Annotated in this window: 100 protein-coding genes (2 of these 100 running past the window's edge); 53 read left to right on the top strand and 47 right to left on the bottom strand. The window is 70.8% G+C overall.

The genetic code is table 11. The features are described 5' to 3' along the window. The 5 genes from EDD27_RS31685 to EDD27_RS31665 form a co-directional block, all read left to right on the top strand. Positions 1-487: the 3' portion of a carbohydrate ABC transporter permease gene (locus EDD27_RS31685; RefSeq protein ID WP_127935643.1), read on the top strand. 464 nt of this gene lie to the left of the window's left edge; the window shows 487 of its 951 coding nt (coding positions 465-951); the start codon falls outside the window, past its left edge; the stop codon is at positions 485-487. Further along, the gene (locus tag EDD27_RS31680) at positions 484-1,302 is read left to right on the top strand and encodes a carbohydrate ABC transporter permease (RefSeq protein ID WP_241564364.1); all 819 of its coding nucleotides are present in this window, start codon (positions 484-486) and stop codon (positions 1,300-1,302) included. The genes EDD27_RS31685 and EDD27_RS31680 overlap by 4 nt, the downstream gene beginning before the upstream one ends. 23 nt (positions 1,303-1,325) lie before the next feature. Next, a complete protein-coding gene (locus tag EDD27_RS31675; RefSeq protein ID WP_127935642.1) occupies positions 1,326-2,120 on the top strand; it encodes a ThuA domain-containing protein in 795 nt (264 codons plus the stop codon). After that, positions 2,117-3,223, top strand: a complete 1,107-nt coding sequence (locus tag EDD27_RS31670; protein WP_206641740.1) for a Gfo/Idh/MocA family protein — start codon at positions 2,117-2,119, stop codon at positions 3,221-3,223. The genes EDD27_RS31675 and EDD27_RS31670 overlap by 4 nt, the downstream gene beginning before the upstream one ends. Before the next feature lie 66 nt (positions 3,224-3,289). Continuing rightward, on the top strand, positions 3,290-4,504 hold the full coding sequence (locus EDD27_RS31665; RefSeq protein WP_127935641.1) for a hypothetical protein: 1,215 nt from the start codon (positions 3,290-3,292) through the stop codon (positions 4,502-4,504). Positions 4,505-4,519: 15 nt separating this feature from the next. Here the strand turns inward: EDD27_RS31665 and EDD27_RS31660 are convergent, their stop codons facing one another. The 4 genes from EDD27_RS31660 to EDD27_RS31645 form a co-directional block, all read right to left on the bottom strand. Next, a complete protein-coding gene (locus tag EDD27_RS31660) occupies positions 4,520-4,870 on the bottom strand; it encodes an MmcQ/YjbR family DNA-binding protein (protein ID WP_241564363.1) in 351 nt (116 codons plus the stop codon). Positions 4,871-4,959: 89 nt separating this feature from the next. Beyond that, positions 4,960-6,177, bottom strand: coding sequence for a cytochrome P450 (locus EDD27_RS31655; RefSeq protein WP_241564362.1), 1,218 nt, complete (start codon positions 6,175-6,177; stop codon positions 4,960-4,962). Positions 6,178-6,309: 132 nt separating this feature from the next. Further along, entirely contained in the window at positions 6,310-7,332 is a 1,023-nt protein-coding gene (locus EDD27_RS31650) for an alpha/beta fold hydrolase (protein WP_127935638.1), read from the bottom strand. Between the two features lie 173 nt (positions 7,333-7,505). Continuing rightward, positions 7,506-9,806 carry a DUF4132 domain-containing protein gene (locus tag EDD27_RS31645; protein ID WP_127935637.1) on the bottom strand — a complete coding sequence of 767 codons (2,301 nt, stop codon included), beginning with the start codon at positions 9,804-9,806 and terminating at the stop codon, positions 7,506-7,508. Positions 9,807-9,929: 123 nt separating this feature from the next. On the opposite strand from EDD27_RS31645, the gene EDD27_RS31640 reads away from it, so the two are divergent. Next, a complete protein-coding gene (locus EDD27_RS31640; protein WP_127935636.1) occupies positions 9,930-10,337 on the top strand; it encodes a hypothetical protein in 408 nt (135 codons plus the stop codon). A gap of 78 nt (positions 10,338-10,415) precedes the next feature. On the opposite strand, the gene EDD27_RS31635 is transcribed toward EDD27_RS31640, so the two are convergent. Continuing rightward, positions 10,416-10,895 carry a YcxB family protein gene (locus tag EDD27_RS31635; RefSeq protein ID WP_127935635.1) on the bottom strand — a complete coding sequence of 160 codons (480 nt, stop codon included), beginning with the start codon at positions 10,893-10,895 and terminating at the stop codon, positions 10,416-10,418. Positions 10,896-11,036: 141 nt separating this feature from the next. Here EDD27_RS31635 and EDD27_RS31630 point away from each other — a divergent pair, with 141 nt between their 5' ends. From EDD27_RS31630 to EDD27_RS31620, 3 genes are all read left to right on the top strand, one after another. Then, positions 11,037-11,906, top strand: a complete 870-nt coding sequence (locus tag EDD27_RS31630; protein ID WP_164903863.1) for a helix-turn-helix transcriptional regulator — start codon at positions 11,037-11,039, stop codon at positions 11,904-11,906. A 108-nt stretch (positions 11,907-12,014) separates the two neighbouring features. Beyond that, positions 12,015-13,025 carry an alcohol dehydrogenase catalytic domain-containing protein gene (locus EDD27_RS31625; RefSeq protein ID WP_127935633.1) on the top strand — a complete coding sequence of 337 codons (1,011 nt, stop codon included), beginning with the start codon at positions 12,015-12,017 and terminating at the stop codon, positions 13,023-13,025. Between the two features lie 36 nt (positions 13,026-13,061). Further along, positions 13,062-13,958, top strand: a complete 897-nt coding sequence (locus EDD27_RS31620; RefSeq protein WP_127935632.1) for an SDR family oxidoreductase — start codon at positions 13,062-13,064, stop codon at positions 13,956-13,958. A 13-nt stretch (positions 13,959-13,971) separates the two neighbouring features. On the opposite strand, the gene EDD27_RS31615 is transcribed toward EDD27_RS31620, so the two are convergent. Further along, on the bottom strand, positions 13,972-15,462 hold the full coding sequence (locus EDD27_RS31615) for an aldehyde dehydrogenase family protein (protein WP_127935631.1): 1,491 nt from the start codon (positions 15,460-15,462) through the stop codon (positions 13,972-13,974). A 113-nt stretch (positions 15,463-15,575) separates the two neighbouring features. Between EDD27_RS31615 and EDD27_RS55875 the strand changes: the two genes are divergently transcribed. After that, positions 15,576-15,893: a helix-turn-helix domain-containing protein gene (locus tag EDD27_RS55875; RefSeq protein WP_241564361.1), complete on the top strand. Its 318-nt coding sequence runs from the start codon at positions 15,576-15,578 to the stop codon at positions 15,891-15,893. Between the two features lie 140 nt (positions 15,894-16,033). Here EDD27_RS55875 and EDD27_RS31605 read toward each other — a convergent pair whose 3' ends face one another. Next, complete coding sequence (locus tag EDD27_RS31605; RefSeq protein ID WP_127935630.1) at positions 16,034-16,594, bottom strand: GNAT family N-acetyltransferase; 561 nt, start codon at positions 16,592-16,594, stop codon at positions 16,034-16,036. 108 nt (positions 16,595-16,702) lie between these two features. Here EDD27_RS31605 and EDD27_RS58410 point away from each other — a divergent pair, with 108 nt between their 5' ends. The 3 genes from EDD27_RS58410 (at position 16,703) to EDD27_RS31590 (ending at position 22,336) form a co-directional block, all read left to right on the top strand. Continuing rightward, the gene (locus tag EDD27_RS58410) at positions 16,703-17,059 is read left to right on the top strand and encodes a hypothetical protein (RefSeq protein ID WP_206641739.1); all 357 of its coding nucleotides are present in this window, start codon (positions 16,703-16,705) and stop codon (positions 17,057-17,059) included. Between the two features lie 134 nt (positions 17,060-17,193). Continuing rightward, positions 17,194-21,144, top strand: coding sequence for a metallophosphoesterase (locus tag EDD27_RS31595; RefSeq protein ID WP_127935629.1), 3,951 nt, complete (start codon positions 17,194-17,196; stop codon positions 21,142-21,144). Positions 21,145-21,214: 70 nt separating this feature from the next. Then, complete coding sequence (locus EDD27_RS31590) at positions 21,215-22,336, top strand: HupE/UreJ family protein (protein ID WP_127935628.1); 1,122 nt, start codon at positions 21,215-21,217, stop codon at positions 22,334-22,336. 52 nt (positions 22,337-22,388) lie between these two features. On the opposite strand, the gene EDD27_RS31585 is transcribed toward EDD27_RS31590, so the two are convergent. The 3 genes from EDD27_RS31585 to EDD27_RS31575 are packed head-to-tail and all read right to left on the bottom strand — an operon-like array spanning position 22,389 to position 25,580. Then, a complete protein-coding gene (locus EDD27_RS31585; RefSeq protein ID WP_241564360.1) occupies positions 22,389-24,110 on the bottom strand; it encodes a S1 family peptidase in 1,722 nt (573 codons plus the stop codon). Positions 24,111-24,169: 59 nt separating this feature from the next. Further along, positions 24,170-24,499 carry a hypothetical protein gene (locus EDD27_RS31580; protein WP_127935627.1) on the bottom strand — a complete coding sequence of 110 codons (330 nt, stop codon included), beginning with the start codon at positions 24,497-24,499 and terminating at the stop codon, positions 24,170-24,172. 4 nt (positions 24,500-24,503) lie between these two features. Further along, positions 24,504-25,580: a LacI family DNA-binding transcriptional regulator gene (locus EDD27_RS31575; protein WP_127935626.1), complete on the bottom strand. Its 1,077-nt coding sequence runs from the start codon at positions 25,578-25,580 to the stop codon at positions 24,504-24,506. Between the two features lie 279 nt (positions 25,581-25,859). Here EDD27_RS31575 and EDD27_RS31570 point away from each other — a divergent pair, with 279 nt between their 5' ends. The 4 genes from EDD27_RS31570 to EDD27_RS31555 all read left to right on the top strand — a co-directional run bounded on the left by EDD27_RS31570 (position 25,860) and on the right by EDD27_RS31555 (position 33,412). Then, positions 25,860-28,589 (top strand): exo-rhamnogalacturonan lyase family protein, encoded by a 2,730-nt coding sequence (locus EDD27_RS31570; protein ID WP_127935625.1) that lies wholly within the window; start codon positions 25,860-25,862, stop codon positions 28,587-28,589. Positions 28,590-28,613: 24 nt separating this feature from the next. After that, positions 28,614-30,443, top strand: coding sequence for a rhamnogalacturonan lyase family protein (locus EDD27_RS31565; protein WP_164903862.1), 1,830 nt, complete (start codon positions 28,614-28,616; stop codon positions 30,441-30,443). Between the two features lie 12 nt (positions 30,444-30,455). Next, a complete protein-coding gene (locus tag EDD27_RS31560) occupies positions 30,456-32,315 on the top strand; it encodes a DUF2264 domain-containing protein (protein ID WP_241564359.1) in 1,860 nt (619 codons plus the stop codon). Between the two features lie 83 nt (positions 32,316-32,398). Next, the gene (locus EDD27_RS31555; protein WP_127935624.1) at positions 32,399-33,412 is read left to right on the top strand and encodes a hydroxyacid dehydrogenase; all 1,014 of its coding nucleotides are present in this window, start codon (positions 32,399-32,401) and stop codon (positions 33,410-33,412) included. Between the two features lie 73 nt (positions 33,413-33,485). On the opposite strand, the gene EDD27_RS31550 is transcribed toward EDD27_RS31555, so the two are convergent. Beyond that, entirely contained in the window at positions 33,486-33,812 is a 327-nt protein-coding gene (locus tag EDD27_RS31550; protein ID WP_206641738.1) for an ArsR/SmtB family transcription factor, read from the bottom strand. Positions 33,813-33,913: 101 nt separating this feature from the next. Here EDD27_RS31550 and EDD27_RS31545 point away from each other — a divergent pair, with 101 nt between their 5' ends. Beyond that, on the top strand, positions 33,914-34,912 hold the full coding sequence (locus EDD27_RS31545) for a zinc-dependent alcohol dehydrogenase family protein (RefSeq protein WP_127935622.1): 999 nt from the start codon (positions 33,914-33,916) through the stop codon (positions 34,910-34,912). Positions 34,913-34,937: 25 nt separating this feature from the next. On the opposite strand, the gene EDD27_RS31540 is transcribed toward EDD27_RS31545, so the two are convergent. Genes EDD27_RS31540 through EDD27_RS31530 form a run of 3 tightly spaced genes read right to left on the bottom strand, consistent with a single transcriptional unit; the run spans position 34,938 to position 37,999 of the window. Then, on the bottom strand, positions 34,938-36,308 hold the full coding sequence (locus EDD27_RS31540) for a HAMP domain-containing sensor histidine kinase (RefSeq protein WP_127935621.1): 1,371 nt from the start codon (positions 36,306-36,308) through the stop codon (positions 34,938-34,940). Then, positions 36,305-37,006, bottom strand: coding sequence for a response regulator transcription factor (locus EDD27_RS31535; RefSeq protein ID WP_127935620.1), 702 nt, complete (start codon positions 37,004-37,006; stop codon positions 36,305-36,307). The genes EDD27_RS31540 and EDD27_RS31535 overlap by 4 nt, the downstream gene beginning before the upstream one ends. A gap of 30 nt (positions 37,007-37,036) precedes the next feature. Then, the gene (locus EDD27_RS31530; protein WP_127935619.1) at positions 37,037-37,999 is read right to left on the bottom strand and encodes a metallophosphoesterase; all 963 of its coding nucleotides are present in this window, start codon (positions 37,997-37,999) and stop codon (positions 37,037-37,039) included. Between the two features lie 140 nt (positions 38,000-38,139). Between EDD27_RS31530 and EDD27_RS31525 the strand changes: the two genes are divergently transcribed. Then, positions 38,140-38,646, top strand: coding sequence for a SigE family RNA polymerase sigma factor (locus EDD27_RS31525; protein WP_127935618.1), 507 nt, complete (start codon positions 38,140-38,142; stop codon positions 38,644-38,646). Continuing rightward, positions 38,643-39,746, top strand: a complete 1,104-nt coding sequence (locus tag EDD27_RS31520) for a hypothetical protein (RefSeq protein WP_127935617.1) — start codon at positions 38,643-38,645, stop codon at positions 39,744-39,746. The genes EDD27_RS31525 and EDD27_RS31520 overlap by 4 nt, the downstream gene beginning before the upstream one ends. A 58-nt stretch (positions 39,747-39,804) precedes the next feature. On the opposite strand, the gene EDD27_RS31515 is transcribed toward EDD27_RS31520, so the two are convergent. From EDD27_RS31515 to EDD27_RS31505, 3 genes are read right to left on the bottom strand one after another with little or no spacing between them, the layout of a single operon-like run. Further along, a complete protein-coding gene (locus EDD27_RS31515) occupies positions 39,805-41,178 on the bottom strand; it encodes an ABC transporter substrate-binding protein (RefSeq protein WP_206641737.1) in 1,374 nt (457 codons plus the stop codon). A gap of 24 nt (positions 41,179-41,202) precedes the next feature. Further along, positions 41,203-42,126, bottom strand: a complete 924-nt coding sequence (locus EDD27_RS31510; RefSeq protein WP_241564358.1) for a carbohydrate ABC transporter permease — start codon at positions 42,124-42,126, stop codon at positions 41,203-41,205. Next, positions 42,123-43,052, bottom strand: coding sequence for a carbohydrate ABC transporter permease (locus tag EDD27_RS31505; protein WP_127935616.1), 930 nt, complete (start codon positions 43,050-43,052; stop codon positions 42,123-42,125). The genes EDD27_RS31510 and EDD27_RS31505 overlap by 4 nt, the downstream gene beginning before the upstream one ends. A gap of 377 nt (positions 43,053-43,429) precedes the next feature. On the opposite strand from EDD27_RS31505, the gene EDD27_RS31500 reads away from it, so the two are divergent. The 6 genes from EDD27_RS31500 to EDD27_RS31475 all read left to right on the top strand — a co-directional run bounded on the left by EDD27_RS31500 (position 43,430) and on the right by EDD27_RS31475 (position 50,931). Further along, on the top strand, positions 43,430-44,419 hold the full coding sequence (locus tag EDD27_RS31500; protein WP_127935615.1) for a LacI family DNA-binding transcriptional regulator: 990 nt from the start codon (positions 43,430-43,432) through the stop codon (positions 44,417-44,419). 361 nt (positions 44,420-44,780) lie between these two features. Beyond that, positions 44,781-46,868 (top strand): beta-galactosidase, encoded by a 2,088-nt coding sequence (locus EDD27_RS31495; protein ID WP_127935614.1) that lies wholly within the window; start codon positions 44,781-44,783, stop codon positions 46,866-46,868. Between the two features lie 228 nt (positions 46,869-47,096). Further along, positions 47,097-49,589, top strand: a complete 2,493-nt coding sequence (locus tag EDD27_RS31490) for a sensor histidine kinase (protein WP_164903861.1) — start codon at positions 47,097-47,099, stop codon at positions 49,587-49,589. Continuing rightward, complete coding sequence (locus EDD27_RS31485) at positions 49,570-49,995, top strand: roadblock/LC7 domain-containing protein (protein WP_127935612.1); 426 nt, start codon at positions 49,570-49,572, stop codon at positions 49,993-49,995. Before EDD27_RS31490 ends, EDD27_RS31485 begins: the two co-directional genes overlap by 20 nt. After that, on the top strand, positions 49,992-50,351 hold the full coding sequence (locus tag EDD27_RS31480; protein ID WP_206641736.1) for a DUF742 domain-containing protein: 360 nt from the start codon (positions 49,992-49,994) through the stop codon (positions 50,349-50,351). The genes EDD27_RS31485 and EDD27_RS31480 overlap by 4 nt, the downstream gene beginning before the upstream one ends. Continuing rightward, positions 50,332-50,931, top strand: coding sequence for a GTP-binding protein (locus tag EDD27_RS31475; RefSeq protein ID WP_127935610.1), 600 nt, complete (start codon positions 50,332-50,334; stop codon positions 50,929-50,931). The genes EDD27_RS31480 and EDD27_RS31475 overlap by 20 nt, the downstream gene beginning before the upstream one ends. Positions 50,932-50,946: 15 nt before the next feature. Here the strand turns inward: EDD27_RS31475 and EDD27_RS31470 are convergent, their stop codons facing one another. After that, complete coding sequence (locus EDD27_RS31470) at positions 50,947-52,026, bottom strand: TetR/AcrR family transcriptional regulator (RefSeq protein ID WP_127935609.1); 1,080 nt, start codon at positions 52,024-52,026, stop codon at positions 50,947-50,949. A gap of 116 nt (positions 52,027-52,142) precedes the next feature. Between EDD27_RS31470 and EDD27_RS31465 the strand changes: the two genes are divergently transcribed. Then, positions 52,143-53,597, top strand: coding sequence for a PucR family transcriptional regulator (locus EDD27_RS31465; RefSeq protein WP_241564357.1), 1,455 nt, complete (start codon positions 52,143-52,145; stop codon positions 53,595-53,597). Positions 53,598-53,843: 246 nt separating this feature from the next. Here the strand turns inward: EDD27_RS31465 and EDD27_RS31460 are convergent, their stop codons facing one another. Beyond that, on the bottom strand, positions 53,844-54,977 hold the full coding sequence (locus EDD27_RS31460) for a winged helix DNA-binding domain-containing protein (protein ID WP_127935608.1): 1,134 nt from the start codon (positions 54,975-54,977) through the stop codon (positions 53,844-53,846). 19 nt (positions 54,978-54,996) lie between these two features. Further along, the gene (locus EDD27_RS31455) at positions 54,997-56,124 is read right to left on the bottom strand and encodes an acyltransferase family protein (RefSeq protein WP_127935607.1); all 1,128 of its coding nucleotides are present in this window, start codon (positions 56,122-56,124) and stop codon (positions 54,997-54,999) included. Between the two features lie 86 nt (positions 56,125-56,210). Between EDD27_RS31455 and EDD27_RS31450 the strand changes: the two genes are divergently transcribed. Further along, complete coding sequence (locus tag EDD27_RS31450) at positions 56,211-56,813, top strand: TetR/AcrR family transcriptional regulator (RefSeq protein ID WP_127935606.1); 603 nt, start codon at positions 56,211-56,213, stop codon at positions 56,811-56,813. A 2-nt stretch (positions 56,814-56,815) separates the two neighbouring features. After that, complete coding sequence (locus EDD27_RS31445) at positions 56,816-58,414, top strand: CocE/NonD family hydrolase (protein WP_241564863.1); 1,599 nt, start codon at positions 56,816-56,818, stop codon at positions 58,412-58,414. 5 nt (positions 58,415-58,419) lie between these two features. On the opposite strand, the gene EDD27_RS31440 is transcribed toward EDD27_RS31445, so the two are convergent. From EDD27_RS31440 to EDD27_RS31430, 3 genes are all read right to left on the bottom strand, one after another. Continuing rightward, a complete protein-coding gene (locus EDD27_RS31440; RefSeq protein WP_241564356.1) occupies positions 58,420-59,712 on the bottom strand; it encodes an RNA polymerase sigma factor in 1,293 nt (430 codons plus the stop codon). Next, positions 59,705-60,067, bottom strand: a complete 363-nt coding sequence (locus EDD27_RS31435) for a YciI family protein (RefSeq protein ID WP_241564355.1) — start codon at positions 60,065-60,067, stop codon at positions 59,705-59,707. Before EDD27_RS31435 ends, EDD27_RS31440 begins: the two co-directional genes overlap by 8 nt. A 173-nt stretch (positions 60,068-60,240) precedes the next feature. Further along, a complete protein-coding gene (locus tag EDD27_RS31430; RefSeq protein ID WP_127935603.1) occupies positions 60,241-62,763 on the bottom strand; it encodes a sensor histidine kinase in 2,523 nt (840 codons plus the stop codon). Positions 62,764-63,164: 401 nt separating this feature from the next. Here EDD27_RS31430 and EDD27_RS31425 point away from each other — a divergent pair, with 401 nt between their 5' ends. From EDD27_RS31425 to EDD27_RS31410, 4 genes are read left to right on the top strand one after another with little or no spacing between them, the layout of a single operon-like run. Continuing rightward, positions 63,165-64,154 carry an ABC transporter substrate-binding protein gene (locus tag EDD27_RS31425; RefSeq protein ID WP_127935602.1) on the top strand — a complete coding sequence of 330 codons (990 nt, stop codon included), beginning with the start codon at positions 63,165-63,167 and terminating at the stop codon, positions 64,152-64,154. Positions 64,155-64,189: 35 nt separating this feature from the next. After that, complete coding sequence (locus EDD27_RS31420; protein WP_127935601.1) at positions 64,190-65,167, top strand: ABC transporter substrate-binding protein; 978 nt, start codon at positions 64,190-64,192, stop codon at positions 65,165-65,167. Continuing rightward, positions 65,164-65,943, top strand: a complete 780-nt coding sequence (locus EDD27_RS31415; RefSeq protein ID WP_127935600.1) for an ABC transporter permease — start codon at positions 65,164-65,166, stop codon at positions 65,941-65,943. Before EDD27_RS31420 ends, EDD27_RS31415 begins: the two co-directional genes overlap by 4 nt. Beyond that, positions 65,940-66,731: an ABC transporter permease gene (locus EDD27_RS31410; protein WP_127935599.1), complete on the top strand. Its 792-nt coding sequence runs from the start codon at positions 65,940-65,942 to the stop codon at positions 66,729-66,731. The genes EDD27_RS31415 and EDD27_RS31410 overlap by 4 nt, the downstream gene beginning before the upstream one ends. Here EDD27_RS31410 and EDD27_RS31405 read toward each other — a convergent pair. The 4 genes from EDD27_RS31405 to EDD27_RS54660 form a co-directional block, all read right to left on the bottom strand. Beyond that, positions 66,728-67,729, bottom strand: coding sequence for a nitrilase-related carbon-nitrogen hydrolase (locus tag EDD27_RS31405; protein ID WP_127935598.1), 1,002 nt, complete (start codon positions 67,727-67,729; stop codon positions 66,728-66,730). The genes EDD27_RS31410 and EDD27_RS31405 overlap by 4 nt on opposite strands. Then, positions 67,726-68,163 (bottom strand): hypothetical protein, encoded by a 438-nt coding sequence (locus tag EDD27_RS31400; RefSeq protein WP_206641734.1) that lies wholly within the window; start codon positions 68,161-68,163, stop codon positions 67,726-67,728. The genes EDD27_RS31405 and EDD27_RS31400 overlap by 4 nt, the downstream gene beginning before the upstream one ends. A gap of 4 nt (positions 68,164-68,167) precedes the next feature. Then, positions 68,168-69,547, bottom strand: a complete 1,380-nt coding sequence (locus EDD27_RS31395) for an aldehyde dehydrogenase family protein (RefSeq protein WP_127935597.1) — start codon at positions 69,545-69,547, stop codon at positions 68,168-68,170. 141 nt (positions 69,548-69,688) lie between these two features. Next, a complete protein-coding gene (locus tag EDD27_RS54660; RefSeq protein WP_164903860.1) occupies positions 69,689-69,862 on the bottom strand; it encodes a hypothetical protein in 174 nt (57 codons plus the stop codon). Positions 69,863-70,000: 138 nt separating this feature from the next. Here EDD27_RS54660 and EDD27_RS31390 point away from each other — a divergent pair, with 138 nt between their 5' ends. The 4 genes from EDD27_RS31390 to EDD27_RS31375 all read left to right on the top strand — a co-directional run bounded on the left by EDD27_RS31390 (position 70,001) and on the right by EDD27_RS31375 (position 75,647). Beyond that, positions 70,001-71,362 (top strand): cytochrome ubiquinol oxidase subunit I, encoded by a 1,362-nt coding sequence (locus tag EDD27_RS31390; protein WP_127935596.1) that lies wholly within the window; start codon positions 70,001-70,003, stop codon positions 71,360-71,362. A gap of 2 nt (positions 71,363-71,364) precedes the next feature. Then, entirely contained in the window at positions 71,365-72,384 is a 1,020-nt protein-coding gene (locus EDD27_RS31385; protein WP_127941080.1) for a cytochrome d ubiquinol oxidase subunit II, read from the top strand. A 58-nt stretch (positions 72,385-72,442) separates the two neighbouring features. Continuing rightward, entirely contained in the window at positions 72,443-75,067 is a 2,625-nt protein-coding gene (locus EDD27_RS31380) for a helix-turn-helix transcriptional regulator (RefSeq protein WP_127935595.1), read from the top strand. Positions 75,068-75,179: 112 nt separating this feature from the next. Further along, positions 75,180-75,647, top strand: coding sequence for a general stress protein (locus EDD27_RS31375; RefSeq protein WP_127935594.1), 468 nt, complete (start codon positions 75,180-75,182; stop codon positions 75,645-75,647). Between the two features lie 230 nt (positions 75,648-75,877). Here the strand turns inward: EDD27_RS31375 and EDD27_RS31370 are convergent, their stop codons facing one another. Then, on the bottom strand, positions 75,878-76,309 hold the full coding sequence (locus EDD27_RS31370; RefSeq protein ID WP_127935593.1) for a CBS domain-containing protein: 432 nt from the start codon (positions 76,307-76,309) through the stop codon (positions 75,878-75,880). 214 nt (positions 76,310-76,523) lie between these two features. Here EDD27_RS31370 and EDD27_RS31365 point away from each other — a divergent pair, with 214 nt between their 5' ends. Beyond that, complete coding sequence (locus EDD27_RS31365) at positions 76,524-77,909, top strand: hypothetical protein (protein ID WP_127935592.1); 1,386 nt, start codon at positions 76,524-76,526, stop codon at positions 77,907-77,909. A 46-nt stretch (positions 77,910-77,955) separates the two neighbouring features. On the opposite strand, the gene EDD27_RS31360 is transcribed toward EDD27_RS31365, so the two are convergent. Continuing rightward, positions 77,956-78,375 (bottom strand): SPW repeat protein, encoded by a 420-nt coding sequence (locus EDD27_RS31360; RefSeq protein ID WP_206641733.1) that lies wholly within the window; start codon positions 78,373-78,375, stop codon positions 77,956-77,958. Positions 78,376-78,460: 85 nt separating this feature from the next. Further along, positions 78,461-79,429 (bottom strand): CapA family protein, encoded by a 969-nt coding sequence (locus EDD27_RS31355; protein WP_127935590.1) that lies wholly within the window; start codon positions 79,427-79,429, stop codon positions 78,461-78,463. A gap of 193 nt (positions 79,430-79,622) precedes the next feature. Here EDD27_RS31355 and EDD27_RS31350 point away from each other — a divergent pair, with 193 nt between their 5' ends. Next, a complete protein-coding gene (locus EDD27_RS31350) occupies positions 79,623-80,105 on the top strand; it encodes a pyridoxamine 5'-phosphate oxidase family protein (protein WP_127935589.1) in 483 nt (160 codons plus the stop codon). A gap of 119 nt (positions 80,106-80,224) precedes the next feature. Here EDD27_RS31350 and EDD27_RS31345 read toward each other — a convergent pair whose 3' ends face one another. After that, positions 80,225-81,640 carry an MFS transporter gene (locus tag EDD27_RS31345; RefSeq protein WP_241564354.1) on the bottom strand — a complete coding sequence of 472 codons (1,416 nt, stop codon included), beginning with the start codon at positions 81,638-81,640 and terminating at the stop codon, positions 80,225-80,227. A gap of 148 nt (positions 81,641-81,788) precedes the next feature. Here EDD27_RS31345 and EDD27_RS31340 point away from each other — a divergent pair, with 148 nt between their 5' ends. After that, the gene (locus EDD27_RS31340; RefSeq protein WP_127935587.1) at positions 81,789-83,276 is read left to right on the top strand and encodes a cobyric acid synthase; all 1,488 of its coding nucleotides are present in this window, start codon (positions 81,789-81,791) and stop codon (positions 83,274-83,276) included. On the opposite strand, the gene EDD27_RS31335 is transcribed toward EDD27_RS31340, so the two are convergent. Then, positions 83,218-84,252 carry a 1-acyl-sn-glycerol-3-phosphate acyltransferase gene (locus tag EDD27_RS31335; protein ID WP_127935586.1) on the bottom strand — a complete coding sequence of 345 codons (1,035 nt, stop codon included), beginning with the start codon at positions 84,250-84,252 and terminating at the stop codon, positions 83,218-83,220. The two genes, EDD27_RS31340 and EDD27_RS31335, sit on opposite strands and share 59 nt — an antisense overlap. A gap of 26 nt (positions 84,253-84,278) precedes the next feature. Beyond that, positions 84,279-85,091, bottom strand: a complete 813-nt coding sequence (locus EDD27_RS31330; protein WP_127935585.1) for a patatin-like phospholipase family protein — start codon at positions 85,089-85,091, stop codon at positions 84,279-84,281. 101 nt (positions 85,092-85,192) lie between these two features. Between EDD27_RS31330 and EDD27_RS31325 the strand changes: the two genes are divergently transcribed. Genes EDD27_RS31325 through EDD27_RS31315 form a run of 3 tightly spaced genes read left to right on the top strand, consistent with a single transcriptional unit; the run spans position 85,193 to position 87,892 of the window. Next, positions 85,193-86,104, top strand: a complete 912-nt coding sequence (locus tag EDD27_RS31325) for an ABC transporter ATP-binding protein (protein WP_127935584.1) — start codon at positions 85,193-85,195, stop codon at positions 86,102-86,104. Next, the gene (locus EDD27_RS31320) at positions 86,082-86,873 is read left to right on the top strand and encodes an ABC transporter permease subunit (protein WP_127935583.1); all 792 of its coding nucleotides are present in this window, start codon (positions 86,082-86,084) and stop codon (positions 86,871-86,873) included. Before EDD27_RS31325 ends, EDD27_RS31320 begins: the two co-directional genes overlap by 23 nt. Next, positions 86,873-87,892: a PucR family transcriptional regulator gene (locus EDD27_RS31315; RefSeq protein ID WP_127935582.1), complete on the top strand. Its 1,020-nt coding sequence runs from the start codon at positions 86,873-86,875 to the stop codon at positions 87,890-87,892. The genes EDD27_RS31320 and EDD27_RS31315 overlap by 1 nt, the downstream gene beginning before the upstream one ends. 15 nt (positions 87,893-87,907) lie before the next feature. Here the strand turns inward: EDD27_RS31315 and EDD27_RS31310 are convergent, their stop codons facing one another. The 4 genes from EDD27_RS31310 to abc-f form a co-directional block, all read right to left on the bottom strand. Continuing rightward, entirely contained in the window at positions 87,908-88,528 is a 621-nt protein-coding gene (locus EDD27_RS31310; RefSeq protein WP_127935581.1) for a LysE family translocator, read from the bottom strand. A gap of 5 nt (positions 88,529-88,533) precedes the next feature. Next, positions 88,534-89,481, bottom strand: coding sequence for a quinone oxidoreductase family protein (locus EDD27_RS31305; RefSeq protein ID WP_127935580.1), 948 nt, complete (start codon positions 89,479-89,481; stop codon positions 88,534-88,536). An 81-nt stretch (positions 89,482-89,562) separates the two neighbouring features. After that, positions 89,563-90,429 carry a Vgb family protein gene (locus EDD27_RS31300; RefSeq protein ID WP_127935579.1) on the bottom strand — a complete coding sequence of 289 codons (867 nt, stop codon included), beginning with the start codon at positions 90,427-90,429 and terminating at the stop codon, positions 89,563-89,565. After that, a complete protein-coding gene (gene abc-f, locus EDD27_RS31295) occupies positions 90,423-92,033 on the bottom strand; it encodes a ribosomal protection-like ABC-F family protein (RefSeq protein ID WP_421917335.1) in 1,611 nt (536 codons plus the stop codon). The genes EDD27_RS31300 and abc-f overlap by 7 nt, the downstream gene beginning before the upstream one ends. A 113-nt stretch (positions 92,034-92,146) precedes the next feature. On the opposite strand from abc-f, the gene EDD27_RS31290 reads away from it, so the two are divergent. After that, on the top strand, positions 92,147-92,695 hold the full coding sequence (locus EDD27_RS31290; RefSeq protein WP_127935577.1) for a TetR/AcrR family transcriptional regulator: 549 nt from the start codon (positions 92,147-92,149) through the stop codon (positions 92,693-92,695). 48 nt (positions 92,696-92,743) lie between these two features. On the opposite strand, the gene EDD27_RS31285 is transcribed toward EDD27_RS31290, so the two are convergent. The 6 genes from EDD27_RS31285 to EDD27_RS31260 are packed head-to-tail and all read right to left on the bottom strand — an operon-like array spanning position 92,744 to position 98,952. Next, positions 92,744-94,372: a serine/threonine-protein kinase gene (locus EDD27_RS31285; RefSeq protein WP_241564353.1), complete on the bottom strand. Its 1,629-nt coding sequence runs from the start codon at positions 94,370-94,372 to the stop codon at positions 92,744-92,746. Then, on the bottom strand, positions 94,362-95,063 hold the full coding sequence (locus EDD27_RS31280; protein ID WP_241564352.1) for an HAD family hydrolase: 702 nt from the start codon (positions 95,061-95,063) through the stop codon (positions 94,362-94,364). The genes EDD27_RS31285 and EDD27_RS31280 overlap by 11 nt, the downstream gene beginning before the upstream one ends. Positions 95,064-95,067: 4 nt before the next feature. After that, positions 95,068-96,141: an ABC transporter ATP-binding protein gene (locus tag EDD27_RS31275; protein WP_127935575.1), complete on the bottom strand. Its 1,074-nt coding sequence runs from the start codon at positions 96,139-96,141 to the stop codon at positions 95,068-95,070. Next, a complete protein-coding gene (locus EDD27_RS31270; protein WP_127935574.1) occupies positions 96,138-96,989 on the bottom strand; it encodes an ABC transporter permease in 852 nt (283 codons plus the stop codon). Before EDD27_RS31270 ends, EDD27_RS31275 begins: the two co-directional genes overlap by 4 nt. Then, the gene (locus tag EDD27_RS31265; protein WP_127935573.1) at positions 96,977-97,801 is read right to left on the bottom strand and encodes an ABC transporter permease; all 825 of its coding nucleotides are present in this window, start codon (positions 97,799-97,801) and stop codon (positions 96,977-96,979) included. The genes EDD27_RS31270 and EDD27_RS31265 overlap by 13 nt, the downstream gene beginning before the upstream one ends. Further along, positions 97,798-98,952 (bottom strand): ABC transporter substrate-binding protein, encoded by a 1,155-nt coding sequence (locus tag EDD27_RS31260; RefSeq protein WP_127935572.1) that lies wholly within the window; start codon positions 98,950-98,952, stop codon positions 97,798-97,800. The genes EDD27_RS31265 and EDD27_RS31260 overlap by 4 nt, the downstream gene beginning before the upstream one ends. A gap of 112 nt (positions 98,953-99,064) precedes the next feature. Here EDD27_RS31260 and EDD27_RS31255 point away from each other — a divergent pair, with 112 nt between their 5' ends. From EDD27_RS31255 to EDD27_RS31245, 3 genes are all read left to right on the top strand, one after another. After that, positions 99,065-99,811: a GntR family transcriptional regulator gene (locus tag EDD27_RS31255; protein ID WP_127935571.1), complete on the top strand. Its 747-nt coding sequence runs from the start codon at positions 99,065-99,067 to the stop codon at positions 99,809-99,811. Between the two features lie 79 nt (positions 99,812-99,890). Next, positions 99,891-100,157, top strand: a complete 267-nt coding sequence (locus EDD27_RS31250) for a DUF6504 family protein (RefSeq protein WP_241564351.1) — start codon at positions 99,891-99,893, stop codon at positions 100,155-100,157. Beyond that, on the top strand, positions 100,157-103,771 hold the full coding sequence (locus tag EDD27_RS31245; RefSeq protein WP_206641732.1) for a DNA polymerase III subunit alpha: 3,615 nt from the start codon (positions 100,157-100,159) through the stop codon (positions 103,769-103,771). The genes EDD27_RS31250 and EDD27_RS31245 overlap by 1 nt, the downstream gene beginning before the upstream one ends. Before the next feature lie 59 nt (positions 103,772-103,830). On the opposite strand, the gene EDD27_RS31240 is transcribed toward EDD27_RS31245, so the two are convergent. After that, positions 103,831-105,231, bottom strand: a complete 1,401-nt coding sequence (locus EDD27_RS31240; RefSeq protein ID WP_241564350.1) for a sulfatase family protein — start codon at positions 105,229-105,231, stop codon at positions 103,831-103,833. Between the two features lie 112 nt (positions 105,232-105,343). Here EDD27_RS31240 and EDD27_RS31235 point away from each other — a divergent pair, with 112 nt between their 5' ends. Beyond that, entirely contained in the window at positions 105,344-106,345 is a 1,002-nt protein-coding gene (locus EDD27_RS31235) for an LLM class F420-dependent oxidoreductase (protein WP_127935569.1), read from the top strand. A gap of 51 nt (positions 106,346-106,396) precedes the next feature. On the opposite strand, the gene EDD27_RS31230 is transcribed toward EDD27_RS31235, so the two are convergent. After that, the gene (locus EDD27_RS31230; protein ID WP_127935568.1) at positions 106,397-108,334 is read right to left on the bottom strand and encodes an FtsX-like permease family protein; all 1,938 of its coding nucleotides are present in this window, start codon (positions 108,332-108,334) and stop codon (positions 106,397-106,399) included. After that, complete coding sequence (locus EDD27_RS31225; RefSeq protein WP_127935567.1) at positions 108,331-109,008, bottom strand: ABC transporter ATP-binding protein; 678 nt, start codon at positions 109,006-109,008, stop codon at positions 108,331-108,333. The genes EDD27_RS31230 and EDD27_RS31225 overlap by 4 nt, the downstream gene beginning before the upstream one ends. A 90-nt stretch (positions 109,009-109,098) precedes the next feature. Between EDD27_RS31225 and EDD27_RS31220 the strand changes: the two genes are divergently transcribed. After that, positions 109,099-109,746, top strand: coding sequence for a response regulator (locus tag EDD27_RS31220; RefSeq protein WP_127935566.1), 648 nt, complete (start codon positions 109,099-109,101; stop codon positions 109,744-109,746). Between the two features lie 46 nt (positions 109,747-109,792). After that, a complete protein-coding gene (locus EDD27_RS31215; RefSeq protein ID WP_127935565.1) occupies positions 109,793-110,503 on the top strand; it encodes a DUF4328 domain-containing protein in 711 nt (236 codons plus the stop codon). Between the two features lie 59 nt (positions 110,504-110,562). Here the strand turns inward: EDD27_RS31215 and EDD27_RS31210 are convergent, their stop codons facing one another. Beyond that, positions 110,563-111,303: a FadR/GntR family transcriptional regulator gene (locus EDD27_RS31210; protein WP_241564349.1), complete on the bottom strand. Its 741-nt coding sequence runs from the start codon at positions 111,301-111,303 to the stop codon at positions 110,563-110,565. A 121-nt stretch (positions 111,304-111,424) separates the two neighbouring features. Here EDD27_RS31210 and EDD27_RS31205 point away from each other — a divergent pair, with 121 nt between their 5' ends. The 3 genes from EDD27_RS31205 to EDD27_RS31195 form a co-directional block, all read left to right on the top strand. Then, a complete protein-coding gene (locus tag EDD27_RS31205) occupies positions 111,425-112,156 on the top strand; it encodes a (Fe-S)-binding protein (protein ID WP_127935564.1) in 732 nt (243 codons plus the stop codon). Then, positions 112,153-113,556, top strand: a complete 1,404-nt coding sequence (locus tag EDD27_RS31200) for a lactate utilization protein B (protein WP_127935563.1) — start codon at positions 112,153-112,155, stop codon at positions 113,554-113,556. The genes EDD27_RS31205 and EDD27_RS31200 overlap by 4 nt, the downstream gene beginning before the upstream one ends. Before the next feature lie 124 nt (positions 113,557-113,680). Next, on the top strand, positions 113,681-114,196 hold the 5' portion of the coding sequence (locus EDD27_RS31195; RefSeq protein ID WP_127935562.1) for a LutC/YkgG family protein. Its footprint extends 30 nt past the window's final position; only the first 516 of its 546 coding nucleotides appear in the window; its start codon is at positions 113,681-113,683; its stop codon lies off the right edge, out of view.

The following is a 114,196-nucleotide window of genomic DNA, read 5'->3' as shown; positions in this document are numbered from 1 at the left end:
GAGCGGCGTCCTCAATCAGTTTCTCGGCCTGTTCGGCGTCGATCCGGTCCCGTGGCTGGTCGACCCGACCCTCGCGCTCATCGGGGTCATCGGGGTGAACATCTGGCTGGGGATACCGTTCAACGTCGCGATCCTCTACAGCGGCCTGCAGGCGGTTCCGCGCGAGCTGTACGAGGCGGGATCGCTGGACGGCGCGATCGGGTGGAAGGCGTTCAGGCACATCACCTGGCCGAGCATCAGATCCGTGGTGAGCGTCGTCCTGGTGCTCGGCGTCGTCTACACGCTCAAGGTCGTCGACATCATCCTCGGCCTGACCGGCGGCGGCCCGGCCAACTCCACCCAGACGCTGGCCACGAACGCCTACAACAAGTCGTTCGTCGAATTCAACTTCGGGGAAGGCGCCGCGATCAGCAACGTCCTCATCGTCGTGTCGCTCGTCTTCGCCATGGTCTACCTCTCCATCTCCCGCCGGGAGGCCCACGAGTGAACCCCTCATCGACCGTGCGCCGGCTGCCCATGACGGTGCTGGGCATCGTCTTCCTCGCCGTGATGATCTTCCCGGTCTACTGGATGCTCAACAGCAGCCTGCAGGCGGATTCCGGCGCGGCCTCCACCGAGTTCCTCCCGGTCAACCTGACCTTCTCCGGATATGCGCAGGCGCTGGACGAACAGGGCCAGAACTTCGTCACCAGCCTGATCGTCGCCCTCGGGACGGTCGTGCTGACCCTGGTCATCGCCACGCCCGCCGCCTACGGCCTGGCGCGGTTCCGTACCCGGGGCAGCAGCGTGTTCCTGCTGGTGCTGCTGATCACGCAGATGATCCCCGTCATGGTCATCGCCAACGCGCTCTACCCCCTCTTCAACTCGCTCTTCCTGATCAACAACGTCTTCGGCCTGATCCTCGCCAACACCGCCGCGGGCATCCCGTTCGCGGTGCTGCTCATCCGCGCGTTCATGGGCGCCATCCCCGGGGCGCTCGTGGAGGCCGCGATGGTGGACGGGGCCGGCAACCTGCGGGCGTTCCTCTCGATCGTCGTACCGATCAGCAGGAACGCGCTCGTGACCGCGGCCCTGTTCACCTTCCTGTCGGCGTGGAGCGATTTCCTCTTCGCCCTCACCCTGACCAGCACGCCCGAAGTGCGGCCCATCACCCTTGGCATCTACGACTACATCAGCGCGAACACGCAGGACTGGGGCGCCGTCATGGCGACCGCGGTGCTCGCCTCCGTCCCGGCGGCCCTGCTGCTGATCTTCGCCCAGCGCTACATCGCGGCGGGCGCCGTCAGCGGCGCCGTCAAATGAATCCATTGAGGAAGGAATGTCTTATGCGACCGATTCGCGTCATGGTGTGGGGTGAGAACCGCCACGAGCAGGTCGAACCCAGTGTGGCCAAGATCTATCCGGATGGCATGCACAACGCCATCCGCCGCGGGATCGAGCACTGGCTGGGGGAGAAGGCGGTCGTCACCACGGCCACGCTCGACGACCCCGAGCACGGCCTGACCGAGGAGGTGCTCGCCGGCACCGACGTCCTCACGTGGTGGGGCCACACCGCTCATGGCGAGGTGTCCGACGAAGTGGTCGAGCGGGTGCACCGGCACGTCCTGTCGGGCATGGGCCTGGTGGTGCTGCACTCCGGCCACTGGTCGAAGATCTTCACCAAGCTCATGGGCACCACGTGCACGCTGCGCTGGCGCAGCGCCAACGACCGAGAGCTGGTCTGGACGGTGGACCCGACCCACCCCATCGCCCGCGGCATCCCGCATCCCATCGAGATCCCCGCCCAGGAGATGTACGGCGAGCAGTTCGACATCCCGACGCCCGACGAGCTGATCTTCATCAGCTCCTTCACCGGCGGCGAGGTGTTCCGCAGCGGCTGCACCTTCCGGCGCGGCAACGGCAAGATCTTCTACTTCAGCCCCGGCGACCAGGACTATCCGGTGTACCACCATCCGGACGTGCTGCACGTCATCGCCAACGGCGTCGAGTGGGCGGTCAGCGACCGGCCGGAGCGGGAGGTGCCGATCCTGCTCCGCTATGACATGGGCGACTTCTTCAACGGGCACGGCTACCGCGGCGCGATGCACAACAAGGAGTCCGGCGAAGAGAGCGCCGAGTGAGCGCCTTCCCCCGCGTCGACGATCCGGCGCGTCCTCTCCGTGTGGTGCAGGTCGGGGCAGGGTCGATGGGTCTGGCCTGGATGCGCACCCTGACCGCGTCCGACGACGTCGAGCTCGTCGGGGTGGCCGACCTCGACGTCGATCGGGCGGAGGCGGCCGTACGCGCGGTCGGCGCCGACGCCAAGGTGGACGTCTCCCTCGGCGGCCTGCTCACGGCCACCGAACCGGACGCCGTCGTGAACGTCACCGTCCCGGCGGCCCACAGTGAGGTGAACATCGAGGCGCTCTTCGCCGGGGTCCCGGTCCTGTGCGAGAAGCCCGCCGCGCCGACGCTGGCCGAGGCGGTGATCCAGGTCGCCGCCGCGGAGGCGGCCGGCCGGCTGCTGATGATCAGTCAGTCGCGCCGGTACTACGCCGCCCTGGCGGAATACCGTCGCCGCGTCGCCGAGCTCGGCACGCCCGGCCTGCTCACCACCGGTTTCTTCCGCGGCCCGCGCTTCGGCGGCTTCCGCGACGAGATGGAGCAGCCGCTGCTGGTGGACATGGCCATCCACGCCTTCGACGCGGCCCGCTACCTGCTCGGCGCGGAGCCGGTCTCGGTGAGCTGCGAGACCTGGAACCCCGTCTGGAGCTGGTACAGGGGCGATGCGGCGGCGACGGCGACGTTCCTCTTCGACGACGGCACCCGTTACGTGTACACGGGCGCCTGGTGCGCGGACGGGCTGGAGACGTCCTGGAACGGCGAGTGGCGGGCCACCGGTTCCGGCGGCACCGCGACCTGGGACGGCGAGGGCCGTGTCACCTCCAGCGTCAGCGGCGCGGCGGACGTGCCGCCGGGCGGCAATGAGCAGATCGCCGGGGCGCTGGAGGAGTTCGTCGCGGCACTCCGCACCGGCGCGGAGCCGTCCGGGGCGATCGCCCGCAACGTCCGCAGCCTCGCCATGGTGGAGGCGGCCGTGCGGTCGGCGGAGTCGGGTACGCGGGTCCAGATCGACGCGTTGCTGGAGCAGGCCTATCACGAGGCGCTGTCCCTTCCCGTCCGCGAGGAGATCCGCTCGCGGCTGGAGTCCTGGACACCACGCGGTACGGACTCGCCCGGCTGACGGCAATCGATCAACCCGGTCACGTGGCGGCGGGAACCTGGCGGGTGTGGGCGGTGTAAGGAGGGCGTGTCCTCTGTAACGAGACGTCAGGTATTCGCGTTCGGCGCGGTGGCCGCGGTGTCGGCCTGCGCCGCGGAGCGGCCCGCCCCCAAGAGCGTGCCGACGGCCCCCGCCCCCAAGCCGGGTCGGCTGTTCGCCACGACCGCCGCGGGGCTGGCCGTGGTCGATCTGGCCAAGGGTACGGTCACGGCCGCCTATCCAGGTGCCGTGGCCGACGGCACCTGGAGCACCATCCACCAGCTCAAGGACGGCCGCCTGCGCAGCTACGAGGCCGGCTCCGGCGCCCTGGTGGCGGACGAGCCGGTCGCCGGCGTGCAGATCAAGGCCGTCTCCACCCAGGTGATCGCGGTGGGACCGCTGCCCGGGCCGCGCCGCCGTACCAGCATCACGCTGGTCGGCGAGGGCGGCGCCCGGACGGTCGAGCTTGACGGCAACATCGAGCCCGAGGCGTTCTCCGGTGACGGCCTGGCCATGTACCTGCTGGATCACCTGCCGCCCGAGCGGCCCGATCGGTATCGGGTGCGGATGTACGACGTGGACGCCGGCACGGTCGGGCCGCTGCAGACGCGGGACAAGACGCCGGTCCCGTCGGGCGCGGAGGAGGAGATGCGCGGGCGGGGACGCCAGGCCGTGCGCGATTCCGCCGCGGGTGTGCTCTATACGCTCTACACCCACCAGGACGACCATCTGCACACGCGTGACCTGGTGGCGGGGCGGGACCAGAGTCCTGGCGTGCATGCGTTCGTGCACGTGCTCAACCTGGATCAGCGGTGGGCCTACTGCCTGGACCTGCCCGCGCCGTTCGGGCTTGGCCCGCCCGAGGCGCACACGATCGCACTGGACGCGGCGGCCAAGCGGCTGTACGCCTTCGACGCCTCCACCGGCAGCGTCGTGGTGGCCTCCACCGAGGACCAGGCGATCCGGCGCAGCGGCCGGCTCGGCAAGCAGCCCGGGGGAACGGCGTACGCGGCGGCGGGCGGTCGGCGCGTTTACCTGGCGGTGGGGTCGCGGGTGCTGGTGGCCGACGGGGAGACGCTGGCACCGGTGGCCGACTGGGCGCTGCCCGGCCCCGCCCGTGGCGTGGTCTTGACGGCCGATGAGCTGCTGGCAGGGGCAGGCGATCAGGTGATCCGGCTGGACCTGGACACGGGGGCCAGGCTGGGCGCATTCACGCTGCCCGGCCTGCAGGAGGTGCGGCACGCCGAACGGGTCCCAGGCTGAGCGTCACGGGGCTCGTCAGTCCATGAGTGCCACCAGCCGCTTCGGGGCGATCAGGCGGTAGCTGTCTCTGATCAGCTCGTCCATCTCGTCCCAGTCCTGCTCCACGTCGAGCCGGGCACCGACCCACCCCTTGGCTCCGACGTACGCCGGTACGAAGAAGCGGTCCGGGGCGGACGACACCAGGGCTTCCTGCACGCCCGGACCGCCCTTGAACATCATCGTCAGCCCATCCTCGCTGGTCATCAGGAACAACTTCTCCCGGACCCGGAAGGACGGTGCGGTGTGGCCGCCGAACGGTTTCTCGGCCGCCTCCGGCAGCGCCAGGCAGATCTTCCGCAGCCGTGTCACGATGTCATCGTCGATCACGTACGGCATCGTACGCCTGTTCTACAAATTGCCCTAGGACGCGCTTCGGGCGCCGTCGGAGGTGCTGGCGGCGCCGCCTGCACCTCGCCTCAGCCGCCCTTGACCAGGAGCCGGAGCGGCCGGTAGATCAACCCGTCGTCGCTCCACCGCACGGTCGACAGGTCCTCCTGCGCGTGCAGGCCGGGCAGCCGCGTCGCCAAGGCGCGGAAGGCCTCCTGCAGTTCCATCCTGGCCAGATTCGCGCCGAGGCAATAGTGGGTGCCGTGGCCGAAGGCCAGGTGCGCGTTGGGCGCGGGGGAGCCGGCGAACCGCTGGATGTCGAACCGCAGCGGATCGTCGAACGCCGATGGATCGTGGTTGGCGGCGGTGGGGTTGGGGAGCACGACGGTCCCGGCGGGGATGGTGCCGTCGGACAGGTCGAGGTCCTCGGTGACCCGCCGGAGCAGGCCGTTCCCTCCGGGACCCTCGCAGCGCAGGATCTCCTCCACCGCCGGCTCCAGCAGCTCGGGACGGGCTACCAGCAGCGCGTACTGGTCAGGGTGGTGCAGCAGGCGGAACGTGCCCCGGATGATCATCGACGCGGTCGTCTCGTGCCCGGCCATGATCAAGGTGAACACCATGTGGGTCAGCTCGTCCTCGCTGAGCCTGTCACCCTCGTCGCGCGCGTCGATGAGCAGGTCGATGAGGTCGTTGCCGGGCCTGGTCCGGTGGGCCTTGATCAGCTCGCGGGCGTAGGCCATGAACGCGGCGAAACCGGATCCTCTGGCTTCGGCGCTCGCCTGGGAGGTGGACAGGAACATCTCGGTCCAGCCGCGGAACTGCTCGAACCGGTCCATCGGCACCCCGAGCATCTCGCAGATCACCCGCGCGGGCAGCGGCAGCGCGAAGTCCGTGACCACGTCGAACTCCTGGCCGGCCGCGTCGATCAGCTCGTTGGCGATGGCCGCGGCGCGCGGCCGCCAGCGCTCGATGTGCCGGGGGGTGAAGGTGCCCTGCATGATGCGCCGGTAGCGGGTGTGCTCCGGCGGATCCTGGTTGATCAGCGCCGCGGGATCGTCCTCCAACGCCGTGCCGCTGACCATCCTGGGCAGGCCGGGGGTCCGCAGGTTGCGGCTGCTGGCCGGTGAGGTGAGGACCGTGCGGACGTCTTCGTACCGGACGATCATCGGGACCTGGTCTCCGCTCGGCATCGTGGTGTGCTCCAGTGGAGCCTCCGCGTGCCTGCGGCCCAGTTCGTGCGAGGGGGTGCCGAACGGTCCGGGCGGAAGATCCGGCCATGGCCATGTGGTGCTGGACTGCTCTGTCACAGTCGCCTCCCGGGCGCCGCGTCCAACAAACTCCCTGACCATACGAAGCAGCCCGTGACTGGTCAATCTTTCCTTGTAGTCACACATTCCTAGGGGCCCGAGCTCAGGCGATCAACCCTGGAGCCCGGGCACTCAGTCGCCCGGCGCGTGTTCGCGGAGAAACGCTCTCGCCACCGCCTGTACCTGGCTCGCTTCCGGGCTGAGCCAGAAGCCCAGATGGTCCTCGTGCTCCATCCAGTGTCGTCTCGCACCGGGTATCCGCTCGGCCGCGAACTCCCCGTGATCGAAGGGCACGTCGCCGTCCTGCCTGCCGTGGATCAGCAAGGTCGGTGTCGTGATCCGCTCCAGAGGCAAAGCGCCGCGTCGCGCTTGAGCCGCGTCGTTGTCCGTGCCCGGCCAGCGTTCCGGATAGGGGAACGTCGTCGTGAACATCGCTTCGAAGAACGTCCGCACGTGCGGCGTGTTCACGATGTACGAGACGCGCTCCGCCTGCTGCTCCTCGGTGAAGCTGCTGGTCTCCTCCAAGGTGCCCGAGACGATGGTCTCGAACGACACCTTCGCCGTCAGCAGGGTGAGCTTCTGGCCGACGGTGGTGAGGAACGCTCTCCGCAGCGACGAGCCCGCACCGCCCGGCTGCGGCTTGCTCACTCCTCCGACGGAGACCAATCCCCAGACGCGATCCGGATGGCGGGCGGCGAAGGTGTAGCCCACCGGACTCCCGGCCGAGACCGCGAGCACGCCGACGCGATCGATGCCGAGCTCGTCCAGCAGCGCGGCGAGCAGGTCGGCCTGCTCCTCGTGGGTCCGGCCACTGTCCAGTGGCGTGCCGAGGTAACCCGGCCGCGAGGGGCTCAGGACGCGGAACCCGTCCTCCTGCAGCCAACTGGCGAACAGCCGCCCCTGGTCGGCTCCGCCGAGACCGCCGTGCAGGGACAGCAGCACGGGACCTTCCGTGCCGTACAGGTCGTACTCGACCGGGCCGAGCCGCGTGGTGACCGTCCGCAGATTGATCTGGACACCGCGGGTGAGCTCGCGGCGCGGATCCGTGTCGATGCCGCCGTCCCAGAGGAGCAGCGCGGCGATCCCCGCGGCCGGCACCCCGACCAGAACGGCGAGCACCCAAACGACGATCTTGACGACTCTGCGCTTCCGCATCGCTTCTCCCTGCTCTCATAAGCCCTCATGGTCGTCGAGCCGATGGCGATTGGCGTCCCACCAGGGGAGACTTCGCCTCGTACGACACCGGGACGAGAGAGCCGGCGACCTACCGTCCCGGGAGCAGGCCGGCAAGGGCGCGGGCGTGCGCCGGAGACCGCTCTCGGGGGACGTCAGCCCTTGATCTGCCGGACGATGGTCTCGTCGGTGATCCGGCTGTCCCCCGCCAGGAGGAGGGCCTTGCTGAGGATGAGCGCGAGGCGCCCGTCGTCCTCGAACGGCAGGAACACTCCCGCGTTGCGGTCAGGCGCGGACACGATGCACAGGTAGACGTCGCCGGGCTCCATGAGGATGTTGGCGCTGCCCAGGTGGATCTTGTAGGTGCGCAGGTCGCCGCGTACGACGAGGTAGCGGTCGGTGAGGGTGCAACGGCCGGCGATCGACAGGCGAGGCAGCAGGCGGGCCAGCGCGTCGCGGCGCACCTCGGCCGACGGAGGGAGCTCGCCGAAGGACGCCGCGCGCCAGTAGTCGAGATGGCGGTCGTGCCCGCGGTCGGCCCACTCCGGGTCGGCCGCGATCGAGGTCACCGCCACGAACAGGTCCACGTCCCGCATGGCCTCGCTGAACACCAGCGCCGGCACCTCGGCCAGTGGCGCCTCCCGCCACTCGCCGTCCACCCTTCGATGGAAGCGCACCTGGTCGGTGGAGGCGTGCTCGCCGGGGCCGTCGTACAGGTAGTCGTGGAAGAACGACGCTCGCCACTGCCCCTCGGCCAGCACGCGCGTGGCCTGGCCCGCGTCGCCGCCGTCCCACGGGCCGAGCATGTCGGCCCGCCATCCCCGGGCCTTGAAGATCGCGTACAGCCGCCGGTAGTCCACGACGTGCCCGGCGAACCGGTTGGAGTAGGCGGCGGTCCGCTCCTCCGCGGGTGTCAGCAGGTAGACCTCGCGGAACGCCTGCTTGAACGGCTGCCTGACGCGTCCTTCGGTCACGGCCTCCCGCCAGCCGGTCACCTCCGCGAGCGTCGCGCGGGCGGGATGCCACAGGCGTACCCGCAGGCCCTCCAGCCCGCCGAGAGCGGCCTGCCACTCCCCGGGCGCGACCTCGGCCTCCCAGATCAGCCGCCCGGCCACGGTGGAGGCGATCGGGTGGTCGGCGATCTGCTCGCGCCACGTCTCATACGGTTGCGCGGCCTCCCCGGCGAAACCCGCCTCCAGCGCCTTGACCAGGGTCGTCACCTGCCGCTGCACCTGCTTGACCAGCTCGCGCAGCCGCTTGACCTCGTCGGGACGCTCCTTGCGCACCGCCGCGGGCACGGCCTTGAGCCGCCGGTCCCCCTGCCACCAGGACAACGCGAACGCGCCGTCCTCGCCGGGCGCCACGACCGCCCGGTGCTCGCCCATCGGCACCTCCAGCCGCCCGCCCGGCCCGAACCCGAGATCCGGCATGCGGAAGGCCACCTCGATCCGGTCCGCGAGTCCCGGCTCGGCCTTGCGGATCATCCGATCGAGCTGCTTGATCACGCCGGCATGCCGGGTGAGCGCGCGGGCCGTGCGCAGCGCCGTGATCGCCTCCGGCGTCGGGAAGCGTTCGGCTGCCCGCGCCACCTCGTACAGCAGCGCCTGCGAGGGCAGGGTCTTGGCCGTCGTGGGCGCGACGGCGACCCGGGACAGCAGCCTGCCGAGCAGCTCGGGCAGCCACAGCTCGTCGCGGAACAGCGCCAGCCGCGCGGCCCGCCCGATCACCGCCGTCTCGACCGATCCGAACGCCTTGTCCGCCCGGTACGGGATCTCGCCCGTGTGGATCGCCGCCAGCCGGGCATCGGCGGCCTCCAGCGTCGAGCGGGCGAAATCCACGTAGGCCGGCATCGCGGCCAGCCGCTCCCAGACGTCGGGCAACTCGGGCGGGGACCCGAACGTCCGGGGCCCGATCTCGGCGAACAGTGCCCTGCCCGCCGGGTCCAGGCCCATGACGAGGTCGAGCTCGGCGGCCGCCAGCGGCTGCGCCTTCTGCTCCTCCATGATCTCCACCACCTGGTCCATGCCGGCCAGCCCGGCCACGGCCAGGAACGCGTACGGCTCCTCGATCCGCCTCTCGCGGGCCATGAACTCGATCAGGGTGCGGGCCGGCGCGGCGAGCTCGGCCGACGGCGCACCGCCGGGGCAGCGCAGCAGCGCGGCCGCCGCCAGGCACAGATCGGCCCACTTACGGCGGGCCAGGCCGTCGACAAGCGCCTCGTACAGCGACAGGCACGACTCGGAGTCGAAGACCGGCTGCCGCTCCCTGACCTGGTCCGTGACGGTGACCCTCATGGAGAAGGCCGGGCCGCTGCCGGTCACGCGGTAGGCGAGGGGGAGCAGGTGGCCCAGGTCGGCCGCGGTCAGACCGGCAGCGTTCGGCCACGGATCGGGATAGCCGGCGTCGGGCTCGGTCAGGTGGCGGTGGACCCGCTGGGCGGTGGGGGAGAGCTGCATGCGGTGTTTCCCTCGGTCTGCCATGAGGACCGTCGGCCTTGATCCTCGCTGTCACCGCAGGAGAGTCTCGCACTCCACCGACAGAATCCGGACACCGCCGACGCCCCATCAGTCTTCGGTGTCGTGCTGACCGTGGCCGTCGCCACCCTGCTGCTGTCCTGCCTCGCCATCGTCCTCGTCCTGCTCGCTCCGGCTGCGCCGTCCGGAGGCGGCCCGCCCCTACCGCGTGCCCGGCTGTCCCATCCCGTCCGGCCGGCCTCCTTGAAGGGGAACACGGAGGAGGTCAATGCCGTGGCGCTGAGCGCGGACGGTCAGGTCGCCCTGATGGCCAGCCACTATCGAGGCGTCTTCCTCTGGGACCTCACCGAGCTGGCCGACATCGTCGCGGATCCCCTGGAGACCTCCTGCGATGAGGACCGCGACACCATCAGCCGGGCGGATTGGGAGAGATTCGCGGGCGGCCCGGACTGGGCACAGTACGGCGGAGAGGGGTTGGATTTCCTTTCGGTCTGCCTTGTGCGCTGGTCCTGAAGTCGGCAGGGGGACAAAGAACGTCGAGTCGACCATGACGACCACACTGACCAGCGCTGCTGCGCAGACCGGGTGGCTTCAGGAGACCGCGGTGCTCTGCCGCGCGGCGAAGAAGGCATCGAGTTCCGCCTGTTGCTCGTGGGTGAAGGCGCGGCGGGGCAGGAAACCGGTGAACTGCCTGTTCACAAAGAACAGCCAGAACTCCGAGGTGGAGACGACCCGGCTGAACAGGGACCATTGCGTCGCGGTGGTGTGCTGGTCGGTCTCGGCCTTGTAGCCGTCGCCGGTCAGGTGAAGCGTGGTGGGCACGCAGAGGAAGGCGAGTCTTCGCCTCCCCGTACGGTGCAGCGACCACGACATCACGACGGGGAAGAGGACCGCTCCGATGAACATGGCGATGCCGATGGTCACGCTGCCCATCAGGACGAGGAGGAGTCCGCATACGACCAGGACCGCGATCAGGGCGGCGAGGAGGACTCTGAGCTGGAGCTTGACTCCCTGCTGGAGAGCTCGGGCCACTTCCTCCTGGGAGGGCTGATACCTGACCGTGAAGTCCACTTCGCCGCCTTCGTCTATTAGGGGTAAGTCATCATTCACGGTCCTGATCAAGGCTGCAATTCTCACTACGAAGGCCCGCCGGTCCGGCCGGGCGTTCACGGTCGTCGATGATGGAAGGAACGAGGAACATTGGGAGGGGCTGTGGACCTCGGTGAACTTGGGTCGTTCCTGAAGTCGCGCAGGGACCGGCTGAGCCCGGAGGACGTCGGTCTGCCGCCCGGCACGAGGCGACGGGTGCCCGGGCTGCGCAGGGACGAGCTGGCGGAGCTGGCCAGCATGTCCGCCGATTACTACACCGAGCTGGAGCAGGGCCGCGGGCAGCGCCCGTCGGAGCCGGTGCTGCACGCCCTGGCCCGCGCCCTGCGCCTGGACGTGGACGAGACCGACCACCTGTTTCACCTGGCGGGGCATCCGGCGCCGTTCGGCGCCGAGCCGGTCCAGATGCAGGCGGCGCTGCGCCAGCTCATGGAGCGTCTGCAGGACACGCCCGCCATGGTCATCACCGACATGCACGAGGTGGTGGTGCAGAACCATGCCGCGCAGGTCCTGGTCGGGCCGCAGTCGGGGCTGACCGGGATCCGGGCGAGCTTCCTCTGCCACTGGTTCACCGACCCGGCGACCCGCGAGCTTTACCCGCCGGAGGACCACGACTACCACTCCCGCCTGCTGGTCTCCGACCTGCGGGCGGCGGTCGCCCGGCGCGGTCCCGCCGACCGGATCAGCGGCGAACTGGTCCGCCACCTGCTGGCGTGCAGCGCCGAGTTCGCCGAGCTGTGGCGGGCGCGGGAGGTCAAGGTACGTCACGAGGAGTTCAAGCGGGTCGTCAACCCGGCTCTCGGCACCGTCAAGGTCACCTGCAACAACATCGTCACGGCCGACGCCGCGCAACGGCTGCTCTGGTTCGTGCCGGACGATCCCGGCGTCGTGCCGGCGCTGCACGCCCTCGACCCCGCGGAGGTGTGGCGGGCCACGCCGGGCCCCGCGTTCGGGCTGGTCGGAAGCTGGGGTTGAGCACCCCAGGCTATGACGCCTGATCCGGGGCACTCTGGGAGAAGCGGTACGGGGGCGTCATGGGTGACAGGCGCGCCTTCGATCGAGTTCCGCTCAGGAGGAAACGTTATGCGTGCAGCGCTCGCCACCGGGGTGGACGCCCCGCTGTCCCTTGTAGAACGCGACATCCCGGAGCCGGGCCCGGGCGAGGTCCTGGTGAAGATCACCGCCTGCGGCGTGTGCTTCTCGGATCTGAACCTGGTGCGCGGGCACTACCCGTTCGCCCGCTTCCCGGTCGTCCCCGGCCACGAGATCACCGGCACGGTGGCCGCGCTCGGCAGCGGCGTGTCCGGATTGTCCGTGGGCGATCCGGTCGCGGCCCAGTTCCTGTACGACTCGTGCGGCCACTGCGACTACTGCGTGTCCGGCGACCAGATCCTCTGCCCGTCCAAGCGCATCACCGGCATCGTCGCCGACGGCGGGTACGCCGAGTACGGCCTCTTCAAGGGCGGGTACGTCACCCCGCTCCCGGCCGAGCTCGACCCGGTGGCCGCGGCGCCGCTGATGTGCGCGGGGCTGACCGCGTTCAACGGCCTGCGGCAGGGCGGTGCCACCTCCAGCTCCCGGGTGGCGGTCATCGGCAGCGGCGGCATCGGCGCGCTCGCCATCCAGTACGCCGTCGCCATGGGCGCGCGGGTCGCGGTGATCGGCCGCTCGGCCGACGGCGAGGCGAGCGCCAAGGAACTCGGCGCGGAGCTGTACGTGGCAAGCCGCGACACCGACCCGGCCGCCGCGCTCAAAGCATGGGGCGGCGGCGCCAACGTCATCCTGAACGCCGCCCCGTCCAACGAGGCCGCCGCAGCCGTCCTCGCCGGGCTCGCCCCGGACGGCACCCTGGTGCTCTGCGGCTACGACAACGCGCCGCTCACCCTCGCCGCCCAGCCGATGGTGCTCAACCGGCTGCGGGTCATGGCCTCGCCGTCCGGATCGCCCCACGACCTACGCGACACGCTGGCCTTCTCGGCACAGCACCGCATCCTGCCCAAGGTCACGCCGATCGCCCTCGACGAGGCCCAGGCGACGCTGGATGCCATGGGCAGCGGGTCCGGCGGCGGCCGCCGGGTCATCACCTTCGGCTGAGCCGTGTTCCGCCCTGCCGACTTCCAGGAGTACGTCATGAGCAAGACCATCCTCATCACAGGCGCGAGCTCGGGATTCGGCTCGCTGTCCGCACGTGCGCTGGCCTCCGCCGGACACACCGTGTACGCCGCGATGCGCGCCACCGCCGGCCGCAACGCCCCGCGCGTCGCCGAGGCCGCGGCCTACGCCAAGGAGCACGACGTGGACCTGCGGACCGTCGACCTCGACGTGCTGTCTCAGGAGTCCGTCGACGCGGCGGTCGCGACCGTGCTGGCCGAGGCGGGCGCCATCGACGTGGTCGTGCACAACGCCGGCCACATGGTGCTCGGTCCCACCGAGGCGTTCACGGCCGAGCAGCTCGCCGCCGTCTATGACACGAATGTGCTCGGCAGCCAGCGGCTCAACCGGGCGGTCCTGCCGCACATGCGCCGGCGGGAGCACGGCCTGCTGGTGTGGATCGGCTCCAGCTCCACCAGGGGCGGCACCCCGCCGTACCTCGCGCCGTACTTCGCCGCCAAGAGCGCGGCCGACGCCCTGGCGGTGTCGTACGCTGCCGAGCTGGCCCGCTTCGGCATCGAGACCACGATCGTCGTCCCCGGTGCCTTCACCTCGGGCACCAACCACTTCGCCAACGCCGGCCACCCGTCGGACCAGAGCGTGATCCCCGACTACGACGAGCGATACGGTCGGCTGATGGAGCAGGTGCGCGAGCGGCTGGCCGACCTGCAGCCGCCCGGCGCCGACGTGTCCCTGGTCGCCGACGCCGTCGTCCAGGTCGTCGGCACCCCGCACGGCAAGCGTCCCTTCCGGGTGCACGTCGACCCGGCCGACGACGGCTCGGAGGAGGTGAGCGCGGTCGCCGACTGCATCCGCGCGCAGTTCCTCACCCGCATCGGCCTCGCGGACCTGCTCGCCCCGCACCCCGCCGGGTAGCGGCACGCGGCGGTCAGAAGGGGAAGGTGCGGTCCTGGTCGCGGACGGTGATCCACTGCAGCTCGCAGAACTCCTCGGCCGCGAAGCCCAGCCCGAACCGTCCCCACCCGCTGTCCTTGACGCCGCCGAACGGCATGTGCGGCTCGTCGTTGACCGGCTGGTCGTTGACGTGGACGATGCCGACGTCGAGGGCGGAGGCGAGGCGCAGGCCGCGGCGGCCGTCGCCGGTGATGACCGAGGCGGCGAGGCCGAAGTCGGAGCCGTTGGCACGGGCGACGGCCTCCTCCGCGGAGTCGACCGCCTCCAGCACCACCACCGGGCCGAACGTCTCGCCCTGCGCGATCTCGGCCTCGTCCGGAACGTCGGTGAGCACGGTGGCCGGATAGCACGGCGGTGCGGGGACGCCGCCGGCCAGGACACGGGCGCCGAGCCCGACCGCCTCCTTGACGCGGCGGTCGAGGAGGGCCAGGGCCCACTCGTTGATCACCGGGCCCACGACGGTCGCCGGGTCGGACGGGTCACCCGTCGGCAGCGCCGCCACCCTGGCGGCGAACCGCTCGGCGAACTCCGCCGCCAGCGGGCGTTCGACGTAGATGTGCCTGGCGCACATGCACACCTGCCCCTGGTGCACGAAGGCGCCGTAGGTCGCGGCGTTGACGGCGTACTCGAGGTCGGCGTCGCCCGCCACGATGAGCGGGTTCTGGCCGCTGAGCTGGAGCACCACGCGCTTGAGGTGCCGGCCGGCCTGCTCGGCGAGCCGCCGCCCGGTCGGCGTCGAACCGGTGAAGTTGATGCGCTTGACGAGAGGGCTGGCGAGCAGCGCGTCGGCAACGGCACCGGCCTCGCCAGGGGCGTGGGTGACGACGTTGAACGCCCCGGCGGGCAGTCCGGCCTCCTGGAGGATCTCCGCCCAGAGCGCCCCTCCCGTGTACGGGGACTCCTCGGACGGTTTCAGCACCACGGTGTTGCCGAGCGCGAGCGGCCCGATGGTCGCCCGACCGGCGAGCGCGAGCGAGGCGTTCCACGGCGCGATCGCAGCGACCACGCCCACGGGACGGCGCACGGCCATCGCCTGGGTGCCCGGGATGTCGGAGGGCAGCAGCTCCCCGGCCGGGCGGTAGGCCAGGTGGGCGGCCTGGCGGAGCAGCTTGAGCACGAACTCGAGCTGCTCGCCGCCGAAGTGGCGGCCGCAGCCGGTCTCCACCGCCAGGGCGGCGAGCACCTCGCCGCGGCGGCTCTCCAGCAGGTCGGCCGCCCGCAGCAAGATCCGCTGCCGCTCCACGGGCAGCGTCCGGGACCAGCCGCCGAACGCCTCGTGGGCGGCGGCGACCGCGCGTTCCGCGTCCTCGCCGTCCCCGGCGGCGACCTCCCCGAGCACCTCCCCTGACCAGGGCGAACGGTTCGGGTACGTGCGGCCGGAGCCGGGCTCGACCCAGTCACCCCCGATGAAGTGCCCGATGCGCTGCCTGGGCAGGCCGCTTCCGGCGCGCTCCGCTCCCGCCATGGAGCCCCCGATCTGCTTGCTGTGCGTTGTCCGGCCAGAAGCGTTCACGTGGTGGGGACTGGCCGTCAACATCGTTCGAATATTCAGAACGATATGGCCGTATTCTGACGCCCGTGACCGACGAAGCCTCCCCACGCCCGCGCCGAGCTCCCGGAGCTCCGGGCGGCACGACGGCAGACTCCTCCGCCGCCTTCTCCGTGTCCCTGGAACGCGGGCTGCGCATCCTGTCCGCCTTCAGCGGCGACCGCTCCGTGCTGGGCATCGCCGACCTGGCGCGGGCCGTCGGGCTCAACAAGAGCACGACCTACCGGTACGTCGCCACGCTGACCAAGCTGGAGTACAGCGGTCGTGCCGTTGACGGTGAACGCCACCTCGACCCGGCCGTCCGCGGCCTGTCGTCGCGAGGAGAGATCCATACGGCCGAACGTTAAGGTCTCATGCTCATCCGGTCAAGACTAGACATCGGATGATTGCCGCGCCGAGCTGTGGCTGTCGCCCTACAACAACCACGGTGACGTGGTGTTTCCTCCGATGATTGACGACGGATGGCATCCAGAGGCGTGGCGGGGTTTCAGCGGCCGTCCCGGGCTGCTCGCCACTCCGGTGCGAGCACCGACCAGACCTCGATGTCGTACCGATTCCCCCGATGCAGGTAGCTCTCTCGCAGCACGCCGTCCTTCGTCATCCCGAGCCGCCTGGCCACGGCGATGCTGGCCGCGTTCGCCGCCGCGACCTGCCACTCCACGCGATGGATGCCCCGCTCCTCGACGGCCCAATCGATGATCACGCGCGCGGCCCTGGTCACCAGGCCCTTGCCGGCCGCCGACGGCTCCAGCCAGCAGCCTGCTTCGGCGGTGCCGTGCTGGACGTCCATCGTCCGGAAGAGGACTCCGCCGACCAGCTTGCCGTCCATCCAGATGCCGTAGATGCGCCCCACGTCGGCCGCGGCCTTGTCCGCGTACGACTGGAGGAACGAGCGGCTCGACGCCAGGTCCGTGACCACGTCCGGCAGCCCGACGTATTGCCCGATGAACTCCCGTCCCCGGTCGATGTGGGTCAGGAACTCCTCGGCACGCCACGGCTCGAGCGGGCGCAACTCGGAGGCGTCGTCGCCCAGCGAGATCGCGTACATCGTCCCCCACCCCTGAAGAAATCAGGCACATTGCGAAGAGATTTTCTCATGGGCCGGATCACGGATCTCACCGCTCCTCCTGGGCGATCTCCGGTCATCAGCGTGGCGATGACAGCGGCACGGCGCTCGCTGCGCGCCGGCAGCGGGATCGTCAGTGTGCTCGCGGTGGCCGGCATCGTCGGCTCGCTCATGCGGACCTTGGTGGTGCCGCTGGTCGGCCAGCTGCCACGGCTGCTCGACGCCACCGCGGCCGACACGTCCTGGGTGATCACGGTCACGCTGCTGGTGGGCGCGGTCGCCACCCCGGTGGCCGGCAAGCTCGGCGACCTGCGCTCGGGCTGCCGATCTCGGCGGCGGTCGCGGAGTACGCGAACTGGCGGATGTCGGTGGCGGGCTGTCCGTGGACGAGCGGGCGGAGCGTCGTGGGCGCGGGCGATGGCGTGCCCGATTGTTCCCGTCCTGTGACGGATGACCAGAATGAATTGATCGTTCCTCTTCCCTTCAGCCTCTGCACGCACATCGTTCACTCGCGCGATCCAGGGTGTCCGCCCGGAGGGCAAGCAGCCCCCTTGGCATGTAAATAGAAGGGACCGCACCCGATGCATCGAGAGTTACTGGGTGCCTTATGGAGGCGAGGACGTCTCGGCACGGCCGCCGTGGTCGCGGCGCTGCTGGCGAGCGGCCCCGTGACGGCGGCGTACGCAGACCCGGGGGATCAGGATCGAGGACGGCCCACGCCGACGCCGACCGCCTCCCAGAGCCCTCCGACGCTCACCCCCGCCGGCGGTTCCTACCTGGAGGGCACGGTGAAGGTCGCGGCGGTGCCGACCGCGGCCGGTGACAGCGTCGCGAAGCTCGACATCGACGGCACCGCGCTCAACGCCACCCGCACGGTAGGCGTCTCCAAGCTCCGCTTCGACGTCGGCTCGAACTCGACCGAGGCGCAGTACCGCAGCTACGTGCTCGTCAACGGCGCGTACCGGAGCGACATCGGCAACCACGTCAACGAGCGGGCGACCATCGAGATCCCGAACGAGCACCTCGTCAAGGGCGAGAACACCGTCGAGATCGTCGTCGGCGCCATCCAGTCCTCGTGCGGCCTCAACCACGACGACTTCGTGCTGTCCGACGTGGGCCTCGAACTGCTCGGCGAGGTCGCGGACGGCGAGGACAACCCCTACACCCTGTCCTTCGGCGACGGCAGTTGCGGCACGAACACCTCGCTGCTGAAGCGCGCCACGCTCACGTTCTTCACCCAGGGCGACCCGCAGGGCACCACGGGTCTGGCCGCGGACGTGGACACCACGACGCTGGCCAACGGCGAGCACGCCATCACCGCCACGACCGCGGCCGGGGTGACCGTCAAGAACACCGTGACCGTGAACAACGCTCCCGCCGGTGCGCCGCGGCTGCAGCCCACGGACGGCACCCTCGTGGCCGGCACCAAGCCCGTCTTCGCGACGGTCCCGGCCGCCGGCGCGGGCGGCGTCAAGTCCCTCACCGTCGACGGCAAGGAACCCGTCACGAAGGCCACGCTGGGCAACGGCGCCGCGATGTTCTCCTTCGACGTGGGCGCGGACTCGATCGACGACAGGTTCGACAACTTCCTGCTCGTCAACGGCAAGCGCATCGACCTGGGCGGCTCCTGGGCGAGCCGGCGGGTGACCGTCGCGGTGCCGGCCAGGTTCCTTGCGCCGGGCGACAACACGATCAAGGTCGTGACCGGGGACTACCGGGAGTCCTGCGGCAACAACCGCGACGACTTCACGCTCTCGAACCTCGCGCTCGCCCTCGACGGCGCCACCGTGACCGGCCAGGACATCAAGCCATCGTACGAGATGGGCGACGGCGCCTGCGGCAGCAGCCAGACCGCGCTGCGAGAGGTGGAGTTGCGCTACACGATCGACGCCCCGGCGGTGCACCTCGTCGAGACGCTCGGCTCGGGCAACGCGACCCTCAGCTTCAACGTGGGCAGCAACTCGATCGAGGCGCGCTACCAGAACTTCGTGCTCGTCAACGGCCAGAAGGTCGTGCTCGACGGCGACTTCGTGAGCCGGCGCGTCGACCTCCCGATCCCGAACGAGTACCTCGTGCCCGGCTGGAACACGATCGACTTCGTGGCCGGCACCTATCCGACGTCCTGCGGCAACAACCGCGACGACTTCGCGATCTCGAACATCGTCCTCACGCCGGTGCAGGGCACGGCGGCCGGCCAGATGCTCAAGGCCTCGTACGGCATGGGCGACGGCAACTGCGGCGACAACGTCAACCCGCTGACCGAGATCGACCTCGAGTTCCTCGTGACCGCGCCGGCCCGCGGCCTGCGCGCGGACCTCGACACCACGAAACTGGAGGACGGCAAGCACACCATCGCCGCGGCGTCGACCACGGGCGAGACCGCCACCAGGCTCCTGATCACCGACAACACGGCGCCGAAGGTCGCCCAGAGCGTGCCGGCGGCGGACGAGAAGATCACCGCCGCGGTCGTGCTGGACGTCAAGCTCGAGGACGCCAACGGCGTCGTGTCCGGGCCGGACGTCAAGCTCGACGGTCAGCCGATCGTCCTCGGCGCCAAGGTGGGCCCGGGCCTGCGGGCCGGCAAGCACACGCTCGCCGTGACCGGCGCCGACGGGCTCGGCAACACCGCGACCCGCGAGATCGTGTTCGAATCGGCGGGCATCCCGGACGTTCCCGCCGAGTTGTCCCCGGCGTTGGGCGCCGTCGACGTGTCGGATCCCGTCACGCTGTCGGCGAAGGTGGCCGAACCCGACGGCGGCCAGGTGACGGCGACGTTCTCCGAGGCCAACATCCTGACCCCGAACCAGGTGTTCCAGGGCACGGCCCAGTCCGTCCCCACGACCCTGCGGGTCCCCGGCGAGAAGCAGGTCAAGGGCGACGCGCTCGAGCCGGCCGACGGCAGGACGCTCGACGCGCCCGCCGGCCAGGACCTCACCTACCAGCGCTACGACATCCAGGTGAAGGGCCACGTGGACTCCCCGGTCCTGCGCTGGGAAGGGGCCATCGACCCCGAACGCCTGGCGTCGTTGCGGGTGTGGAACACGAAGACCAAGGCATGGGACCTGCTGACCAGCGCCCGCGGCGCGGCCGAGGGCAAGACCGTGCTCACGGCCGTGGTCGACGCGGACTACATCGACAGGCAGCAGGTCCACGTCATGGTGACCGGCGAGGACCCGTTCGCCGACGACATCGAGCCCGGTGACCCGAACGGCTTCGCCGACCCCGCCACGTACGACTTCTCGATCGCGCACTTCACCGACACGCAGTACCTCTCCGAGGGCGCGGTCGAGCAGGAGAGCGCCGAGGAGCGCGCGGTGTGGGAGTCCGCCTACGCCGGCATCGTCAACTGGATCAAGGACAACAAGGACCAGCGCAAGATCTCGTACGTCGCGCACACCGGCGACATCATCGAGAACAACATCCGCAAGCCCGCCGACGAGGCCATGCAGCGGCAGGTGGTCGGCGAGTTCGAGGTGTCATCGAAGCAGCATCGGGTCCTGGACGACGCCGACATCCCGAACGGTGTGATCGCCGGCAACCATGACAACCAGGCGGGCACCGAGACCGGACCGGAGGCGCTCTACAACAAGTACTACGGCCCCAGCCGCTACCAGGAGGCCGCGCAGGGCTGGCAGCACGCCGAGTACGGCGGCCCGTGGAAGGAAGGCGACAACCAGAACCACTACGACCTGTTCTCCGCCGGTGGCCTGGACTTCGTCGTGGTCGGCCTGTCGTACGGGGTGACGAGGGAAGAGGCCGAATGGGCCGACTCCGTCTTCAAGAAGTTCGCCGGCCGCAACGGCATCCTGCTCTCGCACGACTACATCGTGCCGAGCACCAGCCCTGACGGGCGCGGCGCCGGGTTCGCGGCTCCCGACGGCTCCATGTTGTACAAGACGGTGGTCGAGAAGAACCCGAACGTCTTCCTCATCCTCGCCGGTCACGAGCACGGCGTGGGCACCAACGTCAAGCCGAAGGTGGGCCAGGTCGGCAACGGCGTGGTCGAGCTGCTGGCGGACTACCAGTTCTACACGGTGTCGGCCGACCGCCTCGGGCTCACCGAGATCGGCGGGTACAAGCCGGACGACCAGCTCCAGTTCGGCGCGAGCTTCCTGCGGCTGCTGCAGTTCAACGTCAAGCGGGCGGAACTGAGCGTGGACACCTACTCCCCGTTGCTCAACGACTTCGGCGCCGGCGAGTTCGACCCGCTGCGCCGCTACAACGGGCTCGAGGACAACATGGTGCTGCCGGTCGACCTCACCTCCCGCACGACGACTTTCCAGACCGACTCCCTGGCGCTCTACGAGCCCATCCGGACCATCGGCAAGAGCACGGCCGCGTCGGGTCAGGTCGCCTCGGTGACCTGGGACCGCCTCAAGGACAACACGGCCTACGCCTGGTTCGTCACGGCACGCTCCGCCGGCGGCGGCGTGACCGCCTCCGAACCGAGCGTCTTCGTCACGAAGGACGAGCACGGCCGCCCCGGCACGTGGGGGCCTGACTCGCCGATGTACCGCTGGTTCGAGCGCTGACCCATCGCCGCCGTCCCGGATGCCGAGTGCGGGGCGGCGGCCCTCATCCCCGAATCTGGAGAAACGCGACATGCCCCGCTGGCGCTGGTTGTCCGCCGTGGTCCTCGCCGTCATCGCCGGCGTCCTGGTGCATCCCGCTCCGGCGGCGGCGCACGACGCGACCACGAAGGTCCACGCCGAGGTGACCGGCACGGGCCCGAACGTCAAGGCCGTGCTCGACCTCGAGTACGACCTGCTCATGAAGTCGGCCTGGCTCTACGCGGACGCCTACGAGGCGAAGGAGCGCACCGAGCAGCTTCGCCAGCTCTCGATCAACCGCGACGCCGTGACCGTGTATGTCATGGAGCGCTTCGCCGTGGCGTACAACGACAAGGCGTGCACGCCGGCCATGACGGGCGACGCGGACGTGCGCATGCGCGGCAAGGCCGCTTTCGCGGTGTTGACCTTCGCCTTCGCCTGCGAAGGCGAGGCCGGGGGGACCCACGCGGTCTCGAGCGCGTTGTTCCCCGACGCCGAGACCTTCGTCCACAGCACCGAGACGCTCGTCCGGTACGACCTCGACGGTGAGAAGGGCTCCGGGGTTCTGGTCGCCGGGAGCCCGACGCTGGTGGTCGGCGAGCATGGCCTGTGGCAGCAGGCCGGGGAGTTCTTCCTGCTGGGCGCCGAGCATCTGGTGTTCGGCCTCGACCACGTCCTGTTCCTGCTCGCCCTGCTCATCGGCGCGCGCGGCCTGCGCGACGTCGTCATCACGGTCTCCGCCTTCACGGCCGCCCACAGCATCACGTTCCTGCTGGCGGCCATAGGAGTCGTGGAGGTGCCTGGGGAGATCGTCGAGCCGGTCATCGCGGTGTCGATCATCGTCGTGGCGGTCGCCAACCTGCTGGGCAGGGAGGCGGGCAGGTCGAGCACATGGCGGCTGCCCGTCGTTTTCGCCTTCGGGCTGATGCACGGGCTGGGCTTCGCGGGCGCGCTGGACATCGACGAGAGCGGCTCGTGGGAGCTGCTCTTGTCGCTGCTGAGCTTCAACGTCGGTATCGAGGTGACGCAGCTCGTGATCATCGCGGTGCTCTTCCCGCTGCTGGCGCTGGTGCGCCGGACGCCTGTGGCCCGCTGGGCGGCGGTCGCGATGTCGGTCCCCATCGTGGCGGTCAGCCTGTACTGGTTCTTCGACCGCATCCCGCTGCCCCTCTGACGTGAATCCGGCTTGGAGCCCTGTCGGCGGCAGGGCTCCCAGGCCGGGAAACTCATATGTTCCTGTCGTCCGGCGGGGGCGTGAACTGGCCGTAGCGGACGTCACGGGTCTGGTCCCCCATCGGGCCGTGCGGAGGTGCCGGGTATCCGTACTGGCCAGGGCCGTACTGGACATTGCCGTTGTGCGGGCCCGGTCCGTGCTGGGCGGCTTCGTAGCCGCCGCCCGGCCGCCCGTAGTGACCCTGCTGCACCGGAGGCGACACCTGGGCCTGGCCCGCCGGAAGTTGCTGCCACGGGGGCGGCGGCACCGCGCCGTACGAGGGCGGGCCGAAGGACGGCTCGGGGCGCCGGCGCCGGCGTCGGCGGAGGACACTGACCAGCACCAGGGCGATCACGATGGCGACCAGCACGCCGACGCCGATCAGCACCCACATCAGGATCGACTTGGGCGTCTCGTCCTTGCCCGCGGAGATCGCCTGCTGCGTGTCGCTGATGTACTTGGCCACGTACGGGTGGTTCGGGAACAACGCCTGAACCTCGCGGAACTTCGGCAGCGCGGCCGAGTAGTGGCGCTGGAAGAAGTCGTTGAGCGCCTCGTTGTACCGGGTCGTCGTGATGGCCTGGGCCGGCTTGATGTTCTTCTCGCCGAGCTTCTCCTTGATGATGCCCACCGGCAGGACGAAGCTCTCGTTCTCGGAGGCCTCGCCGCCCTCGCTGACCGTGCCCGCGATCAGCATGCCGATGACCTTGCCGTCCTTGCTGAACACCGGGCCACCGGAGTTGCCCTTGTAGGAAGGCGCCTGGGTCTGGATGTACGGCACACCGGTCTGCGTGGTGCGCTTGGCGTTGTACGGGCCCTCGGTCAGCGCCGGCTCCAGCTTGGACTCAAGGCTGAAGAACGGCGTGTTGGTGACCAGGCCGGGGAAACCGCTGATGTACAGCGTGTCGCCGGTACGCACGTCGGCGTCGTCACCGAGCGGCACGGTCGGCAGGTTCTGCTGCCCGTTGACCTTGAGCAGCGCGAAGTCCTTGCCGGGGTAGCTTTCGCCCACCGACACCAGCTCGGCCGGGACCGGCTTGGCGGTCTTGTCCACGCCGCCGCCGGGCAGGCTCTGCATCACATTCAGGCTCTGCTGCAAGTTGCTGAGCTTCATGTTGTTCGTGTTGAACGTGATGTAGATCTGCTGCGCGAGCTTGAGGATCTCTTCGTCGGCCGCGAGGTCGCCCAGGCCGCTGATGATCTCCTTGGCGTCCTGCTCGTTGAACTTCTTCAGCGCCTGCTGCGCGAACAGCTGGCTGAGCTCGGTCTCGCCGACCTGGACGCAGTGCGCTCCGGTGACCATGTAGCCGTCGGGGGTGACCCACCAGCCGGTGCACATGCCGCCGACCTCGGCTTCGACCGTACGCTCTGGGGTGGTCGAGGAGACGTAGGCGTCCACGTTGGCCGCGATCTGCTGGAATATCCACTTGGCGATGCTGCGCTCGTCCGAGGAGATCTTGCCGGCCGTCACGGCCGCGACGGCCTGCTGACTGAGCTGGTTGATCTGAGCCTGGTTGATCGTGTTGGACGGCACGGAGACCGTCGCGGTGTAGGTGAAGCTGGTCAGCTGGACCGCCGGCTGCGTGCGCGCCGCGAGCCAGGTGCCGACGGGCACGTCGGGCCGCTCATCGGGCGTGACGTCGGCCGCGACGGGGGAGGCGGGCAATGCCACCGCCATGACAACCGCCGCGGTGGCGGCGATCTTGGTAAACCTTTTCCTGAAGTTTCCGTCCACAGCCGCAAATGGTGGTGGACGGCTCTTGTGGGTGGCTTGGAGCCGACTGGGTGGTGGCGTCAAGCCAAGGGAAGGTCCACCCGCCGCCCCAGCCCGAACTCCCCGGCCTCGTCGTCGGTGACCATGGCGAACACGCCGCCGGGCACTCCGTCGAGGGCGGCCACCCGGGAAGCGGCTCTCAGGAGCACGTCTTCCTCGGCCCCGCCGGTGAAGAAGACATACACGTCCCCGAACTCCTCACCGTCGTCGAAGAACCCCACCGCCTTCTGCTCCTCCATCTCGACGAGGAACTCTTCGATCGCATCGATCCACGGAAACGGGTAATCGGTTTCGGAGACCCTGGGGTCTTCACGCAGCGGGACGTGGATCTCCACGAGAAGCTCGGCCATGCGCTTATCGTGCCTGGTTCCTGAGGGGGCGGACCGAGTCGCGGACGATGATGTGGGTGCCGAGCAGGACGTGCTCGGCCATGCCCGCGTCCTGCTCGCGCGCGAGCGCCAGGCGCACGGCGGTGCGGCCCAGCTCCTCGTGCGGCACGTGCACGGTGGTGAGGTCGATGTCGGCGGCCGGCGGCAGGTCGTCGAAGCCGACCATGGACACGTCGTCGGGCACGCGTAGCCCCTCCTCGCGCAGCGCCTGGCGGGCGCCTGCCGCGATGAGGTCGTTGCCGGCGAAGATGGCCGTGAAGTCGCGGGGCCCGCTCGCGAGCCGTTCGCGGACCATGCGGTAGCCCTCGCGCCGCTCCATCGTGCCCTCGACCTCCAGGCCGGGATCGTGGGGCACGCGGTGGTCGGCCAGGGCCTTGCGGTAGCCGGAGATGCGGCTGTCCGGGGTGGTGTAGCCGTCGCGCCGGCCGAGGAACAGGATGCGCCGGTGGCCTGCCGACAGCAGGTGGCTGGTGATGGAGTACGCGCCGCCGGTGTTGTCGTACTCGACGACGAGAGCGGGCACGTCGGGTCCCAGCGCCGGGCGCCCGCACAGCACGAGCCGCGAGCCGGCGAGCGCGAGCGCGCGGGCGTATTCGCCCATGCGCTCGCGGTAGGCCTCGTCGTTGACCACGTTGCCGACGAGGATCACGCATTCGGCGTGCTCCTGGCGCATGAGTTGCACGGTGGCGAGCTCGCGCTCGGGGTCGCCGCCGGTGGTGCCGACGATGCACAGCTTGCCTTCGAGCGCGGCCTGGGCCTGCACGCCCTGCGCGACGTGGGCGTAGTGCGGGGAGACGACGGAGTTGACGATGATGGCGACGCTGCGGCTGCTCGCGCCGGCCAGTCCGCGGGCGTTGGCGTTGGCGACGTAGTCGAGCTCGCGGACGGCGCGCATGACCTTGCTGCGGGTGGCGGGTGCGCTGGGGTAGGTGCCGGACAGGATCCGGGAGACCGTGGCTACGGACACGCCCGCGTGCGCGGCCACGTCGCGGATCGTCGTCGGCCGCCGCCCCTCGTCGCCGGACGCAGCACGCCGGACCATCCCACCTCCACCTGGCGCTGCAACACGCTGGTAAACCGCTTTCATGCGATGCTTCCGCGTCGCCGCCGGAGTGTCAAATCGCCGCTCGCGTACGCGCAGCGCAGCGGCTGGTGGGCGGCCGGTGCATCGGGTCTGGCGCAGGTCGTCACTGCAAACGCATCCCCGGGTTGCGAAGGGGCTCTTGACAGCCATTACGGCCCATGCTGCGATCTGCGCTTAGTAAACGGTTTAACAACTGGCCGTTTCATCGCTGTTACGCCTAACCCAGTGGAGCCCCCCATGGCGATGATGTCCCGACGAAACCTTCTCCTGAGCGCGGCGGCGGTCGGCGCCGCCGGGCAGGTCGGCTGGACCGCGGTACCGGCGCGTGCCGAGGCCCCGCAAGCGGTCACGGCGAGCGGGGCGCTTGATGACGGCGTCCAGCTCCGGTGGCTGGAAGGCGGCGCGCCCCGGCAGCTCGCCGCCGGGTCCACGTGGGGCGTCCCGTGGCCGAAGGGCACCGTGCCCAAGGACCAGGCCTTCGCGTTGCGTACCGCCGCGGGGCAGCAGGTGCCCGTGCAGACGTGGGCCACCGCGTACTGGCCGGACGGCTCGCTCAAGTGGACCGCGCACGCCATCGGCGCCGAGGTCGCCCCGGCCGAGCAGTACGTGCTCACCGCCGGACAACCGGCCGCGCCCGCGGCGGCCGTGACGGTCAAGGACGGCGACGACCAGGTCGAGGTGAGCACCGGCGTCATCCGGTGCCTGATCCCGAAGAAGGGCGACCGGCTGGTGAGCGCCATCCTGCGGGGCGACCGCGAGATCGCCCGCGACGGCGAGCTCGTCTGCCTGCGACAGACCGACCCCGGGGACGACGAGGGCGGGTCGGTGAAGCAGGAGAGGTTCACCGGCCGGACGGAGAAGGTGACGGTCGAGCAGTCCGGCCCGGTCCGCGCGGTGGTCAGGATCGAGGGCGCGCACCGGCGCGGCAACCGGTCCTGGCTGCCGTTCACCGTGCGCCTGTACTTCTACGCCGGCAGCGACGGCATCCGCGCGATGCACAGCTTCGTCTACGACGGCAACGAGCAGGAGGACTTCATCAGCGGCCTCGGCATCCGGTTCCGGGTGCCGATGCGCGACGAGCTGTACAACAGGCACGTGCGCTTCGCCGGAACGGGCGACGGCGTCCTGGCGGAGGCGGTGCGCGGCATCACCGGCCTGCGCCGCGACCCGGGCGCCGCGGTCCGCCAGGCGCAGGTCGCGGGGAAGGCGACTCCGCCGGTGACGACCTGGGACACCCGGGTCAGCTCGCGGCTGCACCTCATCCCGGCCTTCGGCGACTACTCGCTGCGCCAGCTCACCGCCGACGGCTTCCAGATCCGCAAGCGCACCAAGAAAGGCCACGGCTGGATTTCGGTCGACGCCGGCGGCCGGGCCGGCGGCCTCGGGTACGTCGGCGGTCCCACCGGCGGCTTCGCCTTCGGCATGCGCAACTTCTGGCAGCTGCACCCCACCCAGCTCGACATCCGCGACGCGGCGGGCGAGCACGCCGAGGTCACCGTGTGGTTGTGGTCGCCCGACGCCGGGCCCATGGACCTGCGCTTCTACCACGACGGGATGGGCCAGGACACCTACGCCGAGCAGCTCCAAGGCTTGGAGATCACTTACGAGGACTACGAGCCGGGCTTCGGCACCCCGTACGGCATCGCGCGGACGACGGAGCTGATGTTCTGGGCGCTGGAGGCCACCCCGGCCGCCGAGAAGGTGGCGGAGCTGGCCCAGGCCGTCCAGACGCCGCCGCTCGTCGTCGCGCCGCCCGCGCACATGCACGCGGCCAAGGTGTTCGGCGACTGGTCGCCGGTCGACCGCTCGACCCCTGCCAAGGCCCGCATCGAGGACCGCCTGGACTTCCTGTTCGACTTCCACAGCAAGCAGGTCGAGCAGCGCTCCTGGTACGGCTTCTGGGACTACGGCGACATCATGCACAGCTACGACCCCGACCGGCACGTCTGGCGTTACGACGTCGGCGGCTACGCCTGGGCCAATTCCGAGCTGTCGCCCGACCTGTGGCTCTGGTACCACTACCTGCGCACCGGCAAGGCCGAGGCGTTCCGCTTCGCCGAGGCGATGACCCGGCACACCGGCGAGGTCGACGTCTACCACCTCGGCAAATGGCGGGACCTGGGGACCCGGCACGGCGTGCAGCACTGGGCCGACAGCGCCAAGCAGCTGCGCATCAGCACCGCCGGATACCGGCGATTCCTGTACTTCCTCACCGCCGACGAGCGTATCGGCGACCTGATGCACGACCTCGTGGACTCCGACAAGACGTTCCTGGTCCTGGACCCCATCCGCAAGATCCGCACGGGCCCGTACGAGCCGGACCCGCACGCCCTCTCCGTCGGCACCGGCACCGACTGGAGCGGCCTCGCCCTGGCCTGGCTGACCGAGTGGGAGCGCGGCGGCGACCCGATCGCCAAGGAGAAGCTCATGAACAGCATGCGCTCCATCGCCGCGATGCCCAACGGCTTCGCGCGCGGCGGCGGCCTGTACGACCTCGACGACGGCACCTTCAAGCCCACCGAGCCGGCCGTCAGCGTCGGCTCACTCGGCGCGGTGTTCGGGCTGGTCGAGGTCTGCAGCGAGGTCATCCACCTGACCGGGGACGAGGCGTTCACCAAGGCGTGGCTGCAGTACTGCCGCCTCTACAACGGCACCGCCGCCCAGCAGCAGGCCGAGACCGGGCAGTCGTGGGGCAACCTGAACCTGCGCCAGGCCCACTCCCGGCTCACCGCCTACGCCGCCGCCAAGCTCGGCGACGCGACCCTGGCCGCGCGGGCGTGGAAGGAGTTCGACACCGGCCACGCCGGATACCCCAAGACTCTGGAGTTCAAGGCGGTGCGCGTGGAGGGCTCGAAGGTGCTCAAGCCGGTCGACGAGACCGCCTTCGCCTCGACCAACGCCTCCTCGCAGTACGGCCTGGCCGCCATCCAGTGCCTCGCCCTCGTGGGCGATCACCTTCCCGCGTAATCCGGCACATCCAAGGAGGAGAACATGCACGCCTTACGCAAAGCGGCTGTCATCGCCTCGGCGGTCCTGGCCGTCAGCACGGCACTGGTGGCCGGCTCCACGTCCACCGCGTCGGCTCTCGCCGGCCCGCGGGTGATGGAGAATCTCGGCCGCGGGGTCGTGGCCGTGCGCTCCGGCAGCACCAGTGTCCTGGTGACCTGGCGGCTGCTGGGGCTCGACCCGGACGGCATCGGCTTCAACGTCTACCGGTCCACCGCCGGCGGCTCGTACGTCAAGCTCAACCCCAGTGTGCTGACCGGCGGGACCAACTACGTGGACTCCACGGCCGACCTGACCCGCGCCAACAGCTACTACGTGCGGCCCGTGGTCGGCGGCGTGGAGCAGGCGCCGAGCAGGGCGTTCACGCTGACCGCCAATCACGCCACCGAGCCGGTGGTGCGCCTGCCGCTGCGGGCCGGCGGGCCGGTGAAGTTCGTCTGGGTCGGCGACCTCGACGGCGACGGCGAGTACGACTACGTGCTGGACCGGCAGACGTCCCCGCAGAAGATCGAGGCCTACCGGAGCAACGGGCAGTTCCTCTGGCAGGTCGACATGGGACCGAACAGCACCAACCAGGACAACATCGAGGGCGGCTCGTCCACCATCGACGTGGGCCACAATGACGGCGTCACCGTCCACGACCTCAACAGCGACGGCCGCGCCGAGGTCGCGGTCCGCATCGCCAACGGCGTCACCTTCGGCAACGGGACCCGGTTCACCAACAGCGACAACAACCGGCAGTTCATCGCCATCCTCGACGGCGCGACGGGCGCGCCCCGGGCCACGGCCCCGGTGCCGACCGACTATCTGGCCGACGGCCCGATGTACGCGCGCTTCGGCGTCGGCTATCTCGACGGCACCACGCCGAGCCTCGTCGCGTACATGAAGAACCGCATCGGCAGCGGCGACTTCAACCTCATGATGACCGCCTGGAGGTTCACCGGGACCGCGCTGACCCAGCAGTGGAAGTGGCTGCGCGGCAACCAGGACATGCCCGACGGGCACAACACCCGCATCATCGACGTCAACGGCGACGGGACGGACGAGGTCGCCGAGATCGGGTTCGTGCTCAACGGCAACGGCACCCTGCGCTACTCGCTGGCGCCCCAGGGCATCATCCACGGCGACCGCTTCCACATCGCGAAGATGGACCCGAACCGTCCCGGCCTGCAGGGCTACGGCGTGCAGCAGGTCAACCCCAGCGGCCTGCGCGAGTACTACTACGACGCCGCCAACGGTTCAATGATCTGGAAGCACGTCGAATCCGGCACCGCCGACGTGGGACGCGGCATGGCCGGCGACATCGACCCAGGCTTCCCCGGCATGGAGGTCTGGTCCTTCTCCGGCCTCTACAACGCCCCGAGCAACCGGCTCACCGAATCCGACACGTCCCTGCGGCCGTGGCCGCACCTGGGCCTGTGGTGGGACGGCGACGTCACCATGGAGCTGCTCAACGACGGCAAGATCGAGAAGTGGAACCCGAACAACCCGACCACGACCGGCAGCGTGCCCCGGCTGGTCAGCACCTGGAACTACGGCGCGGTCAACGCGAGCGGCCCGAACCCCGCCTTCGTCGGCGACATTCTCGGCGACTGGCGCGAGGAGGTCGTGTACACCAACGCGGCCTACAACGAGCTGATCATCTTCACCACGAACGTGCCGTCGAGCACCAGGCTGTACACCCTGGCCCACAACCCCGCCTACCGCAACGCCATGACCCTCAAGGGGTACATGCAGTCCCACCACGTCGACTACTTCCTCGGGGCCGGCATGGCGAAGCCGCCTCGGCCGAACATCACCTACGCAGGAAGCTAAGCTCCTTTGTCTATGTCAATGCGCCTCCCAACGCCCGATGACCGACTGTCCCGCTACACCGGCTGGACCCGCGCGCATTGGGAGGCCATGGCCGATCACCTGCTCGCGTCCGTGGCGCCGTACGCCACGGACGACTTCGCCCAGTTCCGCCTGCCCGGCAGGACGAGCAGGTCGGGGCAGGTGAGCGACGGACTCGAGGGCTTCGCCCGCACGTTCCTGCTCGCCGCCTTCAGGATCGCCGGCGCGGGCGGGGACGTGCCGCCCGCGCTGCTGGAGCGGTACGCGAGCGGCCTCGCCGCCGGGACCGACCCGGCGCACCCGTACGCGTGGCCGGCGCTGACCGACATGTCCCAGCAGCTCGTCGAGGCGGCCTCGGTGGCGTTGGCGTTGCACGAGACCCGGCCATGGATCTTCGACCGGCTCTCGCCCGCTCAACAGGAGCGGGTGGTGGCCTGGCTGGCCGGGTTCGTGGGGCGGCGCACTCCGGACAACAACTGGGTGCTGTTCCGGGTGGTCGTCGAGCAGTTCCTGGCCGAGGTGGGCGGGCCCCACGAGCCCGGCGAGATCACCGGCGGGCTGGAGCGGATCGAGGAGTGGTACGCCGGCGACGGCTGGTACTCCGACGGCAAGGGCAAGAACTTCGACTACTACTGCGGCTGGGCGATGCACCTGTATCCGTCGTTGTGGGCGCGGATGGCCGGCGACACCGCCAGGCAGGAGCTCTACGCGGCGCGGCTGCACCGCTTCCTCGGCCACTACCAGCACTTCTTCGCCGCCGACGGCGGCCCGGTGCACCAGGGGCGTTCGCTGACCTACCGGTTCGCGACGGTGGCGCCTTTGTGGCTGGGCGCGCTGACCGGCGCCTCGCCGCTTCCGCCCGGCCGGACCCGGCGCATCGCCAGCGGCGTGCTGCGCCACTTCGCCGAGCACGGCGCGCCCGACGAGCACGGGCTGCTCAGCCTCGGCTGGTACGACCCGTTCCTGCCGGTCACGCAGGACTACTCGGGTCCGGCGTCGCCGTACTGGGCGAGCAAGGCGTTCCTCGGCCTGCTGCTGCCGCCCGGGCACCCGGCCTGGACGGACCCCGAGGAGGCCGCCCCGATCGACCTCGCCGACCAGGCGGTGGCGATGCCCGCGCCAGGCTGGCTGCTGCACGCCACCCGCGCGGACGGCATCGTGCGGCTGGTCAACCACGGCAGCGACCGGGATCGTGTCCAGGACCCGAACGGGCCGCCCGACCCGCACTACCTCAAGTTCGCCTACACCAGTCACGCGGGCCCTGAGGTGGGGGAGAAGGCGGCGGGCGTGGACAACCACCTGGCCGTCGTCGCGCCCGACGGGACCGCCTCGCTCAGGCGGCACATCGAACCCCTGGCCGTGTCGGACCGGTTCGCCGCCTCCGCCTACCAGGACGGCGCGGTCCGGGTGGTCACGGCCTCGGTCGTGGACGGCGCGGCGGAGATCAGGATTCACCAGGTCACCGCGCCCGCCGGGCATCAGGTGCGGGACGGCGGCCACGCACTGGCCGCGGCGGTCCCGCTCGACCTGTGCGAAGGCGACGGTGTGGCGCTGGCCCGGCGTCCGGACGGGCTGAGCAGCGCCGTGCGCGGCCTGCACGGTTACACCGGCGCGGGCCTGGTGACGGCGGAGGGCGCCAACGCCTTCGGCGCACACTCGGCCACCCCGTACGTCATCGCCGAGGCCCATCCCGGCGGCACCGCGATCTACGTCAGCCTCGTGCTGCTCGCGGTCACGACGCAGGAGCCGCCCGCGCCGGACGTACGCGTGCGGGACGACCTGGTCGTCCTCACCCTGCCGGGCGGGCGGACGGTGACGGTACGCCTGGGCGACGTCCCCACCTGCGAACGCTGACCGGGCCGCCAACGCTCCCGGACCCCTGCCCGTAGAGTGGTCGTGCGTCTGTAACCGTTTACATAGTTCGAGGAGCTGACTTCGTGCCACGGCGACCCGTCGCTGTCTTCGCCATCGCCCCCTGGGCGTTCGGCGGCGTCTTCCCCGCCGACCTTGTCACCCGTCTGCAGGAACTGGTCGACATCGATCCGGCGACGACGTTCACCTCGTTCGAAGGAGCGGCTGCCGCCGCGGCCTTGGCGGAGGCGGACATCCTGGTCACCGGGTGGGGAGCCCCCCGCATCGACGCCGGCGTGCTGGCGGCCGCGCCCCGGCTGCGCGCGATCGTGCACGCCGCCGGCACCGTCAAGGCAGGCGTCGATCCCCTCGTGTTCGAGCGGGGTGTCGTCGTGTCCTCCGCCGCCGAGGCGAACGCCGTCCCGGTGGCCGACTACACCATGGCCATGCTCGTCCTCGGCGCGAAGCAGGTGTTCAGCCGCGCCAGGGGCTATGCGGCCGCCGTCGAGGGCGCGCCCAGGGAATGGCTGCGAGGGGAGGGCACCGGGCTGCATGACTGCACGGTCGGGGTGATCGGCGCCTCCCGGATCGGCCGCCTCGTCCTGCGGCGGCTCCAGTCCTTCGAGGTCGAGGTCCTGCTGTACGACCCGTACGTGACCGCCGCCGAAGCGGCCCGCCTCGGCGCCGAGCAGGTGAGCATGGACGACCTCTGCCGCCGCAGCGACCTCGTCACCGTCCACGCCCCCGCCCTGCCCGAGACCCGCCACATGCTCGACGGGCGACGGCTGGACCTGCTGCCCGACGGCGCTGTCGTCATCAACACCGCCCGCGGATCGCTCATCGACACCGAGGCGCTGACCCGCTCGTGCGCCGGCGGCCGGATCTCTGCCATCCTCGACGTGACCGACCCCGAACCGCTGCCGCCCGGACACCCGCTCTTCTCCCTGCCGAACGTCCTGGTCACGCCGCACCTGGCCGGAGCGCAGGGCCGCGAGCTGCGGCGCCTCGGCGAGTTCGCCGTCGCGGAGGTGGGCCGGTTCCTCAGCGGCAAGCCGCTGCTCGGGCAGGTGGAGCCGGAGCAGCTCTCCTACATCGCCTGACAGCGTCAGGGGAAGGCGACGGTCACGTCGAGCCCGCCGTCCCGGCGGGGCCGGGCGCGCCGGTGGCGCGCCGTCACTCCCGTCCTGACAGAGCGCGGAGCAGCCCGGGGAAGGCTTCGTCGATCTCGTCGCGGCGCAGCGCGTTCATGCGGGAGGTGCCCACGTAGTACTGGCGGATGAGTCCGGCCTCCCGCAGCACGTTGAAGTGGTGGGTGGCGGTGGACTTGCTGACCGGCAGGTCGAACGTGCCGCAGCGCATGTCCTGGCCGGCGGTGTAGAGCTCGCGGACGATCCGGCGGCGCACCGGGTCGACCAGGGCCTCGAGCACCTGCTGGAGAGTGATCGTCCGGATGTCCGGGTGAGGCGGGATGCGGTCCCGCACGGCCTGCCGCGTTGTCACCGCTCCATCGTACGACACTCATCAAAGTACGACGGATATCGAAGTTTGACAGGTATCGTACTTTCCGTTTGAGTGAGGAGCCGATCGAAAGGGGTGACGTGATGGTCAAGACGGTGCGGTTCCGCGAGCTCGGCGGACCGGACGTGCTGCGGTTGGAGGACGTGGAGGTCGGCGAGCCCGGCCCTCATGAGCTGCTGATCCGGGTGGACGCGATCGGGCTCAACCGGGCCGAGGTGTTGTTCCGCAGCGGCCACTACATCGAGCCGGTCAGGGAGTTCCCGGCCCGGCTCGGCACCGAGGCGGCGGGAGTGGTGGAGGCCGTCGGCGCGGACGTGGCGGGATTCGAGGCCGGGCAGGCGGTCAGCGTGGTGCCCGCGTTCTCGATGAACGACTACGGCGTCTATGCCGAGCGTGCGATCGTCCCCGCGGCCGCGGTGCTACGCCGCCCCGACGGGCTCGGCGCGGTCGAGGGTGCGGCTGTGTGGATGCCCTACGTGACGGCGTATGGGGCGCTGGTAGAGGTCGGCGGGATGCGTGCCGGGGACACGGTCGTGCTGACCGCCGCCTCCAGCAGCGTGGGCCTGGCCGCGCTCCAGGTCGCCAACCGCGTGGGTGCGGTGCCCATCGCCACCACCCGCACCCGGGCCAAGGCCGAGCGGCTGCGCAAGGCGGGGGCGGCCGAGGTGATCGTCACCGGCGAGGAGGACGTCGTCGCGCGCGTGCTCGACCTGACGGCGGGACGAGGCGCCGAGTTCGTCTTCGACGCCATCGCCGGCCCCGGCGTGGTGGACCTGGCCAAAGTGGTCGCCCCCGGCGGCACACTGCTCGAATACGGTGCGCTGAGCGGTGAGGTGACCCCCTATCCGGGGTTCGAGCTCGGCATGCCCGCCCTGAACATGCGCACCTATACCGTCCACGAGACGACCAGGGATCCGGAGCGGCTGCGCCGGGCCGCGGCGTTCGTCTCCTCGGGCTTGCGGAGCGGAGCCTTCGAGCCCGCCGTGGACCGGGTCTTCGGCTTGGACGAGATCGTCGCAGCACACCGTTACCTGGAGGCCGGCGACCAGGTGGGCAAGATCGTCGTCACCGTGGATCACTGATGGGCTGGGCTCGCCGCTCTCACGATCACTCCGGCGGCGACAGGCGGGACCCGCCCACGGTGAACCCGACCGTGGCCCCGCCGCCCGGCCGGGCTCTGGCGAAGACGGCGCCGCCGTGCGCCTCGGCGACGTCACGCACGATCGCCAGGCCGAGCCCGGACCCGGGCAGGCCGCGGGCGGTGTCGGCCCGGTAGAACCGGTCGAACACCCGTGCCTCGTCATCAGGCTTCATTCCGGGACCGCGGTCGGACACGGTGATCGTGCCTTGGCGGATGCGCACCTCGATGGGCTCGGTGCCGTCGTCGTCGAACTTGGCGGCGTTCTCCAGCAGGTTGCTGATCGCGCGTTCGAGTCGCTGGCGGCGACCGCGGACCACGGAGTCGTCGGCGTCGATCCGCACCGGCCGGCCGGTGCGCCGGCGCAGGCGCTCCGCGGCGCGGTGGGCGACGGCGGCCAGCTCCACGGGTGCTTCGTCCTCGTCGTTGTACCGGGCGAGGGCGAGCTCGACGAGCTCGTCGGCCAGGTGGCTGAGCTCGCGAGCCTCCCCCTCGACGTCGTCGAGGAGCCGGTCACGGGCGTCGGGGGAGAGGTCGGTGTAGCGGCGCAGCACACTGGTGTTGGTACGCAGGCTGGTCAGCGGGGTCCGCAACTCGTGGGCGGCGTCCTCCACCAGCCTCTCCTGGTCCTCGCGGGCGGCGGCGAGGCGGCCGAGCATCGTGTTGAACGCGGCCGACAGCCGGCCGACCTCGTCGGAGCCGTCCACCCGCACCTCACGGTCGGCGAGGTCGTGGACGCTGACGTCTTCGGCCACCCTGGCCAGCCGGACCAGGCGCCGGGTGATGCGCCCGGCGACCAGCCAGCCCATGGCCGCGGCGGCGAGCATGACGGCGAGACAGAGCACCGCGACCTCGTTGCGCAAACCGCCCAGCAGGCGGTTCGCCGGGTCGATGTGGATCGCCACCTGCAGGGCTCCGCGGCCCTGGCCGAGTGCGGTGGTCAGCTGGCGGTAGCAGTGCCCGCCGACGACCACCTCGGCGGTGTGCGTTCGCCCGGGGGCGGCGGAGGCGGCAAGGGCGCGGGCGACGTCGGAGACCGGCAGCGGGACGGCCACTCCGCCCAGGTGCCGGACCGTGCCGTCACGGGCCACGGCCTGCGCGGTCATCTCATACCTCTCGCCGTCGTCCCGGTGAGGGCCGGGTCGCGGGGCGAGGGCGAGGACGGACCCGGGCACCTGATCCTGACCGTTGGCCAGGGCCACCGTGGTGTCCCGCAACGAGCGGTCGATCTCCGCGGTGATGCGCTCGGAGGCGAAGCTGTAGCTCAGCACGCCGACCGTCGCCGACACCACGGCGGCGACGACGGCGAACGCGAGCGCGAAGCGCGAGCGCAGGCTCATGGCCGCCGGACCACGTAGCCCACGCCACGCACGGTGTGGATCACGTCATGCCCGCCGGCTTCGGCCAGTTTGCGCCGCAGGTAGCCGATGTAGACGGCCAGGTTCTTGGAGTCCGGGCCGAAGTCGTAGCCCCAGATCCGCTGGTAGATCGTCGAGTGGTCCAGCACGATCCCCGCGTTGTGCACCATGAGCTCCAGCAGGTCGAACTCGGTCTTCGTCAGCTGCAGCACCGCGTCGGCCCACCAGGCGCGCCGTGCGGTGGGGTCGACGCGGAGCGATGCGATCTCGAGTACGTCGTCGGCGTGGCCCGGCACGTCGGACGCCTGAGCCAGCGTGGCGCGACGCAGCAGCGCCCGCAGGCGGGCGAGCAGCTCGTCGAGCTCGAAGGGTTTGGGCAGATAGTCGTCGGCGCCGGCGTCCAGACCGGCGACCCGATCAGGGGTCTCGACGCGGGCGGTGAGCATCAACACGGGGGTGCGGTCGCCTTCGGCGCGCAGCACGCGGCACACGGCCAGGCCGTCGACATGCGGCATCATCACGTCGACCACCAGGGCGTGGAAACTGTCCCGGCGGGCCCGGGTCAGCGCCTCCACCCCGTCGGCCGCGGCGACGACGTCGTACCCTTCCAGCTCCAGCGCCCGCGTAAGGGACTCGCGGATGGCACGATCGTCGTCGGCGATGAGGACACGATTCGGCACCTTTAAATGGTGCCTTATGTCCGGTCTACTTCACCCCTCCTGATCTCCGGCCGGTACGGTCTGCGGCTCCCACGAGAAGACGGCGGACGATTTCGGGTCCGCGGTGACGCGCAGCCAGTTGGCGGCGGTGTCGCCGTACGTCTCCAGGCGGGTCAGGTTGGGCACCCCGGCGTAGCCGGGCTCCACCTCGTAGACGTGCTCGTCGCCGTGCGCGAGGACGACCGGCTTGCCGTACGCCCGGGTCTGCTCCACGATGCGCGCCCTGATCTCGGCGAATCCGGGGGTGTCCAGGGGCTCGGCCTGCATCATCAGCAGCACGCCGGGCGCCTGCGTACGGCGTGCGACGGCGAAGGCGTTGTCGATCCAGTCCAGCGCGGCGGCCTTGCGCGCCTCGAACTCGGCCAGCCGCTCCGCGGGCCGGTCGCCGCCGGGCAGCTGACTCCAGGGGGCCAGGTCGTTCTCGCTGCCGACCACGTGCACGGTGGCGAAGACCACGCCGGATCGGGTGAAGAGCACGTTCTCCCGGTAGTCGCGGTGCCGGGCATCGCGGGCCTGGGTGCGCACGCCCATCGGGTGGCCGCCGATGGTGCGTCCCGCGACGGGATAGAAGATGCGGCGGACCGCCTCCAGCCGTTCGGTGGGGAGGTAGCCGCCGGCGGCGGTGCGATGGCAGTCGGTCCACTCGTTGTCGCCGGGCGTCAGCACGAACGGGTCGTCGAACGTGCCGAACAGCCCGGCCAGGGTCTCGAAGCGGGCGTCGTCGCAGGTGGAGGAGCCGTTCTTGACGTCACCGGCATGCAGGACGAAACGTACGTCCGGGTCGGCGTCGATGGAGTCGACCAGCTTGGGGAACGCGGCCTGCTGGGCGTCGCCGTAGGGGGTGTCGCCGATCAGGGCGAACGTGACGGAGGGCCCGGAGGCGGCGTGCGCCGGGACGGACGGCACGAGCATCGACGCGGTGATCAGGGCGGACAGGAGCAGAGATTTGCGCATGCGCGCATCTCTAACAGCCACGGGACACCGGCCGATGAAGCCGAATCGACGGGCCGGACAACCCGGGGTGTGAAACCGGAGACGCACGTGCAACCTTTCACCGGGTGGGTCGCGTTGGCATAGGGCGAGAGGAGAGCACATTGGATCATCATGACGGCTTCCGTGAGTTCGTGCTGGCTCGCCAGCAATCGCTGATGCGGACCGCGTACCTGCTCATGGGAGACGCCCATCTTGCCGAGGACCTGCTGCAGAGCGTGCTGTCCAAGGTCGTCGGACAGTGGTCCAAGCTGTCCAGGAGCGGCAACCCCGAGGCGTACACGCGCAAGGCGCTGGTCAACCAGTACATCTCCTGGAGGCGGCGGCACCGTCCCGAGTTACCCAGCGCGCACCCGCCCGAGCGGAGCACCTCCTATGACGAGGCCACGCTGGATCGGATCGTGCTGCGGCAGGCGCTGGCCAAGCTGGGCCGCAAACAGCGAGCCGTGATCGTGCTGCGCTTCTGGGAGGACCTCACCGAGGCGCAGACGGCCGACGTGCTCGGCTGCTCGATCGGCACCGTCAAGAGCCAGACCCATCGTGCCCTGGCCCGCCTGCGCGAGATCGCGCCCGAGCTGATGGATCTGCACGTCGAGGAGGTGGCCCGATGACGAGGCTGCGCAACGCGCTGGAGGGTCTCGCGGCGGAGGCCCCGCTGGTGAGCCTGGCCGATGCGGCCATCGAGGGGCACCGGCGCAGGCGGCGCGCCACGCTGATGCTGGGCACCGTCGCGACGGTCGTGGCGCTGGTGGTGGTGACGACGGCGGGGGCCGTCATTGCCTGGCCGCGTACCGACCAGACGGCCACGCAGAGGCGGACGGACACGGTGCCCGACTTGCCCGCCGGCAAGGTGGGGCCGATCAGCCACGCGTTCCAGACGCCGTGCGAGATCGACGAGGCGGCGCGTACCGCCGACTGCAGTGCCGTGGAGTGGCGGGTGGTCACCCGGAGCGGCAAGACGTACCGGGTGCCGGACGCGCTCGTCGCCACCCGCACGGACCAGCAGGCGCCTCTCGCGATCAGCCGGGACGGGCGCATGCTCGCCTACTACGAGCGCCGCGCCCAGACGTTCGTCGTTCACAAGCTGGAGAGCGGCAACAGGACGGTCTCTCCCGTCACGGTGAAAGAAGACCGGATCGGCGTCGGCGCCATGCTCGCGGTCTCCGACGACGGCCGGTACGTGGCCTTCGACCCGCGTGAGGGAAGCAAGGAACCCGGCCTGCTGATCGACCTGGCCAATACCGAGACGGTGTCGATACCCGGCAAGTACGAGGTGATCAGCATCAAGAATCGCATGGTCGAGCTGATCCGGTACCGCAAGACGGACCTGTGGCTGATGCCGGTCAAGGGCGGAGGCAAGCCGGTGCGCTTCGACGGCGTGTTCATCAACTTCAGCGAGCTGTCCCCGGACGGCCGCACGGTGGCCGCCGTCGAGTTCTCAGACGCCAACAAGCGGGGCTTCGGCAGGCTCACGCTGCTCGACGCCAAGACGGGGCGGACCCTGCGCAAGGTGACCCTGCGCGGCCTGCCGAAGAAGGGCTCCGTCGACGGCACGAGCATCTGGCCGAGCCGCTCCGAGGTCCTGGTCACCGTCAACGACAAGGGGCACATGTACTCCTACGCGGTCGACGTCACCACCGGGCGCGCGAAGCGCTGGGCCGACTACTCCGACCTGCACCACGCGGCCCTCGTCCTGCCCGGAGTGAGCTGAAACAGCGGCCCGGCGGGGGAGCACCTCCCCCCGCCGGGCCGCCGCTCGTCCGGGCCGGTCAGCCGCTCGAGAGCGTGAAGCCCTGCTCGGTGCCGAACGCGCTGATCCGGTCCTGCCACGTCTTCAGCGCCCCGGCCAGGTCGCCGCCGCCGTCGATGGCCTGGCCCACGGTGTCCTTGAAGATGCTGTTGGCGTACACCTGGAACGGCAGGTACTGCCAGTCGGCCTTCACCGCGGCCGAGGCGTCGCCGAGCACCTGGTTGATCTTCTGCCCGCCGAAGAACTCCTGCGGCGCGTCACGGAACGCCTGGTCGTCGAGGAGCGTCTTGGTGGCGGGGAACAGCCCGGCCTCCTCGTTCAGCGACTTGACCGCCTCCGGGTCGGAGTTGAGCCACTGCGCGAAGGCCACGGCGGCCGGGATGTTCTTGCTCTGCGGGATGACCGCCACCGACGAGCCGCCGTTCTCGGCGTTCATCGGCTTGGCCGCGTCGTACTGCGGCATCGGGGCGACCGCCCACTTGCCCTTCGTCTGCGGGATGGAGTTGATGATGCCGTTCGGGGCCCACGCACCGGTCATCCAGACCGCGTACTTGCCGGAGCCCATGCCCTTCCACCACTCGTCGGTCCAGCCGGGCTGCGGGTCGACCAGCTTCTCGCCGAGCAGGGTGCCCCAGGTGCTGACGAACTGCTTCACGCCGGGGTCGGTGGCGAGGGTGACGCTGACCTGGTTCTCGCCCGAGGTCCTGAACGGCGCGCCGCCTGCCTGCCAGATCAGGCTGTCCACGCCGCCGGCGTCGCCGGGGTCGATGGAGGTGATGAAGTTGTCCGCGTTGTCGGCCTTGATCTTCTTGGCCGCCTCGATGAACTCCGCCCACGTCTTCGGCGGCTCGATCTTCAGCTTCTCGAAGATGTCCTTGCGGTAGAACATCGCCATGGGGCCGGTGTCCTGCGGGATGCCGTACACGCCGCCGTTGATCGCCACCTGGCCCCACGCCGCGGGGGCGAACTTGTCCTTGAGCGCGTCGGAGCCGTGCTCGGCGAGGTTGACGACCTGCTTGGAGAGCGCGAACTGGGGCAGCGCGAAGTACTCGATCTGCGCCACGTCGGGCGCGCCGGAGCCGGCCTTGATCGCGGTCTGCAACTTGGTGTACTGGTCGGCGGACTGCCCGGCGTTCACCACATTGACCTTGATGTTCGGATATTTCGCCTGGAAGCGGGCGACGGTCTTCTCGATCCCCGTGACCCAGGTCCAGAACGTCAGCTCGGCCGGCTTGCTCAGCGCGTCCTGGACGGCGGCCGACGCGCTCGGGGCGGCGGCCGGGGCGGTGGTGGCGCCCCCGCCGCTGCCGCCGCCGCACGCGGCCAGTGCCAGTGACAGGGCGGTGGCGACCCCGGCGGTCATCACACCGCGCCGCGATGGAAGAGTTCTCATGGGCGTTTCCTTATTCACGGGGGTTTATTGCTTGACGCTGCCGGTGGCCAGACCCGACTGCCAGAACCGCTGGAGCACCAGGAAGGCGATGATCAACGGCACGATGGACAGCAGGCTGCCGGTCAGGATGAGGCTGTAGGTGGCGTCGACGGCGCCGGAGGTGCCGCTGTTGGCCTGGGCGTTCCATTGATTGAGCCCGACGGTGAGCGGGAACCAGTCCGGCGTGTTCAGCACGATCAGCGGCAGGAAATAGTTGTTCCACGTCGCGACCAGCGAGAAGAGCAGGACGGTGACGAATCCCGGGGCGAGCAGCCGCAGCGCGATGGTGCGGAAGATCCTGAACTCGCCCGCGCCGTCGATGCGGGCCGACTCCAGGATCGAGTCGGGCACCGCGTCGGCCGCGTAGACGCGCATCAGGTAGAGGCCGAACGGGCTGCACAACGACGGGATGAGCACCGCCCACGGGGTGTCGACGAGCCCGATCTGGCTGAACAGCAGGTACGTCGGCACCGCGAGGGCCGTGCCCGGGATGGAGATCGCGCCGAGGACCACCGCGAACAGCAGCTTGCGGCCGGGGAAGTCGTACTTCGCCAGGGCATACCCGCCGATGGTGGCCAGCAGGGCCGCCCCGCCCGCGCCCACCACGGAGTAGAGCACGGTGTTGCCGAACCAGCGCAGGAAGATGCCGTTGTTGTAGCTCAGGGTGTCGGCGATGTTGGCGAACAGGTGGAAGTCCCCGCCGAACCACAGCCCGAAGGTCGAGAACAGGTCCGCGCTCGTCTTGCTGGAGTTGGCCAGCAACCAGAACAGCGGCAGGACCGCGTACCCGAACATGACCAGCATGATCAGGGTGAGGACGGGGCTCTTGCCCCGGCGCCTCGGCTTGGTGGATCGGTGCGTGCCCCGCTGGGCGGTGGTGGCGGCGGGCGCGCCGGCGACTGCCGTCACAGCGTCTGCTCCCTTCTCGCCGTGATGAGCTGTACCACGTACGCCACCACGACGGTGACCAGGCCCAGCACGACGGCGACGGCGGCCGAGTAGTTGATCTGCTGGCCGTTGAACGCCAGGTTGTAGGCGTACATGTTGGGGGTGTAGCTCGTCGTGATCACCGAGGGCGCGAGCTTCTGGAGGATGTTCGGCTCGTTGAAGAGCTGGAAGCTGCCGATGATCGAGAAGACGGTGGCCACGAGCAACGCGGGGCGCAGGGCGGGCAGCTTGATGCTCCAGGCGATGCGGATGGCCCCGGCCCCGTCCATTTCGGCGGCCTCGTAGAGCTCTTCCGGTATGGCCCGCAGCGCGGCGTACAGGATGATCATGTTGTAGCCGACGTACTCCCAGGTCACCATGTTGCCGATGGAGCCCAGCATCCAGGAGCGCGACATCAGGTCGGGGAGCGTGACGCCGAAGACGTCGCCGATCTGTCCCACCAGGCCGAACTCGTCGCCGTACATGTAGCCCCACATGAGGGCCGCCACGACGGCCGGCACCGCGTACGGCATGAAGATCGTGATCCGGAACAGGGACGGCCAGCGCAGCCGGCCGCTGTCGATCGCGAGCGCGCATCCCAGGGCGATGAGCAGCATGATCGGCACCTGCACGACCAGGAAGAGCGCCACGCGGAGCAGACCGGCGCCGAACAACGCGTCGCCGACGGCGCGGGTGTAGTTGGCCAGGCCGGCGAAGACCGTGCCGCCGATCAGGCGGTCCTGGAAGAAGCTGAGGTAGATCGCGTACAGCAGCGGCGCGACCACCGTGATCAGGAAGACCACGAAGAACGGCAGGAAGAAGGCGTAGCCGGCGACGCGCAGGCGCAGGAACGGCCGGGCGAGACCGCGAGCTCCGGCAGGCCGGAGCTCGGTGGCCGGCGCGGTCATTCCGTGCTCCAGTGTGATGTTCGCGTTGCCATAGGAACTGGCACTGAACTCTCCTTGTCGGGGCGTCGGTGGCCCGGCAACCGCTCCGCTACCTGCGCCACCGTCTCCTCCCTGTAGCGGAAGTCGCGATGATCGTGTGTTTACGTAAACATGATGAAGATGGTCCGTAGTTTGGTCTTGTCGCTGGAATCATGTCAATAGGTAACCATCAGTTAACATTGGCACCGTGTTTCGTCACGGTTTGTTGCGCGCTGAAGCCATCATTGACGGACAGGTCATGTTTGCGTAAACATCGTGCGAGACTTCGTACGGAGGTGTGAGTGGACGGGGCGGCCCAGGAAACGGCGGCAGGACGGCGCACGCGCAGGCGGCCGTCCATGGCCGATGTCGCCGCGATGGCCGGGGTCTCCAGCCAGACGGTCTCCCGGGTGGCCAACAACCGCAGCAACGTCGAGGAAGAGACCCGCCGGCGGGTCCTGTCAGCCATGCGCGTCCTCGGCTATCGGCCCAACACGGCCGCGCGCGCCCTGGTCACCGGCCAGTTCCGCACCCTGGGACTGATCAGCTTCGGGCTCGCCAGCTTCGGCAACGCCCGCACGGTCGACGCCGTCACGCGGGCGGCCCAGCGGGCCGGCTACACGGTGAACATGATCGCCGTCGAGTCGCAGACCGAGCGGGCCGTGCACGAGGCGTTCGACCAGCTCACCATGCAGGCGGTCGACGGCATCGTGCTCATCGAGGCGCAGATCCTCGACACGCCGGCGCTCCGCCTGCCGCCGGGCGTGCCGGTCGTGATGGCCGACGGCGACGTCAGCCACCGCCATCCCATGGTCGACACCGACCAGGCCCTCGGCGCCCGGCTCGTCACCCGTCACCTGCTCGACCTCGGCCACGAGACGGTCTGGCACGTCTCCGGGCCCGAGGACTCCTACGCCGCGCGGCGGCGGGCCGAATCGTGGCACGCCACGCTCAAGGAGGCGGGCGCCGCGGTCCCGCAGCTGTTGTTCGGCGACTGGAGCGCGGGCAGCGGTTACGCGGCCGGGCGCGTGCTGGCCCGGCGGCCCGGCGTGACGGCCGTCTTCGCCGCCAATGACCAGATGGCGCTCGGTGTGATGCGGGCGATGATCCAGGCGGGCCGTCGCGTGCCTGAGGACGTCAGCATCGCCGGCTTCGACGACCTCGACGAGTCGGCCTATCTGTCGCCGCCGCTCACCACCGTCCGCCAGGACTTCGACGTGGTGGCCGAGCGCATCGTGTCGCTCATGATCGACCAGATCGAGGGCGGCACGGCCCCTTCCGCCACGGCTTTCGTCGCTCCCGAGCTGATCGTCAGGGAGAGCACCGCCGCGCCCCCGCCACCGGCCTGACCCCGCCGCCCCACCCCGCCACCAGCCAACGGCCCTGCCACCTCCACGGGCCTGACCCAACCGCCCCCACCCCGCCCGCCACGCCACGATCCAACGGCCCTGCCGCCTCCACACGGCCGCGACGAAGAAAGACGATTCCGTCGGCCTGACCGGGCCGCGACGAAGAGGACGACGAAGTGGACCACGTGTCGGCCCTTGGGCCGGGACGAAGCGGACCATCTCGGCCCTCGGGCCGGGACGAAGCGAACGACCTGTCGGCCCGCCGGGTCGGACGAAGAGGACAACCTGTCGGCCCCGCCGGGCCGCGACGAAGAGAAGGGAGGAGCGGCGGACCTCGTCCATCGAGGCCGCCGCGCCGACGATGAACGCCGTACCTCGCGATGTCACCCCGGTCACCGGCACCGCCGGCGCCCCGTCCCCGGGCGACCGGCTCTGGCGCCGGCTGGGCGGCGTGGCCTTCGGCGGCGACTACAACCCCGAGCAGTGGCCGGCCGAGACGAGGGCGGAGGACATGCGCCTCATGACCGAGGCCCGGGTGAACCTCGTCACCGTCGGCGTGTTCGGCTGGGCCCGCGTGGAGCCGGCGCGCGGCGCGTACGACTTCTCCTTCTTCGACCAGGTCCTGGATGACCTGCACGCGCACGGGATCACCGCCGACCTGGCCACCATGACCGCCTCGCCGCCGCCCTGGCTCGTCCACGAGCATCCCGAGATCCTGCCGGTCACCGCGGACGGCACCGTGCTCGGTCCCGGCGGGCGGCAACACTTCTGCCCGTCCAGCCCGGTCTACCGCGAACGGGCCGCGCTGCTGGTGGAGCGGCTGGCCGAGCATTACCGCGGCCACCCGGCTCTCGGCCTGTGGCACGTCGGCAACGAGTACGGCTGCCACATCCCCGCCTGCTTCTGCGAGGTGTCGGCGGACGACTTCCGCCGCTGGCTGCGGGAGCGGTACGCCGACGACGTCGAGGCGCTGAACGACGCCTGGTCGACGGACTTCTGGTCGCAGCGTTACGCCTCCTTCGACCACATCCGCCCGCCCCGGGTGGCTCCGACGTACCCCAACCCGGCCCAGCAACTCGACTACATGCGCTTCAGCAACGAGGCGCTGCGTGCCTGCTTCGACCTGGAGGCCGGCATCCTGCGGCGGGTCACCCCTGAGGTGCCGATCACCACGAACTTCCTCATGGGGCTGAAGGCAGTGGACGTCTTCGACTGGGCGCCGCGGCTGGACGTCGTGGCGGTCGATTCCTACCCCGACCCCCACGACGAGCGGCCGCATCTTTTCCCGGGCCTGGTGTACGACACGATGCGCGGCGCCGGGGGCGGCGAGCCCTGGATCCTGATGGAGCAGGCGCCCAGCGCGGTCAACTGGCGGGCCAGGAACGCGATCAAGCAGCCGGGCCAGATGCGGTTGTGGAGCTGGCAGGCCGTCGCGCACGGCGCCGACGCGATCCTGTACTTCCAGTGGCGGCAGTCACGCGGCGGCGCCGAGAAGTTCCACTCGGGCATGGTGCCGCACGCGGGGCCCGACAGCAGGGTCTACCGCGAGATCGCGGCGCTCGGCAAGGAGCTGGCCTCGGTGCCCGACCTGGCCGGCACGCGGGTCCGCAACCAGGTGGCGATCCTGCTCGACTGGAACAGCTGGTGGGCGCTCGAGCTGGACTCCCACCCCTCGGACGGCGTACGCCAGCAGGACCGGCTGCTCGACCATTACGGTCCCCTCTTCGACCTCGGCGTGGGCGTGGACGTGGTGCCGCCCTCCGCGGAGCTCGCCGGCTACGCGCTCGTCGTCGTGCCGAACCTGTACCTGCTGTCCGACGACGACGCGCGAAGCGTCTCGGCGTACGTCTCCGGCGGAGGCGCGCTGGTCGTCTCCTTCTTCAGCGGGATCGTGGACGAGCACGACCGGGTCCACCTGGGCGGGTATCCCGCCCCGCTGCGCGAGGTCCTCGGAGTCCGGGTGGAGGAGTTCTGCCCGGCCGCCGAGCACGAGACGTTCCCCGTCCGCGGCTACGGGGCGCTCGCACAGGTGGAGGGGGTCGCCGACTTGTGGCGCGAGGACCTGAGCCTGGCCGGCGCCGAGCCGGAGATCGCCTTCGACGCACAGGACTGGGCCGGCCGCCCGGCGGTGACCCGGCACGAGTTCGGCAAGGGGACGGCACGCTACCTTTCGACCCGGCTCGACCCGGCCACCATGCGGGCGGTCCTCGGCCTGGCCCTGGCCGAAGCCCGGGTGACCCCCGTCGTCGCGGGCCTGCCGTCGGGGGTGCAGGCGAGCGTGCGCGCCGGAGACGGCCGCCGCTTCCTGATCTTGCTGAACCACACCGGTGACAAACATGACATCACCCTTCAGGGCGAGTGGGCCGACGCGCTCGACCCGTCGGGGGAGAAGACCGGCGTGGTCACCGTGCCGCCCTCTGGCGTCGTTGTGCTTCGCGGCGTCCAATAATCGTCACTCAGCGTGAGATCTCCACCGTTACGATCACGAACGGTGTGCTGACAAAGAGTCAGCATCACATTCGGGATGATTCTTCACATCCGTACCTTGAAGTACACCTGCCCCATGGGCATAGTGGACCAACCACAGGCGTCCCAGTCGTGGCAGGCATTCTCGGGGGCAGGGCCGGCTCACGACTGCCCAGAGGCGCATCACCACGTGCGGAATTGGACAAGATGGATGAGCTCGCCCCCGACGATCCGTACCAAGCTGCTCAGGATCCTCCTGCTTCCGCTGGTCTCCATGGTCGCCTTGTGGGGGTTCATCGCCTACTCCAGCGTGGAGGAGATCGTCACGGTCTCCCAGGCGCAGAATCGCTGGGAGGACATCGGTTCGCCGGTGCTGCAGTTGATCGTCGAACTGCAGCGGGAGCGGCAGCTGTCCGCCGAGGCGGCGGGCGAAACCGGGGCGTCCGTGCCTCTGGCCCATCAGCGGCGGGTCACCGACGCCAAGGCCGAGCAACTGCGCCAGGTCATCGGATCCGTTGACGTCGAGTCGGACGGCGAGACCCCGGCCCAGGTGCGCGCGCTGGTGCAGGCGCTCGACGGGTTACGGTCGCTGCGCGAGTCCGCCGACGGGGGCGTGCTGGCCCCGCCGCTGGCGGTCACCGACGCGTACAACAGACTGATCGAGGTCGCCAACAAGCAGTTCAACGACCGTGACGCGCTGAGCGACGTCTCGTCCTTCCGCTCGGTACGCGGGATGGCCGCCTACAGCGCGGCGGCGGAGTACCTGGGCCGGGAGCACGCGGTGCTCACCAACACGATGGTGCAGCGCAGGATGACGCCCACCGACCGCGCCGCGTTCGTCGCCGCGTTCACCAGCCGCCGGATCGTCTTCGCCAACGCCGAGCGCGACGTCGGCCCCGAGCTGCGGGTGAAATTCGACAAGCTCGTCGAGAGCGCCGCGTACAAGCGGCTGGTGGACACCGAGGACGAGTTGTTCACGTGGGACACCAGCGGTGGCGCGCCGCCGGTCGACCCCGCCGAGTGGAAGAGCGACACCGACTCCATGCTCGGCGCGATCTACCTCGACACGCGGCGAGAGCTCGACCGCACCGCGGCGGAGGCCGAGTCGGTGAAGACCGGGGCGTACTGGCGGATCGGGCTGGTCCTGGTCCTCGGCCTGGCGGCGGTGCTCGCGTCGGTGGCGCTGTCGTACCGGTTCGGCCGCTCGCTGATCGACGAGCTCAAGAAACTGCAGGCGTCGGCGGCCGAGATGGCTGAGCAGCGGCTGCCCCGGCTGGTCGAGCGGCTGCGCCGCGGCGACGACGTGGACCCCGCCACCGAGGCCCCCGTCCTCGACCCGGCCGACACCGCCGAGGTCGATCGCCTGGTGCACGCCTTCTCCGAGGTGCGGCGCACGGCGGTCGAGGCCGCGGTGGGGCAGGCGAGCCTGCGCAAGGGCGTCAGCCAGGTCTTCCTCAACCTGGCCCGGCGTAACCAGGCGCTGCTCCACCGCCAGCTCTCGTTGCTCGACACCATGGAGCGGCGGGTCGAGGAGCCCGACGTCCTGGAGGACCTGTTCAAGCTCGACCACCTGACCACCCGCATGCGGCGGCACGCGGAGAACCTGATCATCCTGTCCGACTCCGCCCCCGCCCGGCGCTGGCGTGACCCGGTGCCGCTGTACGACGTCGTCCGCTCGGCGGTGCTGGAGGTCGAGGACTACACCCGCGTCACCGTCGCGCCCATGCCCAACGCGCCGCTGCTGATCGGCGCGGCCGTCACCGACGTGATCCACCTGGTCGCCGAGCTGGTGGAGAACGCCACCGTCTTCTCCCCGCCCGACACGAGCGTGCAGATCCGCAGCATGACAGCGGCCAACGGCTTCGCGCTCGAGGTGGAGGACCGGGGCCTGGGACTGAGTCAGGCCACCCTCGACGAGCTCAACGCCCGGCTGGCGCAGCCTCCGGAGTTCGACCTGGCCGACAGCGACCGGCTCGGGTTGTTCGTGGTGTCCAGGCTGGCGGCGCGGCACGGAATCAAGATCTCGCTGCGGCGTTCCCCGTACGACGGGACCACCGCGATCGTGCTGCTGCCCTCCGTGTTGCTCGCCGGCGCCGAAGCCCCGCCCGTCGCGGCGCCGCAGCGGCCGGCGGACCACGGCGCACGCCGAGCTCCGGCGAGCCGGCCCCTGCGGGCGCTCGGCACGGCGCCGGACCTGAACATCCCGGTCGGCCTGGACGTTCCGGACAGTACGCCGGATGCCCGTGACCCGGAGCCCGAGCACGTGACCTGGTTCGAGGCGAACCCCGCGCCGAAACCGCGTCCGGCGAACGGCATCGGGCCGGTGAACGGACCGACGCCGGGCAACGGCCTGGGAGCCGGGTCCGCCGCCGAGCCGGGCACCAGGCCGGCGCCGAGGAAGACACCCGGCGCCGCCAAGCCCTCCACCCCGGCCGTCGAGTGGAGCGTCACGGTGCCGGCTCAGGAGACGGCCGAGGACCTCGACGGGCTGCCGATGCGGATACCGCAGGCCAGCATGGCTCCCCAGCTGCGTGCCACCAGGCGCGTGGAGCCGCGCGCGGTCTCGGCGCGCTCGCCGGAGGAGCACGCACAACTCATGTCCTCCATGCAACGCGGCTGGCAGCAAGGTCGCCGGCAGGCGGATCAGGGACCAGACATGTGGAACCGAAAGGACGACCATCCCGATGCCCGACCCCAGAAGTGAACTGAGCTGGCTGCTCGACGACCTCACCCAGCGCGTCCCCGGCATCCGGCACGCCATCGTGCTGTCCGCCGACGGGCTGACCATGGGCGGCTCCCGGGAGCTCACCCGGGAGGACGCCGAGCACCTGTCCGCGATCTCCGCCGGCAGCCACAGCCTCGCCATGGGCGCGGGACGCCATTTCGGCCTGGGCGGCGTGCGGCAGACGATCATCGAGTTGGAAGGCGGCTTCCTGTTCGTCACCGCGGCGGGTCAGGGCGCCCGGCTGGCCGTGCTCGCCTCCGGCGACGCCGAGCTGGGCATGGTCACGTACGAGATGGCGCTCATGGTCAAGCGAGTCGGCGAGCACCTCTCCGCGCAGCCGAGGGGAGCGGCACCGGCACCGGCCTGGAACGGCGCAAGACCGTGACAGGGGAGGATCCTGGGCCGCTGATCCGGCTGTACGGGCTGACCGGGGGCAGGGCGCGCCCGCAGGGTGAGACGTTCGACCTGGTGGCCATCGTCACAACGCTCGGCGCGGGCTTCACTGCTTACGAGTCCGCCGAGCTGATCCCGGAGCATCGCGCCGTGTTGTCGTTGTGCCGCAGGCCCACGCCGGTGGCGGATGTCGCGGCGCACCTCAGGCTGCCCCTCAACGTCACCCGGGTGATCCTGGGCGATCTGCGGCGCGAGGGTTTTGTCTCCATCGACCGCCCGCGCCCCGCGGCGCAGACGATCGACGAACGTATCTACAGGGAAGTGCTGCATGGGCTACGCAGCCTCTGAGCCGGGGACGACCGCGGTCGCCTCGGCCTTGGCCATCAAGATCCTCATCGCGGGCGGCTTCGGCGTCGGCAAGACGACCATGGTGGGCACGATCAGCGAGATCCGGCCACTGCACACGGAGGAGCTGCTGAGCGAGCGGGGTGTCGGCGTGGACGACACCTCGGGCGTGGAGGCCAAGACCACGACCACGGTGGCCCTGGATTTCGGCCGCATCACGATCCGCCAAGGGCTGTGGTTGTACCTGTTCGGCACGCCCGGGCAGGACCGGTTCTGGTTCATGTGGGACGAGCTGGCCCTCGGCGCGCTCGGCGCGGTCGTGCTCGCCGACACCCGCCGCCTGGAGGACTGCTTCCCGGCGGTGGACTACTTCGAGCAGCGCGGCGTGCCGTTCGTCGTCGGGGTCAACTGCTTCGAGGGCGCCCGCCGCCACGATCCCGCGAAGGTGCGGCGGGCGCTGTCGCTGAGCGAGCACATCCCGATCGTGCTGTGCGACGTGCGCGAGCGCGAGTCGGTCAAGCGCGTGCTCACCACGCTGCTCACGTACGCGGTGGAAGGCCAAGGGCCGCACGGGCCGCCATGAGAGAGGACCTGCTCGTCACCTTGGCATCCCAGGCCACTGAGCCGCCGCCGCGGAGTGGGCGGCGCCTCGTCCCTGTGCCCGGGCGATGATCCTGCCCGCCTGGATGCGTACCGCGGCTTCGGTGGCATCGCCGGGATCCGGGATTCCGACGGCGGAGGCGAGGGCGGCGTGCTCGTCGAGGACGAGGCGGAGGTCCGGCCAGGCGTCCGGTGCGAACACAGGTCGCAGGCAGCCGGCCAGGTCGCTGATCCTCAGCCGTACGAGCCGCCCGATCTCGGCGGGGTCGTCCGTCACGACGGCCACGGTGATCCGGTCGCCCGGGCGGGCGGCGCGGACGGCTTCCTCGGCCGCCTCCAGCCGGGTGGCGCCGAGGACCGCGATCACACCGTCGGCGTCGAATCCGGCCGGGCGGCCGGTGATCTGGTCCGGCAACTCCGCGGGCGGGTCCCACGGGTCCTCGGCGGCTTGCGCCGGCGCGACGTAGGCCAGGTGCGGCGGGTCCCACGTGTCGGCCAGGTCGAGACCGGTCAGGTGCCGGCAGGCGCGTGCCACGTCGAAGGGGTCGCCGAATCCCGGCGCCGTGCCGGCCAGGTGCCCGGCTCCGTTCAGCAGCGTGAGGATCAGCTCGGCCAGGCGTACCCGCCTCGGATGGCGTGGTGCGCGGGACTCCAGCACGAGCGCCAGCAGCAGCGCCTCCAGCTTGGTCACCTGCGCCAGCACGACGCGGCCCGGCTCGTCGTCGACCACGCCGGCCAGCGAGCGCAACCGCAGGCTGCCGCCGGCAGGGGTGTCGCCGGTCAACGGCAGCCGTTCGAGCCAGACGCTTGCGAACGCGCCCACTGCCTCGTCCAGGGCCGGTGGCGACGGCGCCGTCGCCACGTCCGCGTGCTCGATCGAGTCGACGAGGACCGCCAGGTAGAGCGCGCGTTTGCTCGGGAAGTTGGAGTAGACCGCGCCACGGGTCAGCTCGGCGCGCTCCGCGATCCGGTCGATCTTGGCGTCGGCGTATCCCCGCTCGGCGAACTCCTCCCTTGCCGCGGCCAGCACGGCCGCTCGGGTGCGTTCCTGTTGTTGCGCCCGGGTCAGCCGGACCATCGCCACCCCTCCACTTCGCTCACGCGCCCACGATACTCTTATCATTCGAATGCTCTTATCATCCGAAGACGGACCTCAATCAGGGCAGCCCTGAAGACTCGCCATATCCTTTGTGCGTGACCACAAAAGTGTCAGTGGAGGACCTGCTGCGCTCTCCGGCCCTCCAGCTGCGGCTGCTGGCCGGCGAGGCGGGACTGGGACGGTCGGTGTCGTGGGCGCACGTCAGCGAGCTCGACGACCCCACGCCCTGGCTGCTCGGCGCGGAGGTCATCATGACGACGGGCATCGCGATCCCGCGCCAGGCCGCCCGGCAACGGGCCTATCTGGAACGGCTCGACGACGCGGGCGTGTCCGCGCTCGCCCTGTCGGCCCAGCTGCACGTGCCGCCGCTGCACCACACCTTCATCGAGGCCGCTGAGGAGCGGGGGTTCCCCGTGCTCGAGGTGCCGCTGGCGGTGCCGTTCATCGCGATCGCCCAGGAGGTGGCCGCGGCCGTGCAGGAGGACGCCAGGCACCGCCTCGGCGCGCAACTCCAGGTGTTCGGAGCGCTGCGCTGGCTGGCGGCCGAGGACCTCGACACTGCGACGTTGTTCAAACGCCTCGAACGGCTGTCCGGCTACGAGGTCTACCTCTGCACCCCGCAGGGGCGGTCGTTGTTGCCGGGAGTGCCGGTGCCCGATGTCGCCGTGCTCCCTTCCCAGCCGGAAGCGCCGCCCACCATTCCCGGTGGCTTCGTCCTGCCCGTGCCGGCGCCGGGCGGGCCCGCGGGCTTTCTCGTCGCCTTCGAGCGCCAGGGCGCCAGGCCCGCCGGGCTGGCCGTGGTGCAGCACATCGCCACGGTGGCCGCTCTGCAGGTGGCCATGGCGCGCCACGAGCGCGAGACATTGCGCCGCCAAGGTGCGGAGACCCTGTCCGAGCTGCTCCAGGACGTGCTCGACCCGGCCGCGGCGCGGCGGCGGCTGGTCAGAATGGGGTTGCCCGTGGATGCCGAGCTGGCCCTCCTCGTGATCAGGAACGTGCCCGACGAGGCCATCCACGCCGCGCTCGACGATCAGCCGCACCTCATGCTGCGCAGGGGCGACGACCGCTACGTGCTCGGCTCACCCGCACTCGGCGCCGCGATCGCCGCGCTGCCGGACGTGGCGGCGGGCATGAGCAGGCCGTTCCCGGCAGGGGAGTCCCTGCAGGTTCCCAAACGGGAGGCGGGGTGGGCGGCGTCCTCGGCCGCCGAGTCGGGCCGCGCTCTGGTCCACTACGGTGACGACACCACCGGCAGGTGGCTGCCCGACGACCCGTGGGCGCTCACCGCCCTGGTGGAGAACGTCCTCGGGAAGGTGCTCGCCTACGACTCCGCGCACGGCTCCCACCTGCTGACGTCCGTGCGGACGTGGATGGAGCGCGACCGGCGCACCGAGGAAGCCGCGACCGCGCTGCACATCCATCCCAACACGCTGGCGTACCGGCTGCGCAGGTTCGCCGAGCTGACGGGCCGCGATCTGACGTCCACCGCGGCGTTCGCCGAGGTCTGGCTGGCCCTGCGGGCCGGCCGCCAGCTCGGCCTCGTGGACTGACCAGGCCTTCACCCGAGCCGCCCCGCATCCTGGCCTGTCCGGGTAGGGGGCGACCGGCCTGGTCACGCGCGACCACCGCGACCGCCGCCACCGCGCCGGTGCGGACCAGCAGCGTGCCGTCCGGCGCTCAGGTAGCTCCGCCACAGCACGCCGGTCTTACGCAACTGCTCGACATGGTCCAGGGAGGTCACGGGGAAACGGTGACAATCCGCCCGTCCCTTTCGCCTCCCAGACGCCGAAAACGGTCTAGCCGCCGGGCAGGACGCGAACCTCGGCGCCGGGCAGGCCGGTCCACCAGCGGTCGTAACGGCGGTAGACCCGAGGTTCGCGATCGGCCAGGAACGCCGTGAGGGCCTTGGCCTCGGCGCCGAGCCCGTCCCATGCCTCGTCGGGGAGCCGGTGGAACGCGGTGGCTTCGATCCCCGTCTCGGTGGGCCGCCACACCCCGGCGACGTGGCCGTCGACGAGCAGCGTCGGCAGCACGTCTCCGTTCGACCGGGTGACCAGCCGCCGGAAATCAGGCGGGACGACCCGGCTGCGGTCGGCGTAGGCGAGCAGGACGCTGTCCCACATGGCCATCAGCCGCGGCGGGGCCGGCGTGTCCTCGGGAGGGCACGGTGCGCCGGGGACGTCGAACAACTCCGTGCCGTCCGGTCCTTCCAGCCGCTCCAGCACGCCGGAGAGCGCCTGAAGGGCCTCCCGCGCCCGGGCCCGCTGGACCAGGGCGAACTGCGCCACGTCCGCCACGGACGCGGGCCCGAACCCCTCCAGATAGCGCAGGACCAGCGTCCGCAGGCAGACGTCGGGTAACGCGGCTGCGCCGGGCGCCGGGGCGGCGACGTACGAGGGCCGGGGGCCGAACGACCACGGCCCGCCGGTAGGAGCGTGCAGCAGCGGAGAGAACGACCGCATCGCCCACCACACGCCTTTCGGCAGGAGTGCCACCCGCTCGGACAGCCACGCCTCGATCTCGGCCGCCGTACGAGGCCGGCCGGTGAACTCCAGCAGGTGCGGCACGAGTGCGTCGGCGTCGGCGGCGGACAGCCCGCTCCCCGTGAAGCGGCGATCGCCAAGCCTGGCGGCGCGGAGGGTCGGCTGCATGGCCGCGTGCATGACCGGATGGTCGTCCGCGTGCACCACGTGCAGGGTGATCCGCATCAATGTCGCCTTCACCAGCGCCTGGTCGCGGAAGGCGACGTCGAGCCCGGCCGGGTCGAAGCCGGCGAGCCGGTTCCACAGCGCGATGTAGGGCGAGGCCGGCTGCTGTGCCTGCAGGGCGACGACGCGGCGGACCGCGTCCGCGACGCCGAGCGCCTCCCGGTGGAGGAGCAGTTGCCGGGCGAGCGTGGCCCGGTTGAGCTCCCGTGCACTCATCGGCATGCCGACAGTCTCTCGCCGATCAGACGGTCTGGTCACGTCCGCTGACGATCAGACGCTTGCCGAGACGCTGGCCCGGGGCCTCCACCAGGTGGTACGTCATGACGCTGAGCGGGATCAGAACCGCGAAGTACAGGACCAGGTCCGGCAGTACGTACAGCAGCAGCGGGTGCAGCAGGTAGAGGGAGAAGCTGATCACACCGAGCTGCGCCGACCACCGCGGGAACGCCCGCCGGCGCAGCGCCAGCGCCAGGGCGAAGACCCCGAACGCCAGCACGACCGCCGGCGCCCACGCGGGGTCGTCCTTGGCGGGGATCGCGCAACCCAGCACCACAGCCACCGCGGCGGCGGCCGTGCGCCAGGTGATGGTGCCCTGTTCGGCGCGGTACACGGCGGTTCCCGCGAACATCGTCGCCAGGATGATCACGCCCTGCCAGGTGCCGGCCCGGCTGCCCAGCACCACCAGCGCCAGGCCCAGGAGCCCGCCCGCGACCGCGGCCGCCGTACGGGTCCTGCCGTGCCCCAGCGCGCTCACCGCGATCGCCGCGACGACCGCCAGGCCGAGCAGCGCGGCGGTCACGTCGGCCCGGCCGCCGATCGTCGCCCGTGGGAGCAGCAGGCCCACGGGCACGGCGGCCACGGCCAGGGCAATGGCGATGCCCACCGACCGGTGTGCCTGCCGCACCGTGAACAACGCGACGCTCATCAGGTAGAACGCCATCTCGTACGAGAGCGTCCAGGTCACGCTGATGACGGCGGGCAGATTGAGCAGTTCCTGCAGCATCGTCAGGTTGCCGAGCACGACCAGAGGCAAGGGCCGCTCGCCCAGTCCGGGGTGGAGGGCGAGCACGCCGATCTGCGCAAGCAGCAGGGCCAGGCCGCAGGCGGCGAGCAGGAGAGGCAGGAGGCGGAAGGCCCGGCCGGTCCAGAAGGCGCGCACATTGCCGCGCCGCTCCAGGGAGGCCGGGATGATGTAGCCACTGACCAGGAAGAACACGAACACGCCCCACGTGCCCAGATCGATCCGCCGATCCACCTCCGCCCAGATCGCTGGGATGAAGGTCCAGCCGGCGTGGTGCATCGTGACGGCCAGCGCGGCCGGTCCCCGCAGGGCGTCCAGCCAGGCCAGCCGGGCGGGGGCCGCGAACATTTGCGCGAGTCTAGACCATCACGGGCTCACCTCCCGAACTAGTTGACAGTTGCTTTTTTATTGACACTTGTCCATTATCTTGAGGTATGTCACTGAAGGCGGGCTCCATCGCTCCCGCTCAGGACCGCCGGGTGCGCCGTACGCGCGGCGCACTCATGCGGGCCGCCATCGCCCTGGTCGCCGAACGAGGCACGTCGGCCGTCCCGATCTCCGACCTCGCGACGGCCGCGGACGTGAGCAGGCAGGTGGTGTACCAGCAGTTCGGCGACCGCGACACGCTGCTGCTGGAAGCCGCTCTCGACCTCGCCCGGCGCGAGTTGCTGCTGCGCATCGAGGACATCTCGCCCTCATGGGACAAGGGCGGCCGGGCGCTGGCCGCGATGCGGCACTTCGCCGAACACCGGCCGTTCTACCGGGCGATGTTGACCAGCTCGATCGGGTTCGCCCTGAACAAGGCGCTGTCCGAACTGCTGATGCCGGTCAATCGGCAGCTCGTCCGCCGGTTCTACGGTGATCGGCTCGATCCGCGCACGGCCGACGACCTCGCCATGTTCCTGACCGGCGGCGGGGCCGCCTTCGTCAACGCCTGGCTGGTGGAGGGGGACGATCCGCTCGACCCCGAGGAGTTCACCGAACGGCTCATCCGGATGATGCACGTCCTCCTCGAGCACAAGGAACAGGACCGGTGAACATGATCAGTCATCTCCTCCAGCGCCGGCTCAAGCTGCCCCCGCCGTCGACCAGGAAGCTCGTCGTCCAGCGGAATCTGCGCGTGCCGATGCCCGACGGCGTCGAGCTGCTGGCCGACCGGTGGGCGCCGCGGGCCGGGGGCGAGGCGCTGCCGACCGCGCTGATCCGCTGCCCGTACGGCCGGCGGGGCGTGCTGGCCCTGGCCATGGCCAGGCCGCTGGCCGAACGCGGATTCCAGGTGCTGATCCAGAGCACCCGCGGCGGCTTCGGCTCCGGCGGCGCCTTCGACCCGCTGCGGCAGGAGCGCGAGGACGGCCTGGCCACGCTGGACTGGCTGACCAAGCAACCCTGGTTCTGCGGCTCCATCGTCCTGGTGGGCGTCAGCTATATGGGTTATGTGCAGTGGGCCGTCGCCGACGCCCTGCCGCCCGAGGTCAAGGCGATGATCCCGCAGGTGACCGAATCAGCCCTGACCCTGGAGTTCCTCCGCAAGGACGGCATGTCGCTGGAGACCCCCTTCGGCTGGGGCGCCCAGGTCGCCGTACAGGAACGTCCTTGGGCGATGCTCCGCCAGCCCTTGCACTTCAGGAAGGTACGCCGCGCCCTGAACACGCTTCCGCTCAACCAGGCCGATGTCGCCGCCATCGGTTGCCGCTCCGACTACATCCAGGACATCCTCACCTGCGACGCCGACGACCCGCGCTGGTCCGGCCTCGACCACAGCCACAGGGTGGCCCAGGTGAGCGTGCCGGTCAGCTCGATCGGCGGCTGGTTCGACATCTTCCTGCCCGGCCAGCTCCGCGACTTCCGGACTCTGCAGGAGGCGGGCCGGCCTGCGCGGCTGACGATCGGGCCGTGGACGCACACGGCGTTCACCAACAACGGGGTGCTGGAGGCCATCGAGTTCGGGCTCGCCCATGCACGCGGCGAGCAACCCCCGCACCGCTCGCCGGTGCGGCTGTACGTCATGGGCGAGGAAGCCTGGCGCGACTTCGCGTCCTGGCCGCCGCCCGGCTACTCACCGCAACGCTTCCACCTCCAGCCCGCCCGTGCGCTGTCCGCCGACCTGCCCGGCGACTCGGAACCCGACCGGTACCGCTACGACCCGGCGGACCCGACCCCCGCGGTCGGCGGCGTGGTCATGAACGGCGGCGGCCGCGTCGACAACGGGTCCCTGGAAGCCCGCACGGACGTGCTGACCTACACCACGGCCGTGCTCGACCAGGACGTCGAGGTCATCGGCGAGGTCGGCGCCGAGATCTGGTTCCGCTCCAGCCTGCCCTACGCCGACGTGTTCGTCCGGCTCTGTGACGTCGACCCGAGCGGCCGCTCGTCCAACGTCTGCGACGGCCTGGTCAGCTTGTCCGGCGCCGACGAGGTCACCCGCGCCGCGGTCAGGCTCTGGCCGACCGCGTACCGGTTCAAGCGCGGCCACCGCATCAGGGTCCAGGTCTCCAGCGGTGCCTTCCCTCGCTACGCCCGCAACCCCGGCACCGGCGAATCCCGCGCCACCGCCACCACCCTCCGGGCCGCGGATCAGGAGGTCTACCACGACGCCGCACATCCCTCGGCGGTGATCCTCCCCATCCGGAGCGCCTGATCCGGCTAGCTGGAGAGCTGGTCGGCGCGGTCGAGGAGGGCGTGGCGTTCGGGTTCGAGGTGGGAGAGGGCGGCGGCCTGGCGGAACAGGGCGGCGGCGCGGTCCCGGTCGCCGGCGCGGGCGGTGAGGTCGCCCTCCGCCGCGAGGGCCGGCGCGTAGTCGTCGAGCGCGCCACCGGCGCGGGCCGCGGCGACCAGTGCCAGCCCGGCCTTGGGCCCGTACGCGTAGCCGTGCGCGACGGCACGATTCAGCTCGATCACCGGTGAGGGCTGGATCCGGGCGAGCTCGTCGTACCAGGTCGCGATCGCCGGCCAGTCGGTGGCGTCGGCGGACGTCGCGGTGGCGTGGCAGGCGGCGATCCGGGCCTGCAGCGCGTACGGGCCGTCCTGCCGCGCATGCGGGCCGTTCTTCCCCGCCCTGGCCAGGATTTCCAGGCCTTCGGCGATCGCCGCGTGGTCCCAGCGAGACCGGTCCTGCTTGTCGAGGGTGAGCAAATTGCCGTCGGCGTCGCGGCGGGCGTCACGCCGCGAGTGCTGGAACAGGAACAGGGCCAGCAGCGCGGAGATCTCCGGCTGGTCCGGCATGAGCTGCTCCAGCAGCCGGACGAGGCGGATCGCCTCGTCCGCGAACGCGGGCTCGCCGCCGGCGTCGTAGCCCCGGGTGAACAGCAGGTAGAGCACGGCGAGCACGCCGGGCAGCCGCTCGGCGAGCGCCGGGCCGGTCGGCACCCGGTACGGGATGCCGGCGTCCGCGATCTTCGTCTTGGCCCGGGTCAGGCGGCGGGTCATGGTCGACTCGCTGACGAGGAAGGCCCGCGCGATGTCGGCGGTCGGTATACCGCAGATCGTACGGAGCGTCAATGCCACGCGTGCTTCGAGCCGGAGCGCGGGGTGGCAGCAGGTGAAGATCAGTCGCAGCCGGTCGTCCACGACGTCCTCCTTCCGCACGGGGGCGGGACCGGTGTCGGTGAGGGTGAGGGACGCCAGCTCCTGCAGCTTGCGGCGCTCGGTGGAGACCCGTCGCAGGACGTCGATGGCGCGGTTGCGGGCCACCGTCATGAGCCAGCCGCCGGGGTTGGCGGGGACGCCCTCCGCGGGCCAGCGTTCGAGGGCCAGCGTCAGCGCCTCCTGCGCGCAGTCTTCGGCCAGCGTCCAGTCGCCGGTGACGCGGATCAGCGTGGCGACGATCCGCGCGAAAGCGTCTTTGCCGACGACGCCGACCACCTGCGCGACGTCCACGCCCTCCCCGTCGGCGGCGGCCTGTGCCGCGCCGCCGCAGACGGGATTCGCGTCAGTCACGCTGCCGGAACGGGAGGTCGGCGAACGGGCGCAGCTCGATCCGTCCTGCTCTGGCCATGGGGTGGGTGCGGGCGACTTCGATCGCCTCGTCCAGGTCCGCGCATTCGAGGAGGTCGTAGCCCACGATCACCTCTTTGGTCTCCGTGAACGGGCCGTCGGAGACCAGCAGCTCGCCGTTGCGCACACGCACCGTCGTCGCCGTGGTCGTCGCGGCCAGCTCGTGGCCGTCCAGGCGCCGGCCGCGGGCGTCGTTCTCCGCCACCCACGTGTCGATGTCGGGCAGGTCGGCCTTGTCGGTGTCCGGCTCGGTGTCGGTGCAGACGAACATCATGTACTTCATCTCGCGCTCCTTCATGTCAGGATCTCACCCCTATGACGAACGGGTGCCGCCCTTCCGGACAGGCGCGCCGTGAAAACTTCCCGGCCCGTGCGTCCGGCCGGCCAGCGGGGTGACGTCCCGCGGTTTCTCGACGTCGATGCACCAGGGTGGGGGCTTCTTTGCGACCGAAATGCGCGGATGTCCCTCGATCAGCAGGTGAAGGGCGGGAGGTCGCCGGTGCTGATGCGGGTGCGGGCCCGCCGGCACCCCTGCTGGAAGCTGCTCAGGCGGCTGCGGACCCGCTCCGGCGAGAGCCGGGGGATGGGGGCGACGCCTCGGGGCGCGGACGTGGTTTCTGCCGTGCCCGGCACCAGATTGGCCTTGGGGACGCGTTTGGGCAGGCCGGACGTGGTGGCGCCGGCGTCGGACGGGCTGGCCGCGGCCTCGGCGGCGCTCCAGCCGGCGTCGGCCTTGGCCGAGCCCCACGTCGCGCCACCGGCATCGCCACGCTCGAACCAGGCCGACTGGACCTGCGCGAAGATCGGCAGATAGTCGTCGTCAGCGCCCCGGTCAGGCCGGACGGCCGGGATCGGGCCGGTCATGGCCGCCGCATCGGCATCGGTCCGGGGCAGCCGGCTGCCCGCCGCCGCATCGGGGCGCGTGACGGGGGTCGGGCCGGTGGGCGTTCTCCCAGGGCGGGGAGTGGGGAGGGCGGGGTCGGTGGCGAAGGAGGGCCAGTCGGTGGCGGCCGGTGCGAACCGGCTGGGACGGCAGGCGGCGTCCCATCTGCCCGATGGCGGCGGGGCCGGGAAGGCCTGGCCGGGCGGGACCGTGGCATACGCGGGGACGGGGGCGTGCAGCAGCGCGTCGGGCAGGAGCACCATGGCGATCAGGCCGCCCGTCTCGTGCGGACGCAGGTGCACGCGAATGCCGTGGCGGTAGGCCAGCCGGGCCACCACGTACAGCCCCATGCGGCGCGAGACCGACACGTCCACCTCGGGCACGCGGGCCAGGCGCTCGTTGGCCCGCAGCAGTTCGTCATCGGTCATGCCGATGCCGGTGTCGGTGACCGACACCATGATGTCGCCCTCGATCGTGCCGGTGGAGACGAGCACGCGGGACTCGCGCGGCGAGAAGGACAACGCGTTCTCGATGAGCTCGGCCAGCAGATGGACGGTGTCGTTGACCACCGGCCCGGCGAGCGCGCCGTTCGCGGTGATCTCGACGGCGACGCGCTGGTAGCCCTCCACTTCGGACAGGGCGGCGCGGACGACGTCGGTCAGGCCCACCGGGTGGTTCCACCGCCTGGGCGGTTCCTGGCCGGCCAGGATGAGCAGGCTCTCGTTGTTACGCCGCATACGTGTCGCCAGGTGATCGAGTGCGAAGAGGTCGGCCAGCCGCCGCTCGTCCTCCTCGCCCTGCTCGAGTCCGTCGATGAGCTTGATCTGCCGCTGGACCAGCGTCTGGCTGCGCCTGGACAGGTTGACGAACATGGCGTTGATGTTCGCGCGCAGCCGGGACTCCTCCCCGGCCAGCCGGATGGCCTCGCGATGCACCTCGTCGAAGGCCCTGGCGACCTCCCCGACCTCGTCACAGGAGTCGACGTCGATGGGCGCGACGGTGAACGTCGATTCGTCACCGGTCTCCCGCAGCCGGCGCACCGTGCTGGGCAGCCGTATGCCTGCGATGTCCAGGGCCTCCCTGCGCAACCTGCGGAGCGGTCCGACCAGGGACTGAGCCACGAAGGTGGTGACCAGCAGCACGAACAGCAGGAGCAGGAGGATGTAGGTGGCGGCCACGACGGCGTCGTGGCGCGCGGCGTCCTCCAGTGTCCTGCTCTGCACGATGATCGACGCGCCGAGCCTCTTCTGCACCGTCCACATGCCGTCGACGGTGCCGCTCACCGCCGCGAACCAGAAGCCGGCGTCCTCGTTGCTTTCCGGCGCGATGTCAATGGGGCCGCTCTGCCCGGCCTGCGCGAGGGCACGCAGCCGGATCACTTCGGCCCGGTCGACCAGCGTGCCGGTGACGGTGTCGTCGTACGCCTGCCGATCCCGCAGCGTGGCCACCGATCGGAAGACTTCCAGCTCGCTGTCCTGCTGGGCCCGGGCGGCCATGAACCGGTCGAGCTCGCCGCTCTGGAAGCGGCCCGCCGAGGCCACCGCCGCGAGCAGACCGCGCTGCTGCGATGCGGCCTCGTGTGCTTTGGCCAGCGCGGACAGCGCCCGCACGCCCGCGGCCAGCGCCTCGTCCTCGCCGCCCTGGCCGATCTCGTCGTGGAACTGCTGGAAGGCGCCGATGATCGAGGCGTACCTCGTCAGCGTGGGCAGGGCGAGCACCTCGGTCCTCAGCACCGTGGTGCGGGCCGCGCCGATCTCGGGCAGGCGGGTGAGGATCTGGCGGCTGAGCGTCCACGCGCTCTCGCCGTGGTCGGTGGTGACCGCGGCGGCCTTCGCGCGCATGCCGGCGGCGGCCTTGTCGACGACGGCGAACTGCGCGCGCAGCGGCTCCTCCCGCTCCGGCGTGCGACCGGCGGCGATGTAGTGCATCGCCAGGTCACGCTCGAGCGCGAGCTGATGGGCGACCTCGGTGATCGACGCGCTGAGCTCGGCCTTCTCCAGGATGCGGTGGTACTGGCCGGCCGCGTTCCACGAGGCGATGACCTGCTGCGCCCCGACCAGAACGCCCAGCGCGGTCGGAATGAGGATCAGCGCGATCAACCGCGAGCGCACTTTCAAATCGCGGAGCCGGAATCGGCGACGACGTGCGCCCTTCGTCCGGTTATGCGCTGGTTTGGGGGCAAAGGGAGGGCTATAAGGACGAGTGTCCACAGTCGCAGGATTCACCCGACTGGCTCCCTCTCACCGAAACGGCGTCTTGGTACGGGAAGTGCTTCAGCACACCCTGTGCAGGGAGAGCCATTTGAGCATACCGGGATCAGATGGGCCAGTCTCGCAAGACTTACAAAAAAACTGACTATCCAGAAAATGCCTGACTGACTCATATTTCGGACATGTGGTGACAACTGGTGACGATTGACTGAGTCGTAAATCAGGATCCTTTCATGGCAATCCCTGGAGCGGGTAAGATCACCGCCCGGCCTTTCCGCGCTTGACCCGCCAAGGGAGAATTCATGGAATCGGGGCCTTTCCGGGCTTGGCTGGCGGTGCTCGGCACGATTCTCGTGACCGCGGCGTGCACCGGCGTGGCCGCCGGACCGGCTCCGAGCAGCGGGGCGGGGCCAGGCGGCCTGGAGAAGACCTCGCTGCTCATCGGCATCAGCCCCACTCCGTCCTCCGCCGGGGTGTTCATCGCCGACCGCAAGGGTTTCTTCAAGGAGGAAGGCCTGACCGTCACGATGGAGACCATCCAGGCTCCGCAGGCGGTGATGCCCAGGATCCTCAACGGCGACATCGACGTCTTCAAGGGCAGCTACGTCTCGCTCATCAACGTTCAAGGCAGCGGCACGGCGCGGCTGAAGATCCTCTACGATGCGCTGCAGGCCTCGCCGGGCATCGCCGGCGTCGTGGTGCCGCAGGATTCGGAGTTGCAGAAGGCTCAGGACCTCAAGGACAAGACGATCGCCGTCAACTCGCTCAACAACCTGGGCACGATGTCCGTGAGTGCCCACCTGAAGCCCTACGGGCTGACGCCGGAGCAGGTGAAGTTCGTCGTCGTGGACTTCCAGAACCAACTGGTCGCGCTCAAGAACAAGCAGGTGGACGCGGCGTGGATGGTCGAGCCGTTCCTGTCCAGTGCCCAGAACGCCGGTGTGCGGCTGCTGCTGGACACCAACACCGGGCCGACCGACAAGCTGCCGATCGACGGGTGGGCCGCGACGGAGGACTGGGTGCGCCGGCATCCCAAGACCGCGGCCGCCTTCCAGCGCGCCCTGGCCAAGGGGCAGGCGCTGGCCGCGACCGACCGCGTCCTGCTGGCCGAGACCGTCGCCGGCTACACCCAGACACCCAAGGAAGCGGCGATGACCATGGCGATGGGGACCTTCCCCACCTCGCTCAACCCCACCCGCATCCAGCGCGTCTCCGATTTGATGTTCGAGTTCGGCTACCTCAAGAACAAGGTCGACGTTGCGTCGATGGTGGCCGCCGGTCCCGGCCGGTAGCCGCGAGGCGCGCTCCACGAAGGAAAGGCAGTGGCATGAAGCTGGTCAGGATCGTCGTCGCGGGTGTGGCGGTCGCGCTGACATTGAGCGCGTGCGGAGGAGGGGGCGAGGCCGGCACGGGCGGCACCGCGTCCAGCGGCGGCTTGGAGAAGACACAGCTCTTGATCGGCGTGGTGCCGGTGCCGTCGTCGGCGCCGTTGTTCATCGCGGAGAAGCGGGGCTTCTTCAAGGAGGAAGGGCTGACCGTCAAGACCGAGATCATCCAGGCGCCGCAGGCGGTCATGCCGAAGATCCTCAACGGCAGCATGGACGCCTTCTTGACCAGCTATGTGTCACTGATGGCCATCAATGACTCGGGCGCGGCCAAACTGAAGCTCTTCCAGCACAGCCAGGAGGCCGCCCCGAATGTGGCCGGCGTCGTGGTGGCCAAGGACTCGCCGATCAAGACGGCCGCCGACCTCAAGGGCAAGACGATCGCGGTCAACGTGCTGAAGGCGCTCGGGCAGACGCTGACCAACGCCCACCTGCAGGAGGCGGGGCTCAAGCCGGAGGACGCCAAATACGTCCCCGTGCCGTTCGCCGACCAGCTCAGCGCGCTGTCCTCCGGCAAGGTAGACGCGGCCTGGCTGGTGGAGCCGTTCCTGACCGCCGCCAAGAAGGGCGGCGCCACCCAGATCATCGACACGACCAGCGGCGTCACGGCCGGCGTGCCGATCGACGGGTGGGGCGTGAGCGAGGACTGGCTGGCCAAGAACCCGAAGACGGCCGCCGCCCTGCACCGTGCGCTGGCCAAGGCCCAGCAGATCGCCGGCTCCGACCGCAAGGCGATCGACGAGGTCGTGCCGACGTACACGCAGATCCCGGCGGACGCGGCGGCGGCCATGACACTCGGCACGTTCTCGTTGCAGGCCGACAAGGCCGGCGTGCAGAAGCTGGCCGATCTGCTGCACGGCTACGGCTACCTCAAGGCGAAGGTGGACGCGGCGCAGCTGTTCGCGCCGATGAGCGGATGACCGGCGGGCGCCTGGAGCGGGGGATCCTGGGTGCCGTCGGCATCATAGGGTTCCTCGCCGTCTCCGAGCTGGCGGGACGGGCCGGGCTCGTTCCCGACGTGATGCCGTACATGTCGGATGTGCTGGCGACGGCGGCGCGGCTGCCGGCGGAGGAGCAGTTCCGCGCCGACGTGCTGGCCACGCTGGCGGCCTGCCTGAACGGGCTGGCGATCGCCATCGCGGTGGCCGTGCCCGCGGGGCTGCTGCTCGGCACGGTGCCGTTCCTGGAGCGCTCGACGCGGCCCCTGGTGGAGTTCCTGCGGCCGATCCCGTCGGTGTCGCTGATCCCGGTGGCCGTGTTCGTCTTCCCGGACAGCCACGACGCCAAGACGGCGCTGATCTTCTACACCTGCTCGTGGCCGGTGCTGATCAACACGCTGTACGGCCTGAGCGACGTCGACCCGCTGGCCAAGGACACGCTGCGGAGCTTCGGCTTCGGCCCGCTGGCGGTGGTGCTGCGGGTGAGCCTGCCGAGCGCGGCGCCGTTCATCGCCACCGGCGTGCGCATTGCCGTGTCCGTCACCCTCATCGTGGCGGTGAGCGTGGAACTGCTGGCGCCGGGCGGGGGCGGGATCGGCGCGTTCCAGTCGCTGGCGGGCAGCGCGAACCGGGCCGATCGGGTGTTCGCGGCCGTCGTGTGGGCCGGCCTCATCGGGCTGGCCGCCAACCTGCTGTTCACGGCCGCCGAGCGGCGCGTGTTCCGCTGGCACCGGGCCCGTACGGGGGAGGCCGCATGACCCGGCGTTCGCCCTGGCAGCGGCCGGCGCGGTATTGGCCGCTGCCCGTGGCCGTCATCGCCTGGGAGCTGGCCACCCGCTCTGCGCAGGCCGCCTATTTCCCGCCGCCGTCGCGCATCGCGGCCCGGTTGCACGAGATGTGGTTCTCCGGGCCGCTCTGGCGGATGTTCCTGACCGACGAGGCCGTCGCCGACCTGCTGCCGAGCCTGGGCCGGTTGTTCGCCGGCTGGGGCATCGCGTGCGCGGCCGGCGTGCTGGCGGGGGTCGCGCTCGGCCGCTCGTACCTGCTGTCGGCGCTGGTGGAACCGCTGGTGCACTTCGGCAGGTCGGTGCCGCCCGCGACGCTGCTGCCGGTCTTCCTGCTGCTGTTCAAGATCGGCACCCCGATGGAGCTCGCCTCGATCGTGTACGGCGTCATCTGGCCGGTGCTGATCAACTCCATGGACGGCGCCCGCCACGTCGACCTCCAGTACATCGAGACCGGCGCCGTCTACCGGCTGAGCGCCTGGCAGCGGCTCACAAGGATCATCCTGCCCGCCGCCGCCCCGAAGATCTTCGCCGGGCTGCGGCTGAGCGTGTCCCTGGCGCTGATCATGATGATCATCTCGGAGCTGGTCGGCAGCAGCGAAGGCATCGGCCACCGCATGCTGGAGGCGCAGAGCCAGTTCGACATCCCCGCCATGTGGGCCGTGATCGTGCTGCTCGGGCTGCTCGGCATCGCGCTCAACACCGCGTTCCTGGGGGTCGAGCGGCTGCTGTTGTCCTGGCACCGCGGCGCCCGCGGTTAGCCGTACAGCCGCTTGATCGTCTCGGCCTGCCGGGTGCGGAACCACGCGCGGTCCCTGGTGCCGGAGGCCAGCCCGCCAGGGCGCTCGCCGTCGTGCCTGGCGTACTCCTCGGCCCACAACCCGGTTTTCACCCGGCTCGGCAGGTTGGCCATGCCGGGCCGCCGCCGAGCCCGGCGCAGGACGGTGAGGTCGAGCTCGGCCGCGGCGACCAGCGACTCGCCCGCGCCTGCCTGCGCGAGCACCCGCCCCTCGTGGTCGATCAGCTCGGAGCCGCCGTTGGTCGAGTCGCCGGGGATGGCGATGCCGGACAGGCCGCCGGTGTTGGCCGACACCACGTAGGCGAGGTTCTCCACCGCTCGGGCCCGGCGGGCGATCGCCTTGGGCGTCAGCGCCGGGGACGACGCCTCGGAGGTGGGGTGGCAGAACACCTCCGCGCCGCGCAACGCCAGCGCGCGGGCCAGCTCCGGCATCAGGATCTCCTCCGAGGCCAGCACCGCCAGGTTGCCGATCTCGGTGCGGGCCACCGGCAGCACGCCGTCCATGCCGTAGATCTCCACGTAGTCGCCCCACACGTCGTACGGGGTCGGCGTGAACATCGAGTGCAGCCTGCGGTACCGCAACACCGTCTTCCCGGCTGGAGAGAGGATCACCGACGCCTGGAAGTACAGCTCGGGGAAGTGCTCGTCACGCTCGTAGGCGTTCACGCACAGGTACACGTCGTGCGTGACGGCGATCCCGGCGAGCGCCCGGTACTCCGGGCCGCCGGGATCGAGCGCGGCCTGCTCGCGCCACTCGGCGAAGCTCTCCCGCATCGGGAACCCGGTCAGCACGTACTCGGACAGCACCACCAGCCGCAGGCCGGGCCCGAGCCACGCCTTCGAGCCGCCGACCTGCGCGCCGATGCGCTCGATCGCGGCACGGATCTCGGCCCGCGGATCGGCGGCCCCGTTGATGGACTGGGTCCGCACCTGCAGCGCCAGCGCGGTGAACGCCGTCATCCCACGCGCCTCTCGTCGATCAGGGTGCGCCGCACGCACACGCCGTCCTCCAGCCACTGCCAGACCCGGCTGCGCGACCTGCCGTCCTCGCTCAGCACGATCATCTCGTACAACCGGAGCGGCTGCCCCTTGTACTGCCAGGTGAGGTAGATCGTGCTGTCGTCCACCTCCCAGAACACGCCCGTGAGCCGCTCGGTGTCGAACCCGCACCGCCCGCCGCCGAGATAGGTGCCGGGGAACTCGTGCACCTCGGTGCGCCCGTCGTCCCAGGTGTAGCGGTTGACCTGGTGATAGGCGGCGTCGCCGACGATGCGGCAGGTCATCTGGACGCGGTGCCGGTCGAGCAGGGTCCCGTCGCGGCCGAGGTGCCGGTATTCGCCCGCCCACTCGCCCTCGTGCCGGGCCAGCAGCGGCATGTCCGCCCGCAGTCCCATCCGGTTACTCCTTCGTCGCATGCCACCACGGGTCGGCGGCGTCGGATCGGTTGACCAGGAAGGCCCGGCGGCGCAGGAACCGGCTGATGGAGGCGGGACCCATGCGGGAGCCGCCGAGCCCGGACAGCCGGAAGGAGTGTTTCTCGCCTTCGTGCACGAGCGCGGTCAGCGAGGCGTCGTTGACGCTGACCGCCCCGGCGTGCAGCCGGGCCGCCACGGCTCTGGCCTCCTCCTCCGTGGCGGCGAATACGGCGGCCGACAGCCCGTACACCGAGTCGTTGGCCAGCGCGACCGCCTCGTCCGGCCCGTCCACGGCCATGACGGGCAGCAGCGGGCCGAACGTCTCCTCCGTCATCACCAGCATCGTGTGATCGACCCCGGACAACACGGTCGGGCGGCACCAGTGGCCGCCGCCGTGCCGCTCGATCTCCCCGCCCGTGTGCACGACCGCTCCCTTGGCCACGGCGTCGGCGAGGTGCGCGGCGAGCACATCGGGCTGCTCCGGCGCGATGATCGGGCCGATCGGCCCACCCTCGCAGGTCAGGCCCACCTGGGCGGCCTTGTCCGCGAGCAGCGTCAGGAACTCGTCGTGGACCTCCCGCGCCACGTAGACGCGTTCGATGGACTGGCAGGACTGCCCGGCGTTGGCGGTGCCGCCCCACAGGATCGCCGACGTCGCCCGGTCGAGGTCCGCGCCGGCCAGCACGATCGCCGGGTCCTTGCCACCGAGCTCCAGGTACGCGGGCACGAACGCGCGGGCGGCGGCCTGCGCCACCAGCCGCCCGGTCGGCACGCTGCCGGTGAACACCACGGCGTCCACCAGGTCCACCAGCGCCGAACCCGTCGCCCCGTCGCCCTCCACGACCCGCAGCGGCAACCCGTCGGGCACCAGCCGCATGAGCGGCTCGATGAACCTGGGCGTCACCTCACTCGGCTTCACCACCACCGCGCACCCGGCGGCCAGCGCCGGCACGGCGTCGATGAGGCCGAGCAGCAGCGGGAAGTTCCACGGGGTGATCGCCCCGACCAGCTCGTACGGCACCAGATCCCCGCCGACGTGCACGCCGGGCAGCGAGGCGGGGAACTCGGCGGGCGGCGCCAGCAGCGCGGGCGCCTGGCGTACCCACCGGTCGATGAGCCCGGCCACGATCTGCCGCTCCAGCAACGACTCCGCCACCCTGCCGGTGTCGGCCACCAGCGCGGCCAGCAGCTCGTCGTCGGCGGCGAGCGCGGCCCCGAACCGCGACAGCAGCGTGCCACGGTCGGCGTCCCGCCAGGCCGGGGCCATCATGCGCAGCTCGGCCGCGACGCCGGCCAGCCGGTCGGGCGGGACGGGCGCGAGCGGCCGCTCGATCCGGCCGGTGACCGGGTTGCGGACGTTCATGAGCGACCCTCCGTGCGGAGAAGGAAGCGAACAACCTCCCATTGTGATCATGCCGGGCGAAGGGTTGTCCAGACCGCCGATCAACTGCGCGACCGGCGGGCTGAGGCCGAGTGCGAAGCCCTGCCGGGCGGCGTCCACGGATCAGCCGCTCGGAAACGGGCCGGCATCGGGAAAGCGGGCGGGCCGGTTGCGCGGGAATTGAAGATGTTCGTGTTGACCACGCCAGGACACAAGACGGGCGATGGCCGAGGATCCACGCCCGATGCCGCTCGCCGCGCCGGTGATGACGGCGACTTTGTTCTCCAGGTTTTTCATGGCAGGAAGATTGGAGAAGAATAGGCTTTCCAGCAGCCATCTCGAGGCCGATGTATTCGCCTCATCATTTGATTGATGTGAAAATGGCGACAAAGTCGCGTGCGGCCTTACGCGTCGCCACGGTGAGCAGGAACCGGGATGATCATTCACGTGGTGGACGCCGCCGTCGCCGACCTCGGCGCGGCCAGAATGCAGATGGCTCTGTCGCTCGGCTGGCACATCGTCGTCGCCTGCCTGGGCGTCGGCATGCCGGCCATCACGTTGCTCGCGGAGTGGCGCGGCCACCGCACGGGCGACGTCCATTACCGGCTGCTGGCCCGCCGCTGGGCGCGGGCGATGGGCGTGTTGTTCGCGGTCGGCGCGGTGTCGGGGACGATCCTGTCGTTCGAGATGGGGCTGCTGTGGCCGGGGCTGATGGGCGTCTACGGCGAGGTCATCGGGCTGCCGTTCTCGCTGGAAGGCATCGCGTTCTTCATCGAGGCCATCTTCCTCGGCATTTACCTGTACGCCTGGGACCGCATGCCGCCGACGGCGCACCTGCTGTCCGGCATCCCGATCGTGCTGGCGGGGGTCGCCAGCGCGTTCTTCGTCGTCTGCGCCAACGCCTGGATGCAGCAGCCGGTGGGTTTCCGGGCCGAGAAGGGCCGCATTGTCGCGGTGGACCCGTGGGCGGCCATGTTCAACCCGTCGGCGCCGGCGATGACCGTCCACATGATCCTGGCCGCGTTCATGGTCGCCGGGTTCCTCATGGCGAGCGTGTACGCCGTCGCCATGCTGCGCGGCCGGCGTGATCGGTACCACCGGCTCGGCCTGCTGCTCCCGATGACCGTCGCGGCGATCGTCACCCCCGTGCAGATCGGCGTCGGCGACTGGGCCGCGCACACCGTCGCGGACAACCAGCCGATCAAGCTCGCCGCCATGGAGGGCGTGTTCGAGACGGCGCGCGGGGTCCCGCTCCATCTGGGCGGCATCGAGATCGACGGCGAGTTGCGGTACGCGCTGGAGATCCCCTACGGGCTGTCGCTGCTGGCCCACTGGGATCCGAACGCCGAGATCCGCGGGCTCAACGAGGTGCCGCCGGCCGACCGGCCACCGGTCAACGTCGTGCACTGGGCGTTCCAGATCATGGTGGGGCTGGGTCTCGCCCTCCTGGTCCTGGCGGTCTGGCTGGCGCTGTCCTGGAAACGACGGCGTGACCTGCCGAGTTCGCCCTGGTTCCTGCGTGCGACGGCGTGGTCGGGTGTGGCCGCGGTGGTGGCGCTGGAGGCCGGCTGGATCGTCACCGAGGTGGGCAGGCAACCGTGGATCGTGTACCGCGTGATGCGCACGTCCGAGGCGGTCAACCCGGCGCCCGGCCTGGTGTACGGCTTCGTCCTGGTGACCGCGGTCTACGTGGCGCTCACCGTGGCCACGGTCTACGTGCTGCGCCGCCTGGCCCGCGACGTCCCCGTGCCGATCGCGCCGCAGGAGCGTGACGTCACCGATTACAAGGTCGTGTGACCATGCCGCTGCCGGAGATCATGCTGGCCGTCCTGTGGGTCGGGCTGACCGCGTACGTGTTGTTCGGCGGCGCCGACTTCGGCGGCGGGATCTGGGACCTGCTGGCCGGCGGTGCGGCGAAGGGCCGGCGGCAGCGGGCGCTGGTCGAGCACTCCATCGGCCCCGTCTGGGAGGCCAACCACGTCTGGCTGATCTTCGTCATCGTGCTGATGTGGACCGGCATCCCGTCCGTGTTCGCCGCGATAGCCTCCACCCTCTACATCCCGCTGACGCTGGCGGCCCTGGGCATCATCGCGCGCGGCGCCGCGTTCGCCTTCCGCAAGGTCTCCACCGAGCTGTGGCAGCAGCGGCTGTTCGGCGCCACGTTCGCCTTCTCCTCCGTCGCCACGCCGTTCTTCCTCGGCACGGCGGCCGGGGCCATCGCGTCGGGCCGGGTGCCGCCGGGCATCGCCAAGGGCGACCTGGTGGGCAGCTGGGTCAACCCCACGTCGCTGGCGGCGGGCGCGCTGGCCGTCGGCACCGCCGCGTACCTGGCCGCCGTCTACCTGACCCGGGACGCCCAGCGCGCCGGGGACGCCGACCTGGTGCACGCCTTCCGGCGGCGGGCCTTGGGCTGCGGCGCGGTCGTGGGGGTGTTGTCCGCCGCCGGGCTGCTCGTGCTGCGTGCCGACGCGCCCGCCCTGTTCGCCGAGATCACCTCCGGCCGCGCCCTTCCGCTGCTGGTGTTGTCCGTCGTGGCAGGGCTGGCCTCGCTGGTGCTGCTGTGGCGGCGCGCCTACCTCGCCGTACGGGTCACCGCCGCGCTCGCCGTGACGGGCCTGCTGTGGGGATGGGGCGTCGGCCAGTACCCGTCCCTGCTGCCCGGGGTCTCCCTCGCCGACGCCGCAGCCACCGATGCGGTCCTGGCGGCCAGCCTGGGCTCCCTGGCCGTGGGCGCGGTGTTGCTGCTGCCGTCGCTCTGGTGGTTGTACGCCACCTTCCAGCGGGACCGGGTCGCCGCCCGCTCCGACCGCGAGCCCTGATTCGTTCCGCCGCAGTGAAGCCACGTAGGCCAGCCCGGTGCGAAAGATCTTGAGAGGCATGAGATTTCCCCGTCCCGGTCCAGGAAAGCGCTTCATCGGAGGCAGCGAGATGCGGGGACGCGAACGGGAGTGGCGCCACGTCGACGGCCTGCTGCGCACGCTGCGACGCCGCGGCGGGGCCCTCCTGGTCGACGGCGAGCCGGGCGCGGGAAGGAGCCGGCTGCTCGCCGAGGCCGCCGCCACCGCGTCCGCACGGGGAATCTCCGTGGTCCAGGCCGGCGTGGCGGAGCTGGGCGAGCTCGTCCCGTGCGGCGTGCTGCTCCAGGCTCTCGACCTGGGCGCCGAGCCCGCGGACGACGTCCCGGTGGGCTCGGTAACGAGGCTGCTGGACCGGCTGGTGGCGGCCTTCGACGCCAGGGCGCCGGTCCTGGCCGTGCTCGACGACCTGCACCGCGCGGACCCGGCGACGCTCAAGACCCTCCACACCCTGCACGACCTGCTCGCCGGCCGGCCCGTCGGCTGGTTGCTGAGCCGCTCGACCGCGGTGCGGGACGGCCCGGCGGCCGCGCTGTTCGACCTGCTGGAGCGGCATGGAGCCGTGCGGACCACCCTCGCCCCGCTCTCCCCGGACGCCGCCACGGCGCTGGCCGCCGACATCCTCGGCGAACGTCCGGACACGGCCACGCAGACGCTCGTGGCCGCCGCCGGCGGCAATCCGCTGCTGATCATCGAGCTGCTCGCCGGACTGCGCGACGAAGGCCTGCTCGGGACAGCGGGGCCGGGCACGCCCCTGCCCGCCCGGCCGCGAGCCGTGGTGCGGAGCTGGATCGACCCTCTGGGCGCGGAGTCCAGGAGCCTGGTGGAGACGGCCGCGGTGTTCGGTGGCTCACTGTCGTTCGAGCACGCCGCGTCGCTGCTGGGCACCACGCCGGCCGCGTTGCTCCCGGCGATGGAGGAGTCCACGGCGGCGGGCGTCCTCGTCGTGACCGCGCACGGCCTCGCCTTCCGCCACGAACTCGTCGGCGACGTCGTCGCCACGTGGGTCCCGCCACCTGTGCGGCGGGCGCTGCTGGAGCAGGTCGGCGTGATCGAGGAGGCGGCCACCGGGGCGGGCCCCACCGTCGCCGACATGGAGTCCACGATCGCCGAAGGGCGGCTACGGGAGGCCGAACGGGTGGTCAGGAGACGCCTCGCGGATCACGGCTCGGTGACCGGGATGGCCGAGCTGCGATCCCTGCTCGCGGAGATCATGTACCTGACCGGGCGGGGTGAGGAGGCCGTCAGGGAGGCCGAGACGGTGCTGGCCGTCCCCGGTCTGCCCCAGCACGTCCGCGACCGGGCCATCCTCGTGCGGCTGTACGCCGTCACGCGGCGGCGAAGCGGCGGCGCCGCGGCGGCGTACGCGAACGAGGTGGTCGAGGAGCGGTCCCGGCACGGTCCCGCGGCCACGGCCGCCGCGCTGATCGCCCTCGCCACGGCCGCACGGGAGGAAGGCCGGTTCGGGGACGCGCTGGCGCTGGCCGAGGACGCCCGCCGGCTGACGGAGGACGCCCGCCGGCCGGCCGGCGTGGGCGGGCCCGAGCGGCGCCGCTACGAGGTGTGCCTCCTCACCGCCGCCCTGCTCACGGACGTGCGCCGGCTCGACGAGGCCAGGGCCATGCTCCGGCAGGCACGCAAAGAGATGTTCGCCAACGGCCATCTGGCCTGGGCCGCGGACGCGTCGGCGGTGGAGGCCCGCGCCGAACTGGCCGAGGGACGGCTTGACGGCGCGTCCGGCGAGGCCGAGCGCGCGCTGGATCTCGCCGGCGCGCTGGACACGCCCCTGTCGGCCGCGGAGGCCGCCGCCGTGCTCGCCGCCGTCGCGCTGCGGCGTGGCGACCTGCGCGAGGCGAGGCGACATGTCGCGGACCCGCCCGAAGGGTCGCTGGAGACACGTACCCGCCACGCGTTGCTGGCCGCGCGGATCACGGAGGCCAAAGACGGCCCGCACAGTGCGATGCCTCTGCTCACCGGCCTCTCCTGGTCGCTGTCACTCGCCATGGAGCCCACGGCGGCACCGTGGCTGGTCAGGGTCGCGCTCGCCGCGGACGACCGGTCCGCGGCGGAGTCCGTCGCCGCCGCGGCGGACGCCCTCAGCCGGGCCAGCCCGCGGTTTCCCGCGCTGGCCGCGTCCGCCGCGCACGTCCGGGGCCTGCTCGACGGCGATCGTGACGCTCTCGCACGTGCCGCCGAGCAGGCCGCGGACGCATGGGCGCGGGCCTCGGCCGAGGAGGATCTCGGTGTGGCGCTCGACGCGGCCGGGCAGCGTGAGGAGGCGGTGAGAAGCCTGGACCGTGCCCTCGCGGCGTACGTCGAGACGGGATCCGCCAGGGACGCGGCCCGCATCCGGCAGCGGTTGCGCGGCATGGGGGTGCGCCACCGGCACTGGAACTCCGCCAAACGGCCGGCCTCCGGCTGGGACAGCCTCACCGAGACCGAGTACACCGTTTCGCTGCTGGTCGTGGACGGGTGGACGAACCGGCAGATCGCCGAGCAGATGTTCATCAGCGTGCACACGGTCACGTTCCATCTGCGACAGGTCTACCGGAAGCTGAGCATCAACTCCCGCGTCGAACTCGCCCGCCTCGCGGTGGCGCAGGGGCGGGTCGACCCCGGCCGGGCACAGGACGGAAGACGGGACTGACTACACGTCTGGGGGATGTGGCCAGGAAAGGCCAGGAGCAGGGTCGGAACTGCAGGCACGGGACGTCTCCGCATGCCCTCGCATGGGGAGGAGAGGAGGAGCCGTGTCCCACATGGCGTCGTCGAATCTCATCACCACCAACAAGGAGCCGATCGCGACCTATCGCAGCTACCAGGAAGCCCAGAAGACCGTCGACTATCTGTCCGACCACGGGTTCCCCGTCAAGGGAACGCTCATCGTGGGTGTAGGACTGCGCTCCGTCGAGCAGGTCGTCGCCCGCATGACCTACCTGCGCGCGGCGGGCTGGGGCGCGCTGAGCGGAGCCTGGTTCGGACTGCTCGTCGGCCTGTTCTTGGGGATCTTCACGGCCACGGCCATGTCGCTGATGGCCGTGGTGCTGTGGGGTCTGCTCTGGGGCGCCGTGGCTGGAGCGATCTTCGGCCTGATCGCGCACGCGGTCCAGGGCGGCCATCGCGACTTCGTCTCGGAGGCGGGGCTGGTCGCCGACAAATACGAGGTCCTCGTCGACTCGGATCACGCGCCCAGGGCTCACGAGCTGCTCGGGAGGACTCCTCACTAGGGCTCACTAGGGCCCGCGTCCTCCGCGCCGATGGCTGGAGGGCGCCGTCCCGCTGGACGACCGCGCTTCCTCGTCACGGGACAGAGCGCCGCTCCATCCTGGGACGCCCCTCTCCCCTGGAGACCGAGCGCGTGGGCCTCTTCACCACTCCAGGCGCGCGGCCGCGCTCGGGGAGTGGGGGGTTGCGGGGCGCACCAACCCGTTGATGAACGTGCTGGTGCACCTCGGTGTCACGACGGCGCGTAGACCCGGTGGACGAACTCGGCGAGCTTGTTGTCCGGCAGTTCCTTCGCCAGGTCCGACTCGCTGACCATGCCGACGATCCGGTGGTTGTCGATCACCGGCAGGCGCTTGATCTGGTGCTTCTCCATCTTCTGCAGCGCCTCTTCGACGCTGCTGTGGGCGTCGACCCAGACCAGCCCATGGGCGAGCTCGCCCGCCGTTGTCCGGTCGAGGTCCTTGCCCTCGGCACAGCACTTGATCACGATGTCGCGGTCGGTGATGATGCCCTTGAGCCGGTCGTCGTCACCGCAGATCGGCAATGCGCCGACCCCGAGGTCGCGCATCATCTCCGACGCCCTGCGCAGGCTGTCGTTCGCGCCGATGCACTCCGCCCCCTGGTGCATCACGTCCTGAACGGTCTTGCGTTGCGTTGTGCCCATTCTTTTCGCCTCCCTGAGAAGAAGGATGGGATTTTCAGGGCAGTCCTACCCAGCAGAATGCAGATCAGTGGTGGGGCCGTCCGGGGAATGCGTTGTGACCAGCGGATACGTCCGTACAGGCCCCCTTTTGGGGGTTGTCGTGAACGTATGGCGTCGTTCGGCCGCGGTGACTGTCCCGCGTCCGGGCACGGCCCTTGCCGCCCGTAGGCCCTCCGTGCGCCCGGTCGTGCTGCTGGCGTGTGTGAGCGCCCTGTACGGCGTGGCACAAGTGCTGCTGGTCTCGCCGAGCCTGGGCATCGGCTGGGACGAGGCCGTGTACGCCAGCCAGGTCGCCCCGCACGCGCCGCCTGCCGTGTTCAGCGCCCCACGGGCGCAGGGCGTGCCGCTCCTGGTCGCGCCGGTGGTGGCGGTGACCGATTCGGTGGTCATGCTGCGCCTGTATCTGACGGTGGTCTCGGCGGCGGCCCTGTTCGGCGCGTTCTCCGTGTGGCTGCGGGTGCGGGCCGATCACGTGGTGCCGCTGGCCGCCCTGCTGTTCGCCGGCTGCTGGCTCACGTTGTTCTACGGCAACCAGGCCATGCCGAACCTGTACGTGGCGCTGGCCGCCGTCGCGGCCACCGGTTTCGTCGTCCTGGCCGAGCGTTCCCGGCTGGCGCCGGTGGGGCTGGCGGGCTCGCTGGCCGTCATGTCGTTGATGCGTCCGTCCGACGCGCTGGTCGCCGCGGTCGTCCTGGCCGCCGGGGCGCTGGCCATGGTGCGTCGCCGCCGGGTGGTCACGCTGGCCGCCCTCGTGGCCGGTCTCGGCGTGGGGTGGGGTCAGTGGGCGATCGAGGCGCAGGCGCGCTTCGGCGGGTTCGCGACCCGGCTGCGGGACGCGAGTGAGCACAACGCCATGGGATGGAGCGTGTCGTTCGTCGAGCACGCCAGGGCGCTGGACGGCCCCACGTTGTGCCGGTTCGGCACGGACTGCGGTCCGGTCTCCCCGGTGGCGCTCATCTGGTGGCTGGCCATCCCCATGATGGCCGCGCTCGGCCTGTGGGCGGCTTGGCGGGAACACCGGCTGGCTCCGATGTTGCTGGCCGCGGGCACCGGCGTGGCGATGGCGCTGCCGTACCTGTTCTATGTGGACTACGCTGCGCCGCGTTTTTTGACGCCGGCCTACGCGTTGTTGTCGCTGCCGGTGGCGGAGGCGGCGGTCGCGGGGCTGCGCCTGCGCCGCCCCATCGCGGTGGCGGTGATCGCCGGTCTGCTGGCGCACCTGGTCCTCCAGGGTGCGTATGCCTACGGGATGGGGGCCGGCAACCGTCACGGCAGGGACGACATCGGCCGGGCCGCGGCGGAACTACGCAGTCTGGGCGTACGGCCGCCGTGCCTGATCTACGGGGAGAACGGCGTGCAGATCGGTTACCTGCTCGGCTGCGACTCCCAAGGCGTCATCCAGCGGTTCGCGGAGCGACTGCCGACCCGCATCCGCCAGGCGTTGGAAGGCCCGGCGCAGGTGGTGGTCGTGCACAAGGACCTGCGGCTCCCGCCCTACATGCTGACCTGGGAGGAGATCGATCTTGCCGGTCCCTGGACGGCCAGGTTCGCCCGCCGTTGAGTGTCCACAGGGCCGGGCCGGAGATCGTCCGGCCCGGACTTTTTTCTCACCGCCTCTTCCTCGTCATGCCCATGCCCACGGTGATCAGGCCGAGGACGGCGATGACCGCGCCGACGATCACGTTGGTGGTGATCGCCCCGGCAGTGGCGGCCTCCCCCCGGATCAGCCACGGGGCCACTATGGTCCAGAGGCCGATGAGCGGGGCGGTCCAGGCGATGCCGTACGTGCGGCCGAAGGCCGAGCTGAAGCCCAGCGACAGCAGCGCCACGGCGAGCCCGGTGACCAGATTGTTCATCGTGAGCGATCCGAGATTGACGAATCCCACGATCCATGGCGACAGCGCCAGGAACAGTCCGGCCAGCAGGGTCAGCCCGTCCGCCAGTTGAACTGCCGGATTGGCTGCGGCGTCGTCGTACCTTTCCCGCATACGGATGATGTCGGGATGACTCTCCATTTCGCGGGTCATCGGTGACATCACCTCCCATCGCGATAACGGGACTTTTCCCGTTTCCCCAGCTAAAACCTACCCGGGCTGGACAAAGGCACTCCAATCACCGCATGTCCGCGATCAGGAGGCCGTCCTCCCACGTGGCGGTGGCCCCGAAGTCCGCGCACGCGCTGGCGAAACGCCGGCCCAGCCAGGCGCGTTCCTCGCCGTCGGCCAGCACGGTACGGGCGTACTCGAGCTTGAGCGGCACGGCACGCAGCCGCACCGGGCCGAGCTCGTCGACCGTCACGAGGAACAGGAACGACAGGTCGTTACGCAGCTCGGGATCCACGATGTAGTCGTCGAGGAAGTCGCCCATGTCGTACAGGACCGGCGGCGCGACGCCGTGCACCACGTGCGCGGAGTGGCCGGCGACCAGGCTCGCCCCGGCCTCGACCAGGGTGTCGGCGGCCGCGCGGATGTAGGCGAGCGGACCGGGCGTCATGTTGGGGCCCCAATGGGGGGTGACCAGCACGGCGTCCGCTTCCGCACGCAGCGCGGCCACCCCGTCCGTCAACCAGGACGGCACGCCGGAGTGCAGGTCCACGTAGGCCACGCCGGGCCGGTCGGGGGTGGCCGCGTAGTCCAGCGGATGGTCGGTCGCGGCGATGACGCCGATGCGCAGCCCCCGCACGGCGAGGACGACCGGCTGCCGCGCCTGTTGCTCGTCGGCGCCCGCGCCCACCGCGTGGACCTCCACACGGTCCAGATGTGCCCGGGTGTCCAGCAAGGCGTCGTAGCCGTAGTCGAGCGCGTGGTTGTTGGCCAGCGTGACGCAGCTGACGCCGACCTCGGCGAGCAGGTCCGCGGCCTGCGGCGGGGCGCGGAAGAAGAACGGTTTCCCCGGCGAGAGCCACGGGGTGCCACGGTCGGAGATGCAACATTCGAGGTTCAGCACGACCGCGTCGGCCTCGGCCAGGTGCGCGCGGACGCCGTCCGACAGGTACGTGTCCGGATCCGTGGACACGGCCAGCTCGTCGGCCACACCGCGGCCGAGCATCGTGTCACCCGCCAGCGCGAGCGTGACAGTCACAAGGACCCCCTGCCTCGCGGCGGCCCGCCCAAACCCGTCCCAGCAGGTCAAGCGCGGCCCCCGGCGGGTCGAGTGGGTGATGCGGTTATCGCGCGGTAACCGAGTGCCTTTGAAGTGCCGTCTTCCGTGACGCGGTCACGGTGACCGATGATGCGGTCAGTTACAAAGAGGAACCGACCCAAGGGATCGCCCGATGACCGCCACCGTGAAGTCCTTCGCCGAGATCGAGGGCGAGTTCGACGCCTACGTCGGCACGACCGTGTACGCCACCATGGTCACGGTCGACGCCCGCAACCGCCCCCGCACCAGGGTGCTCATCCCCGTGTGGGAGCAGGCGGACGGCCATCCGCTCGGCTGGCTGGCGACCTACAGAACCCCGGTCAAGGCCGCCCATCTCGCCGCGAACCCGCACGCGAGCTTTTCCTACTGGCGACCGGACAACAACTCGGTCGCCATCGACACCGTGGCGGCATGGGTAGAGGACCTGGAGGTGAAGCGCCATGTCTGGGACCTCTACCGCAAGACCAGCCCCCGCGGAGCCGGGTACGACCTGGGCGCCTTCTGGCGCTCGCCGGCCGACCCGGAGCTGCGCGTCCTGCGTCTCGAGCCGTATCGGATCCAGGTGATCCGCGGCCGCGATCTACGCAGCCGGATGTGGCGTCCGGACGTTCCGTGATTGTCCCGGCCGCTCGGGTGGGGGCGAAGCAGCGGACAGGACGGCCGGCCGCGGGAGCACGACCGGCATCGCCCCGGCCCGCAGGGCTGACACCGCGTAGGGGGAGGCCGCCCGCAGGCTCAGCCGCGGGCGGCCTCCTCCATGACCTTGCGGGCGTCGCGCTCGAACGACGCCCGCGCCCCGAGCGTGAGCAGGCCGCCCACGACCATCGGGACCACCAGGATGTACATGCCGGCCGACAGGGACCCGAGCCGGTCCGAGGCGATGCCGACGACCAGGGAGCCGAAGGCGCCGCCGACCGTGATGAGCAGCTGCAGGACGGCGAAGCCGAGGCCACGCGCGGCAGCCGGGACCACGTCCGCCAGGCAGGCCGTCATGTTCGGGATGGCGATGGACATCAGCGAGCAGGCGAGCAGGACCAGGGCGGTCATCGCGGCGATCGACTCCATGCCCAGCGCCCCCGCCAGCACCAGCGACCCGGCCGTGATGCCGCTGCCACCGGCCAGCAGCCGGCCGCCCTTGCGGGTGCCGTGCCACTTCCTGCCCAGCCACGAGCCGACCAAGGTGCCGGTCAGCGTGCCGGCGACCGTGATGAGGCCGCTCAGCGAGCCGGCCGCGGCTGTGCCGAGGCCGAGGGTCCGCACCATGAACGTGGGCAGCCAGTAGAAGATCCCGGCCAGGCCGAGGGTGAGCAGGGACAGGCCCACGCAGACGGAGACCAGGGTGGGGATGGCGGCCACCTGACGGACCTGCCGCCAGAACGGGGGTGTCCCGGCAGGCCTGATGACAGGCTGCGCGCCCGGCTCCGTGACAGGCCCCGTGACAGGCCCCGTGACAGGCCCCGTGACAGGCCCCGTGACGGGCTCGGTGACGGTCGCCGTGGCGGTCGCCGTGGCGGTCGCCGTGACGTCGCCCGTCGCCACCAGCCGGTCGAGCTCGCCGCGGCGCGGTTCGCGCAACATCCAGACGAGCAGGGCCGTGAGCACGCCGGGCACCACCATGACGAGGAACGCCGTACGCCACGAGAACGCCTCCGCCAGCACCCCGCCGAGCAGGGTGCCGACGCCGCCGAGGTAGGTGGTGACCCGCGTGAGCCCGTACGCCTTCGCCCGGCTGACCGGCGGGTAGTAATCGGCGAGGAGGCTGCCGGAGGCGGGATTGTCGATGTTCTCGGCCGCCGCCAGCAGCACGCGCATCAGGTAGAACATGACGAAACCCGTGGCCAGCCCCGACCCGAGCGTGGCGATCGCCCAGACGAAGACCACCACGGTGATGATCCGGGTGCGGCTGAGCCGATCGGCGAGATAGCCGGCGGGCAGCGCCACGACCGCCGCGGCCAGAGCGGCGGCCGTCGGGATCGACCCGGCGGCGGTGTCGCTGAAGCCCCACTCCTGCTGCACGGCCGGGAGCACGCCCGAGAGCAGATTGTGCTCGATCCGGTCCACGAAGCCGACGATGAAGAGGACCACCAGTGGCGCCCATCCGAACGGCGCCCGGGAGCTCACGTCGATGCCGCCGATACGCGGCGAACCCAAGGTCCCGACCATGCCCACCCTTTCCATAGCGAAATCTAGAATTGAGTTCTAGGGGAATGTTCTAGACAGAGTGGCACAAGTCACAGCATCCGTAAATGGGTGGTTTTGGGAAATTTCGCGGTAAGTCCGATCCCGGTACGGTGATCCCATGGTCACCGGGGGATTGCTGGTCGCGGGCACCACGTCGGACGCGGGCAAGAGCGTGGTCACCGCCGGCATCTGCCGCTGGCTGGCCCGCCAGGGCGTGCGCGTCGCGCCCTTCAAGGCCCAGAACATGTCGCTCAACTCGTACGTCACCGCCGAGGGCGCCGAGATCGGCCGGGCCCAGGCGATGCAGGCGCAAGCCGCGGGCCTGGAGCCCGTGGCGGACATGAACCCCATCCTCCTCAAACCCGGCAGCGACCGCCGCAGTCAGGTCGTTCTCAGGGGCCGCCCTGTGGCGGACGTGGACGCGATGGAGTACGGCGCGCTCAGGGACATGCTGCGGACCGCGGCGCTGGACGCGCTCGGCCGGCTGCGCGAGCGGTACGACGTGGTGGTGTGCGAGGGCGCGGGCAGTCCGGCCGAGATCAACCTGCGTCGCGGCGACATCGCCAACATGGGCCTGGCCAGGGCCGCCGGCCTGCCGGTCATCGTGGTGGGCGACATCGACAGGGGAGGGGTGTTCGCCGCCTTCTACGGCACGGTGGGCCTCCTGGACGCCGAGGACCAATCCCACATTTCCGGATTCGTGGTGAACAAGTTCCGCGGCGCGAAGGAGCTGCTGGAGCCCGGGCTCGACATGCTGACGCGGCTGACCGGGCGCACGGTGTACGGCGTGCTGCCCTGGCTCGACGGCCTCTGGCTGGACGTCGAGGACTCCCTGGCCCTGGACGGCCGCCAGGTCGCCGCCCGCGCCCCGCACGGCAGGCAGACGCTGCGGGTGGCGGTGGTGCGGCTGCCGCGGATCTCCAACTTCACCGATCTGGACGCGCTGGCCGCCGAGCCCGGCGTCCTGGTGCGTTTCGTGACGGAGCCGGTCGAGCTGGACGACGCCGACCTGGTGGTGCTGCCCGGATCGCGGGCCACGGTGCACGACCTGGCCTGGCTGCGCGCGCGGGGGCTGGCCGCGGCGATCGCCGCCAGGAAGGGCCCCGTGCTCGGGATCTGCGGCGGGTTCCAGATGCTCGGGCGCGAGATCGTCGACCACGTCGAGTCGGGAGCGGGCACGGTCGAAGGACTGGGGATGCTTCCGGTACGGGTCGCGTTCGAGGGGGAGAAACGGCTCGCCCGGCCGGAGGGCAGCGCCTACGGGCACCCGGTGCGCGCGTACGAGATCCACCACGGCCGGGCCACGGTGGAGGGCGGCGAGCCGTTCCTCGACGGTTGCCGGGTCGGTGACGTGTGGGGGACCACGTGGCACGGGGCTCTCGAGAACGACGCGTTCCGCCGCGCGTTCCTCGCCGACGTGGCCGACCGGGCCGGGCGCGACTTCGTCCCGGATCCCGGCACGGACTTCGCCGCGCTCAGGGAAGAGCGGCTGGACGCGCTCGGCGATCTCGTGGAGCGGCACCTCGACACGGACGCGCTGCTCCGCCTCATCCAGCACGGCCCGCCTGAGGTCCCTTTTCTCCCACCAGGAGCCGTTGGGCGCTGATCCAGGCGTCGATCTGCTCCCAGTGGTCGTACAACCAGCGCACGCGCTCCTCGCGGGTGCGCGGCACCTGGGCGGCGGGCACCCGCCACCACTTGGCGGTGATGTGCGCGCTGAAGGGCAGCTTGCGCCAGACGTCCCCGAGCGTGACCAGGTCGTCGAGCCCGGTGTGCGCGACGAAGACGACGTCCGCCGACGGGCAGGCGTCGATGGCGGCGATGGCGCCGCTCGGACGGGGCGGCAGCAGGTGGTCCATGCCGCGGGCCCGCTCCGCCTCCTTGGCCAGCCCCTTCTCCTCCAGCCGCCTGATGGCCAGCCGACGGCGGCGCGGGGTGAAGTTGCCGCCCTCCGGGAAGATCACCAGGGCGTCCTGGTCGCCCATCGTCGCGGCCAGCCGCCGGATCTCCTCGATGACGCCCTGCTGCCCGGACGTGCGGGGCACGAACGCGTTCGGCAGCCGGTTGATCACCACGTCGAGCGAGGGGTCGTACTGGAGCGCCGCCTTCATGACGATGCGGGGCCGCCGCCGGTAGAGGGCCAGGAGGTGATAGATCAGCAGGAAGGAGTCGCCGGGGCCGGCGTGCCGGGACAACACGATGACCGGCCGGGTCAGCCGGGCGGCCCGCTCCTCCTCGGTCGGCTCCGGCTCCTGCACGTCCAGGGTGAGCCGGAAGATCCGCACCGCGGCGGCGTACACCTTGGCCAGGAACCACCTGATCAGGTCGTAGTGCCGCTCCTGGCGCCGGGCCCCGCCCGCCACCCACAACCACAGGCACGCGATCAGCACCGCCGACTCCAGCGTCAGCCACGCCACCGCGAACCACACGAACCTGAGCCCCCTCCGCTGTGGCGGCGGCAGGCGGAGCGAGGCGGCGGCCGTGACCAGGAGCCAGAACGGCAGAGTGACCAGCATGAACACGGTCACCACGATGACCAGCGGAGCCAGGACGATCCGGCGCAGGATGCGTGGTGGGAGCAACGCGGCCTCCCTAGACGGTCTCCCTCTCATCCTCCTCCGTCGCCCAGGTAGCGGGAAGACGCCTCGTAGGCCCGCTCGATGCAGGCCGCGATCTGCGACAGGTTGCGATAACGCAGCGGCGAGAGCGGCTCGGTCACCCCGGCGGGCAGCACGTGCACCTCAACCCCGGGCGGCAGACTCGCCATGTCCTCGGCGAAGCGGTGCCGCCGCGCGATCTCGAACGCCACCATCCCCACCTCCCAGAACCGCCTGGGCGGTGACAGCGGCCGCTCGATCCGCCCGACGTGCAGCACGTACACGCGCTTGGCCCCGAGTTGCACGGCCCGCCCGACGGGGATGCTGTGCACCAGCCCGCCGTCGTAGAAGTGCTCGCCGCCGATCACGACGGGCGGCAGCAGCCCGGGCACGGCGCACGACGCCAGCACCGCCTCGACCAGCGGCCCGCTGGTGAACCAGTGCGCCGCCGCCCGCTCGACCGACGCCGCCACGCACTGGAACGGCACCTCCAGATCCTCGATCCGGGAGACCCGTACCGTCTCACTGAGGACGTCCCTGAGCGGCCCCATCGGGTGCAGGTGGGTGCCGGTCCTGGCCAGCGTCGACAGCCGGGCCATCCACGACCCGGCGAACGCCGTACGGACGACGTCGGAACGCCACAGCCCCGTCAGCCTGGCCACCGCCTCGCCCGGGGCGGCCGCGATCACCACGCCGTTGAGCGCGCCGACCGACGTGCCGACCACGAGGTCGGGCCTGACGCCCGCCTCGTCCAGCGCCTGCAGCATCCCCACCTCGTGCGCGCCGAGCACGCCGCCGCCACCGAGCACGAACGCGGTCTCCACGTTTCCACCCTCTCGTTGCCGCCCTCCGGAAGCAAAGACCTCCCGCAGGCTGCCGGGTGCTGCCGATGACGGGCGGCGCGGCGGGCGGGGAAGATGCGGCCATGACAGCAGTGGTGCAGGCCGAAGGGCTGACCAAGTATTACGGGAAACGCCGGGGGCTGGAGGATCTCACGCTCGAGATCCAGCCGGGCGAGATCTTCGGCTATCTCGGGCCGAACGGCGCCGGCAAGACCACCACGATCAGGCTCCTGCTCGACGTGATCAGGCCGACTCGCGGCCTGGTACGGGTGCTCGGCGCCGACCCGCGCGAACCCGCGATCCGGTCCAGGATCGGCTACCTGCCGGGCGAACTGGCCCTGGAGGGCCGTGACCGGGCCAGGGACTATCTGCGCTTCCTCGGCCGGGTACGCGGCGGCGTGCCCGACTCCCGCATCGACGCGCTGGCCGAGCGATTCGACGCCGACCTGTCGGTGCAGATGCGCAAGCTCTCCAAGGGCAACAAGCAGAAGGTCGGGCTGATCCAGGCGTTCATGCACGAGCCCGAGTTCCTCATACTCGACGAGCCGACCGGCGGGCTGGACCCGCTGGTGCAGCAGGAGTTCCTGGCCCTGGTGCGGGAGGTGCGGACCTCGGGCCGTACCGTGCTCATGTCCTCGCACGTGCTGGCCGAGGTGGAGAACGTCTCCGACCGGGTCGGCATCGTCCGCGACGGCCGCCTCGTGGCCGTGGAGAACGTCGCCGCGCTGCGGGAGAAGGCGGTGCGCCGGGTCGAGCTGCACTTCGAGTCGCCCGTGCCGCACGCCGCCTTCGAGAACCTGCCGGGAGTCCGGGACCTGCGGGTGGAGGGCGCGAGCGTGAGCTGCACGATCGACGGCCGCCCGGACGCCCTGATCAAGACGGCCGCCCGGTTCACCGTGGTGCACATGGTCAGCGCGGAGCCGGACCTGGAGGAGATCTTCCTCACCTACTACAGCGACGAGGAGGGGCACCGTGATCGCCAAGAGTCTGCGTGACTACCGGCGGGCGCTCATCTGGTGGATGATCGGCATCAGCGCCTTCCTGACCGTCTACCTGAGCATTTACGAGAACGTCCGGCAGGACCCCGCGACGTTCAACGCCCAGGCCATGGCCAAGTTCCCGGGCCCGCTGCGCGACCTCATGGGCGGTCTAGGCGACCTGAGCATCGGCGCCGGATACCTGCAGTCGGTCGTCTACCAGCTGTTCGTGCCGATGTTGTTCATCGTGTGCGCGACGTTGCTGGCCAACCGGGCGATCGCGCAGCCGGAGGAGACCGGCACGCTGGAGCTGGTCGTCACGTTGCCCGTGGACCGCAAGCGGCTGGTGCTCCAGCGGTTCGCGGCGCTGGTCGTGGCCCTGCTGGCGGTGGCCGTGGTGACGCTGGCCGTGGTGTGGGCGGTGGGCGAGTCCGTCCAGATCGGGGTGCCGTTCGACCGGCTCCTGGCCGCGCAGACCGGGGTGTTCCTGCTCGGGCTGTTCGCCGGCACGGTGGCGCTGACCGCCGGCGCGGCCACCGGGCGCAGGGTGATCGCCTCGGCCGTGGTCGGCGTGTGGATCGTGGCCGGCTACATGGTCGTCACCGTGGGCCGCTCGGTGGAGGCGATCTCCTGGCTGAGGTGGCTCTCGCCGTTCCACTACTACGCCGAGGGCCGGCCCCTCTATGAAGGGCTGCCGGTCGGCGACTACCTTGTGCTGGCGGGCGCGACGGCCGTGCTCGTGCTGACCGCGGTCCTCGCCTTCGACAGGCGCGACGTAGGGGTGTGATGGCGATCTCCGAGATGCCCGCCGACCTGCTCGGCGGGCATCGCCAAGTGCTGGCCGAATGCGCCGCGACCGGCCGGTCGCCGGACCGCGCGGCGCTCGAGGCCTGCCGTGCCGCCGGCACACGCGCCGCCGAGTTAGGGATCTCCGTGCGGGCGCTGGTGGTCGCCGCGCTCGCCGCCGCCGAGGACCTGCCCCCGGTGCTGCCGGCGCTGCGCAGGTTGATCTCGGCGCTGATGGAGGGGTACGAGCAGGCGCAGCTCGCGGCCATCCGCGGCGAGGAGGCGGCACGCAGGGAGTTCGTGGACGACCTGCTCCAGGGCCGGGCCGAACGGCTGGCCGAGCGGGCCGAGCACTTCGGGCTGCGGCTGGCCGAGTCGTACGTGGTGGCCGTGGCCCGGGGCATGCGCGACGGTGACGAGGAACGTATCGAGCGTGACCTGATCGCCCGCTTCGGCTCGCACAACGTGCTGGTCGCCGTACGCGACGGGTTGCTGGTGTGCGTGACGCCCGCGACGTTGCCGGCCGCCGTGGGGGAGTTCACCCACCACGTACGCTCCCGCTTCCCGGCCGGGTGGCGGGTCGGCGTCGGCCGGGCGCACCGGGGACCCGGCGGCGTGGTGACCTCCTTCAGGGAGGCGGCCGACGCCCTGGGGCTGGCGGACGGGCTGGGCCTGCGCGCCGACGTGGTCAAGGCGGCCGACCTGCTGGTGTTCCCCGTGCTGTTGCGGGACAGGAGTGCCATCGAAGATCTGGTGACCACCGTGCTGAGCCCGCTGCTCGGGGCGCGGGGCGGGCACGAGCCGCTGCTCGAGACGCTGGAGGCGATCTTCGCCTCGCAGGGCAATCAGGCGGCCGCCGCCCGGCGGCTGGGGCTCAGCACGCGGGCGGTGACGTACCGGCTGGAACGAATCCGCCGCCTGACCGGCTTCTCACCCGACGACCCGACGCAGCGCTTCACCTTGGAGACCGCGGTGCTCGGCGCCCGCCTGCTGGGCTGGCCCGCCGGCTTCAGCCACTGACCCGGTCCGTGGGCGTCACTCGCTGACGGCCAACCGCACGCCGAACCCGACGATCACGACACCCGTCAGCCGGTCCAGGAACCGCCTCACCCTCGGGGACCTCAGGAAGCCGCTCATCAGCGACGCGAACCCGATCAGCGCCGCGCTCCACACCAGCCCCTCGGCCACGTGCACGCCTGCCAGCAGCAACCCCATGACGGCATGCGGCGCCTCGTCCGGGATGAACTGCGGCAACATGGCCACGTAGAACGCCCCCACCTTGGGGTTGAGCAGGTTCGTCATGAGCCCGCGCCCGAACCCCTTCCCGAACCCGACCTCCTGCGGCTGTTCGGGCAACTCCTGAGGGTCGTGCCTGGCCAGGACCATGCGCAGCCCCATCCACACCAGGTACGCCGCCCCCGCCCAGCGCAGCGCGGTGTACGCCGGCTGCGAGGCCGCCAGCAGCGCCGACAGCCCCGCCGCGGTCAGCACACCCCAGATGAGCGTGCCGAGCTGGATGCCCAGCGTCACACCCCAGGCCGGCCGCCTCCCGGCCACCAACGACGTCCGCAGGACCAAGGCCGTGTCCAGGCCCGGGGTGATGGTCAGCAGAGCCACCACGGCGGCGAACGACCAGACAGATCCCGCGATGTCCATGGACGTCAGGGTATGAGAAGCAACTTCCCGGTGGTACGGCGGGCCGCCAGATCCTCATGGGCGTGCCGCGCGTCGGCCAGCGGGTAGCGGTGCGAGATGTTGATCGTGACCTGCCCGGACGCGATCCAGCCGAACAGGTCGGACGCGCGCTGGAGCAGCTCCGCCCGCTCGGCGATGTAGTGCACGAGCGTGGGCCTGGTCAGGAAGAGCGAGCCCTGCTTGTTGAGCGTCTGCGGATCCACCGGCGGCACCGGGCCGCTGGCCGCGCCGTACAGGGCCATGAGGCCGCGCGGACGCAGCGCCTCCAGCCCGCCGTCGAACGTGGTCGCGCCGACGCCGTCGTACACGACGTCGATCCTGCCGCGCAGCGCCTCCGCGAAGGTGTCGTACCGCAGCACCTCGTCCGCGCCGGCCTCGCGGGCCAGCTTCTCCTTCTCGCTGGTGGAGACCGTCGTGTAGACCTTGGCGCCCGTGAACTTGGCGATCTGGATCAGCAGTTGCCCCATGCCGCCCGCTCCCGCGTGCACGAGGACCTGGTCGCCCTCCTTGACCGCGTACGTGGAGTGGGTCAGGTAATGGGCGGTCATGCCCTGCAACATCGCCGCGGCCGCCACCTCGGCCGGCACCCCGTCCGGCACCGGCACCACCCGATCGGCCGGGACCACGGCCTTCTCGGCGTAGCTGCCCAGCACGCCGGCCCAGGCCACGGTGTCGCCCACGGCCACGTCCCGCACCCCCGCCCCGACGGCCGACACGGTCCCCGCGCCCTCGGAGCCGATTGTCGTGGGGAGGGGGAGCGGGTAGGCGCCGGAGCGGTGGTAGATGTCGATGAAGTTGACGCCGCTGGCGGCGACGTCCACCACGACCTCGCCGTCACCGGGGACCGGATCGGGACGTTCGGCGTATTCGAGAACCTCTGGACCGCCTTGGGCGGAGACGATGATGGCACGCATGCCCCTAGTCAACTCCGCCCGCCATCTTCCGTGCCACCCGCCCCCCGCCTGAAGCGGAGCGGCACGGCTTCGGCGTGCGGGTCAGGTGAGGCGGGCCAGCGCCCCCGCTTCCAACGCCACCCAGATCGCGCCGTCGGGCCCGACGGTCAGCCCATGGGGCTCCACCTTGCTGGGCTCGCCAGGCAGGCGGGGGAGCGGGTGCTCTTCGATGATGCCGTCGGTGGTGATGCGCCCGACACGATCAGCGGCCCACTCGGTGAACCACAGGGCGCCATCGGGGCCGGTCACGATCGCATGCGGCCGGCACTCCCGATCGGGAAGCGGATATTCATCAACCTTCCCTGACGTGTCGATCCGCCCGACCTGACCGGCGCCGATCTCGACGAACCACAACGCCTCATCCGGCCCGCACGTGATCCCCACCGGCCCGGCCCCCGCTGTCGGAAGCGGGTGAACGACCACCTCACCCTCCAACGAGACCCGCCCCACCGCGTTGCCCTGGTTGAGCGTGAACCACATCGCACCGTCCGGGCCCGCCGTGATGAAGGCCGGCATGCCGCCGCCCTCCACCGGCACCTCGAACTCCGCCGACGACCCATCCGCCGCGATGCGCCCGATCCTTCCGCTCCGCATCTGCGTGAACCACATGGCGCTGTCCGGACCCGCGGCGATCCCGTACGGCGAGTCCGCCGCGTGCGTGGTCACCTGCCCGTCGGCGGTGATGCGGCAGACCCGCCCGCCTTTGCCTTCCGTGAACCACATCATTCCGTCGGGTCCGGGCGCGATCACGGTCGGCTGGCCGTCGGCCGGGTCGAGCTGGTGGATCATCGGCTCCTGGCCGGGCATCAGCCTGCCGATCCGTCCCTCGTGGACGAGCGTGAACCAGAGCGCCCCGTCCGTCCCCGTGGCGATGCCGTACGGCGCGCCGGCGCCGATCCTGGTCAACATATGCGTCCTCCCGCGAGGTGGAGTTCTTTGCCCTGGAAACGCCGCGTGAGCGCGCGGTCGTGCGACACCACGACCAGCGTGCCGCGGTAGCCGTCGAGCGCCTGCTCCAGCTCCTCGGCCAGGAGCGGTGACAGGTGGTTGGTGGGCTCGTCGAGCAGCAGCAGGTCATGCTCGGCGGCCAGCAGCCTGGCCAGTGCGAGCCGGCGCCGCTGCCCGACCGACAGCTCGCCGACCTTCTGGCCGAGCGTGTGCGGCCTGAACAGGCCGGTGCTCAGCAGCGCCGGCGCGCGCTCGTCCGCGTAGCCGTGCCCGTAGGCGGCCAAGACCGCCAGGTCGGGGTCGAACGTGACCTCCTGGGGCAGGTAGCCGACCCTGACGTGGTCGCGGGCGTGCTCGGCGATGGTCCGCAGCAGCGTGGACTTGCCCGCGCCGTTGGGGCCGCGCACCAGCAGCCGGTCGCCTGCCTCGATCGTCAGCGACTGGACCCGCAACCGGTCACCGACCCGGATGTCGCGCAGGTCGGCCACCGCACGCCGATCGGCGCCTCCGCCATCCATCGCTCTGTCCGCCACCCGAATCGCCTGCTCGTATGCGGGATCGGCGGCGGCCGCGCCGAACGTGCCGCGGAAGCGCAACGGGTCCGGCGGGCGCGGCACCGGGTCGTCCAGCAACCGGCGCAGCCGCTCGTGGGCATTGCGGACCCGGCTGGCCACCGAGCTCTGCACCCGCCCGGCGTTGCGGTCGTAAGCCATCTTGTTGTTGTCGCGCATCGTCCGCCCGGCGGCGACCCGGTGGGCGGTGGTGGCGGCATGCTCGCGCACCTGCCGCACCTCCTCGCACCACGCCGCGTAGGACTGCTCCCAGCGTGCCCGCGCCGCGTTCTTGGCCGACAGGAACCCGGTGTAGCCGCCGCCGAAGCGGGTGACGGCGCCGTCCTCGACCTCGAGCACCGCCGTGGCGACCCGGTCGAGGAAGACCCGGTCGTGCGACACCACGACCACCGTGCCCCGGTGCTCGCGCAGCCGGTCCTCCAGCCAGGTCAGCGCCGACTCGTCGAGGTGGTTGGTCGGCTCGTCGAGAAGCAGCACCCGAGGCGCGGCGGCCAGGACGCAGGCCAGGCCCAGCCGTGCCTGCTCGCCGCCCGACAGGCTCGACAACACCCGGTCGCGGCCCACGTGGGCCAGGCCGAGGCCGTGGAACGCCTTGTCCACCCGGGCGTCCGCCTCGTAGCCGCCCCGGGCCTCGTAGATCGTCAGCAACTCGCCGTATTCGTCCATCACCTCGTCGGTGAGCGCCGACTCCAGCTCGCGCATCCTGCGCTCCATGGCGCGCAGGCCGGCCAGCGCGGCGTCGACGGCCTGCTGGACCGTGTGACCGGGCGGCAGGCCGAGCGTCTGCCCGAGGTAGCCGACGTCGCCGGACACGACGACCTCGCCGTCGTCGGGGCGCTCGACCCCGGCCAGCAGCCGGAGCAGCGTGGACTTGCCAGAGCCGTTTTCGCCGACGATGCCCGCGCGCTCGCCGGGCTTCACGGACAGGGTCAGCTCGGCGAGCACGGCACGCTCGCCGTAGGACTTGGAAACGCTTTGGAGGTGGATCAGGATGGAACTCCAATCGCAACTGATGTAGCTTTAGTCTGTCACAGAAGAGACCTCAAACGCAACTGGAGTAGTTTTTGGGAGCGAGCGGCAAGCGTCCCGGAGGGCGGAGCGCGCGGGTGCGCGACGCCGTGCGGCAGGCCACGCTGGGGGAGCTGGCCGAGCACGGGTATGCGGGGTTGACGGTCGAGCGGGTGGCCGAGCGGTCAGGCGTGCACAAGACGACCGTCTACCGGCGCTGGGGCAGCGTGGAGGGGCTGATCTCCGACGCGCTGGAGCTGGCCAGGGACGAGCCGTGGCCGATTCCCGACACCGGCACGATCCAGGGTGATCTGCGGGGCATCGTCCAGCTCGTCCGTTCCGGCTTCGCCGATCCCGAGCTGGGCCCGGTGTCGTCGGCCTTCGTGGCCGCGGCCGTGCAGAGCCCGGAGGCGGCGCGGGCGCTGCACGAGTTCTTCGTCGCCAGGCACGACCAGTCGGCCGAGGTCGTGCGCCGTGCGATCGCCCGAGGCGACCTCCCTGACGTGGTGGACGTCAGGGAGGTGATCAGGGTCGCGGTGGCGCCGGTCTACTACCGGTTGTTCGTCGCCCACGAGCCGGTGACCGAGCAGGACGCCGACCGAGCCGCCGACGCCGCCCTTGCGGCGGCCCGCGCCGGCGTGCTTTGAGAGGACTCAGCGTCGAAAGGGGAGGTCGATGGGGCTCATGAGGACCGGCTAGGACTCCTCCTTCGTCCCCCGCAGCTCGAAGTCGTCGAACGTGGTCTTCAGCACCGAGTCGCTGCCCTTCGGCGTGCGCGCGAACAGGCCGACGAACCCGTTGCCGATGCCGTTCGGATCGTCCACCTGATGAACCTGCTCGTCGTTCACCCACATCGTCAGCCGCACGGCCGACCCGCGCTGCTCGCACGAGGCCACGATGCGGGCCGGCTTGCCGCGCACGTCGTCGACCAGGACCGGCTGGGCCAGCGTGCCGCCCGCCCCGTCGACGATGCGCCGGATCCTGGCCATGCCCTTCGTGTCCAGCCCGAACTCGTAGTAGGTGTCGTCATCGTTGGAATTGTGGCAGTAGACGCCGTATTCGCCGGTGCCCGACGACCGCTTGATCTCGGCGGTGACGCCGACGACGACGCTCGCGGGCAACATCGGGGTGGGCGTGGCCGAGGGGTCGGGCGTCGTCGTGGGCGTGGCGACGAGGAAGGGGATGGGCGCCTTCGCCCACCGCTCCTCGTACCCTTTCTCCACGTCCAGCCCGTACGTGCCGTCGGTGCGGTAGCCGTAGCTGCTGGACGCCTCGGGATCGTAGGTGCCGCTCCAGCCGCCGGAGGTCTGCGTGAAGTCCTCCGCGTAGAGCACCCCCAGATCGGGCGGCCCGCTCGGGCCGAGCACACTCCAGGCGCCCACGCTCGCGCCCACGAGGAGAACGGCGGCGCCCGCGAGAGCGCCGTAGAGTTTCCCGCGGCCCGCCTTCTTCGTCGGCTGGACCTCGGTGTACGCGGCGGTGGCGTGCTGCCAGGCCACCTGCACGGTCTGCGCCGCCTGCTCGGGCCCGGCCGAGCGGCCGACGAGGTGGTCGAGCAGTTGCTGGGCGGTGGGCCGCATGGCGGGGTCCTTGCGCAGCGCCGCCGCGAGCAGCTCACGCAGGCCGGGGTCGACGTCAGCGAGGTTCGGCTCGGTGTTGAGCACCTGGTAGACGATCGCCGGCAGCGTCTCCCCGCCGAAGGGGGTCCGCCCGCTGGCGGCGAACGCGATCAGGCAGCCCCACGAGAACACGTCGCAGGCCGGCGAGATCGGGTCACCCCGCAGCACCTCGGGCGCCATGTAACGGGGCGTGCCGACCAGCTCGCCGGTGCCGGTGACGCCGCCCAGCGTGTCCAGCGCCCGCGCGATGCCGAAGTCGATCACGCGCGGGCCGACCGGGGACAGCAGCACGTTCGACGGCTTGAGATCCCTGTGCACCACCCCGGCCCCGTGAATGGCGGTGAGCGCGGTGGCCACGCTGACGGCCAGCGCGTCCAGGCTGGAGCCGCGGAGCGGACCCGACTGGCGTACGGCCTCCTCAAGGTTGGGTCCCGGCACGTATTCGGTGACCACGTAGAGCTGGTCTCCGTCGAGCGCGGCCTCGAGCACCGCGGCCGTGCAGAACCTGCGTACGCGGCGCGCGGCGTCGGCCTCCCTGCGAAAGCGCATGCGGAACTGCTCGTGCTGGGTCAGCTCCGGATTGATCACCTTGACGGCGACCCGCTGCCCGGCGGGATCCTCGGCGAGGTGCACCGTGCCCATCCCACCGCGGCCCAGCACGCTGAGTAACCTGTAGCGCCCAATGTGGGAGGTTTCACCGCTCACGGCGCGCTAGCTTACCCACAGGGCCCGGCTCGGCGCAGACCCCTTGCACGCGGTCGAGCGACGGCAGGCCGTGCTGGGGCTCCACCACGAGCACGTGGCACCCCGCTTTTCGAGCGGCCGCGACGCCTGCCGGGCTGTCCTCGATGGCGACGCAGCGTGCGGGGGTCGTGCCGAGCCGCCGGGCCGCCTCCAGGTACGGGTCCGGGTACGGCTTGCCGCGTGCCGTGTCCTCGTTCGCGATCACCAGGTCGAACGGGTGATCCAGGCGGGGGAGCACCAGATCGACCACGCGCCGGGGGGAGGCGCTGACCAGCGCCGTCGGGATGGCGGCGGCGGCCAGGCCGTCGAGGAGCTCGCGGGCGCCGGGCACGACGGTCACGTCGGCCGCGACCCGGGCGGCGAAGGCGTCGGTCAGGCGATCGGCCACCGCGCTGAACGCCCGCCCGGCCGTGTCGTCAGGGATCGCGCGTTCGGTCACATCGTCCGGGACCGGGTGCCCGGCCGGCTCGTCCTGCACCAGGTAAGCGGCCACGTCCTCGACCGTCCGGCCATGCACGTGCGGCACGTCGGCCGGGCTCAGGCGGCGACCGAGGGACTCGGCGACGGCCTCGGCCGCCTGCCACCACAGCCCCTCGGTGTCCACCAGCGTGCCGTCCATGTCCAGCAGCACAGCATCGGGCCCGGGAGCCACGCGGTCAGACGGCATCGGCGGCCACGACGGGTGCGGGGACCGTGACCGTACGGGCCGCCACCAGCACCGGCCGCTCCACCAGCCGGACGGCCACCCGCGTGCCGGGCCCGAGACTGGCCGCCTCGTGCCCGGGCACGTCGGCGAGGACCTCCCCGCCCTCGACCGCCAGCCGCAGCCGTACGGAGGCGCCGCGGAACGACGCCGTGATCACCTCGGCGGCCCCGTCCTCGTCCGGGACGACCCGCACCGCCTCCGGACGGATCAGCACGTCCACGGACGGATCCTCAGGAACCTCCCCGTCCACGGGAAGGAGCTGCCCGAGCACCGACACCTGATCCCCGGTGAGGTGACCGGCGAGGTGGTTCATGGTGCCGACGAACTCCGCCACGAACGGCGTGGCCGGCCGGTCGTAGATCTCGGCAGGCGAGCCCACCTGTTCGAGCCGCCCGTCACGCAGCACCGCCACCCGGTCGGCGACCGACAGCGCCTCCTCCTGGTCGTGGGTGACGAAGATCGTCGTGATGCCGAGGTCGAGCTGGAGGCGGCGGATCTCCTCACGCAGCGCCACGCGCACCTTGGCGTCCAGCGCCGACAGCGGCTCGTCCAGCAGCAGCACCCGCGGCTCCAGGGCGAGCGCGCGGGCCAGGGCGACACGCTGCTGCTGGCCTCCCGACAGCTGGTGCGGGTAGCGGTCGGCGTGCTCGGGCAGGCCGACGAGCTCCAGCAGCTCGTTCGCCTTGGCGTGCCGGACCGTCGCGGACACGTTGCGGACGCGCAGGCCGAAGGCGACGTTGTCGCGGGCGTTGAGGTTCGGGAAGAGGGAGTAGGACTGGAAGACCATGCCCGCGTCCCGCTTGTTGGCCGGGACATTCGTGATGTCCTTGCCGTCCACCAGCACCGCCCCGGAGTCCGGCCGCTCGAACCCGGCCACGCACCGCAGCGCCGTCGTCTTGCCGCACCCGGAGGGCCCGAGCAGGGCGACGAACTCGCCGGGGGCGATGACCAGGTCGAGGCCGTCCAGCGCGACCGTCTTGCCGAACACCCGCTGGAGCGCGCGCAGCTCCACCGATGCGGTCATTTCTGTTTCTCCCTACCGAAGACGGTGGACACGGCGAGCAGCAGCAGCCAGATGAGCAGCAGGCTGAGGATGGACACGGCGACCGAGAGCTGCCCCGCGGAGCCGGAGACGGTCACGATCCACACGGCGAACGGCTCGTACCCCAGCAGGCTGGCGACGGTGTACTCGCCCAGCACCAGCGCCAGCGTCAGGAACGACGCGCTGGCCAGCGCCGAGCGCAGGTTGGGCACGACGACCCGGAACACCACGTACGGCCACGAGGCGCCCAGATTGCGGGCCGCCTCGACCAGCGTCCGCACGTCCATCGTGCGCAGCCCGGAGTCCAGCGACCGGTAGACGAACGGCAGCACCAGCACCACGTACGCCAGCACCAGCACCACGGGGAACCCCGGGTCCTGCACCGCGATGATCGTGCGCCAGAACGGCGTCGGCGCCAGCACGTCGGTCCCCACCCGCAGCGAGGTCCCGATCCCGGCGACGAACGTGATCGGCGGCACCACCAGCGGCAGCGTGCACAACATCTCCATCACCGGCCGCAGCCGCGGCGCGAACAGCCGCACGGCCAGCATCGCGGGCAGCGACAGCAGCAGCACCAGCACGATCGTGGCGACCGCGAGGCCCAGCGACAGCAGCAGCGACCGTACGAACCCCTCGGCCGTCAGCAGCTCGCCGTAGGCGGACAGCGACACGCCTTCGACGGGCGTGTGGACCGTGTACCAGAAGGAGGCGCCGAGCGGGATCAGGAAGTACGCGGCGGCCAGCAGGAACACCACCCCGCGCCACACCCGCGGCCGGGCGGGCGGCTTGGCGACCGCGGCGACGGGCTCCAGGCCGGTCAGTGCAGCCATCGGGAGCTCCTCCTCTGCAGCGGCAGATAGACCGCCATCACCAGCCCGGCCACCACGACCATGTCGAGGCTGAGCGCCAGCGCGATGTTCTCGTAGCCGATCAGCACGTCGCCGGTGAGCGCGCTGGCGATCTTCAGGGTGACGAGCGGCACGACGGTGCCGACCATGGCGTTCGCGGTGGCGTACGCGGAGAAGGACGACCCGAACAGCAGCACCACCCCGCCCAGCATGGCCGGCGTGAGCACCGGCAGCGCGACGAAGCGCCAGTAGTGCCAGGCGGTGGCGCCGTTGTTCGCGGCCGCCTCGCGCCACTGCGGCCGCAGCCCGTCCAGCGCCGGCGCCATGACCAGCACCATCAGCGGGATCGAGAAGTAGAGGTAGACGACGACCAGGCCCCAGAACGTGTAGAGCGAGCCCGACGGCAGCCCGATCAGGCCGCTCACCACGCCCGAGTTGCCCAGCGTGGCGATCCAGAAGAACGCCAGCGGCACCCCGCCGAAGTTGGCCAGCACCCCGGATGCCGTCAGCACCGCCTCACGCAGCAGCGTGAAACGCGAGGTCACGACGGCGTGGGCGAGGAACGTGCCCAGCACCGCCCCCAGCAGCGCGACCACGGCCGACAGCCGCACGCTGCCGATCATGGCGTTGAGGTAGCCGCCCTGCAAGCTCTGCGCCAGGTTCGCCAGGCTCGGCCGCCCCTGCACGGTGAACGCCCCCACCACCAGCGCGATGGCGGGGACGCCGAAGACAAGCGCGAAGAACGCCAGCAGGGGCAGCGCCCCCAGCCAGCCCTTCGAACGAGTCCTGCTCATCCCGAGATCGCGGCGTCCCAGCCGCTGGCCAGCTTGGCCTTGGCCGCGTCCACCTGTGCGCTCGTCGGGAACGTGGGCGTGCCCTCCACCGAGGGCAGCTTCTCGGCCAGCGCCTTGTCCACGGTGCCGTCCGCGGTCATCGCCGGCATCAGGACGGGCCGGGCGAAGCCCTTGAGGAACAGGTTCTGGCCCTCGGCGCTGTAGAGGAACTCCTGCCACAGCCTGGCCGCCGCCGGATGCGGGGCGTCCTTGTTGATGGCCTGGGCGTACATCTGGAAGTACTTGCCGTCGGAGGGGATGTTGACCTTCCAGTCGATGCCCTTGGCAGCCATCTGGGGCGCGTAGGCGGCGTTGTTGTAGTCCCAGTCGATGCTGATCTGGGTCTCGCCCTTCTCGATGGTGGCCGGCGTGGTCTCGACCGGGTTGTAGTTGCCGGCGTCCTTGAGCTTCTTGAAGAAGTCGATGCCGGGCTGGATGTCGTCGAAGGAGCCGCCGTTGGCGAGGGCGGCGGCGTACACGCCGGCGAAGGCCGAGCCGGATTTGGTCGGGTTGCCGTTCAGCGCGACCTTGCCCTTGTACTCGGGCTTGAGCAGGTCGGCGAAGCTGGTCGGGCAGGTGGCGATCTTCTTGGCGTCGCAGCCGATGGACACGTAACCGCCGTAGTCGTTGACCCAGAGCCCGGTCGACTCCTTCTGCCCCTCGGGGATCTTGTCGAACGTCTGCACCTTGTACGGCGCGAACAGCCCTTCGGCGGCGCCGCTGATGGCGAACGACTGGCCGAGGTCCAGCACGTCGGGGGCGCGGTCCTGGCCCTTGCGGGTCTTCACCGCGTTGATCTCGTCGGCGCTGGCCGCGTCGGGGGTCTCGCTCTCGATCTTGATGCCGTACTTGGCCTGGAACTTCTCGATGATCTCGCCGTAGTTGGCCCAGTCCGGCGGCAGGGCGATGACGTGCAGGTTGCCCTCCTTCTTGGCCGCCTCGACGAGCTTGTCGAAGCCGCCGAAGTCGGCGGCGGAGGTGGCGGTGGCCGCGTTCACCCCGCCTTGGGAGGCTTGGGTGGTCGCCTGGGTGCCGGGGGCGGCTCCGCAAGCCGCGGTGACTACGGTGAGGGCTGCGGCAAGGCCGGCCGCGCGGGCGCGATATGTGAACACGACGCCTCCATTGTGCAGGGGGTGTGCAAAGAAACTAGAGGAACTTGTACAAACAAGCGAGCACTAGTAAGTCGCATGAATGTTGCTCTTTCGTGAATGGGAGGGGACGGCCTTGGTTGCGCGCTATGAACTGATCGCCGATGAGCTGCGGGAAGAGATCCTCTCCGGCGCGTACCCGGTCGGTTCCCAGCTCCCCAGCGAGGCCGAACTGGCCGGGCGGTTCCGCGCGGCCCGCGGCACCGTGCGCCAGGCGGTGGCCGTGCTGGTCGCCGAGGGCCTGGTCGGCTCCAGGCAGGGCGCCAGGCGCATCGTGCTCGGGGCCGCGCGCAGCCAGAGCTTCGCCGAGCTGCACAGCTTCGCGCAGTGGGCGCGCGCGGGCGGTTACCGTTTCGGCGGCCAGGTGATCGAGCAGCGCCGTCGCCGGGCGAGCGCAGCCGAGTCCGCCAGATTAGGCGGTGGTGAGGTGCTGGAGGTGCTGCGCCTGCGCACGCTGGAGGGCGACCCCGTTCTCGTCGAGCGCACGGTGTACGCGGAGTGGGTGACCCCCGCCGTCGAACTGCTGCCCGCCGACTGCGAGTCGGTCACCGAGGCGCTGTACGACGCGATCGGGCTCGTGTTCGCCTACGGCGAGCACCTCATCGACGCGGTCTCCGCCGGGGTCCAGGACGCCCACCTGCTGGGGGTACGCCGCGGCAGCCCGCTGCTGCGCCAGCGCAGGACCACCACCACCCACGAGGGCCGCCCCGTGGAGACCTCCGACGACCGTTACCGCGCAGGCAGCGTGGCCTTCAGCATCCGCAATTCGATCGGCGCGAACCCGCTCGTTCGGCAGGCAATCGACTTGCGATCTCGGAGCTGAGAACATATGTTCGACTTATAAGCGCCCGCCTTCCCCCGGGTGGCTCAAACAGAGGACCAGAGCCGCGGGGAGAAGCGTCTTGAGCAGACTCTATGGCGATCCGATAGAGGTGTGGACCAGGGACGGGGAGCCGACCCAGTTCGTCTGGCGCGACCGCCTCTATATGGTTCGTCGTGTCCTGGACCACTGGGTGGTCGCGCGCGAGTGGTGGAAGACCAGCGAGGGCGACCCCGGTGAGCGGCAGTTCTGGCGGGTGGAGGCCAGCCCGGGGCGCGAGGCCGGCTCTTACGAGCTGCGTTACGACACCGCCAGCAACGGCTGGCTGCTGCTGAGGGCGTGGGACTGATGGCGCCCCCGTTCCCGCACCTCGACGTGTGCTCCTCGTACTCCATGCGCTACGGCACCGCCTTCCCGCAGGCGCTGGTGCGGAGGGCGGCCGAGTTCGGCATGGACATCCTGGCGCTGACCGACCGCGACGGCCTCTACGGCGCGATCAAGCACGCCCAGGCGTGCGCCGAGGCCGGGATCGCCCCGGTCCTCGGCGTGAACCTGGCGCTCGCCACCCCGCCCCCGTCGTTGCTTCCCGGCATTCCCGCCCCCCGCCCCAAGACCGGGCCGAGCGCCGAGGACCGGGTCACCGTGCTGGCCCGCGGCCGCGGCTGGTCGCGCCTCTCCCGCCTGGTCACGGCCGCCCACCATGCGGGAGAGCGGGGCAAGCCGGAGGTGACCCGCGATCTGGTCGGTGAGTGGGCCGGAGAGCCGGGCGGCGATCATGGGTTCGGCGCCGAGGACGGCCTGGTGGTGCTGCTCGGCCCCAGGTCCGACGTGGGCCGCGCGGTGGCCGAGCGGCGCGACGAGCAGGCCAGGACACTGCTCGGCCTGTGGCGGGACACGGTGCCCGGCGTCGTGATCGAGCTGGTCGACCAGTACGGCTACCGCGATGCCACCACGGCCGTGCGCATGCTCGGCCTGGCCGAGTCCATGGGCGTGCCCGCCGTGCTGACCAACGCGGTGCGCTATCTGGACCCGGTCGACCACCAGGTCGGCGACGTGCTCGACGCGGCCCGCCAGCTCGTCCCGCTGCACCCGCGCCACCTGGACCGCACCACCTCGCACGCCTACCTCAAGAGCACCAAGGAGATGTGGCAGGTGGCGGCCAAGGTCTGCGGCGCGGACGAGACGAGGGTGGCGCGGCTGCTGTACACCACCAGGCGGCTGGCCGAGGCATGCTCGATGGAGCCGCTCGACCTGCTCGCGCTCCGCAACGACCCGCCGAACCTGCACCTGCCCGAGATCGGCCGGGACCCGGTGCCGCTGCTGCGCCACCGCGTCGAGGACGGACTGATCAGGCGCGGCCTCGACCGCTCGGCCGAGGCCAGGGGGCGCCTGCGGGACGAGATGGCCATCATCGAGAAGAAGCGCCTGTCCGGATATTTCATCGCCGTGGCCGGCATCACCGACATGATCCGCGGCAGGGGCATCCGCTGCGCCATCCGCGGCTCGGGCGCCGGCAGCCTGGTCAACTACCTCATCGGCATCGGCGAGGTCAACCCGCTCGACCACGAGCTGCTCATGGAGCGTTTCCTGTCCGAAGGCCGCATCGGGCTGCCCGACATCGACGTCGATGTGGAGTCGGCCCGCCGTCTCGACTGCTACAAGGCCATCTTCGACCAGTACGGCGAGGCCCGCGTGGCCTGCGTGTCCATGATGGAGACCTACCGGGCGCGCAGCGCCATCCGCGACGTCGCCGGCGCGATGGGCCTGCCGCCGCACGAGATCGACGCGATCGCCAAGGCGTTCCCGCACATCAGGGCCAAGCAGATCACCGCGTCGCTGCACGACCTGCCCGAGCTGCGCGACAGCCGGCTCAACGAGGCGGGCCTGGACCGGGTGTTCCGGCTGGCGGAGAAGCTCGACGGCCTGCCCAGGCACATCGCGCTGCACCCGTGCGGCGTGCTGATCGGCAACGCGGGGCTGCGGGACAGGACGCCGGTGGAGCGCAGCCTGCTGGAGTTCCCGATGTCGCAGTTCGACAAGGACGACGTGGAGGAGGCCGGGCTGCTCAAGCTCGACGTGCTGGGCGTGCGGATGCAGTCGGCGATGGCGTACGCGCTGACCGAGATCAAGCGCGTGGACGACGTCGTGGTCGAGCTGGACACGCAGCAGGGAGAGGACCCCGGCGTCCAGTACGTTCCCCACGATGACCAGGACACCTACGACATGATCTGCGCCGCCCGGACTCTCGGCTGCTTCCAGATCGAGTCGCCGGGTCAGCGGGAGCTGGTGGCCAAGCTGGAGCCGCGTACGCTGCACGACCTGATCGTGGACATCTCGCTGTTCCGGCCGGGGCCGGTCAACTCCGACATGGTCACCCCCTACCTGGAGGCCAGGCACGGGTGGCGGCAGCCGTACTATCCGCACGAGCGGCTGCGGGAGGCGCTGAAGGAGACGCACGGCGTCGTGGTCTTCCACGAGCAGGTGCTCAGGATCATCTCGGTGATGACCGGGCGGGACCTGTCGTACGCCGAGATGTTGCGGCGCACCCTCGACACGCCGGAGGGGCGGGATCGGGTGCGCGGGGTGTTCGTGCCCCTGGCCAAGTCCAACGGCTTCGACGACGCGTCGGTGGAGCGGGCCTGGCACGTGCTGGACGCGTTCGGGGCGTTCGGGTTCTGCAAGGCGCACGCGGCGGCGTTCGCGCTGCCTACCTACCAGTCGGCCTGGCTGAAGCGGCACCACGCGGCGGCGTTCTTCGCCGGGGTGCTCACGCACGAGCCCGGCATGTACCCGCCGCGGGTCATCATCGACGAGGCCAGGCAGTGCGGGATCAAGATCCTGCCGCTCGACGTCAACAAGTCCGGCAAGGACTGGCGGGTGGAGCGGCTGGGTCCGCGCACCCAGGTCCGTGCGCGGGCGCCGGAAGGCCGGCGGGTGGAGTTCAGGATCGGGGAGATCGGCAAGGGGTACGCGCTGCGGGTGCCGTTCTCGGCGATCAAGGGCGTGAGCGAGGCGGAGGTCGAGCGGATGGTGGCGGGGCAGCCGTACACGTCGCTGGCCGACTTCTGGGACCGCGCCCGGCCCTCGCGGCCGACGATCGAGCGGATCGTCCAGGTCGGCGGCCTGGACGCGCTGCACGACCTGCATCCGGGCGGGCCACGCTGGCGGCCCGGCGAGCTGACCAGGCGTGACCTGATCGCCCAGGTCGGCGCGCTGGAGCGGGCCTCGTCGAGCGGGGTGCGGGCCGGTTCGCGCACCTCCAAGCGCTACACCCCCGTGCGCCCGTCCCGAGCGGAAGAACCCTCCGTGCAGCTCCCGCTGGGCTTCACCGAGCACCTGCCGCCGGGGGAGCTGCCCGAGATGACGGAGGCGGAAATGGTCGAGGCCGAGCTGGAGATTCTCGGCATCGACATCAGCCGGCACATCATCAGCTTCCACGACGAGCTGCTCGACCTGCTCGGAGTGGTACGTTCCAAGGATCTTCTCGCACAGCGCAACGGGGCCGAGGTGCTGGTGGCGGGGGTCAAGGTGGCGACGCAGACGCCTGCCGTGCGCTCGGGCCAGCGCGTCATCTTCACCACGCTCGACGACTCGACCGGGCCGATCGACCTGACGTTCTTCGAGTCGGTGCAGGGGCGGTGCGCGGCGACCGTCTTCGGGTCGTGGCTCCTGCTGGCTCGGGGGGTGGTCCGGCGGACGGGCACGCGGGCGGTGTCGATGCGGGCGGTGGACTGCTGGGACCTGGTGGACCTGGACGTGCTCTGGCGCTCCCAGGGCATCGAAGCGGTCCGCGCCCTGCTCGCGGAGACGCCTGAGCGGGTGGCCGGGGTCCGCGGACGCAGAATCGAATACCCCAACGGCTTCCGCCTCTCGCCCTACTCCGACCTCGGCCCGGCCATCGTCACCCCGCCCCGGCGGCTGTGGCACGCCAGCCCGGGCAGCTCCGGCCCCTCAGCCGCCTGACCACAAACAGGGATGGGAGGCGTGGCTCGTCGACGCCTCCCCACCGGGGTCATCAAAGGTCATTCCCGCAGATCGGCTTCCCTGCAACTCGCCCCGGAGCAGGCCACCATCCCGGCCAGCCGCGCATCCAGACCGGCCAGCAACGCGGGATCGGCGCCGGCCGCCAGGTTCCGCAGCTGGTACGGATCCATCTGCAGGTCGTACAACTGCCGCTCTCCCGTGTCATACCGCACATACGTGTACCGATCCGTACGCAAGGCCTGATACGCCGGCACAGGCGTCTGCTTGGCCGACGCCCGATTCGCCGGTCTGGTGAACTCGACCAGCACGTTCTTCCGCCACCGCGCCGGCCGGTCACCCCGCAGCAGCGGCACCAGCGACCGCCCCTCCGCGAACGCCGGCGGCCTGGCCCCGCCGAGCTCGGCGACCGTGGGCGCCAGGTCCACCGTGACCCCCATGTGCGTGATCGTGGAACCCGGCGCGACGCCCGGACCGCGCACCACGAGCGGGATCTTGATCGCCTCCTCGAACGGGGTGGTCTTGCCCTGCGCGAGCCGATGCGTCCCGAGATGGAAGCCATTGTCCGAGGTGAAGATGATGTAGGTGTTGTCCAGCCGCCCGGTCTGCCGCAGCGTTTCGACGACGGAACCGACGAGGTCGTCCACGCCGAGCATGGCCCGCAGCCGGGCGCGGAAACGTTCGTCGATCGCGTCGATCCTCGACTCGTCGAGCACGGGCAGGCTACGCATCCAGAGCGGCTCCGCGCTCACGTCCTGCTGGTTGAACGACGGCGTCCGCGGCGCCATGGCCAGCGGGAACTCGCCCGCGTGCCGCCAGGCGGGGTTGGCCGGATTGTGCGGGGCGATCGGCGCCAGGTACAGGAGGAACGGCTCCTTGGACCCGGCGATGAAGTCGCGGCTCTTGCGGGCCAGCACGTAGGACAGGTATTCATCCTCCGTCCAGCCGTAGTCGACCAGCGTGCCGTTCTCGTTGAGCCGGTAGCCGTACTCCTCGTAGAGGTTGCGGACCGGCACGGCCCACTCGTCCCAGCCGGGCGGCACGTACGTCTCCGCGGCGGCGCTGCCGGGGTAGTGGTTGAGGAATTTGCCCATCAGCGCCGTGCGGTACCCGGCTTTCTGCATCCAGGTCCCCAAAGTGGATCGTTCCAGACCTTGAGCATGGAAGCGGTCGAATCCCCCTTCTGGGGGCGTGTTCGTGAAGACGCCGTGACTGTGGACGTACTGGGAGCGCAGGATCGACACCCTGGACGGGCAGCACCAGGAGTTCGTCACGAAGAACCGGTCGAACGAGGCGCCCTCACGCACCAGATGCTGGGTGATGTTCGGAAAGTACGCCAGCGTGCCTGTCTCCAGATCGTCGACCACGATGAGGACGACGTTCGGCCTCGACGCGCTCGCGGCCGCCATGGGCTCGGCCGCCGGGAGGAGCAGGAACAACAAGCATGTAACTCGACAGAGACCTTTGAGCACGCAGTGTGACTTCCCCGGAAGATCCTCCATTGACACCCGAGCCTGCCGCGGCCGTAATAGAACTTAATTCCGGAGGTGTCCTATGAAGCTCGGTCTCCAGTTGGGCTATTGGCAGCGCAACGCCGACGACGCGACCGAATCGGTGCTGGCCGCCGAGCGGCTCGGCTACGACTCGGTGTGGACGGCGGAGGCGTACGGGAGCGACGCGTTCACGCCGCTGGCCTGGTACGGAGCGCGTACCAGCCGTATCAAGCTCGGCACGTCGGTCGCGCAGCTCTCGGCGAGGCCGCCCGTCACGACGGCGATGACCGCCATGACCCTCGACCACCTGACCGGCGGCCGGCTCCTGCTCGGCGTGGGCGCCTCGGGGCCCCAGGTCGTGGAGGGCTGGTACGGCCAGCCGTTCGCCAAACCCTTGGCCAGAACGCGCGAGTACGTCGAGATCATGCGCAAGGTCTGGCGCCGCGAGGAGCCCGTGACGAGCGAAGGCCCGCATTACCCGCTGCCGCTGGCGGGGGGCTTGGGCAAACCGCTCAAGCTCATCACGCATCCGCTCCGCTCGGACATCCCCATCTATCTCGGGGCGGAGGGCCCGAAGAACGTCGCCCTCGCCGCCGAGGTGGCCCAGGGCTGGCTGCCGCTGTTCGCGTTCCCCAGCAAGATCGAGGAGATGTACGGCGAGGCGCTCGCGGGCGCTTCCGAGGGCTTCGAGATCGCCGCCATGGTGATGGTGATGATCTCCGACGACGTGCGTGCGGCGCTGGACGGCGTGAAGCTGATGCTCACGCTGTACATCGGCGGCATGGGCGCCAAGCACCGCAACTTCCACGCCGACATCATCGGCAGGATGGGGTACGCCGAGGCCGCCGAGCACATCCAGGCGCTCTACCTGGCCGGGCGGAAGGACGAGGCGTTCCGGGCGATCCCGGACGAGCTGGCCGACGGCATCTCGCTCGTCGGCCCGCCCGGCCGGATCAAGGAACGCCTCGAGTTGTGGCGCAAGAGCCCGGTCACCAGCCTGCTCGTGATGGGCCCGCGGGACGAGCCCTCGCTGAAGCTGATCCGCGACCTCGTCCTGGGATAGCACCGCACCGGAGGGGCGCGGAGCCGGGGTGTCAGGGCACGGGGCCGGGAGTCAGTCGGGGCGCGGGGCCGGGTCGGTGGTGACCGATCTGAGCAGCGGCCTGCTCATGGCCCCCGCCCCGATCACCCCGGCGAACCCGGCGACGACACAGCCCACCAGCGTGATCATCCCGACCGTGCTGATCTGGCCGGCCATGAACGGTGTGGCGCAGAACGCCCCGACCAGGATCGCCCCGCCGCCCATCACGGTCAGCGGGATGAGCGTCTCCGCGCGCCGCGCCCGGTCGAGCACCTCCAGCGGCGTGCCGGCCAGCCGCAGCAGCCCGTACGTCTGCCGCCGGTCCAGGATCGAGGACGCGGCCGTGATGCCCGCGCTGGCGATGGCCACCAGGAACGACACCGACAGCACGACGATCGTGCCCACGCGGATGTCGGCCAGGATGTCGATGCCGAATCGCTGGTCGTCGGCCTCGGTCGTGGGAGTGCGGCCGGGGACGAGCCCGGCGAGCGCGGTGCGCGCCCGGTCCACCGTGGCCGCGTCCGCGGAGCTGCCCAGGGCGGCGACCACGGTCTGCTTCGACGACTTCACGGTGGCCGGCACCTTCGCCGCCGCGAGCCGCTCGCGCGCCTGCTCGGTCACCTGCTCCACCCGCCCGGCGGCCGCCGTGACGCTGAGCTGGGGAGGCGCGGCGGCATCCCCGGTGAACCCGTCCGGGCTGAGCAGGCCGAGGAAGCCCGCCACGAAGCCGGTCAGCGCCACGCCGCTCACCGTGCGCCAGGCCGAGCGCGGATCGTCCACCAGCCTCCGGCCGGCCAGGAGCCCGGCCGGGCCGCGTGCGGTGCCCGCCGTGATCCTGCCGATCAGGCCCACCACCCACGGGCCGACCAGGTTGACGCACAGGAACGCCAGGGCGAGCGCCACGGCGACGATCGCGACGCTGGTGTCCCTGGCGAGCAGGGGGAAGACGGCCAGCACCACGAGCAGGGCGAGCACCCGTACGAACCGCAGGGCGGGCGGCGTCTCCCGCTTGGCCACGCCGAGCGGGCTCACCACGACCCGGCGCAGCCCGGCCACCGCCGACAGCCCCACCAGCAGCGGCACCGCGACCAGCACGCCGGCGAGGGAGAGCGGGCTGGGGAACAGATCGCCGGCGAACCACGTGCCGCCCTGCATCTCGATCCTGGCCAGCAGCGGCACGGCCAGGGCGAAGGCGGCGGCCCCCGTGAGCGCGCCGGCCAGCGCCACGATCATCGCCTCGGCCACCGTCATCCTCACCACCTGCCCCGGCGTCGCGCCCACCAGCCGGAGCGCGGCGAGGCGCTGGTCGCGCCTGGCCACCGTCAGCCTGGCCGCGGCGCCGCCGAACACCAGCAGCGGCACCACCATGAGCACGCTCGCGACGAGTGCGAGCGCCCGGTAGGCCTCCGCGTCCTCGCTGGGCGTGCCGGCCAGGCTCGACACCTTGGTCGGCGGCTTGGGGAGGATCTCGTCGTCGCTGCGGGGTGCGGTCGTCTCCAGCGCGTCCGGCGCGTGGCCGACCACCGCGACCAGCTCGTCCGGGTGGACCAGCGCCTCGTCGCCGAGGATCCCTCGCACGTCCGGGTAACGCTTGGCGAGCTGGTCGCCGGGGAGTTGCCTGACCAGCTCGGCGAGTGCGGGCGACAACCACGCCTCGCCCGGCCGCGGAAAACGCGGCATTCCAGGCGGAGCAGGCACATCTGGTTTCAAGGCGGCCAGGTCGACGACGTTGATCGTCTGGTCGCGTACGTAGTCGTAGCGCGACACCTCGATGGCGACCGCGCCCGACACGGCGGGGACCGGGTTGCGCCAGGCGCCGCGGTCGGCCCTGGCGTCGAAGGCGAAGTTCGCGGCCACGGCGAACAGCAGCAGGGCCGTGGACACGGCGACCGCGCCCAGCGTGAGCCAGGTGCCCAGCAGGCCCCTGCGACCGCCGCCTCTGAGCAGCCGCCAGGTCAGCTCGAGGTTCACGCCTGCACCCCGGTCACCAGGAGCCGGCCGTCGCGGACCTCGACCGTGCGGTCGCACCAGGCGGCCACGTTCGGGTCGTGGGTGACCACGATCAGCGAGGCGTCGTTGTGCTTCGTGGCCTCGACCAGCAGGCGCATCGTGTCCTGCCCGGTCTGCTGGTCGAGCGCCCCCGTGGGCTCGTCGGCGAACACCACGGCCGGCCTGGTCACCAGCGCCCTGGCGATCGCCACCCGCTGCGCCTGCCCGCCCGACAGCTCGCCCGGCCGCCTGGACTCCATCGTGTGCAGGCCGAGTGGTGGGAACCATTCGCGCGCCTGACGTACCGCCTGGGCCCTCGGCACGCCGCCGAGCATGAGCGGGAGCGCCACGTTCTCCTCGGCGGGCAGCTCGGACAGGAGCTGGCCGAACTGGAAGACGAAACCGAAGCGGGTACGGCGCAGCGCGCTGCGCTGCCGCTCGCCCATCGCGTCGATGCGCTGCCCGAGCAGGTGCACCTCGCCCGCGTCCGGCTTCATGATGCCGGCCAGGCAGTGGAGCAGGGTCGACTTGCCGGAACCGCTCGGCCCCATGATCGCCACGGCTTCGCCGGCCCGTACCGTGATGTCCACGCCGCCCAGGGCGACCGTCTGCCCGAACCGTTTGGCCAGGGCTCGTCCAACAAGCACATCGTTCATGACGTACAGGCTTCCGGCCGGCCGGGGGCGGCGGATCGGCCGTGCGTCCATACCGCCATCGGCCGAACGGCTGATCTCTAGAGTTGGGGCGTGACTATTCGGGTTCTCATCGCCGACGACCAGCAACTGGTGCGCACCGGCTTCCAGATGATTTTGGACGCTCAACCGGACATGGAGGTCGTCGCGGCGGTGGCCGACGGGGCCGAGGCCGTCGCCGAGGCCAGGCGGCTGCGGCCGGACGTGTGCCTGCTCGACATCAGGATGCCCAAGCTCGACGGGATCGAGGTGACCAGGATCCTGGCCGGTCCCGGCGTGGAGAACCCGCTGCGGGTGGTCATCGTCACGACGTTCGACCTGGACGAGTACGTGTACGGGGCGCTGCGCTCGGGCGCGACCGGGTTCCTGCTCAAGGACAGCGGGCCCACGCTGCTGATCGAGGCGGTCAGGGCGGCCGCGGTGGGCGACGCGCTGGTGTCGCCGTCGGTGACGGTACGGCTGCTGCAGCATCTGACCGGGCCCCCACAGGCCGCGCTCCCGGCGAACAACCCGCTGACCGACCGCGAGCTGGACGTCGTGCGGCTGGTGGCCAGGGGGCGGACCAACCAGGAGGTCGCCGCGGAGCTGTTCGTGTCCCTGTCGACGGTCAAGACGCATCTGGGCAGCATCCAGGCCAAGCTCGGTGTCAGAAATCGGGTGGGAATCGCAGCTTGGGCGTGGGAATCCGGCGTGGTGAGCTGATTAATGACGGGGCTGCCGGGATACAAGTGAATCAGAACCTCAGCGCATGGCCCGGGGGGAGAACATCGTGCGCTACACCCAGGCACCGCCTACCAGAGCCGCCTCTGCCGTTTACGTGACGCTCACCGCACAGGTCCTCTCCCTCGCCGCTCTTGTGATCTTCGAACACACCCGCGGTCACCGGCTCGCGGCCCAGCTCGCCGAGTTCGGCGGGCGACCGCACGGGGCCGACGCGGAGGCGGTCGTGGGGGCCGTGACGGTGTTCGCACTGCTGATCATGCTGGTGGCCGGCACCTCGATCGCGGCGGGCGCCGCCTACGTGACCTGGCTGGTGCGGGCCAGGCAGGCCAACGACCGCTCGGCCCCGACGGGCCCGGTCGCGGCCGCATGGCTGATCCCCGGCGTGAACCTGGTCGCTCCCGCGGTGCTGGTCGACGAGGTGTGGCGGGGCACCAGGCCGCCCGCAGGGCAGCGGGGGCGGTGGTTGTGGTTGCTCGCGGCCTGGTGGGTGAGCTGGCTGGCGACGCTCGCGTTGATCACCATCCGGCTGCCGCTCGACGCGTCCGCCGTGGGCCTGACGGGGATGGGAGTGCTGGAGCTGGGGTGCGCGGCGGTGGCGGCCGTGTTGTGCGCGTGCACCGTGCGGGAGCTGACCCGCCTGCAGCGTGCCGCCCGCAGCCCGCTCGCCGCCATCCGAACGTTCTCCCGCCAGTCCAACCCGGCCCCGGGCTCCACACCCCTCGGCCGCACCAGCTGACCCGCCGCAACGCCCGTACAGGGGGCGAGTCGCAGAGAAGCCGACATGCGGGAATGACATCAATGGCCGTCGGAGAACAGCGACGGGTACGCGTGGGCCAGGTGCTCGGAGACGGCCCGAGCGGCTTCGTCCGCCTCGCCCCGCTCGATCGCCTCCAGGATGCGTACGTGATCGGCGCGCAGGATCGACGTGTCACCCAGCCGCTCGACCGCTTCGACCGCGTACCTCCGCATCGAGTCGCGCAGCGAGCGCATGATGGCGGAGATGAGCCGATTGCCCGACGCGTCCGCGATCGCGCAGTGGAAAGCCGTGTCGTGCTCCACGAACTCCTCCGCCGTCCGCGCCGCGTCCATCCCGGAGAGTGCGTCGGCGAGCGCCGAGGTGTCGGCCCGCGCGGCGGCGGCGCGGGAGGCCGCCCACTGCTCGATCATGTGCCGGGTGTCGATCACCTCGCGCAGCTCCAGGCTGGCCAGGCCCAGATGCAGCCTGAGCAGGTCGGTCAGCGCCGAGTCAGGGCGCGAGATCAGCACGGCGCCGGCGTCCGGGCCCCGGCCGACCTGCGAGGACACCACGCCGAGGCTCTCCAGCACGCGCATGGCCTCCCGTACCGACGAGCGGCTGACGCCGAGCTGCTCGGCGAGCTGGCGCTCGGCGGGCAGGCGGTCGCCCGCGGTCAGGCCGTCCTCGGCGATGCGCCGCTCGATCTGCGCGAGCACGTCTTCGAACGTCCGCGTGCGCTTGACCGGACGCCAGCCGCCGCCGTCCACCCCGTCAACCTCCCTGATATGGTCAGACCACACTGTGGTAGGACCATACCAACGAGAGACCTGCTCGTTGGACTGCCGCTCTACTGTCGCGTCTGGAAAGCGCCGTAGCGGCAGTCCACTTGGCAGATTTCTCATTGGCCTTGGAAGGAGAGCCGTGCGAGTCGCCCTGTTCATCACGTGCGTGAACGACACGCTCTTCCCCGGCACCGGCAAGGCGGTCGTGTCGCTGCTGCGCAGGCTCGGCTGCGACGTGGACTTCCCCGCCGCCCAGACGTGCTGCGGCCAGATGCACGTCAATACGGGCTACCGCGCGGAGGGCGTGCGGCTGGCGCGGCACTTCACCGAGGTCTTCGCCGGCTACGACGCCGTCGTCGCGCCGTCGGGCTCGTGCGCGGCCATGGTGCGCGAGCAGTACCCGAAGCTGGCGCGCCCGGGCAGCAAGGGGGCGGCGGCGATCGCCGAAGTGGCGCCCAAGGTGTACGAGCTGTCGGAGTTCCTGATCGATGTACTGAAGGTTGAGGACGTCGGAGCATATTTCCCGCACCGGGTGACATATCACCCGACGTGCCACTCGCTCCGCGGCCTCCACCTCGGCGACCGGCCGACCCGGCTGCTCCAGCACGTCCGCGGCCTGGAGCTGGTGCCGCTGCCCGGGGCCGAGGAGTGCTGCGGCTTCGGTGGCACGTTCGCGGTCAAGAACCCGGCCGTCTCCGCCGCGATGGGCGCCGACAAGACCCGCAGCATCCTGGACACCGGCGCCGAGGTGTTGTGCGCGGCGGACAACTCGTGCCTGATGCACATCGGCGGCACGCTGAGCCGCCAGAAGACCGGTGTCAGGACGATGCACCTGGCCGAGATCCTCGCGTCGACGGAGGAGGTCCAGTGAGCGCGACGTTCATCGGTATGCCTGGAAGTTTCCCAAAAAACGCCGAGAAAGCTGTACAAAACTCGCAGCTTCGTTTCAATCTCCGCAAGGCCACCCACACCATCCGCGGCAAGCGGGCGAGCGTCGTCGGCGAACTGCCCGACTGGCAGGAGCTGCGCGCGGCCGGCAAGGCGATCAAGGACCACACGCTCCGCAATCTCGACCGCTACCTGATCCAGATGGAGGAGGCCGTCACCAGGGCGGGCGGCACGGTCCACTGGGCGAGGGACGCGGCCGAGGCCAACCGCATCGTCGCCGGCCTGGTCAAGGCCACGGGCGAGACCGAGGTGGTCAAGGTCAAGTCCATGGCCACCCAGGAGATCAACCTGAACGACGCGCTCGCCGCGGAGGGCATCACCGCGTACGAGACGGACCTGGCTGAGCTGATCGTGCAGCTCGGTGACGACTTCCCCAGCCACATCCTGGTCCCCGCCATTCACCGCAACCGGTCGGAGATCCGCGAGATCTTCCTGGACAAGATGCCCAAGGTCCCGGAGAACCTGACCGACGATCCGCCGGCCCTGGCCGAAGCCGCCCGGCTCCACCTGCGCGAACGGTTCCTCAAGAGCAAGGTCGCGATCTCGGGCGCCAACTTCATGGTCGCCGAGACCGGCACGCTGGTGGTGCTGGAGTCGGAGGGCAACGGCCGCATGTGCCTGACCCTCCCGCGGACGCTCATCAGCGTGGTCGGGATCGAGAAGCTCCTGCCCTCCTGGCGGGACCTGGAGGTGTTCCTCCAGCTCCTTCCGCGTAGCTCCACGGGTGAGCGGATGAATCCCTATACGAGCATGTGGACGGGCGCCGTCGAAGGCCAGGACTTCCACCTGGTGCTGCTCGACAACGGCCGCACCGACGTGCTCGCCGACGAGGTGGGCCGACAGGCGCTGCGCTGCATCCGCTGCTCGGCCTGCCTGAACGTGTGCCCGGTCTACGAGCGGGCGGGCGGCCACGCGTACGGGTCCGTCTATCCGGGCCCGATCGGCGCGATCCTCACGCCTCAGCTACGCGGCATGGGCTCCGACCTGGACGCCTCGCTGCCGTACGCCTCCAGCCTGTGCGGCGCCTGCTACGAGGTCTGCCCGGTCGCCATCGACATCCCGGAAGTCCTGGTGGACCTGCGGGCCAAGGCCCCGCACGCGGCGGCCGAGCGGGCCGGCATGAAGGTCGCCGGCTGGATCTTCAACGACCACAAGCGGCTCGCGAAGGCTCAGCGCGCGGCCACCAAGCTGCGCAAGCTCGTGCCGAAGCGGCTGCCCGGCCCGCTGTCGGCCTGGACCGACACCAGGGACATCCCCGAGATTCCGGACGAATCCTTCAGAGACTGGTGGGAGCGAACCCGACGGAGCGAGCGGAGCGAGTGAGGAGTGGTGAGCGACCCATGGGCAGGGAGCGAACCCGACGGAGCGAGCGGAGTGGAGGCCCGACGGAGGAGGGACTCCGCGGAGCGAGTGAGGAGTGGTGAGCGACCCATGGGCAGGGAGCGGAATGAGCGCGCGTGACGAGATCCTCGCCAGGATCGGCAAGGCCGTCGCAGGGGCGCAGGACGTCGAGATCCCCCGTGAATACCGGACGACGCAGCAGGTGGAGGACCTCGTCGGCCTGTTCGCCGAGCGGGTGGACGACTATCGGGCGATCGTGCACGTCCTGCCCGCGGCCGAGGTGCCCGCCAAGATCGACGAACTCCTGACCGGGCGGCGCATGATCAGGCCCGGCGGCGACGGCTGGGAGGATCTCAACACCGCCGACGGCGTGGTGACCACCTGCGCCGTGGCGATCGCCGAGACCGGCACGATCGTCCTCGACCACGGCCCCGGCCAGGGGACCAGGGCGCAGACGCTGGTCCCCGACTACCACCTGTGCGTGGTCAGGGCCGATCAGATCGTCTCCTGCGTGCCCGAGGCCATCGCCAGGCTCGACCCGGCCCGCCCGCTGACCTGGATCAGCGGCCCGTCGGCCACCAGCGACATCGAGCTCAACCGGGTCGAGGGCGTGCACGGCCCG

Source organism: Nonomuraea polychroma, assembly GCF_004011505.1.
Taxonomy (GTDB): Bacteria; Actinomycetota; Actinomycetes; order Streptosporangiales; family Streptosporangiaceae; genus Nonomuraea; species Nonomuraea polychroma.
The sequence above is the reverse complement of the archived record's forward strand: the minus strand, read 5'-3'. Positions and strand labels throughout refer to the sequence as shown.

Excerpts from the sequence above, each read along its gene's own strand:
- EDD27_RS31675 (WP_127935642.1), top strand. The coding sequence starts at position 1,326 with ATGCGACCGATTCGCGTCATGGTGTGGGGTGAGAACCGCCACGAGCAG.
- EDD27_RS31650 (WP_127935638.1), bottom strand. The coding sequence starts at position 7,332 with ATGCGGAAGCGCAGAGTCGTCAAGATCGTCGTTTGGGTGCTCGCCGTT.
- EDD27_RS31645 (WP_127935637.1), bottom strand. The coding sequence starts at position 9,806 with ATGCAGCTCTCCCCCACCGCCCAGCGGGTCCACCGCCACCTGACCGAG.
- EDD27_RS31625 (WP_127935633.1), top strand. The coding sequence starts at position 12,015 with ATGCGTGCAGCGCTCGCCACCGGGGTGGACGCCCCGCTGTCCCTTGTA.
- EDD27_RS31620 (WP_127935632.1), top strand. The coding sequence starts at position 13,062 with ATGAGCAAGACCATCCTCATCACAGGCGCGAGCTCGGGATTCGGCTCG.
- EDD27_RS31615 (WP_127935631.1), bottom strand. The coding sequence starts at position 15,462 with ATGGCGGGAGCGGAGCGCGCCGGAAGCGGCCTGCCCAGGCAGCGCATC.
- EDD27_RS31605 (WP_127935630.1), bottom strand. The coding sequence starts at position 16,594 with ATGTACGCGATCTCGCTGGGCGACGACGCCTCCGAGTTGCGCCCGCTC.
- EDD27_RS58410 (WP_206641739.1), top strand. The coding sequence starts at position 16,703 with ATGACAGCGGCACGGCGCTCGCTGCGCGCCGGCAGCGGGATCGTCAGT.
- EDD27_RS31595 (WP_127935629.1), top strand. The coding sequence starts at position 17,194 with ATGCATCGAGAGTTACTGGGTGCCTTATGGAGGCGAGGACGTCTCGGC.
- EDD27_RS31590 (WP_127935628.1), top strand. The coding sequence starts at position 21,215 with ATGCCCCGCTGGCGCTGGTTGTCCGCCGTGGTCCTCGCCGTCATCGCC.
- EDD27_RS31580 (WP_127935627.1), bottom strand. The coding sequence starts at position 24,499 with ATGGCCGAGCTTCTCGTGGAGATCCACGTCCCGCTGCGTGAAGACCCC.
- EDD27_RS31575 (WP_127935626.1), bottom strand. The coding sequence starts at position 25,580 with ATGGTCCGGCGTGCTGCGTCCGGCGACGAGGGGCGGCGGCCGACGACG.
- EDD27_RS31570 (WP_127935625.1), top strand. The coding sequence starts at position 25,860 with ATGGCGATGATGTCCCGACGAAACCTTCTCCTGAGCGCGGCGGCGGTC.
- EDD27_RS31565 (WP_164903862.1), top strand. The coding sequence starts at position 28,614 with ATGCACGCCTTACGCAAAGCGGCTGTCATCGCCTCGGCGGTCCTGGCC.
- EDD27_RS31560 (WP_241564359.1), top strand. The coding sequence starts at position 30,456 with ATGTCAATGCGCCTCCCAACGCCCGATGACCGACTGTCCCGCTACACC.
- EDD27_RS31545 (WP_127935622.1), top strand. The coding sequence starts at position 33,914 with ATGGTCAAGACGGTGCGGTTCCGCGAGCTCGGCGGACCGGACGTGCTG.
- EDD27_RS31540 (WP_127935621.1), bottom strand. The coding sequence starts at position 36,308 with ATGAGCCTGCGCTCGCGCTTCGCGCTCGCGTTCGCCGTCGTCGCCGCC.
- EDD27_RS31530 (WP_127935619.1), bottom strand. The coding sequence starts at position 37,999 with ATGCGCAAATCTCTGCTCCTGTCCGCCCTGATCACCGCGTCGATGCTC.
- EDD27_RS31520 (WP_127935617.1), top strand. The coding sequence starts at position 38,643 with ATGACGAGGCTGCGCAACGCGCTGGAGGGTCTCGCGGCGGAGGCCCCG.
- EDD27_RS31515 (WP_206641737.1), bottom strand. The coding sequence starts at position 41,178 with ATGAGAACTCTTCCATCGCGGCGCGGTGTGATGACCGCCGGGGTCGCC.
- EDD27_RS31505 (WP_127935616.1), bottom strand. The coding sequence starts at position 43,052 with ATGACCGCGCCGGCCACCGAGCTCCGGCCTGCCGGAGCTCGCGGTCTC.
- EDD27_RS31500 (WP_127935615.1), top strand. The coding sequence starts at position 43,430 with ATGGCCGATGTCGCCGCGATGGCCGGGGTCTCCAGCCAGACGGTCTCC.
- EDD27_RS31495 (WP_127935614.1), top strand. The coding sequence starts at position 44,781 with ATGAACGCCGTACCTCGCGATGTCACCCCGGTCACCGGCACCGCCGGC.
- EDD27_RS31490 (WP_164903861.1), top strand. The coding sequence starts at position 47,097 with ATGAGCTCGCCCCCGACGATCCGTACCAAGCTGCTCAGGATCCTCCTG.
- EDD27_RS31485 (WP_127935612.1), top strand. The coding sequence starts at position 49,570 with ATGCCCGACCCCAGAAGTGAACTGAGCTGGCTGCTCGACGACCTCACC.
- EDD27_RS31475 (WP_127935610.1), top strand. The coding sequence starts at position 50,332 with ATGGGCTACGCAGCCTCTGAGCCGGGGACGACCGCGGTCGCCTCGGCC.
- EDD27_RS31470 (WP_127935609.1), bottom strand. The coding sequence starts at position 52,026 with ATGGTCCGGCTGACCCGGGCGCAACAACAGGAACGCACCCGAGCGGCC.
- EDD27_RS31460 (WP_127935608.1), bottom strand. The coding sequence starts at position 54,977 with ATGCCGATGAGTGCACGGGAGCTCAACCGGGCCACGCTCGCCCGGCAA.
- EDD27_RS31455 (WP_127935607.1), bottom strand. The coding sequence starts at position 56,124 with ATGTTCGCGGCCCCCGCCCGGCTGGCCTGGCTGGACGCCCTGCGGGGA.
- EDD27_RS31450 (WP_127935606.1), top strand. The coding sequence starts at position 56,211 with ATGTCACTGAAGGCGGGCTCCATCGCTCCCGCTCAGGACCGCCGGGTG.
- EDD27_RS31445 (WP_241564863.1), top strand. The coding sequence starts at position 56,816 with ATGATCAGTCATCTCCTCCAGCGCCGGCTCAAGCTGCCCCCGCCGTCG.
- EDD27_RS31435 (WP_241564355.1), bottom strand. The coding sequence starts at position 60,067 with ATGAAGGAGCGCGAGATGAAGTACATGATGTTCGTCTGCACCGACACC.
- EDD27_RS31425 (WP_127935602.1), top strand. The coding sequence starts at position 63,165 with ATGGAATCGGGGCCTTTCCGGGCTTGGCTGGCGGTGCTCGGCACGATT.
- EDD27_RS31420 (WP_127935601.1), top strand. The coding sequence starts at position 64,190 with ATGAAGCTGGTCAGGATCGTCGTCGCGGGTGTGGCGGTCGCGCTGACA.
- EDD27_RS31415 (WP_127935600.1), top strand. The coding sequence starts at position 65,164 with ATGACCGGCGGGCGCCTGGAGCGGGGGATCCTGGGTGCCGTCGGCATC.
- EDD27_RS31410 (WP_127935599.1), top strand. The coding sequence starts at position 65,940 with ATGACCCGGCGTTCGCCCTGGCAGCGGCCGGCGCGGTATTGGCCGCTG.
- EDD27_RS31405 (WP_127935598.1), bottom strand. The coding sequence starts at position 67,729 with ATGACGGCGTTCACCGCGCTGGCGCTGCAGGTGCGGACCCAGTCCATC.
- EDD27_RS31400 (WP_206641734.1), bottom strand. The coding sequence starts at position 68,163 with ATGGGACTGCGGGCGGACATGCCGCTGCTGGCCCGGCACGAGGGCGAG.
- EDD27_RS31395 (WP_127935597.1), bottom strand. The coding sequence starts at position 69,547 with ATGAACGTCCGCAACCCGGTCACCGGCCGGATCGAGCGGCCGCTCGCG.
- EDD27_RS54660 (WP_164903860.1), bottom strand. The coding sequence starts at position 69,862 with ATGAAAAACCTGGAGAACAAAGTCGCCGTCATCACCGGCGCGGCGAGC.
- EDD27_RS31390 (WP_127935596.1), top strand. The coding sequence starts at position 70,001 with ATGATCATTCACGTGGTGGACGCCGCCGTCGCCGACCTCGGCGCGGCC.
- EDD27_RS31385 (WP_127941080.1), top strand. The coding sequence starts at position 71,365 with ATGCCGCTGCCGGAGATCATGCTGGCCGTCCTGTGGGTCGGGCTGACC.
- EDD27_RS31380 (WP_127935595.1), top strand. The coding sequence starts at position 72,443 with ATGAGATTTCCCCGTCCCGGTCCAGGAAAGCGCTTCATCGGAGGCAGC.
- EDD27_RS31375 (WP_127935594.1), top strand. The coding sequence starts at position 75,180 with ATGGCGTCGTCGAATCTCATCACCACCAACAAGGAGCCGATCGCGACC.
- EDD27_RS31370 (WP_127935593.1), bottom strand. The coding sequence starts at position 76,309 with ATGGGCACAACGCAACGCAAGACCGTTCAGGACGTGATGCACCAGGGG.
- EDD27_RS31360 (WP_206641733.1), bottom strand. The coding sequence starts at position 78,375 with ATGACCCGCGAAATGGAGAGTCATCCCGACATCATCCGTATGCGGGAA.
- EDD27_RS31350 (WP_127935589.1), top strand. The coding sequence starts at position 79,623 with ATGACCGCCACCGTGAAGTCCTTCGCCGAGATCGAGGGCGAGTTCGAC.
- EDD27_RS31340 (WP_127935587.1), top strand. The coding sequence starts at position 81,789 with ATGGTCACCGGGGGATTGCTGGTCGCGGGCACCACGTCGGACGCGGGC.
- EDD27_RS31325 (WP_127935584.1), top strand. The coding sequence starts at position 85,193 with ATGACAGCAGTGGTGCAGGCCGAAGGGCTGACCAAGTATTACGGGAAA.
- EDD27_RS31315 (WP_127935582.1), top strand. The coding sequence starts at position 86,873 with ATGGCGATCTCCGAGATGCCCGCCGACCTGCTCGGCGGGCATCGCCAA.
- EDD27_RS31310 (WP_127935581.1), bottom strand. The coding sequence starts at position 88,528 with ATGGACATCGCGGGATCTGTCTGGTCGTTCGCCGCCGTGGTGGCTCTG.
- EDD27_RS31305 (WP_127935580.1), bottom strand. The coding sequence starts at position 89,481 with ATGCGTGCCATCATCGTCTCCGCCCAAGGCGGTCCAGAGGTTCTCGAA.
- EDD27_RS31300 (WP_127935579.1), bottom strand. The coding sequence starts at position 90,429 with ATGTTGACCAGGATCGGCGCCGGCGCGCCGTACGGCATCGCCACGGGG.
- EDD27_RS31275 (WP_127935575.1), bottom strand. The coding sequence starts at position 96,141 with ATGACCGCATCGGTGGAGCTGCGCGCGCTCCAGCGGGTGTTCGGCAAG.
- EDD27_RS31270 (WP_127935574.1), bottom strand. The coding sequence starts at position 96,989 with ATGGCTGCACTGACCGGCCTGGAGCCCGTCGCCGCGGTCGCCAAGCCG.
- EDD27_RS31265 (WP_127935573.1), bottom strand. The coding sequence starts at position 97,801 with ATGAGCAGGACTCGTTCGAAGGGCTGGCTGGGGGCGCTGCCCCTGCTG.
- EDD27_RS31245 (WP_206641732.1), top strand. The coding sequence starts at position 100,157 with ATGGCGCCCCCGTTCCCGCACCTCGACGTGTGCTCCTCGTACTCCATG.
- EDD27_RS31235 (WP_127935569.1), top strand. The coding sequence starts at position 105,344 with ATGAAGCTCGGTCTCCAGTTGGGCTATTGGCAGCGCAACGCCGACGAC.
- EDD27_RS31225 (WP_127935567.1), bottom strand. The coding sequence starts at position 109,008 with ATGAACGATGTGCTTGTTGGACGAGCCCTGGCCAAACGGTTCGGGCAG.
- EDD27_RS31215 (WP_127935565.1), top strand. The coding sequence starts at position 109,793 with ATGGCCCGGGGGGAGAACATCGTGCGCTACACCCAGGCACCGCCTACC.